General features: G+C 33.1%; 133 protein-coding genes and 1 riboswitch (1 of these 134 running past the window's edge). Of the genes, 91 read left to right on the plus strand and 42 right to left on the minus strand.

What is annotated here, in order from left to right:
• Positions 1–103: 103 nt before the first annotated feature.
• A complete protein-coding gene (locus HMPREF2642_RS00160) occupies positions 104–742 on the minus strand; it encodes a hypothetical protein (RefSeq protein ID WP_037550164.1) in 639 nt (212 codons plus the stop codon).
• A gap of 217 nt (positions 743–959) precedes the next feature.
• Here HMPREF2642_RS00160 and HMPREF2642_RS00165 point away from each other — a divergent pair, with 217 nt between their 5' ends.
• Complete coding sequence (locus HMPREF2642_RS00165) at positions 960–1,859, plus strand: alpha/beta hydrolase (RefSeq protein WP_070597496.1); 900 nt, start codon at positions 960–962, stop codon at positions 1,857–1,859.
• Between the two features lie 51 nt (positions 1,860–1,910).
• On the opposite strand, the gene HMPREF2642_RS00170 is transcribed toward HMPREF2642_RS00165, so the two are convergent.
• Both HMPREF2642_RS00170 and HMPREF2642_RS00175 read right to left on the minus strand, forming a co-directional pair.
• The gene (locus tag HMPREF2642_RS00170) at positions 1,911–2,303 is read right to left on the minus strand and encodes a hypothetical protein (RefSeq protein ID WP_002432953.1); all 393 of its coding nucleotides are present in this window, start codon (positions 2,301–2,303) and stop codon (positions 1,911–1,913) included.
• A 2-nt stretch (positions 2,304–2,305) separates the two neighbouring features.
• Positions 2,306–2,782, minus strand: a complete 477-nt coding sequence (locus HMPREF2642_RS00175) for a thioesterase family protein (protein ID WP_037550161.1) — start codon at positions 2,780–2,782, stop codon at positions 2,306–2,308.
• Between the two features lie 107 nt (positions 2,783–2,889).
• Between HMPREF2642_RS00175 and corA the strand changes: the two genes are divergently transcribed.
• Both corA and fni read left to right on the plus strand, forming a co-directional pair.
• Entirely contained in the window at positions 2,890–3,837 is a 948-nt protein-coding gene (gene corA / locus HMPREF2642_RS00180; protein ID WP_002432313.1) for a magnesium/cobalt transporter CorA, read from the plus strand.
• Positions 3,838–3,882: 45 nt separating this feature from the next.
• On the plus strand, positions 3,883–4,932 hold the full coding sequence (gene fni / locus HMPREF2642_RS00185; RefSeq protein WP_047796623.1) for a type 2 isopentenyl-diphosphate Delta-isomerase: 1,050 nt from the start codon (positions 3,883–3,885) through the stop codon (positions 4,930–4,932).
• A 129-nt stretch (positions 4,933–5,061) separates the two neighbouring features.
• Here the strand turns inward: fni and gltS are convergent, their stop codons facing one another.
• Positions 5,062–6,270, minus strand: a complete 1,209-nt coding sequence (gene gltS / locus HMPREF2642_RS00190) for a sodium/glutamate symporter (protein WP_002453872.1) — start codon at positions 6,268–6,270, stop codon at positions 5,062–5,064.
• Positions 6,271–6,600: 330 nt separating this feature from the next.
• Between gltS and HMPREF2642_RS00195 the strand changes: the two genes are divergently transcribed.
• Genes HMPREF2642_RS00195 through HMPREF2642_RS00205 form a run of 3 tightly spaced genes read left to right on the plus strand, consistent with a single transcriptional unit; the run spans position 6,601 to position 8,280 of the window.
• On the plus strand, positions 6,601–6,924 hold the full coding sequence (locus HMPREF2642_RS00195; RefSeq protein ID WP_016898615.1) for a PadR family transcriptional regulator: 324 nt from the start codon (positions 6,601–6,603) through the stop codon (positions 6,922–6,924).
• Positions 6,917–7,477 (plus strand): HAAS signaling domain-containing protein, encoded by a 561-nt coding sequence (locus HMPREF2642_RS00200; protein ID WP_002453870.1) that lies wholly within the window; start codon positions 6,917–6,919, stop codon positions 7,475–7,477. Before HMPREF2642_RS00195 ends, HMPREF2642_RS00200 begins: the two co-directional genes overlap by 8 nt.
• Entirely contained in the window at positions 7,474–8,280 is an 807-nt protein-coding gene (locus HMPREF2642_RS00205; protein WP_070597498.1) for a DUF4097 family beta strand repeat-containing protein, read from the plus strand. Before HMPREF2642_RS00200 ends, HMPREF2642_RS00205 begins: the two co-directional genes overlap by 4 nt.
• A gap of 45 nt (positions 8,281–8,325) precedes the next feature.
• On the opposite strand, the gene HMPREF2642_RS00210 is transcribed toward HMPREF2642_RS00205, so the two are convergent.
• Entirely contained in the window at positions 8,326–8,934 is a 609-nt protein-coding gene (locus HMPREF2642_RS00210; RefSeq protein WP_023351251.1) for a DNA-3-methyladenine glycosylase, read from the minus strand.
• 204 nt (positions 8,935–9,138) lie between these two features.
• Here HMPREF2642_RS00210 and HMPREF2642_RS00215 point away from each other — a divergent pair, with 204 nt between their 5' ends.
• The 3 genes from HMPREF2642_RS00215 to HMPREF2642_RS11345 all read left to right on the plus strand — a co-directional run bounded on the left by HMPREF2642_RS00215 (position 9,139) and on the right by HMPREF2642_RS11345 (position 10,796).
• Positions 9,139–9,732, plus strand: a complete 594-nt coding sequence (locus tag HMPREF2642_RS00215; RefSeq protein WP_023351252.1) for a DUF805 domain-containing protein — start codon at positions 9,139–9,141, stop codon at positions 9,730–9,732.
• Positions 9,733–9,859: 127 nt separating this feature from the next.
• The gene (locus HMPREF2642_RS00220; RefSeq protein WP_002453866.1) at positions 9,860–10,057 is read left to right on the plus strand and encodes a helix-turn-helix transcriptional regulator; all 198 of its coding nucleotides are present in this window, start codon (positions 9,860–9,862) and stop codon (positions 10,055–10,057) included.
• Positions 10,050–10,796: a hypothetical protein gene (locus HMPREF2642_RS11345; protein ID WP_227489903.1), complete on the plus strand. Its 747-nt coding sequence runs from the start codon at positions 10,050–10,052 to the stop codon at positions 10,794–10,796. The genes HMPREF2642_RS00220 and HMPREF2642_RS11345 overlap by 8 nt, the downstream gene beginning before the upstream one ends.
• A gap of 44 nt (positions 10,797–10,840) precedes the next feature.
• Here the strand turns inward: HMPREF2642_RS11345 and HMPREF2642_RS00230 are convergent, their stop codons facing one another.
• Entirely contained in the window at positions 10,841–12,460 is a 1,620-nt protein-coding gene (locus HMPREF2642_RS00230) for a ribulokinase (RefSeq protein ID WP_070597499.1), read from the minus strand.
• A 193-nt stretch (positions 12,461–12,653) separates the two neighbouring features.
• Here HMPREF2642_RS00230 and HMPREF2642_RS00235 point away from each other — a divergent pair, with 193 nt between their 5' ends.
• From HMPREF2642_RS00235 to HMPREF2642_RS00255, 5 genes are all read left to right on the plus strand, one after another.
• Complete coding sequence (locus HMPREF2642_RS00235) at positions 12,654–13,553, plus strand: ABC transporter ATP-binding protein (RefSeq protein WP_047796619.1); 900 nt, start codon at positions 12,654–12,656, stop codon at positions 13,551–13,553.
• Entirely contained in the window at positions 13,546–14,781 is a 1,236-nt protein-coding gene (locus HMPREF2642_RS00240) for an ABC transporter permease (protein WP_070597501.1), read from the plus strand. Before HMPREF2642_RS00235 ends, HMPREF2642_RS00240 begins: the two co-directional genes overlap by 8 nt.
• 244 nt (positions 14,782–15,025) lie before the next feature.
• A complete protein-coding gene (locus HMPREF2642_RS00245) occupies positions 15,026–15,352 on the plus strand; it encodes a YnfA family protein (protein ID WP_002432587.1) in 327 nt (108 codons plus the stop codon).
• A gap of 29 nt (positions 15,353–15,381) precedes the next feature.
• Entirely contained in the window at positions 15,382–16,392 is a 1,011-nt protein-coding gene (locus tag HMPREF2642_RS00250; protein WP_070597503.1) for an aldose epimerase family protein, read from the plus strand.
• A 224-nt stretch (positions 16,393–16,616) separates the two neighbouring features.
• On the plus strand, positions 16,617–17,303 hold the full coding sequence (locus HMPREF2642_RS00255; RefSeq protein WP_023351260.1) for a ribose 5-phosphate isomerase A: 687 nt from the start codon (positions 16,617–16,619) through the stop codon (positions 17,301–17,303).
• A gap of 168 nt (positions 17,304–17,471) precedes the next feature.
• Here HMPREF2642_RS00255 and HMPREF2642_RS00260 read toward each other — a convergent pair whose 3' ends face one another.
• Complete coding sequence (locus tag HMPREF2642_RS00260) at positions 17,472–18,548, minus strand: peptidoglycan release complex CPBP-like subunit SdpC (protein WP_070597505.1); 1,077 nt, start codon at positions 18,546–18,548, stop codon at positions 17,472–17,474.
• 246 nt (positions 18,549–18,794) lie between these two features.
• On the opposite strand from HMPREF2642_RS00260, the gene hutG reads away from it, so the two are divergent.
• Positions 18,795–19,730, plus strand: coding sequence for a formimidoylglutamase (gene hutG / locus HMPREF2642_RS00265; RefSeq protein WP_049428332.1), 936 nt, complete (start codon positions 18,795–18,797; stop codon positions 19,728–19,730).
• Positions 19,731–19,849: 119 nt separating this feature from the next.
• Here hutG and HMPREF2642_RS00270 read toward each other — a convergent pair whose 3' ends face one another.
• Positions 19,850–20,719 carry a LysR family transcriptional regulator gene (locus HMPREF2642_RS00270; RefSeq protein WP_002432524.1) on the minus strand — a complete coding sequence of 290 codons (870 nt, stop codon included), beginning with the start codon at positions 20,717–20,719 and terminating at the stop codon, positions 19,850–19,852.
• Positions 20,720–20,988: 269 nt separating this feature from the next.
• On the opposite strand from HMPREF2642_RS00270, the gene hutU reads away from it, so the two are divergent.
• The 8 genes from hutU (at position 20,989) to HMPREF2642_RS00310 (ending at position 30,503) form a co-directional block, all read left to right on the plus strand.
• Complete coding sequence (hutU, locus tag HMPREF2642_RS00275) at positions 20,989–22,650, plus strand: urocanate hydratase (protein WP_037550135.1); 1,662 nt, start codon at positions 20,989–20,991, stop codon at positions 22,648–22,650.
• Complete coding sequence (gene hutI, locus HMPREF2642_RS00280; protein ID WP_049428328.1) at positions 22,650–23,885, plus strand: imidazolonepropionase; 1,236 nt, start codon at positions 22,650–22,652, stop codon at positions 23,883–23,885. The genes hutU and hutI overlap by 1 nt, the downstream gene beginning before the upstream one ends.
• 227 nt (positions 23,886–24,112) lie before the next feature.
• Positions 24,113–25,291, plus strand: a complete 1,179-nt coding sequence (locus HMPREF2642_RS00285; RefSeq protein ID WP_023351264.1) for a SulP family inorganic anion transporter — start codon at positions 24,113–24,115, stop codon at positions 25,289–25,291.
• Positions 25,292–25,294: 3 nt separating this feature from the next.
• The gene (locus HMPREF2642_RS00290) at positions 25,295–26,404 is read left to right on the plus strand and encodes an amidohydrolase (protein WP_070597507.1); all 1,110 of its coding nucleotides are present in this window, start codon (positions 25,295–25,297) and stop codon (positions 26,402–26,404) included.
• Positions 26,405–26,536: 132 nt separating this feature from the next.
• Positions 26,537–27,418: an SDR family oxidoreductase gene (locus tag HMPREF2642_RS00295; protein ID WP_030063404.1), complete on the plus strand. Its 882-nt coding sequence runs from the start codon at positions 26,537–26,539 to the stop codon at positions 27,416–27,418.
• A gap of 189 nt (positions 27,419–27,607) precedes the next feature.
• Positions 27,608–28,198 carry a hypothetical protein gene (locus HMPREF2642_RS00300; RefSeq protein ID WP_227489904.1) on the plus strand — a complete coding sequence of 197 codons (591 nt, stop codon included), beginning with the start codon at positions 27,608–27,610 and terminating at the stop codon, positions 28,196–28,198.
• 71 nt (positions 28,199–28,269) lie between these two features.
• Positions 28,270–28,366, plus strand: a riboswitch (SAM riboswitch).
• A gap of 195 nt (positions 28,367–28,561) precedes the next feature.
• Positions 28,562–29,863 (plus strand): Na+/H+ antiporter NhaC family protein, encoded by a 1,302-nt coding sequence (locus tag HMPREF2642_RS00305; protein ID WP_002432627.1) that lies wholly within the window; start codon positions 28,562–28,564, stop codon positions 29,861–29,863.
• A 127-nt stretch (positions 29,864–29,990) separates the two neighbouring features.
• A complete protein-coding gene (locus HMPREF2642_RS00310; protein ID WP_002432851.1) occupies positions 29,991–30,503 on the plus strand; it encodes an SRPBCC family protein in 513 nt (170 codons plus the stop codon).
• A 62-nt stretch (positions 30,504–30,565) separates the two neighbouring features.
• Here HMPREF2642_RS00310 and HMPREF2642_RS00315 read toward each other — a convergent pair whose 3' ends face one another.
• Entirely contained in the window at positions 30,566–31,327 is a 762-nt protein-coding gene (locus tag HMPREF2642_RS00315; RefSeq protein ID WP_002432676.1) for a MurR/RpiR family transcriptional regulator, read from the minus strand.
• A gap of 212 nt (positions 31,328–31,539) precedes the next feature.
• On the opposite strand from HMPREF2642_RS00315, the gene HMPREF2642_RS00320 reads away from it, so the two are divergent.
• Positions 31,540–33,138 (plus strand): alpha-glucoside-specific PTS transporter subunit IIBC, encoded by a 1,599-nt coding sequence (locus HMPREF2642_RS00320; RefSeq protein WP_037550121.1) that lies wholly within the window; start codon positions 31,540–31,542, stop codon positions 33,136–33,138.
• 103 nt (positions 33,139–33,241) lie between these two features.
• Here HMPREF2642_RS00320 and HMPREF2642_RS00325 read toward each other — a convergent pair whose 3' ends face one another.
• The gene (locus HMPREF2642_RS00325; RefSeq protein ID WP_002432504.1) at positions 33,242–33,772 is read right to left on the minus strand and encodes a hypothetical protein; all 531 of its coding nucleotides are present in this window, start codon (positions 33,770–33,772) and stop codon (positions 33,242–33,244) included.
• A gap of 260 nt (positions 33,773–34,032) precedes the next feature.
• Here HMPREF2642_RS00325 and HMPREF2642_RS00330 point away from each other — a divergent pair, with 260 nt between their 5' ends.
• From HMPREF2642_RS00330 to HMPREF2642_RS00340, 3 genes are all read left to right on the plus strand, one after another.
• The gene (locus tag HMPREF2642_RS00330) at positions 34,033–34,947 is read left to right on the plus strand and encodes a bile acid:sodium symporter family protein (protein WP_070597509.1); all 915 of its coding nucleotides are present in this window, start codon (positions 34,033–34,035) and stop codon (positions 34,945–34,947) included.
• Between the two features lie 106 nt (positions 34,948–35,053).
• Positions 35,054–35,692, plus strand: coding sequence for an HAD family hydrolase (locus HMPREF2642_RS00335; RefSeq protein WP_037550110.1), 639 nt, complete (start codon positions 35,054–35,056; stop codon positions 35,690–35,692).
• Positions 35,693–35,703: 11 nt separating this feature from the next.
• Positions 35,704–35,892 (plus strand): hypothetical protein, encoded by a 189-nt coding sequence (locus HMPREF2642_RS00340; RefSeq protein ID WP_002453841.1) that lies wholly within the window; start codon positions 35,704–35,706, stop codon positions 35,890–35,892.
• A 131-nt stretch (positions 35,893–36,023) separates the two neighbouring features.
• Here the strand turns inward: HMPREF2642_RS00340 and HMPREF2642_RS00345 are convergent, their stop codons facing one another.
• Both HMPREF2642_RS00345 and HMPREF2642_RS00350 read right to left on the minus strand, forming a co-directional pair.
• Positions 36,024–36,209 carry a hypothetical protein gene (locus HMPREF2642_RS00345; RefSeq protein WP_002432292.1) on the minus strand — a complete coding sequence of 62 codons (186 nt, stop codon included), beginning with the start codon at positions 36,207–36,209 and terminating at the stop codon, positions 36,024–36,026.
• Between the two features lie 2 nt (positions 36,210–36,211).
• Entirely contained in the window at positions 36,212–36,565 is a 354-nt protein-coding gene (locus tag HMPREF2642_RS00350; protein WP_023351271.1) for a hypothetical protein, read from the minus strand.
• A gap of 276 nt (positions 36,566–36,841) precedes the next feature.
• On the opposite strand from HMPREF2642_RS00350, the gene HMPREF2642_RS00355 reads away from it, so the two are divergent.
• Complete coding sequence (locus tag HMPREF2642_RS00355) at positions 36,842–38,260, plus strand: amino acid permease (RefSeq protein ID WP_002432870.1); 1,419 nt, start codon at positions 36,842–36,844, stop codon at positions 38,258–38,260.
• 88 nt (positions 38,261–38,348) lie between these two features.
• Here the strand turns inward: HMPREF2642_RS00355 and HMPREF2642_RS00360 are convergent, their stop codons facing one another.
• The 5 genes from HMPREF2642_RS00360 to HMPREF2642_RS00380 all read right to left on the minus strand — a co-directional run bounded on the left by HMPREF2642_RS00360 (position 38,349) and on the right by HMPREF2642_RS00380 (position 43,143).
• The gene (locus HMPREF2642_RS00360; protein ID WP_070597511.1) at positions 38,349–39,221 is read right to left on the minus strand and encodes a MurR/RpiR family transcriptional regulator; all 873 of its coding nucleotides are present in this window, start codon (positions 39,219–39,221) and stop codon (positions 38,349–38,351) included.
• Position 39,222: 1 nt separating this feature from the next.
• The gene (locus HMPREF2642_RS00365; RefSeq protein WP_070597513.1) at positions 39,223–40,665 is read right to left on the minus strand and encodes a PTS transporter subunit EIIC; all 1,443 of its coding nucleotides are present in this window, start codon (positions 40,663–40,665) and stop codon (positions 39,223–39,225) included.
• A gap of 12 nt (positions 40,666–40,677) precedes the next feature.
• The gene (murQ, locus tag HMPREF2642_RS00370) at positions 40,678–41,565 is read right to left on the minus strand and encodes an N-acetylmuramic acid 6-phosphate etherase (RefSeq protein ID WP_049428320.1); all 888 of its coding nucleotides are present in this window, start codon (positions 41,563–41,565) and stop codon (positions 40,678–40,680) included.
• On the minus strand, positions 41,537–42,613 hold the full coding sequence (locus HMPREF2642_RS00375; protein ID WP_070597515.1) for a MupG family TIM beta-alpha barrel fold protein: 1,077 nt from the start codon (positions 42,611–42,613) through the stop codon (positions 41,537–41,539). Before HMPREF2642_RS00375 ends, murQ begins: the two co-directional genes overlap by 29 nt.
• A 191-nt stretch (positions 42,614–42,804) precedes the next feature.
• On the minus strand, positions 42,805–43,143 hold the full coding sequence (locus tag HMPREF2642_RS00380; RefSeq protein ID WP_002453833.1) for a hypothetical protein: 339 nt from the start codon (positions 43,141–43,143) through the stop codon (positions 42,805–42,807).
• Between the two features lie 51 nt (positions 43,144–43,194).
• Between HMPREF2642_RS00380 and HMPREF2642_RS00385 the strand changes: the two genes are divergently transcribed.
• Positions 43,195–43,941 (plus strand): CPBP family intramembrane glutamic endopeptidase, encoded by a 747-nt coding sequence (locus HMPREF2642_RS00385; RefSeq protein WP_049428317.1) that lies wholly within the window; start codon positions 43,195–43,197, stop codon positions 43,939–43,941.
• 23 nt (positions 43,942–43,964) lie between these two features.
• On the opposite strand, the gene HMPREF2642_RS00390 is transcribed toward HMPREF2642_RS00385, so the two are convergent.
• Entirely contained in the window at positions 43,965–44,663 is a 699-nt protein-coding gene (locus HMPREF2642_RS00390; protein ID WP_002432593.1) for a helix-turn-helix transcriptional regulator, read from the minus strand.
• Positions 44,664–45,129: 466 nt separating this feature from the next.
• On the opposite strand from HMPREF2642_RS00390, the gene HMPREF2642_RS00395 reads away from it, so the two are divergent.
• From HMPREF2642_RS00395 to HMPREF2642_RS00425, 7 genes are all read left to right on the plus strand, one after another.
• Positions 45,130–45,918: an inositol monophosphatase family protein gene (locus tag HMPREF2642_RS00395; RefSeq protein ID WP_049428315.1), complete on the plus strand. Its 789-nt coding sequence runs from the start codon at positions 45,130–45,132 to the stop codon at positions 45,916–45,918.
• A gap of 236 nt (positions 45,919–46,154) precedes the next feature.
• Positions 46,155–47,105: an LCP family glycopolymer transferase gene (locus HMPREF2642_RS00400; protein WP_002432962.1), complete on the plus strand. Its 951-nt coding sequence runs from the start codon at positions 46,155–46,157 to the stop codon at positions 47,103–47,105.
• 290 nt (positions 47,106–47,395) lie between these two features.
• A complete protein-coding gene (fdhF, locus tag HMPREF2642_RS00405) occupies positions 47,396–50,350 on the plus strand; it encodes a formate dehydrogenase subunit alpha (protein ID WP_049428310.1) in 2,955 nt (984 codons plus the stop codon).
• The gene (locus HMPREF2642_RS00410) at positions 50,350–50,817 is read left to right on the plus strand and encodes a helical membrane plugin domain-containing protein (RefSeq protein ID WP_002432356.1); all 468 of its coding nucleotides are present in this window, start codon (positions 50,350–50,352) and stop codon (positions 50,815–50,817) included. Before fdhF ends, HMPREF2642_RS00410 begins: the two co-directional genes overlap by 1 nt.
• Before the next feature lie 168 nt (positions 50,818–50,985).
• Positions 50,986–51,207 carry a hypothetical protein gene (locus tag HMPREF2642_RS00415; protein ID WP_002443867.1) on the plus strand — a complete coding sequence of 74 codons (222 nt, stop codon included), beginning with the start codon at positions 50,986–50,988 and terminating at the stop codon, positions 51,205–51,207.
• A gap of 21 nt (positions 51,208–51,228) precedes the next feature.
• On the plus strand, positions 51,229–52,002 hold the full coding sequence (locus tag HMPREF2642_RS00420; protein ID WP_002432770.1) for an N-acetylglucosaminidase: 774 nt from the start codon (positions 51,229–51,231) through the stop codon (positions 52,000–52,002).
• A gap of 143 nt (positions 52,003–52,145) precedes the next feature.
• Positions 52,146–53,270: an FAD-dependent monooxygenase gene (locus HMPREF2642_RS00425; protein ID WP_049428309.1), complete on the plus strand. Its 1,125-nt coding sequence runs from the start codon at positions 52,146–52,148 to the stop codon at positions 53,268–53,270.
• A 61-nt stretch (positions 53,271–53,331) separates the two neighbouring features.
• Here the strand turns inward: HMPREF2642_RS00425 and HMPREF2642_RS00430 are convergent, their stop codons facing one another.
• The 5 genes from HMPREF2642_RS00430 to HMPREF2642_RS00450 all read right to left on the minus strand — a co-directional run bounded on the left by HMPREF2642_RS00430 (position 53,332) and on the right by HMPREF2642_RS00450 (position 56,829).
• Positions 53,332–54,291, minus strand: coding sequence for a 2-hydroxyacid dehydrogenase family protein (locus HMPREF2642_RS00430; protein WP_070597517.1), 960 nt, complete (start codon positions 54,289–54,291; stop codon positions 53,332–53,334).
• A 138-nt stretch (positions 54,292–54,429) separates the two neighbouring features.
• Positions 54,430–54,744 carry a DMT family transporter gene (locus tag HMPREF2642_RS00435; protein ID WP_002432642.1) on the minus strand — a complete coding sequence of 105 codons (315 nt, stop codon included), beginning with the start codon at positions 54,742–54,744 and terminating at the stop codon, positions 54,430–54,432.
• A 2-nt stretch (positions 54,745–54,746) separates the two neighbouring features.
• Entirely contained in the window at positions 54,747–55,076 is a 330-nt protein-coding gene (locus HMPREF2642_RS00440; RefSeq protein WP_002432921.1) for a DMT family transporter, read from the minus strand.
• A gap of 190 nt (positions 55,077–55,266) precedes the next feature.
• Entirely contained in the window at positions 55,267–55,941 is a 675-nt protein-coding gene (locus HMPREF2642_RS00445) for a CHAP domain-containing protein (RefSeq protein WP_049428305.1), read from the minus strand.
• Positions 55,942–56,268: 327 nt separating this feature from the next.
• A complete protein-coding gene (locus tag HMPREF2642_RS00450) occupies positions 56,269–56,829 on the minus strand; it encodes a DUF4870 domain-containing protein (RefSeq protein ID WP_049428303.1) in 561 nt (186 codons plus the stop codon).
• Positions 56,830–57,180: 351 nt separating this feature from the next.
• On the opposite strand from HMPREF2642_RS00450, the gene HMPREF2642_RS00455 reads away from it, so the two are divergent.
• Positions 57,181–58,251: an NAD/NADP octopine/nopaline dehydrogenase family protein gene (locus tag HMPREF2642_RS00455; protein WP_070597519.1), complete on the plus strand. Its 1,071-nt coding sequence runs from the start codon at positions 57,181–57,183 to the stop codon at positions 58,249–58,251.
• A gap of 65 nt (positions 58,252–58,316) precedes the next feature.
• Entirely contained in the window at positions 58,317–59,714 is a 1,398-nt protein-coding gene (gene nhaC / locus HMPREF2642_RS00460) for a Na+/H+ antiporter NhaC (protein ID WP_037550066.1), read from the plus strand.
• 390 nt (positions 59,715–60,104) lie between these two features.
• Here the strand turns inward: nhaC and HMPREF2642_RS00465 are convergent, their stop codons facing one another.
• Positions 60,105–60,815, minus strand: a complete 711-nt coding sequence (locus tag HMPREF2642_RS00465; protein WP_049428300.1) for a CHAP domain-containing protein — start codon at positions 60,813–60,815, stop codon at positions 60,105–60,107.
• 601 nt (positions 60,816–61,416) lie between these two features.
• Here HMPREF2642_RS00465 and HMPREF2642_RS00470 point away from each other — a divergent pair.
• The 4 genes from HMPREF2642_RS00470 (at position 61,417) to HMPREF2642_RS00485 (ending at position 65,240) form a co-directional block, all read left to right on the plus strand.
• The gene (locus tag HMPREF2642_RS00470) at positions 61,417–63,387 is read left to right on the plus strand and encodes a helix-turn-helix transcriptional regulator (protein ID WP_070597521.1); all 1,971 of its coding nucleotides are present in this window, start codon (positions 61,417–61,419) and stop codon (positions 63,385–63,387) included.
• A gap of 35 nt (positions 63,388–63,422) precedes the next feature.
• Complete coding sequence (locus tag HMPREF2642_RS00475) at positions 63,423–64,151, plus strand: transcriptional regulator, SarA/Rot family (RefSeq protein WP_037550054.1); 729 nt, start codon at positions 63,423–63,425, stop codon at positions 64,149–64,151.
• 36 nt (positions 64,152–64,187) lie between these two features.
• Complete coding sequence (locus tag HMPREF2642_RS00480; RefSeq protein WP_002432947.1) at positions 64,188–64,511, plus strand: PH domain-containing protein; 324 nt, start codon at positions 64,188–64,190, stop codon at positions 64,509–64,511.
• Between the two features lie 387 nt (positions 64,512–64,898).
• Positions 64,899–65,240, plus strand: a complete 342-nt coding sequence (locus tag HMPREF2642_RS00485) for a SarA family transcriptional regulator (protein ID WP_002432301.1) — start codon at positions 64,899–64,901, stop codon at positions 65,238–65,240.
• A gap of 110 nt (positions 65,241–65,350) precedes the next feature.
• Here the strand turns inward: HMPREF2642_RS00485 and HMPREF2642_RS00490 are convergent, their stop codons facing one another.
• The 7 genes from HMPREF2642_RS00490 to HMPREF2642_RS00520 are packed head-to-tail and all read right to left on the minus strand — an operon-like array spanning position 65,351 to position 70,398.
• A complete protein-coding gene (locus HMPREF2642_RS00490; protein WP_070597523.1) occupies positions 65,351–66,187 on the minus strand; it encodes an urease accessory protein UreD in 837 nt (278 codons plus the stop codon).
• Entirely contained in the window at positions 66,187–66,801 is a 615-nt protein-coding gene (gene ureG, locus HMPREF2642_RS00495; protein WP_002453820.1) for an urease accessory protein UreG, read from the minus strand. The genes HMPREF2642_RS00490 and ureG overlap by 1 nt, the downstream gene beginning before the upstream one ends.
• A gap of 12 nt (positions 66,802–66,813) precedes the next feature.
• Positions 66,814–67,503: an urease accessory protein UreF gene (locus HMPREF2642_RS00500; protein WP_002432764.1), complete on the minus strand. Its 690-nt coding sequence runs from the start codon at positions 67,501–67,503 to the stop codon at positions 66,814–66,816.
• Entirely contained in the window at positions 67,496–67,948 is a 453-nt protein-coding gene (ureE, locus tag HMPREF2642_RS00505) for an urease accessory protein UreE (protein ID WP_049428293.1), read from the minus strand. Before ureE ends, HMPREF2642_RS00500 begins: the two co-directional genes overlap by 8 nt.
• Positions 67,949–67,959: 11 nt before the next feature.
• The gene (gene ureC / locus HMPREF2642_RS00510; RefSeq protein WP_023351288.1) at positions 67,960–69,675 is read right to left on the minus strand and encodes an urease subunit alpha; all 1,716 of its coding nucleotides are present in this window, start codon (positions 69,673–69,675) and stop codon (positions 67,960–67,962) included.
• Entirely contained in the window at positions 69,675–70,082 is a 408-nt protein-coding gene (locus HMPREF2642_RS00515) for an urease subunit beta (protein WP_023351289.1), read from the minus strand. The genes ureC and HMPREF2642_RS00515 overlap by 1 nt, the downstream gene beginning before the upstream one ends.
• Positions 70,083–70,095: 13 nt before the next feature.
• Positions 70,096–70,398: an urease subunit gamma gene (locus tag HMPREF2642_RS00520; RefSeq protein WP_002469713.1), complete on the minus strand. Its 303-nt coding sequence runs from the start codon at positions 70,396–70,398 to the stop codon at positions 70,096–70,098.
• 256 nt (positions 70,399–70,654) lie between these two features.
• Between HMPREF2642_RS00520 and yut the strand changes: the two genes are divergently transcribed.
• The 6 genes from yut (at position 70,655) to HMPREF2642_RS00550 (ending at position 76,519) form a co-directional block, all read left to right on the plus strand.
• Positions 70,655–71,554: an urea transporter gene (yut, locus tag HMPREF2642_RS00525; protein WP_049428292.1), complete on the plus strand. Its 900-nt coding sequence runs from the start codon at positions 70,655–70,657 to the stop codon at positions 71,552–71,554.
• A gap of 247 nt (positions 71,555–71,801) precedes the next feature.
• On the plus strand, positions 71,802–72,947 hold the full coding sequence (locus tag HMPREF2642_RS00530) for an acyl-CoA dehydrogenase family protein (protein WP_023351291.1): 1,146 nt from the start codon (positions 71,802–71,804) through the stop codon (positions 72,945–72,947).
• 152 nt (positions 72,948–73,099) lie between these two features.
• Positions 73,100–74,020 carry an ABC transporter substrate-binding protein gene (locus HMPREF2642_RS00535; protein ID WP_049428290.1) on the plus strand — a complete coding sequence of 307 codons (921 nt, stop codon included), beginning with the start codon at positions 73,100–73,102 and terminating at the stop codon, positions 74,018–74,020.
• Between the two features lie 125 nt (positions 74,021–74,145).
• A complete protein-coding gene (locus HMPREF2642_RS00540; RefSeq protein WP_176744837.1) occupies positions 74,146–75,084 on the plus strand; it encodes a nucleoside hydrolase in 939 nt (312 codons plus the stop codon).
• Positions 75,085–75,178: 94 nt separating this feature from the next.
• Positions 75,179–75,727, plus strand: a complete 549-nt coding sequence (locus HMPREF2642_RS00545; RefSeq protein WP_002432276.1) for a biotin transporter BioY — start codon at positions 75,179–75,181, stop codon at positions 75,725–75,727.
• Positions 75,728–75,763: 36 nt separating this feature from the next.
• Positions 75,764–76,519, plus strand: a complete 756-nt coding sequence (locus HMPREF2642_RS00550; protein WP_049428287.1) for a GNAT family N-acetyltransferase — start codon at positions 75,764–75,766, stop codon at positions 76,517–76,519.
• 45 nt (positions 76,520–76,564) lie between these two features.
• On the opposite strand, the gene fdhD is transcribed toward HMPREF2642_RS00550, so the two are convergent.
• Positions 76,565–77,353 carry a formate dehydrogenase accessory sulfurtransferase FdhD gene (gene fdhD, locus HMPREF2642_RS00555; protein ID WP_037550024.1) on the minus strand — a complete coding sequence of 263 codons (789 nt, stop codon included), beginning with the start codon at positions 77,351–77,353 and terminating at the stop codon, positions 76,565–76,567.
• Positions 77,354–77,570: 217 nt separating this feature from the next.
• Here fdhD and modA point away from each other — a divergent pair, with 217 nt between their 5' ends.
• The 5 genes from modA (at position 77,571) to HMPREF2642_RS00580 (ending at position 81,316) form a co-directional block, all read left to right on the plus strand.
• Complete coding sequence (gene modA / locus HMPREF2642_RS00560) at positions 77,571–78,365, plus strand: molybdate ABC transporter substrate-binding protein (protein WP_002432765.1); 795 nt, start codon at positions 77,571–77,573, stop codon at positions 78,363–78,365.
• Positions 78,366–78,378: 13 nt separating this feature from the next.
• The gene (gene modB, locus HMPREF2642_RS00565) at positions 78,379–79,050 is read left to right on the plus strand and encodes a molybdate ABC transporter permease subunit (protein ID WP_002469706.1); all 672 of its coding nucleotides are present in this window, start codon (positions 78,379–78,381) and stop codon (positions 79,048–79,050) included.
• Complete coding sequence (locus HMPREF2642_RS00570) at positions 79,051–79,662, plus strand: ATP-binding cassette domain-containing protein (RefSeq protein WP_049428281.1); 612 nt, start codon at positions 79,051–79,053, stop codon at positions 79,660–79,662.
• A 113-nt stretch (positions 79,663–79,775) separates the two neighbouring features.
• Entirely contained in the window at positions 79,776–80,780 is a 1,005-nt protein-coding gene (locus HMPREF2642_RS00575; RefSeq protein ID WP_070597527.1) for a ThiF family adenylyltransferase, read from the plus strand.
• Between the two features lie 17 nt (positions 80,781–80,797).
• Complete coding sequence (locus HMPREF2642_RS00580; protein WP_037550012.1) at positions 80,798–81,316, plus strand: MogA/MoaB family molybdenum cofactor biosynthesis protein; 519 nt, start codon at positions 80,798–80,800, stop codon at positions 81,314–81,316.
• A 93-nt stretch (positions 81,317–81,409) separates the two neighbouring features.
• Here the strand turns inward: HMPREF2642_RS00580 and moaC are convergent, their stop codons facing one another.
• Positions 81,410–81,898, minus strand: coding sequence for a cyclic pyranopterin monophosphate synthase MoaC (gene moaC / locus HMPREF2642_RS00585; RefSeq protein ID WP_049428275.1), 489 nt, complete (start codon positions 81,896–81,898; stop codon positions 81,410–81,412).
• Positions 81,899–81,959: 61 nt separating this feature from the next.
• On the opposite strand from moaC, the gene glp reads away from it, so the two are divergent.
• The 7 genes from glp (at position 81,960) to HMPREF2642_RS00620 (ending at position 86,777) form a co-directional block, all read left to right on the plus strand.
• Complete coding sequence (gene glp, locus HMPREF2642_RS00590; protein ID WP_023351300.1) at positions 81,960–83,219, plus strand: molybdopterin molybdotransferase MoeA; 1,260 nt, start codon at positions 81,960–81,962, stop codon at positions 83,217–83,219.
• Positions 83,216–83,695 carry a molybdopterin-guanine dinucleotide biosynthesis protein B gene (gene mobB / locus HMPREF2642_RS00595; RefSeq protein WP_002432705.1) on the plus strand — a complete coding sequence of 160 codons (480 nt, stop codon included), beginning with the start codon at positions 83,216–83,218 and terminating at the stop codon, positions 83,693–83,695. Before glp ends, mobB begins: the two co-directional genes overlap by 4 nt.
• Entirely contained in the window at positions 83,695–84,147 is a 453-nt protein-coding gene (locus HMPREF2642_RS00600) for a molybdenum cofactor biosynthesis protein MoaE (RefSeq protein ID WP_037550003.1), read from the plus strand. The genes mobB and HMPREF2642_RS00600 overlap by 1 nt, the downstream gene beginning before the upstream one ends.
• Positions 84,144–84,377 carry a molybdopterin converting factor subunit 1 gene (moaD, locus tag HMPREF2642_RS00605; protein WP_002432537.1) on the plus strand — a complete coding sequence of 78 codons (234 nt, stop codon included), beginning with the start codon at positions 84,144–84,146 and terminating at the stop codon, positions 84,375–84,377. Before HMPREF2642_RS00600 ends, moaD begins: the two co-directional genes overlap by 4 nt.
• 5 nt (positions 84,378–84,382) lie before the next feature.
• Positions 84,383–84,988 (plus strand): molybdenum cofactor guanylyltransferase MobA, encoded by a 606-nt coding sequence (mobA, locus tag HMPREF2642_RS00610; protein ID WP_037550001.1) that lies wholly within the window; start codon positions 84,383–84,385, stop codon positions 84,986–84,988.
• Between the two features lie 12 nt (positions 84,989–85,000).
• Positions 85,001–86,026: a GTP 3',8-cyclase MoaA gene (gene moaA / locus HMPREF2642_RS00615; RefSeq protein WP_037549999.1), complete on the plus strand. Its 1,026-nt coding sequence runs from the start codon at positions 85,001–85,003 to the stop codon at positions 86,024–86,026.
• A 400-nt stretch (positions 86,027–86,426) separates the two neighbouring features.
• Positions 86,427–86,777, plus strand: coding sequence for a SarA family transcriptional regulator (locus tag HMPREF2642_RS00620; RefSeq protein WP_002432752.1), 351 nt, complete (start codon positions 86,427–86,429; stop codon positions 86,775–86,777).
• A 58-nt stretch (positions 86,778–86,835) separates the two neighbouring features.
• Here HMPREF2642_RS00620 and HMPREF2642_RS00625 read toward each other — a convergent pair whose 3' ends face one another.
• Together HMPREF2642_RS00625 and HMPREF2642_RS00630 are read right to left on the minus strand one after the other, a co-directional pair.
• On the minus strand, positions 86,836–88,035 hold the full coding sequence (locus HMPREF2642_RS00625) for an MFS transporter (protein ID WP_049428270.1): 1,200 nt from the start codon (positions 88,033–88,035) through the stop codon (positions 86,836–86,838).
• Positions 88,035–88,475 (minus strand): MarR family winged helix-turn-helix transcriptional regulator, encoded by a 441-nt coding sequence (locus HMPREF2642_RS00630; protein WP_030056887.1) that lies wholly within the window; start codon positions 88,473–88,475, stop codon positions 88,035–88,037. Before HMPREF2642_RS00630 ends, HMPREF2642_RS00625 begins: the two co-directional genes overlap by 1 nt.
• A 167-nt stretch (positions 88,476–88,642) precedes the next feature.
• Here HMPREF2642_RS00630 and HMPREF2642_RS00635 point away from each other — a divergent pair, with 167 nt between their 5' ends.
• Positions 88,643–89,404: a VOC family protein gene (locus tag HMPREF2642_RS00635; protein ID WP_049428267.1), complete on the plus strand. Its 762-nt coding sequence runs from the start codon at positions 88,643–88,645 to the stop codon at positions 89,402–89,404.
• Here HMPREF2642_RS00635 and HMPREF2642_RS00640 read toward each other — a convergent pair.
• Positions 89,401–89,652 (minus strand): hypothetical protein, encoded by a 252-nt coding sequence (locus HMPREF2642_RS00640; protein ID WP_002432919.1) that lies wholly within the window; start codon positions 89,650–89,652, stop codon positions 89,401–89,403. The genes HMPREF2642_RS00635 and HMPREF2642_RS00640 overlap by 4 nt on opposite strands.
• Before the next feature lie 151 nt (positions 89,653–89,803).
• On the opposite strand from HMPREF2642_RS00640, the gene HMPREF2642_RS00645 reads away from it, so the two are divergent.
• Positions 89,804–91,054, plus strand: coding sequence for a lipid II:glycine glycyltransferase FemX (locus tag HMPREF2642_RS00645; protein ID WP_037549993.1), 1,251 nt, complete (start codon positions 89,804–89,806; stop codon positions 91,052–91,054).
• Between the two features lie 91 nt (positions 91,055–91,145).
• Entirely contained in the window at positions 91,146–94,325 is a 3,180-nt protein-coding gene (locus tag HMPREF2642_RS00650; RefSeq protein ID WP_070597529.1) for an efflux RND transporter permease subunit, read from the plus strand.
• Positions 94,326–94,379: 54 nt separating this feature from the next.
• On the opposite strand, the gene mspA is transcribed toward HMPREF2642_RS00650, so the two are convergent.
• Both mspA and HMPREF2642_RS11655 read right to left on the minus strand, forming a co-directional pair.
• Positions 94,380–94,697 carry a membrane stabilizing protein MspA gene (gene mspA / locus HMPREF2642_RS00655; RefSeq protein WP_002432960.1) on the minus strand — a complete coding sequence of 106 codons (318 nt, stop codon included), beginning with the start codon at positions 94,695–94,697 and terminating at the stop codon, positions 94,380–94,382.
• Between the two features lie 194 nt (positions 94,698–94,891).
• Positions 94,892–95,056: an SE1832 family protein gene (locus tag HMPREF2642_RS11655; RefSeq protein WP_002432795.1), complete on the minus strand. Its 165-nt coding sequence runs from the start codon at positions 95,054–95,056 to the stop codon at positions 94,892–94,894.
• A gap of 149 nt (positions 95,057–95,205) precedes the next feature.
• Between HMPREF2642_RS11655 and HMPREF2642_RS00660 the strand changes: the two genes are divergently transcribed.
• Positions 95,206–96,114: an AEC family transporter gene (locus HMPREF2642_RS00660; protein ID WP_002432674.1), complete on the plus strand. Its 909-nt coding sequence runs from the start codon at positions 95,206–95,208 to the stop codon at positions 96,112–96,114.
• 116 nt (positions 96,115–96,230) lie between these two features.
• Here the strand turns inward: HMPREF2642_RS00660 and HMPREF2642_RS00665 are convergent, their stop codons facing one another.
• From HMPREF2642_RS00665 to HMPREF2642_RS00675, 3 genes are all read right to left on the minus strand, one after another.
• Entirely contained in the window at positions 96,231–97,022 is a 792-nt protein-coding gene (locus HMPREF2642_RS00665) for a glucose 1-dehydrogenase (protein ID WP_002469711.1), read from the minus strand.
• A 19-nt stretch (positions 97,023–97,041) separates the two neighbouring features.
• Entirely contained in the window at positions 97,042–97,905 is an 864-nt protein-coding gene (locus tag HMPREF2642_RS00670; RefSeq protein WP_047796573.1) for a GRP family sugar transporter, read from the minus strand.
• 247 nt (positions 97,906–98,152) lie between these two features.
• Complete coding sequence (locus HMPREF2642_RS00675; RefSeq protein WP_049428259.1) at positions 98,153–99,037, minus strand: GNAT family N-acetyltransferase; 885 nt, start codon at positions 99,035–99,037, stop codon at positions 98,153–98,155.
• A gap of 221 nt (positions 99,038–99,258) precedes the next feature.
• On the opposite strand from HMPREF2642_RS00675, the gene HMPREF2642_RS00680 reads away from it, so the two are divergent.
• The gene (locus HMPREF2642_RS00680) at positions 99,259–101,394 is read left to right on the plus strand and encodes a DNA topoisomerase III (RefSeq protein WP_049428256.1); all 2,136 of its coding nucleotides are present in this window, start codon (positions 99,259–99,261) and stop codon (positions 101,392–101,394) included.
• Between the two features lie 111 nt (positions 101,395–101,505).
• Positions 101,506–102,840, plus strand: a complete 1,335-nt coding sequence (locus HMPREF2642_RS00685; protein WP_002432350.1) for an NCS2 family permease — start codon at positions 101,506–101,508, stop codon at positions 102,838–102,840.
• A gap of 55 nt (positions 102,841–102,895) precedes the next feature.
• Here the strand turns inward: HMPREF2642_RS00685 and HMPREF2642_RS00690 are convergent, their stop codons facing one another.
• Positions 102,896–103,303 carry a hypothetical protein gene (locus tag HMPREF2642_RS00690; RefSeq protein WP_049428254.1) on the minus strand — a complete coding sequence of 136 codons (408 nt, stop codon included), beginning with the start codon at positions 103,301–103,303 and terminating at the stop codon, positions 102,896–102,898.
• Positions 103,304–103,656: 353 nt separating this feature from the next.
• Here HMPREF2642_RS00690 and rpsJ point away from each other — a divergent pair, with 353 nt between their 5' ends.
• From rpsJ to rpmJ, 25 genes are all read left to right on the plus strand, one after another.
• Positions 103,657–103,965: a 30S ribosomal protein S10 gene (gene rpsJ / locus HMPREF2642_RS00695; RefSeq protein WP_001118667.1), complete on the plus strand. Its 309-nt coding sequence runs from the start codon at positions 103,657–103,659 to the stop codon at positions 103,963–103,965.
• A gap of 27 nt (positions 103,966–103,992) precedes the next feature.
• The gene (gene rplC, locus HMPREF2642_RS00700; RefSeq protein WP_002453788.1) at positions 103,993–104,655 is read left to right on the plus strand and encodes a 50S ribosomal protein L3; all 663 of its coding nucleotides are present in this window, start codon (positions 103,993–103,995) and stop codon (positions 104,653–104,655) included.
• A 29-nt stretch (positions 104,656–104,684) separates the two neighbouring features.
• Positions 104,685–105,308, plus strand: coding sequence for a 50S ribosomal protein L4 (rplD, locus tag HMPREF2642_RS00705; protein WP_002432772.1), 624 nt, complete (start codon positions 104,685–104,687; stop codon positions 105,306–105,308).
• The gene (gene rplW, locus HMPREF2642_RS00710; RefSeq protein WP_002432715.1) at positions 105,308–105,583 is read left to right on the plus strand and encodes a 50S ribosomal protein L23; all 276 of its coding nucleotides are present in this window, start codon (positions 105,308–105,310) and stop codon (positions 105,581–105,583) included. The genes rplD and rplW overlap by 1 nt, the downstream gene beginning before the upstream one ends.
• Before the next feature lie 31 nt (positions 105,584–105,614).
• Complete coding sequence (rplB, locus tag HMPREF2642_RS00715) at positions 105,615–106,448, plus strand: 50S ribosomal protein L2 (RefSeq protein WP_002432890.1); 834 nt, start codon at positions 105,615–105,617, stop codon at positions 106,446–106,448.
• Between the two features lie 67 nt (positions 106,449–106,515).
• On the plus strand, positions 106,516–106,794 hold the full coding sequence (gene rpsS, locus HMPREF2642_RS00720) for a 30S ribosomal protein S19 (RefSeq protein ID WP_001829710.1): 279 nt from the start codon (positions 106,516–106,518) through the stop codon (positions 106,792–106,794).
• A 27-nt stretch (positions 106,795–106,821) separates the two neighbouring features.
• On the plus strand, positions 106,822–107,175 hold the full coding sequence (gene rplV, locus HMPREF2642_RS00725) for a 50S ribosomal protein L22 (protein ID WP_002432623.1): 354 nt from the start codon (positions 106,822–106,824) through the stop codon (positions 107,173–107,175).
• Positions 107,176–107,198: 23 nt separating this feature from the next.
• Complete coding sequence (rpsC, locus tag HMPREF2642_RS00730; RefSeq protein ID WP_002432339.1) at positions 107,199–107,852, plus strand: 30S ribosomal protein S3; 654 nt, start codon at positions 107,199–107,201, stop codon at positions 107,850–107,852.
• A 2-nt stretch (positions 107,853–107,854) separates the two neighbouring features.
• Positions 107,855–108,289, plus strand: a complete 435-nt coding sequence (gene rplP, locus HMPREF2642_RS00735) for a 50S ribosomal protein L16 (protein ID WP_002432945.1) — start codon at positions 107,855–107,857, stop codon at positions 108,287–108,289.
• Positions 108,279–108,488, plus strand: a complete 210-nt coding sequence (gene rpmC, locus HMPREF2642_RS00740; RefSeq protein WP_000644737.1) for a 50S ribosomal protein L29 — start codon at positions 108,279–108,281, stop codon at positions 108,486–108,488. The genes rplP and rpmC overlap by 11 nt, the downstream gene beginning before the upstream one ends.
• Before the next feature lie 24 nt (positions 108,489–108,512).
• A complete protein-coding gene (rpsQ, locus tag HMPREF2642_RS00745; protein ID WP_002432741.1) occupies positions 108,513–108,776 on the plus strand; it encodes a 30S ribosomal protein S17 in 264 nt (87 codons plus the stop codon).
• Between the two features lie 30 nt (positions 108,777–108,806).
• Positions 108,807–109,175, plus strand: coding sequence for a 50S ribosomal protein L14 (rplN, locus tag HMPREF2642_RS00750; RefSeq protein ID WP_002432661.1), 369 nt, complete (start codon positions 108,807–108,809; stop codon positions 109,173–109,175).
• Between the two features lie 40 nt (positions 109,176–109,215).
• Positions 109,216–109,533, plus strand: coding sequence for a 50S ribosomal protein L24 (rplX, locus tag HMPREF2642_RS00755; protein WP_002432326.1), 318 nt, complete (start codon positions 109,216–109,218; stop codon positions 109,531–109,533).
• Positions 109,534–109,558: 25 nt separating this feature from the next.
• Positions 109,559–110,098: a 50S ribosomal protein L5 gene (rplE, locus tag HMPREF2642_RS00760; protein WP_002432757.1), complete on the plus strand. Its 540-nt coding sequence runs from the start codon at positions 109,559–109,561 to the stop codon at positions 110,096–110,098.
• Between the two features lie 23 nt (positions 110,099–110,121).
• Positions 110,122–110,307 (plus strand): type Z 30S ribosomal protein S14, encoded by a 186-nt coding sequence (locus HMPREF2642_RS00765; RefSeq protein WP_001829713.1) that lies wholly within the window; start codon positions 110,122–110,124, stop codon positions 110,305–110,307.
• A 31-nt stretch (positions 110,308–110,338) separates the two neighbouring features.
• On the plus strand, positions 110,339–110,737 hold the full coding sequence (rpsH, locus tag HMPREF2642_RS00770) for a 30S ribosomal protein S8 (protein WP_002432853.1): 399 nt from the start codon (positions 110,339–110,341) through the stop codon (positions 110,735–110,737).
• Positions 110,738–110,762: 25 nt separating this feature from the next.
• Complete coding sequence (gene rplF, locus HMPREF2642_RS00775) at positions 110,763–111,299, plus strand: 50S ribosomal protein L6 (protein WP_002432506.1); 537 nt, start codon at positions 110,763–110,765, stop codon at positions 111,297–111,299.
• 31 nt (positions 111,300–111,330) lie between these two features.
• Positions 111,331–111,693 carry a 50S ribosomal protein L18 gene (rplR, locus tag HMPREF2642_RS00780; protein ID WP_002432656.1) on the plus strand — a complete coding sequence of 121 codons (363 nt, stop codon included), beginning with the start codon at positions 111,331–111,333 and terminating at the stop codon, positions 111,691–111,693.
• Between the two features lie 20 nt (positions 111,694–111,713).
• Entirely contained in the window at positions 111,714–112,214 is a 501-nt protein-coding gene (gene rpsE / locus HMPREF2642_RS00785) for a 30S ribosomal protein S5 (protein ID WP_070597532.1), read from the plus strand.
• 16 nt (positions 112,215–112,230) lie between these two features.
• Positions 112,231–112,410, plus strand: coding sequence for a 50S ribosomal protein L30 (gene rpmD / locus HMPREF2642_RS00790; protein ID WP_002432330.1), 180 nt, complete (start codon positions 112,231–112,233; stop codon positions 112,408–112,410).
• Between the two features lie 16 nt (positions 112,411–112,426).
• Positions 112,427–112,867, plus strand: a complete 441-nt coding sequence (gene rplO / locus HMPREF2642_RS00795) for a 50S ribosomal protein L15 (RefSeq protein ID WP_001829796.1) — start codon at positions 112,427–112,429, stop codon at positions 112,865–112,867.
• Positions 112,867–114,159: a preprotein translocase subunit SecY gene (gene secY, locus HMPREF2642_RS00800; protein ID WP_002432720.1), complete on the plus strand. Its 1,293-nt coding sequence runs from the start codon at positions 112,867–112,869 to the stop codon at positions 114,157–114,159. Before rplO ends, secY begins: the two co-directional genes overlap by 1 nt.
• 17 nt (positions 114,160–114,176) lie before the next feature.
• Positions 114,177–114,824, plus strand: coding sequence for an adenylate kinase (locus HMPREF2642_RS00805; protein WP_002432905.1), 648 nt, complete (start codon positions 114,177–114,179; stop codon positions 114,822–114,824).
• A 188-nt stretch (positions 114,825–115,012) separates the two neighbouring features.
• Positions 115,013–115,231, plus strand: a complete 219-nt coding sequence (gene infA / locus HMPREF2642_RS00810) for a translation initiation factor IF-1 (protein WP_001829792.1) — start codon at positions 115,013–115,015, stop codon at positions 115,229–115,231.
• A 31-nt stretch (positions 115,232–115,262) separates the two neighbouring features.
• A protein-coding gene (gene rpmJ, locus HMPREF2642_RS00815) for a 50S ribosomal protein L36 (protein WP_001829709.1) crosses the window boundary here: on the plus strand, positions 115,263–115,343 show its 5' portion. 33 nt of this gene lie beyond the right edge of the window; only the first 81 of its 114 coding nucleotides appear in the window; its start codon is at positions 115,263–115,265; the stop codon falls past the right edge of the window.

Consider the following 115,343-nt stretch of genomic DNA (forward strand, 5'->3'; position numbering starts at 1 on the left):
GCTCTTATGCATGCGCGAGAGCGCAGGCGAACGGATTAAATTATTAATACGAATAAAAGGCCAATCCAGAACTTGATTAAAAGTTCTGGATTGGTCTTTTGCATTATCTTATACGTGCTAGTCGATTACGGAAGAATAAACTAATGAATAAGAGTGCAATACTACAAGCAAGTAAAATGAGTGCATTATGTATTGCATCAGCTTCATTAATTACTTGGTCTGGAGAAACAGTTAAATAATATTGTTTAAGAGATTCAGAAATTTTTTGCGCAATTGTATGAATAATATAGCTAAAATACAAAGTAATCAGTAACATAGCTGCTAAAATAAATAAATTGAAAATCTTCAATAAAGTTCTATTAAGAATAATTGTAATTACAGTAATAAACATACTAACTAAACAAAGAATAAAGAATATATTAAACACCATTATGAGGTTATCTATAGATTTTTGTAGATCATCCATATTGCCCAAATTAATATTTAAATTACCGATTTTAGTTAGAGTATCTTGGAAGTTTTGAATTTCATGGAAATTAATTGTTTTATTAGCGAAAGCAAGGTTAAAAATAGGTTGTTTCAACATACTATAACCTGTTATAGCAGTTAAAATGAGTATGATCAGATGGATGATAATACTAACCCATGAACGCTTTTTCTTCCCATATCTTTTGCCTCGGTGTATTTCTTGCTCATGAAATTGAGCGTTGAAGTTACTTGGATTTTGATTAGGTTCAGACACTAAGATGCCTCCTTTAATTTTGCTGTCCTATATTTATCATTTTCACTTTATGTTTGTTATAATTGGCTTTATTCAAGACATATACGCGCAAACATAAAGTGGTTTAAGATTCATCTAACTCATATAATATTATATCTTTTTTAGAAAAATGAATATAGCACTTTAAACAAATTGTTTTCTAAATTTAAAATTTGAAAAGAGGTAGGTCAAGCAAGCTATGAAAAATCGTTTAATGAATAGAGTAGTCAATAAATATATACTTCATAACAGATCAATATTTTTCGAAAATGACGATGAGGTAGAGCAATTTTTAGAAAAAAGAAGAGACGAAAATAGTAAAAAACATAAACAACCCTCATCATTAAATGTAAAAGCAAATCTTGATAAATTATCTTTAGGGGATATGCAAGTATTCAGATTTAATTTCAGACATGAGTCTAATAATAAAATTCTGTATTTACATGGGGGATACAATACATTGCAATCCTCACCATTCCACTGGAGATTGTTAGATAAATTAGCATTAAATACATTACATGAAGTTGTGCTACCTATTTATCCTAAAGCGCCTGAATATCACCTAGAAGATACATACAACGCGATTAAGGAAGTTTATGATGAATTAGTAGCTGAAGTTGGTGTTGATCATATCGTCATCATGGGAGACGGTTCAGGTGGCGGATTAGCTATGCGATTTGTACAATCCTTAATTGAGGAAAATGAACCTGTTCCAAGTAAACTATTCTTAATTTCACCACTTTTAGATGCGACACTATCAAATAAAATGATTACCGAAGACTTAGAAGACGAAGATATATTAGTAAGTCGATTTGGTGTGAATGAACTTATGAAAGTATGGTCTAATGGTCTACCATTAACGGATAAACGTGTTTCACCACTCTATGGTGAGCTAAGAGGATTACCTCCTGTATACATGTATGGAGGAGGCAAGGAAATACAAAATCCTGATATGAAAGAGCTCGCACGTTTACTAGAAGATTATGGTCAATATGTTGAGTTTAATGAATACCCAAAAATGGTGCATGATTTTCCATTATATCCAATAAGACAATCACATAAAGTCATCAAACAAATTACGAAGGCTATTCGGAAATAAAGAACAAGGACTTTGGTTAAATCAAACTACCAAAGTCCTTGTTCTTTATTGTTATTCTATTATCGAATTAATATGTGTGACAATAAAATTTTGTCCTTTTAAATAGTAAAAAGATGCCATAAAATCATCAAATTGACGTGGTATGTCAGTAAAATTACTAAAAGTAAATTTCTTTTCTAAGTTTTGATCTTGAACATATTTTTCAAAATTATTATATTGAATAAGAAATTCTTCATCGATTTGGTTCTCATCAATAAGCGTAAATATTTCATCAATCGCAAACTTTTGTCCTTGTAAATAACTCATATGAATTGCTCGTTTAAAAAGTTGAGATGCAGGCCCATTGATGACTAATTCTTTCTGATTGTTTAACTCACTCAACTCAAATTTAACGTCATCTTTCAAATCTATAAGCTCGTTTTTTATACGTTTCCTAGTAGGCATAACTATTCTCCTTTCTTAGGTATACCAATGCGATGTCCTATTTGTTTAGGCCACTCAATTTTTTCCTGTTCTAAATCATAAGCTTCTATAATTTCCATATATTTCTCAGGAAATGGTGCAGAGCGCCGTTGATTCTTGTCGATACCCATCATCATTACTTCATTTGTAGCAGCTATAGTTCCATCTTCATGCAACATTCTTAAAAATAAGTGCGTACGTTTATAATCATAGTCGTAAAGGTATAATTCTACAGTGAATGACTGATCAAGAGACAGTTCTGCTAAATATGTAGTATGTGCTTCTATTGTAAATACTGTAAATTGACTTTCTTCTCTTTCTTTAAGAGATAGCCCATGACTATAATTAAACTCATTAATTACATCGCTAAAAATTACATTATAATATGCATCATGCATATGGTTATTATTATCAATCAAATCTTCAGTTACTTTTCGTGTTACAGTAAATGTTTTAGACATCTCTTATCCCCCTTGAATATAACTCTATCTTACTAAATTAAATTAACACATACACGTGATTGATTTCATGATAGAATGTAACTGAGATAATTGGAGGGGGAAGTAAGATGACAATGACCGTAAGATATCAATCTTTAACACAACCTCTTACGGAAGTATCAAATATTCAAGACGTCCCTAGTGATGCGACAATTATTTGGTATGATTTTGAAAATGCTTCAAATAAAGAAAATGAATTTCTAAGAAATAAATTCGATTTTAACTATTTAGAAATTGATGATGCTATTACAGGTATACCACGAGTTAAATACAAAGAATATAAAGAATATCAATATATGATTTTTCACAGTATTATTGATAAAGATTATTCACCCATCGCATTAAATGTATTTCTTCAAAATAATATACTTGTCACGTATCATCATAAACCTTTTCAATCTTTAAAGAGGGTCGCCGAATATAATGCTGAAAACCATGATTCAGAATTAGATTGCGCGGATATAGTGATACATATACTTGATAGTATGGTAGATAAATATTTCGATTTCGTATATGGTATTGAAGATAAAGTTTATAATTTTGAAGCTCGTCATGTTGATGATCGCTATAGTAAGAATGTGATGGAAAACGTTTTTCAGTTACGTTCAGATTTGATTAAAATTAAACGAGTTATGTTTCCAATGCAAGAAGTTGTTGATACGATTAAGAGTGAAGGTAATATCATTAAAGATGCTAAACACTCAATGTACATTCAACATATTGATGACCACCTTATTAAACAGAGAAATGTCATTAGAACAGCTCAAGAAATGACAAATGAAATTCGAGAAAATTATGAGTCATTCACCTCATTTAGAATGAATAGTATTATGCAAATACTCACACTTGTATCAGTTATTTTCTCACCTTTAACATTTATAGCTGGTGTTTATGGAATGAACTTTGATTATATGCCAGAGTTAAAATGGCATTATGCTTATTTTATATGTTTAGGCGTAATGCTTGTGATAACAATTGTTTTAGTCGTCTTTTTCAAAAGGAAAAAATGGTTCTAAAACTTTAACAAAAATATTTGAATTTAAACAAAGGAAGGTATTTCAATGAGTGATTCACTGAGAGAACAAAGAAAAAATGAACATGTAGAAATTGCTATGTCTCAACATGATGCGCCTCAATCTGATTTTGATAAATTAAGATTTGTTCATCATTCCATTCCTAGCATTAATGTCGATCAAGTTGATTTAACAAGTCATACTTCTCACTTTGATATGCAATCCCCAGTGTATATTAATGCGATGACGGGCGGTAGTGATTGGACGAAGCAAATTAACGAAAAGTTAGCAGTAGTCGCTAGAGAAACTGGACTAGCAATGGCGGTTGGATCTACACATGCTGCTTTAAGAAACCCTAAAATGGCAGAAACATTTAACATTGTAAGACAGACTAATCCTGAGGGTATGATATTTAGTAATGTTGGTGCAGATGTGCCTGTTGAAAAGGCGTTACAATCAGTTGAATTACTTGAGGCACAGGCATTACAAATTCATGTGAATTCACCACAAGAATTGGTTATGCCAGAAGGTAACCGTGAATTTGTAACTTGGATGGATAATATAGAAGCTATTGTGAATCGCGTGGATGTACCAGTAATTGTTAAAGAAGTTGGGTTTGGTATGAGTAAAGAGACCTTTAAGTCTTTAGCTGAAATTGGCGTTCAATATGTAGATGTAAGTGGTCGTGGTGGAACGAATTTTGTTGATATAGAAAATGAACGTCGTTCAAATAAAGATATGGATTACTTAACCCAATGGGGGCAATCGACAGTTGAATCTCTACTTGAAAGTACAGATTATCAAGATAAATTAAATGTATTTGCAAGTGGTGGGTTACGTACACCTTTAGATGCAGTAAAAAGTTTAGCCTTAGGTGCTAAAGCTGTTGGTATGTCTAGACCATTTTTAAATCAAGTAGAGCAATCAGGTATTACTAATACGATTGAATATGTAGAATCTTTCTTAAATCATATGAAAAAAATTATGACGATGTTAGATGCTAAAGATATTGATTCACTTACTCACAAAGATATTGTATTTAGTCCTAAACTACTTTCTTGGATTGAACAACGTGGCTTAGATATTCACAGAGGCTAAAGTTTAATATATAAAATGTACGAAAATATAAATTAAAGGCTGAAAGAAGGCTTCGTTACGAAGCTTTCTTTCAGCCTTTTTTAGTTTAATTATATGCACGATTGTTTTCATGCTATTAGAGGTTACGTATTAACTAAAAAATTGTATAAAGCTCATTACAATAATAACGCCGATTAGATCTATTAAAAATGCACCAACTATAGGAACTACAAGATATGCTTTAGGTGAGCTACCATACTTTTTAGTAATAACGTCAAGGTTAGCCATTGCATTAGGTGTCGCACCTAAACCATGACCAATAAATCCACCAACCATTACTGCAGCATCATAGTCTTTACCTAGTCCTCTGAATAATACGAAGATAGAGAATAGTACCATGAAGACGACTTGTATCAATACAATGATGATTAAAGGAATAGCGAGTGAATAAATTTCGGTAAGCTGAATACTCATTAATGCTAAAGATAAAAAGATACCAAGTGAGATATCACCAATTTGGTCGTTAATTTTTAAATCAACAATGTTTAATCCAGCAAATTCTGATACATTTCGAATGATAACGGCAACAAACATTGAACCAACATACATAGGAATGTTGACGCCAGTCATGTGAGTGAATGTATCTCCGATATATGTCCCTAAAGCCATACAAAATACTAGAATTGTAAATTGAATGAAAAATATTTGTGTTGGTTTAAATTTATTATGAAGTGATTGGTTATATTCTACTTCACCATAATTCTTATATGATTCATCACGATGTTCTGGAGTAAGGTTATATCGTTTTATTAAGTATTTAACAACTGGTCCGCCGATTAATCCTCCAAAAACAAGACCTAGTGTTGCGGCAGCAAGTGCTGCGGTTACAGCGGAATCAATACCCATGTCTTGGATTGTTTTACCGTATGCAGCTGCATTACCATGTCCACCTTCCATTGACATAGAGCCAGCAGTTAACCCTAATAAAGGCTGGATATTTAAAATTTTAGCGAGAGATACACCTATAATATTTTGACATATCGCCATGATTCCACAAAACATGAAATAAAGAAGCATGACTTTACCGCCAATTTTAAACAACTTTAATGATGCGCCTAAACCAATAGTAGTGAAAAAGGCCAACATAAAGAAATCTTGTATAAATGATGCATCGAGTTTGATTTTAACAATATGTAAAGAATCAAGAATGGCTACGAGAATTGAAAAGAGTAAACCGCCTATAACTGGAGCAGGTATACATATTCTCCTTAATATCGATACATGATTAATGATTGATTGTCCGATTAAATATAGAACACATGCTAAACACAAGGTTGTGATTGCATCTAACTCTATCATAAAAATGCCCCCTTAGAAGTAGTCCCAAAACCTATGTTTAATACTTAATCTATATAATTATGTAAGCGTTATAAAAAGCCATAATAACCATTATACATGTAGAATTTAAATAAATCTAGGAAATCAAATAATATTATTTATATATATCTAGTATTCAGAACATTTTAATTTGAATTAAATACAAGTTTAACAATAAATTAAAAAATGCACGTTAAATTTACATAATGTTAAAAATCAGTACCTTGCAATGTACAGTAGTGGGTGCTATATTAGTTATAACAACTACTGTGTATTGTTCAATACTGAATAATACATAAAGGAGGTAGATACATGAACACTCAATTTAAAAAGGGCGCTCTAGAGTTAATTGTCTTATTAATTATTAAAAAAGAAGATCAATATGGGTATTCTTTAGTTCAAAATATCTCACGCTATATGACTATTGCGGAAGGGACTGTGTATCCATTGTTAAGACGTTTAGTCAAAAGTGGAGAACTTGCTACTTATTATCAACCATCATCAGAAGGTCCATCTCGAAAGTATTATAGTCTTACTGAACAAGGGCTGGAAAGATTAGACATACTTAAAAATGAATGGGATTTATTCTCTAAAGCAGTCAATCAATTTATAGAGGAGAGTGAAGCAAATGAATAAAGATCATTATTTAAAGTTACTAAAGAGATATTTAGGACATATCAATAATGATGAGAAGCAAGATATTCTAAATGAGTATGAAACACATTTCTATAGTGGAAAACAAGAAGGGAAATCTGAAGAACAGATTTCTCAAGAACTAGGTAATCCAAAATCTATTGCAAAAGAATTAAGAGCTACTGCAGCGGTCGAGAGAGCAAAAAGTAATAGCTCAATAAGTAATATTTTTTCTGCGATTATTGCAGTTATGGGACTCAGTTTATTCAATTTCTTTATTATATTGTTCCCCGCTGTCATGATCTTTTTTGCAATTGTATCTTTAATTCTCTTCACTATTTCAATGCTAGGTGCACCAATAATGCTAATTGTTAAAGGATTTATTGATGGTTTTAGTTCAATTATTCTTTACGATGTTTTTATGGCTGGACTAATGTTCGGCATTGGATTAATGGTCGTAGTTATAACTATTTATATTATTAAATGGATATATATTATGATTGTGAAATATCTAAAATGGAATGTCTCAGTTGTGAAAGGAAGTGTTCAGTCATGAAGAAATTTCTTATCACATTATTTATTTTTGGCTTTGCTTTAGTTGTTATATGTGGTATAGGTCTGTATGCACAAGGAGAAAAACTTGAAAAAAAAGATAGCTACAACGATAAAGTAACGACAAATCTCTCAAAAAAATATAAAAAAGATATTCGCTCGATTGAAGTCAATTCTGACATGAGCGATGTTACAATCAAAAAAGGAAATCACTTCTCAGTAACATCTAGAGGTGATGATAAGAATGTAAAAGTTAAGAGTTACATTAAAGATAAACAGTGGATTCTTAAAGAAGAAACTAAAGAATCAGTGATTAACTTTAGGCCTTTAAATAATGTCGAAAATCATATCACTATAACAGTTCCTAAAAAAACTAATAAATTGTCTGTGAATGCGAGTGATGGAGATTTAAAAGTAAATAATATTAATGTTGAAAAAGCAAAATTGAATGCTGATTCAGCTGATATATCAATTAACAAAGGTAAGTTTGATCAGCTTTATGTGAATAATGATTCAGGAGACATTTCAACATCAAATATTAATTCCAAAAAACTTATAAAATTGATCAATGACTCAGGAGATATTAATTTGCAAAAAATGCAACCTGATGTAAATACAAATATTAAAAATGATTCAGGAGATATTTCATTACATTATAAAGAAAAGCCTAAAGATACCCTTTTAAAAATACATAATGATTCAGGTGATTCTTATGTAGGGTTAAGGGAATTAAAAGATAAAAAAGTAGGTAATGGTAGTAAAAAACTACAATTATTTAATGATTCAGGAGATATTAAAGTGAATTAAATGCAAAGAAGCGAGGATGCTCTTAACGAGTTCCTCGCTTTCTAATTATTTCCAAGTATGATCTGGGTTTTGAAAGTCTGATTTACGCATTCGTGATACATAGGGATTTCCTTTGACAGTATAACGTAAGGGTTTATCAGTCCATTCTCCTTTATTTGGGATGCCTATTCTTCCACTTTCAATTATTTCTTTAGGAAATTTTCTGTTTTTAGTATCTATGGATAATCTGCAATCATTTAATGTTGAGCCATCGATAGCTCTTGGTATATTTAAAGCTTTAGTCCATTTACCTGGACCGTTAGTTATCTCATATCCAGTTTTTCCACGATTAGCTTTCATTGCTTCAATACCGTCTTCTGGTTCAATTGCACGAATGAGTACTCCTTCTGGAACACCCTTAGTGCGAGTAACAAAATTAATCAATAAATGAGTATGCATGACATGTGCGTATATGGTCCCACCATTTTTGTATAGTGAGGTGACTTTGGGAGTTTGCTTTCCACCATAACCATGTGCAGCCTTGTCTTTAAAACCTAAGTAGGCTTCAGTTTCTACAATGTAACCAGAATAATATTGGTATTCATCTTGATATATGATTTTAACCCCTAATAAATCTTTTGCTGTTTGAATCGTTTGTTTATTAATAAAGTCCACTGTGATCTCACCTTAGAAATTTATAATAAGAATTCTTTTTGACTTTTTAAATTGAGAAATAAATTTAATTATATATTTTGATTAAACTTATGTTTTGATATACTCAAAATGCTAGTTACTTTCCAAGTGTACTCTTCTTAATTTATCAAAGAGTAAATAAATTTAAAACACTTTTACATAACAGAGCATAAAGGAGATTTAAATATGCGACAAAAAGCGAGATTTGGACAAGCGCTTAAATTATTTTGGTCTAACTATGTGAACTTCAAAGGACGCTCAAGACGTAGTGAATTTTGGTATGCTATGTTGTGGAATTTAATATTTATGATTCCTGGCATCATAGGACTATTTCTTGGGTACGTTTTTATTATTTCTGGTGCAATAAGTAATAAAGAAGGTAGTCTTCTCTTCGGTGGAGCGTGTCTTATTATAGGTGGTTTATGGTATCTAATCTATTCACTCGCAACATTAATTCCCAATTTAGCTATTTTAGTGCGTAGATTTCATGATTTGTCACTTTCAATGTTGATACCTATTTGTTTTATTGTTGCCAATTTTATCATATATATCATATCTAATATTATTGTGGAAAATCCTAATACGTCTGAAAATGGATATGCTTTAACTTTTATTATGATATTAAATATATTCATCTGGGTTTTCTCAATTTATGTTTTAGTGATGACATGTTTAAATAGTAAAAAAGAAACTAATAAGTATGGTCCGAGTCCTAAATTTACAGATTTCAATCATAGTTTAGATGGCGAAAATCATAATCCATTAGATAAAGATGAATAATTTCAAATTTTAAGCGATCTCTTTATGAGGTCGTTTTTTTAGGTAAGGATGTCGTATATAATTGACTATTCATTGTTCATTTTATTATGATAAAATTAATTATGATTGAGGAAAAGGGGCTGTAACATTGAATAGAGTAAAGCAATATAGAGCACATCAAAAAATATCGCAACTTGCTTTAGCCCGAGCAGTAGGCGTTTCTCGACAAACGATTAATATGATAGAAAATGATAGATATAATCCATCTTTGAAATTATGTATAAACATCGCTAAAGAACTCAATGTCACATTGAACGATTTGTTTTGGGAGGATAAAAATGGTTAGCAAGCTATTTAATGTCAAAGACGAGTATCAACTAGAACAATTTAATCGCTTATTTGCCAAAATAAGTGCCCTTGTATCTATTTTAATGTTGGCTTTGTTATATTTTGAAGCTATTTTTGATGTTGAGAGGTCTTATTTATCACCTTATTTAATAGGTGTATTACTTTGTCTCATCGTATTAGCATGTATGTTAATGACAAATGGGTATAGTGAAGAATCGAAAGAAATATATGTTAGAAATGAAGAAGAGAAAAAGTGGCTTAAAAAAATGAGTTTAAAAAAACGTATGATAGCTTTCGGTATTACTAGCATTTATTTACTTTTAGTAAATTTAATCATTGTGCCTTTAGTAACTAAGGGCCATATCGATAGGTTTCAATTTTCGCAAATTACTCCATTTATTGTACCATTTATAATTTTGATACTCAGTGATAAAAGGATTAAAGTATCAAAGACACCTACCGCACCAGCTAAGGAAAAGCTGAATACCACAGATAGGTTACTTAATTTAATCCCTCAATACAATTTTAGCGATGAGTATGAACGAATGAGAATAGAAATGGAATATGCCAAAAATTGTATATGGTTATTACCTGCATTATTAATCATATCCATTGTAGATATCATCATTTCAGTGGTTATGCACCATATGCCGTATGCACCTTTGATTACACTTCTTATAATTGTCATTTTTATAGCCATTGCTTTATTCAAAGTACACAAGATAAAAAAAGCTTAAAATAATAGTGGTCAAAGTAAAATATCTACTTTGACCACTATTTATTATTTGTGTATATAAGATAAAGTTGGATGTTCACGTCCAAGAATATCATGAAGTTGACGATACTTATCAAAGAGTCTTTTATAAGCTTTCACTTTTTCGCTTTCAGGTTCTTTAACGTAATGAATAGGTTGCTTCATATGCTCTACAGCATCTTTAAGCGTCGAATAAGCACCACCAACATTTGCGCCTAACATAGCAGCGCCTAATGCTGTTGCGTTTGATGATTCCAGCACAACTACTTTTTTATTTAACACATTGGCGTAAATATCGACTAAGAGTTTACTTTTTTTAGGGATACCCCCAGAAGCATAAACGGTATGAACAGGAATATGATGGTCTTCAAATTGATTCATTATCATTTTTGTACCGAAGGCAGTAGATTCTAAGTAAGCACGATGAATCATTTCGAAAGGTGTTTGTAATGTTAAACCGAACACACTACCTGTAAGGTGACTATCACTTAGAATACTTCTATTACCATTGTGCCAATCAAGTACTATAACATGTTGATCTTCTACATTAATATTACTTGCTAACTCTTCCAAGTACTCAAGTAAGGGGACATCACTTTCAAGGGCAGTATCAGTAATTGACTTTGGAGCCAGTTGTTCTGAGTAACTAAATAGATCACCAACAGCGGCTTGGCCTGCTTCATAGGCATATAAACCGGGTATAATAGCATCTTTTACTGAACCAGTAATTGCAGGAATAGGTTCTTGTTTAGGATCTAGCATAAGGTGGCAGGTACTCGTTCCAATAACAGCTGTGAATTCGCCTTGTTCAATGGCACCTGCTCCTAGAACGCCTGAATGTGCGTCAATCATGTATGGAGAAATTTGAACTTGAGAGGGAAGTCCCCACAATTCCTGATAATATTCAGCTAAAGTGCCTGCGCTTTCTCCAATATTAATTACTGGTGCTTCACATTTTTCTTTTACAATATTAGGTAAATCTTTGTCTACAGCTTCGAAAAACGCATAGTTAAAACCATTTTCTCTATTCCAAAAGCCTTTAAAACCTATACCGCAATTGGAACGTATATTTTTATATGTAAGTAAACTGGTAATGTAATCTCCAGCTTCCATAATATAATGAGTGTGTTCTAACAATTCAGGAGCTTTATGTTTCATTTCAAGTATTTTCGGAATCATCCATTCACTATTGACGCTTGAACCATAATAATCAAGCCAGTTCTGATTCTCTTGTTGATTAACTTCAACCATTTGTGTTGCTTCATCTTGAGCCCCATGATGCTTCCATAATTTGACATATGCATGGGGATTACTTTTAAAATTATCATGTCTATGTAGAGGTTCGAAATGTTCATCTAAAAATACAATAGTACAACTTGTAAAATCTACACCAATTCCTATTACCTCATTTCTATTCACTTGACTTTCTTCTAATACATGCGTAACACCATTTTCAAGTATGTACTGATAATCATCAGCATTTTGTAAAAAATAATTACGCGGTAACGTTTCCCCGTATAGTGATTCAGCAATAGTACCGTGAGGATATGTCTCTTCATAGCTTGAAATAATATCGCCATTTGATGTATCCACCAGAATCACTCGACCAGAAGCGGTGCCATAATCAATTCCAATACTGTAGCTCATTTTACTAACCCCTTTATTTTATGAAGATAATCAACGTCTATTTAACGATGAATTGTTTGTGAATAATGATAGGGCTTTCAAAATTATTTGTAAAGTTTATTAATTTTATGAAGTTTACTTATATTATGCAATTAAATAATGTTATATTGAAAAAGAATTCAAAATAGAAATTTTAGTGTTAGGAGTAGAAACGATGGGTTTGTTAATTGAACATGTCACCAAGAAATTTGGAGATTTTACAGCAGTAAATGATATTTCGCTAAGACTTGATAAGGGGAAAATGTTGGGATTCTTAGGGAGAAATGGTGCGGGAAAAACAACGACATTTCGCATGATTCTTGGCTTAAGTGAAACAACAACAGGCCATATTACATATGAAGGGAAAAATATTAACAAACATATGTATAACAAAGTTGGCTATTTGCCAGAAGAGCGTGGCCTACATCCCAAAATGACTGTAGAGGAAGAACTCACTTATCTTGCCACTTTAAAAGGTTTATCAAGTAGAGATATTCAACAACGTATTGATTATTGGTTAGAGCGATTTGCAATTACTGAGAATCGAAAGAAACGTATTCAATCTTTATCTAAAGGTAATCAACAAAAAATTCAATTACTTGCAAGTATGCTTCATGAGCCAGAATTACTTATTTTAGATGAACCTTTTAGTGGGCTAGATCCCGTTAACGTTGAATTACTTAAACGTGCAGTTAAAGATTTAAATGATAAAGGATCTACTATAATATATAGCTCACATCGAATGGAGCACGTTGAAGAACTATGTGATGACGTTTGTATTATTGATAAAGGACAACTTGTTGTTTCAGGAGATATACAGAAAGTTCGCTCTGAACATGGTAATAAATTAGTTATCGTCGAATCAGATCACCAGATAGATGGTCTTGATGATATACCAGGAATCTTGAAAAAGGAGCATCGTAAACATGATGTTCGTTTAACGATTGAAAATGAAGCGGTTGCGGAAAAGATTTATAATACTGTAATTAAACAAGGATACGTGAGACGTTTTCAAGTCTTAGAACCATCGCTTAATGATATATTTATCGATAAAGTAGGTGAACTACATGAGTAAATTTTGGTCAACATTCAAACTCACTTATATGAGTAAAATTAAATCAAAAGCATTTATTATATTTATGGCCATCGTTGTTGTGCTCATGGTTGGACTTTCAAACATAGATAAAATTATGGGGTTATTTGATCATGGTCCAGATAAAGTAGGTATAGTTACACAGAATGAACAAATATATAAAGTGTTAAAGCAACAAGGACATAGTCTTGAAGATGACGCGAAATTTAAAAAAGTAAGTAAAACCAAAGCAGAAAAGTTAGTTAAAAATGAAAAATTAGATAGAGCCTATATAGTCAAACAAAATAAAGATAATCAATTGTCAGGTACTATATTAAGTAAGGACAATGTTGATGTTGAAGATAAACAGCGGTTTACTGAAGTATTAACAACAATGCAATCTCATTTAGTTGCCTCAAAGCTTGACTTAAGCCAAAAAGAGTTAAAACAATTGCAATCGCAAAGTCAAGTAGATAGTAAAATCATGTCTGATAAAGAAGATAGTCAATTAAATTCTGGCCAAAAAACGCTAAATTACATTTTGATTTACGCAACATTAATGCTAATATTTTTCATCATTTTCAACTTTGCAGGTCAAGTGGCAATGGAAATTGCTACGGAGAAAACATCCCGGGTGATAGAAATGATAATTACAAGTGTTTCACCAGTTGTACATATACTTGCTAAAATTGCTGCAGTAATTGCTGTTGCTTTCACTCAAGTTATCATGATTATTCTTACGGCATTAATATGTATATTTGCATTTGATTTAAAGAAATTGTTCAAAAACTTTGATATACAAATGAATCACCTTGCATGGCAAATTATTGTTGTGAGCTTGCTATGTCTGATTGTAGGTATTTTCTCTTATGTGTTGCTTGCAGCTATTCTTGGATCGCTCGTCTCAAGAATTGAAGATATGAATCAAACTTTAATGCCATTAACATTATTAGCTATGATTGCATTTTACATCGCGATATTTAGTATCATGAAGCCAGATATGTTACTCACTAAGATTACAAGTTTTATACCATTTTTAGCACCGTTCGAATTATTAGTACGATCTCAATCATCTGATCTAGACATATGGGAAATTATTGTCAGCATGGGGTTATCAGTGATTGTGATTATCTTATTATTATGGATAGCAGTAAAAACATATAAAGATTCTGTTCTCACATTTGAGAAAGGATTATTTAAATCTATACATCGACTCATTAAAAATAAATAACTCAGTAAAGCCAAGTATTTGAATTTTCATCAAATATTTGGCTTTTTATGTGGTTAACCTATGGAATAATAAAAGAAAAAGTGTAACAATATGTAAGTGAAAACATCGTCGTTAAATTAATGATAGATTTATAGAATTTAACATTGATACAATGTAACTTAACATATTAAATAAATTTCTTTTGAGTTTATCTACCTCTAAACAATAAAGAATGAGACTATTTGATAGGGTGGTGCATTGTATCGTGTTTTATCCAGTATTTATTTTTATATTAGCAGGCCTTTGTGAAATTGGCGGAGGCTATTTAATATGGTTATGGTTAAGGGAAGGCCATACATATTGGCTAGGTTTAATGGGAGGCATCATACTCATACTTTACGGCGTGGTTGCAACGTTTCAATCATTTCCTACTTTTGGTAGAGTATATGCAGCTTATGGAGGCGTATTTATTATAATGAGCCTGTTTTGGGCTTATGTAGTAGATAAACAATCGCCAGATAAATATGATGTTATAGGCGCTATAATATGTATCATCGGTGTGCTTGTCATGTTATTACCTAGCAGAGCTTAATTTAACGTGGTTGAAAGGGAGATTATGTAATGATAGTTGAAGTTGAGGATCAAAGACATGATGTTGATTTAATTAAAATCGATAATGATGAAACAAAAATTGTATTCTCGAACTACGGTGCTAGAATTGTATCGTGGAAATATCATGACAATAACATTATTTTAGGGAATGTAGTAGAAGCGGATGAATTCTATTTTGAAAATCCATTTAACTTTGGTGCGACAATTGGTCGTTATGCAGGTAGGATTAAAGATGCATCATTTAAGTTAGATGGACATACATATGAATTAGAGAACAATGATAGCCCACATCATATTCATGGTGGTTCCAAAGGTCTGGATAAACGTATCTTTGATTATGAAATTATTGATGAAATTGGACAAATTAAAATTATATTCACTACAACAATTAAAGAAATGGAAGATCATTATCCTGGAGATATGACTATTAAGGTAACGCATACATATGATGCTGACCATCGATGGACTGTACAATATGAAGCTGAATCAACGAAAAGGACATTATTCAACCCTACAAACCATGTATATTTTAATTTAAATCGTGATAACAATGTGGTTGATAATCATCGAATGTCCAGTTCATCGTTAAAGATGTATACACTTGATGATGAAAATATCGTGACAGGCGATGAGCCACTCAACTTTAGTCAAATATTTGAAGACGAACACATTCTCTTTAAAGATATATTTGATAGTACGAATCAAAAGCTTCAAGAACAAATGCAACGTTATAAAGGTTTAGATCATCCATTTGAAGTGGGTGACCAACAACTTGCTATAGATAATAAAGAGTTTGAACTTCTGATCGAAACGGACATGCCCAATATGGTTATATTTACATTTAACGAACCTCAAAATTGGGACAGCGATTTTAATATTTATAAATCTCATTCTGGTTTCACAGTAGAAACGCAACATATTCCTAATGACATTAATATGTATGGAGAAAAAGCACAATCAATTTTAAACCCCCATACACCATATTTTTCTAAAACAAGTTATCAAATCAATGAAAAGTAACTCATATCGGATACATTGCTTTATAGCAGTAGTATCCGATTTTTTAGTTTTAAAATTATTTATTATCTCAAAATATAAAGGCTGTTTCAGCAACACTTTCAAAAATTTAAAAATTGATGAAGTAATAATGTACAGACTTTTTTAAAAATAATCGGGTATTCAAAAATAAACAAAGTCATGTAAAATAATATTAAGGATTAAAGAGAAAAGGAGACTTTCGGCTAATGAAAGACGTAAAAGAACTTAAACTTATGACATTAGATGATGTAACGAGCCAAATAAAAGATGGTATGACACTCGGAATCGGTACAGGAAGTACTATTGAGTTGTTAGTACCTAAAATTGCTGAGTTGATTCATCAACATCATTACGAAATTACAGGCGTGTGCACATCAAATAAAACTGCTTTTCTTGCCAAGGAGTTAGATATAAACATTGTTGAAGTCAACGACGTAAAAAAAATTGATCTTGCTATAGATGGTGCAGATGAAGTTGATCCAAATCTCAACCTTATTAAAGGTGGGGGCGGTGCACTGTTCAGAGAAAAAGTGATTGATGAAATGGCTGAAAGGTTTGTTGTCATTGCCGATGAAAATAAAATCGTTGACTATTTAGGTCAAACGTTTGTTTTACCAGTTGAAGTTGATAAATTTAATTGGTATCAAGTTTCCAAAAAGATTGAGAGTATTAAGGGCGTAAAAGTGAATAGACGTGTGAATGAAGACGTTCCATTTACAACAGATAATGGAAATTATATATTAGATTGTAATTTACCAGAAGGCATTGATCCGTATGAAATGCATGAATTTTTGATTCATTTAACAGGAGTATTAGAAACAGGATATTTTCTCGATATGACTGATCAAGTGATTGTAGGTACCCAAAATGGCGTAAAAATCATGGATAAATAAATTGAGTTAAGATGATGAGATAAATTTTTGAAATGACTTACATAGGTGTATTGTCATCAATCCTGGTATCAAAATATGGTTTTGCAAATGAAATTTAGAATTTGAATAAACAAAATTAAAAGGCAACTTCTACTGAATTAATTTAGAAGTTGCCTTTAATATACTTAATTATTCTTTTTTAGTTGAATCACTCATGTCTTGTTCTTCAACTTGATTAATTTCTTTCTTTACATCGCTAACAACAGATGAATGACGATCTTCTGTATATTTAGCGCTGTCCTTTAAATCTGTATCACTCGTGTTTGAATGCTCTGAACTCGCTTCTGAATTATTATCTTCTTTATTAGCAACGCTATCATTTTCAAATTGATGATTTTTTGAATCATCATTTTTATGACTTTCAAAATCATCTTCTTCGGTGTGGTCTAAATAATTATTGGGTTGCACTTCATCTAAACTTTGTTTCGTTGTTTTGTAAGCAATGGCACGAATAATTAAACTGATAATGATAAACAATACGCCTACAATTGTAGTGGAAAGTGCAATCACTTTCATTGAGAAAAGATCACCAGTTTCTTCACTGAAAAGAAAAACTAAGGCGAATGTCATTACTGCATGGAATATAGTCGCAATATAGATTGTACGTCCATGTGTTGCTCTGATTAATTCACCAATAATCATCGAGAACATAAATGTATATAAGAAATGGTAACCAGCATATTCAATACCATAAGTAGTGTTTGCGGTGAAGATTGAATAAATTACACCTACAATAATACTAGCAAAGAATGTGTTCATCTTAGATTCAAGAATACTTTGTAAGTATGAACGGAAACCAAATTCAGTAACAAACGCCATTAATAAATGGCCAATTAGAATTGTAATTAAAGATACTGATAAATCTGATGTTTGTAAAAGGATAAAACTGTCAGCAAAAGTATTGAAACAGAACATACCAATCATAAAAATGATAAGCGGTAAAATGAGTGCTAATAGGATACGTTCAATAACTTTTAAACTGAATGAAAATTTTAATCCGGCTAATTGTTCTTTTTTATACTTAAATACTAAAATACATACTAATGATGCAATAAATGGAGCTAAGTCTTTGATGTCAAAAACAAATCTTTTAACTCCAATGGACGCTTGGAAATCTCTAAGTATAATGGATAAGGCCATTGTAATAACAAAGAAGACAAAGACCATCATTGCCCATTGAAACCCAGAAATTCGAGAGTTTTTCATTTTTGTAACCTCCATTAGGTAACAGCCAAATTTCTTTTATTTACAATTATACATCTTACAAGCATATGTTTAAATTGTCTATTTTAATTATCATAAAAATGTAATAGTCCTGAAGTATTTTGTTAGATAATCGTAATTAATCAATTTTAATAGAGGGTATCACTTAACTACTAGCGTTGAATTCGATAACATCAATAGTTATACTTTAAATAGTTTATATAATAAATAAATTAAGGGGGAAATATCATGTATAGACTTGCGGAACCGGATTTATGGAAAGGTCGTTTAGATAGTGAAACAGATTCAAGACAATTTAGACATTTCCAAACTGTAAAATTTGGAGATTTAACTAAAGTTGAAAAAACTAATAACCCCAAAGGTGTAGGTATACTTGGATATGCTGTAGATAAAGGGGTTGAATTAAATAAAGGTCGTGTAGGTGCAAAAGAAGGACCTAATAAAATTAAACAAGCCTTTGCTGGATTGCCAGATTTAAATCAATGTGAAGAGCTCATTGATTACGGTAATGTAGAACATGATCATGATTCACTTATAGATACGCAACAAGAGTATGCTGAGCTTGCAGCGAAATCAATTCAAAATCATAAACAAACTTTCTTACTTGGTGGTGGACATGATATTGCTTATGCACAATATTTAGCCACGCGTAAAGTTTATCCAAATGAGTCTATCGGTGTTATAAATATTGATGCACATTTTGATACTCGTGACGAAGGTGAGTCTACGTCGGGTACTAGTTTTAGACAGATTCTAGATCAAGACGATAATGCTGATTACATGGTATTAGGTATTTCTCAAGGTGGTAATACTCAAGGTTTATTCGATTTTGCTAAAGAGAAGAATGTTCAATATGTGTACGCAGATGAGTTGCTACACCAAGTTTCTCCCCCGATTAAAGATATGATTGAACATTTTATACATGATCATGATGTCATCATGTTTACTGTGTGTATGGACGTTGTAGACAGTGCATTTGCGCCTGGTGTGAGTGCGCCTGCCGTTTTAGGTATCTATCCTCATACTGTATTTGAGCTAGCGAAACGTATTATTCCTAGTGAGAAAGTGGCTTCGATTAGTATAGCAGAGATGAATCCTGAGTATGATTTAGATAATCGTACTGCAAAACTAGTAGCAAACTTAGTTCATCATTTCTTAATTTAATACCTTTAAAAAATGGATTACTAATATTGAAAAAATAAATATTCATGATATACAACAGCCCAATTAGCGTCACAAAGATAATTTTAACGCTAATTGGGCTTTTTTTAATATAAGTTTATTTAAGTATCCCAATACGCTATACAAAGTTGTATTAAAGACATTACTTGTTCAGAATGCTTACGCTTATTTAAATAATTAATAAAAATCTTACGTCCTAAATTCGGGCGAATTTTAATACTATCCAAATCATTAGTAAAATTTGATTGATAATAAAAACGAGGTATCACTGCATAACCTAATCCTAAATGAACAAAGTTTGTTGCTGATTCAAAGCGATCGGCTTCTAAGACTATATTAGGGTGTTGATTCATACGATTGAAATAATCATCTAAATGGTCACGTACTTGTGAATTTTTGTTTGGCATTATTAGAGGAAGATGCTCAATAGTAATTGTCTTCTGATTTGGAAATTCATCCTTAGGCGTAATTAACACATAAGGTTCCTTATACAATGGAATAGATGCGATATCTTCATGAGTGATTTCTTCATTCGTTAGTGCAAAATGAACATCAAAATTAAGCAATTTGTCTATAGATGAATGACGGTCATGTACTTCGTACATACGATATTGTTGATTAGGATAATCATTATGATGTTGTTTTATCACTTTACCCATCCATTGACTTGTGGATTCTAACATTCCCATTTTAATTCTAGGTTCAGATGTAATATTTAAGTCATACATTTTTTCAACTGTGGAACGATATTCCTGTACGATATGTGTCGCATGCTTATAAAATTGAATGCCTTTTTCAGTGATTTTAATGTCTTTAGTTGTACGCATAAATAAGTCATAACCTAAATCAGCTTCCATCTTTTTAATTGTTGCTGTTAGCGAAGGTTGGCTTATATGAAGGAAATTAGCCGCTTTAGTAAAACTATTATATTTAACTATAGCTAAAAAATATTCAAGCTGAATAATCTTCAAGTGTGACACCCCTATTTATAGTTTTAAGTTATAAATAATTAGTTTATTTATATTTGTTGTCTATATCTTAGTACATTATACTATAAATGTAAGATATTTAAAGCAGTCTAAATGTTTGGAGTTTGAATTATTTGAATATTTAATTAATTTTCTAATGGCATTAAAGCTTCTTAATTAATATTCGTTTAGAAGGGGGTTCATTTTTCAAATAAGGTTGCTGAGCTCATTTAAATAGGTTTGAATGATTATTCCAGATGGGAGAGATTAATATGAGAAAAATTCAAGCAAAAAAGGGTTTAGATATTGAGTGTAAAGGTTGGGAGCAAGAAGCGGTATTAAGAATGTTATATAACAACTTAGACCCAGAAGTTGCTGAACATCCTGAAGAATTAGTTGTTTACGGAGGTATTGGTAAGGCTGCTCGTAATTGGAAAGCGTTTGAAGCAATTGAAAACACTTTACGTGATCTTGAAGCAGATGAAACGATGTTAGTGCAATCTGGTAAACCAGTTGCCGTATTTAAAACGCATGAAGAAGCGCCACGTGTCTTAATATCAAACTCAGTTTTAGTTCCAGAATGGGCGAACTGGGATCACTTTAATGAACTAGATAAAAAAGGGTTAATCATGTATGGTCAAATGACCGCTGGAAGTTGGATTTATATAGGTTCACAAGGTATCGTTCAAGGAACTTATGAAACCTTCGCTGAATTAGCTAATCAAGAATATAAAAGTGATTTAACAGGAACAATTACTTTAACTGCAGGTTTAGGTGGTATGGGTGGGGCACAGCCACTTGCTGTAACTATGAATAACGGAGTCGCAATTTGTGTGGACGTTGATGAAACACGTGTTGATAAACGTGTAGAAACAAAATATTGTGATGTTAAATCTACGGATTTAGATGAAGCTCTAAAAATGGCTCAAGAGGCAAAAGACAAAGGTGAAGCTCTATCAATTGGTTTAGTTGGTAATGCAGTGGATATTCATAAAGCAATTTTAGATAAAGGTTTCAAAATTGATATCATTACAGACCAAACGAGTGCGCATGACCCATTAAATGGTTACGTGCCACAAGGCTATTCTGTTGAGGAAGCGAAGAAATTACGTCAAGAAGATCCAAAAAAATACGTAGAATTATCTGAAGCTTCAATGGCTAAGCACGTTGAGTTGATGTTGGAATTCCAAAAAATTGGTGCTGTAGCATTTGATTATGGTAATAATATTCGTCAAGTTGCATACAATAATGGTGTTGAAAATGCTTTCGACTTTCCAGGATTCGTACCAGCATATATCCGTCCACTCTTCTGTGAAGGTAAAGGACCTTTCCGATTCGCAGCATTAAGTGGTGATCCTAAAGATATCGAACGTGCTGATGAAGAAATGAGAAGATTATTCCCAGATAATGAAAAATTATTAAGATGGTTAGATTTAGCTGAAGAAAAAATTTCGTATCAAGGTTTACCATCAAGAATTGCATGGCTAGGTTATGGTGAACGTGCAAAGATGGGTCTAGCTTTAAACAAGCTTGTACGTGATGGAGAAATTTCAGCACCCATTGTTATAGGACGTGACCATTTAGACTCTGGTTCAGTAGCAAGTCCTAACCGCGAAACTGAAGGTATGCAAGATGGCAGTGATGCAGTTGGTGATTGGGCTGTACTCAACGCATTGATTAATACTGCAGCTGGTGGTTCTTGGATTTCATTCCATCATGGTGGCGGTGTAGGTATGGGTTATTCATTACACGCTGGCATGGTAGTAGTAGCAGATGGTTCAGAACGTGCTGATAGAAGATTAGGACGAGTTTTAACTACAGATCCGGGTATGGGAGTAGCGAGACACGTTGATGCAGGATATGACATCGCTATTAAAACGGCTAAAGATAAAGGTGTCCAAATTCCAATGATTGATGAAGCAGGTGATAAATAATGAATGATTTAATAATCCAAAATATTCAAGAATTAATTTTACCTAAATCTACTGACAAACCTTTAAAAGGGGGAGAGTTGGACGAATTAGAAGTTGTAGAGAATGGTACAGTTGTAATTAAAGATGGGAAAGTGGTTTACTCTGGACCTCATACAGATGACTATGAGGCTAAAGAGGTCATTGATGCTAGTGGTAGAGTGGTATCTCCTGCACTTGTAGATGCGCATACACACCTCATTTTTGGTGGCTCACGTGAACATGAAATGTCATTAAAACGCCAAGGGAAATCCTATTTAGAAATATTGGAATCTGGTGGAGGTATTCTTTCAACTGTAAAGTCTACTCGAGAAATTAGTGAGGAAGATCTTTTCAAAAAAGCAGAGCATGATTTACTAACAATGATTAAACATGGTGTGTTAACAGTAGAAAGTAAAAGTGGCTATGGTTTAGATAAAGAAAATGAATTAAAACAGTTAAGAGTATCGAACCGTTTAGCTGAAAAATATAACCTAAACATGAAACACACTTTCTTAGGGCCGCATGCAGTGCCTGAAGAAGCTGAATCTAATGAAGCGTTCTTAGAAGAAATGATTAAATTATTACCAGAAGTTAAAGAATATGCAGATTTTGCTGATATTTTTTGTGAAACTGGTGTATTCTCAGTTGAAGAATCTAAGCGATATATGGAAAAGGCTAAAGAAGCTGGATTTAAAGTTAAAATTCACGCTGATGAAATTGATCCATTAGGCGGATTAGAGTTGGCTATTGATGAAGGTGCAATTTCAGCTGACCATTTAGTTGCTTCTAGTGAAGAAGGTAAAGCTAAACTTAAAAATAGTGATACTGTGGCGGTATTATTACCAGCTACAACATTTTACTTAGATAAAAATGACTACGCAGATGCACGTGGTATGTTGAATAATGGTGGTGCGATTGCAGTAGCAACTGACTACAATCCAGGTAGTAGCGTAACAAATAATTTACAACTTGCGATGGCGATTGCTGCATTGAAATTAAAATTATCACCAAATGAAGTTTGGAATGCCGTGACAGTAAACGCAGCTAAAGCAATTGATGCTGATGCAGGTACGATTAATCAAGGGGACCAAGCAAATATTGTAATTTGGGATGCGCCAAACCATGAGTATATCCCATATCATTTCGGTATTAATCACGCTCAAAAAGTGATTAAAGATGGTAAAGTTATCGTGGATAATGAATTTAAGTTAGATTAAAGTAAATCAGTTACTTGTAAATGAGCTAGGCGGTTATGTTATCAAAAAGTGTTAAAGCGTTCGTTTATAGTCTTTAGCGAGTCCTTTGAGGGCTCGCCTTTTTATATTCAAACGAGAGGTTTATAATATAGTGAAAAAGTGAAAATAATGATTATACTTATATCGATATGAGAGGTTCAATAGTTTGAAATGAAGCCTCTAAAGCTTAGCAAAAAGGGGATGTATTAATGACCGAGTTGCATAAAATTGCTTATATAGAGGAATGGAAAGGTCATTATGGTCAAAATATTTTAGCAGGTATACTCATGGCATTAGCACTATTACCGGTCGCTATTGCTTTTTCTTTTATAGTACATATTAAGCCAACGTTAGGACTGATGAGTTGTGGTTTAATGATGTGTCTCATTTCTTTGTTCGGTAAAAGGTTAGCAATGGTTTCAGGACCAAGTAGTGGTATTTCTATCATAGGTGGGCCTTTAGTAGAACAATATGGGGTTCATTATTTGGCTCTTGCAACAATACTCATGGGAATGATTTTATTTATATATGGTTTATGCCATATTGATAAAATATTAAAACTCATACCTAATACTGTTGTGATGGGGTTTATGAACGCCTTGGGACTTCTATTATTGTGGACACAAATGAAGTATATATTTGGTATCTCAATAGCAACTTATGTGGTAAGTGCACTCACTTTTATAATTATTTTTATTTCATCTAGAACAATTAAAGTAATTCCGGCACCGCTGATTACTATTATCGTATTAACATTTGCGACATGGCTTATTCATCCGAATTTGCAATACGTACATGATATGGCGGATATACACTTTTCAATGCCATCGATTCATATACCTCAAGAAATGTTTGAACTGAGTGCTTTCTTCATTGCTTTAAAATATGCTTTCACAATGTCCGTTATTTCAGTAATCCAAACCAACTTAACAAATGATATGATGAATATGATTTCACAACATCCAACTAATAAAGACAGAGAGATTGTAGGACAAGGGTTATCAAATATTATCGTTGGTTTATTCGGAGGATATGGTTCAAGCGGTTTAGTTGGACAATCGAAATTTAATTATCGTATGGGAGCAAGAACACGAGTAGCGACGCTCACTACCGGTATTTTCTTATTATTATGTGTGTTCGTCTTAGGACAACTCGTTGGTTTAATACCAATGGTGGTACTCGCTTCGGTACTCATTACTATTTCTTTGAATACCTTTGATAGACGCACTTTTCAACATATTAAAGGTGCACCAGTTAAACGTGGATTGGTTATGGGATTAACGATGATTTTAATTTTAATTACTAATAATTTAGCTATTGGAGTTATTGCAGGCACGTTATTTTACTACATTTTACGCTTATTTTTTAAAAAAGAAGGGACTGAATAGCTTATGCCAAATTATTCAGATTATGTTAATTGGAGACGTACATTTCATCAATTCCCAGAGCTTTCTGATAAAGAGTATGAAACTACAAAGCGACTTAAACGTATACTTGAAAGTTTTGATATAACCATTTTAGATGTACCTTTAGAAACGGGTTTAGTGGCTGAAATAGGTAGAGGTGAACCGGTGATTGCAGTAAGAACTGATATTGATGCATTACCGATAAACGAACAAGTTGTGCACGAGTTTACATCTACAAATGAAGGAGTAATGCATGCATGTGGTCATGATATCCATATGGCAAGTATTTTAGGCGTAGCAACTCAACTTAAAGAGCTTGAAAACGAATTAAGTGGACGAGTGAGAACATTGTTTCAAGCTTCTGAAGAATTAGGTCATGGTGCAATTAAGTTAAGTGAAACTGGAGTACTTAAGAACGTTAAAGCAGTCTTAGGTTTTCATAATTATCCTTCACTAGACATTGGTGAATTCGCGATTAAAAGTGGTGTAATCACTTCCGCTGTAGATCGTTTTGAGTTTCATATTCAAGGAAAAGGTGCTCATGCAGCAAAACCAGAACAAGGAAATGACCCGGTCATTGTAGTAGGTCAACTGATTAACAGCCTACAATCTATTGTGAGTCGTAATTTATCAGCATTTGATAGTGCGGTCGTTACGATAGGGGAAGTGTCATGTGGGAATACATGGAATGTCATCGCTGATCAAGCTTATATTCAAGGTACTGTTCGTTCATTTGATTCTAAAAAACGTCAACTTATAAAGCAACGTATGAAAGAAATTTCAGATGGGTTATCTCTAGCATTTAATGTAGACATTAAATTCGAATATACACAATTACCGGGTGCTGTCGTAAATGATGAAACACTTACCCAACAAGCGATTGAAGCAGCTAAGGAAGTAGGTTACAACATTCAAATGATGGAAGAACCACTAACGATTGGTGAAGATTTCTCAGGTTATACGAAAGATTATCCTGGTGTCTTTGCTATCATTGGCTCAAATAGTGAATATGATTTGCATCATCCTAAATATGACCCAGATGAACGTATTTTAGAGAAAGTACCAACGTATTTTGTAAAAGTTATTGAATGGTAAATCTATACGGCAATAGTTGCCATGTAGCTATTTAAAGTGCTATTGAATTCATTTTCAGAGATAAAATGATGATTAAAATATACTTTATGATGGGTAAATAATATTAAATCTTAAATATGGAGATGATGAATGATGTCAGCACAAGATCCTAGAAATAAATTTAAAACGTCTGATTATGATCAACAAGAGCAAGAGTTACCAGGTCTACAATCGAAAATGACACCTCAACCTGATTGTGGTGAAACATCTTACAAAGGTCATGAGAGATTAAAAGGCTATAAGATGTTAGTGACTGGAGGAGATTCAGCAATTGGACGCGCAGCTGCAATCGCTTATGCTAAAGAAGGTGCAGATGTGGCTATTAACTATTTACCGAGTGAAGAAGAAGACGCACAAGAAGTAAAACAAGTGATTGAGGATGCTGGTCAGAAAGGTATTCTAATTCCTGGAGATTTAAGGGATGAACAGTTTAACTATGATATGGTAGAAACGGCTTATAATGAATTAGGCGGTTTAGATAATGTAACGTTAGTTGCCGGCCACCAACAATATCATGATGATATTCACGGATTTAATACTGAAGCTTTCGCAGAGACGTTTGAAACGAATGTATATCCAGTATTCTGGACAGTTCAAAAAGCGTTAGAATATTTAAAACCTGGCTCATCAATTACGACGACGTCTTCCGTTCAAGGATATAATCCGAGTCCAATTTTACATGATTACGCAGCTTCTAAAGCAGCAATTATTTCATTAACGAAAAGTTTCTCTGAAGAACTTGGTGCGAAAGGTATTCGAGTGAATTGTGTTGCTCCTGGGCCATTCTGGTCACCGCTTCAAATTACTGGAGGTCAACCTCAAAGTGCAATTCCTACATTTGGACAACAAACGCCACTGGGTCGTGCCGGTCAACCAGTTGAATTATCAGGTACTTACGTTTTACTTGCTTCAGAAGATTCAAGTTATACTACTGGCCAAGTCTTTGGTGTAACAGGTGGTACGCAAATCGACTAACAATTGATTTACTTTTAATATGTAAATTATATATTGATTATTTTAAGGTGATGGGGACTCGACTGAGTTCCCATTTTTTAGTGTGAGAGTAGAAAGTTTTCACCATATTAAATGGTGATTTGATAATAGTTGAAGCTTTCATGTAAGATGTATGTGATTGGTGAAATATAGAATAAAGGTGATTATAAAATGAAGAATTTTTTAATCAGATGGTTACCTAATATCTTAATTGCTTTAGCTTTACCGTCACTAATATTGTGCCATCATAATCTAATAGTAATATTAGCTATAGCTGTGATTATTTGTACATATATTTCTGCAGTTAATGTTTATTTAGTTAACGAGAATGTAAAAAAAGGTATAACTTGGTTTAATCCTGTGATTGATTATATTTTAGCAATTGTTTCTGCACTTGCTTATTTTGGAATGTTCAGTTGGGTTATTACACAACCTTTTTCAAATGTTACGATGCTACTAATCATTATTTGTTCTGGAAGTATTGCTTACGTCCTTGAAGTGAAGCTTAAAATTAGTGAAGCAAAAAATGGTAAATTTCTTCATGGCGACGAAATGAGTGAATATAAAATTGTATCGGTTAGAACTGAAAAAATTTTCAAAAGGGTATCTTTATGTTCAACAATTATAAGCATTTTACTCATATTTATAAGTCTTTATTTGAAATGGTGGATTGTTTTTGGTGTAGCTATTGTGTTATTGATTATTGTTGCTTTAGCAATCACGATTTATGAGAAATTTTTCACTACACAGATTGAAGAATAATTTTAAAATACAATAAACTTTATGTATTGACGTGTCTATAATTATCTTGTAACGTTAGACACAATTCGAATAACTTATCGAGAGAAGTGGAGGGACTGGCCCTAGGAAGCTTCGGCAACATTTTATCATGTGCCAATTCCAGTAACCGCTAAGGTTAGAAGATAAGCTGAAATGCTATGCCAACAGAGTATAAATGGTGAAATAACATATCTTTTAATCACTTGTTGGTATGAGTTGACTCTATTGATACACACTTGGGTTAGTTTTCAAATAAAGTCACTTACCGGAGCGGAATGAAGAAATGATTCATTGAGAATGAAATTTCTGTTTCGCTCCTATTTTTATGGAAAGTAGGTCAAATTTATGGAGAAAGTAAAGAAAGGTAACGCGTGGGCCCTGCTCCCATTACTCCTATTTGTATTACTCTTTTTAGGTGTAGGAATTATTTCAGGAGATTTTACAACTATGCCTTTAAATGTTGCAATTACAATAACAGTAATCGTTGCCTTACTTATGAATAGAAAAGAATCTTTTGCCAAGAAGGTAGAAGTATTTACTAAAGGTGCTGGACATTCGAACATTATCTTGATGATGTTAATTTTTATCTTGGCAGGTGCGTTTTCAACTACTGCTGAAAAAATGGGTGGTGTTACATCTACTGTTAATTTAGGTTTATCATTGATTCCTCAAAATTTAATCATTGTAGGCCTATTTGTTATTTGTATGTTCGTGTCTATTTCGATGGGGACATCAGTTGGGACTGTTGCAGCGATAGCCCCAGTAGGATTTGGATTCGCACAAGCAACACATGTGCCCGCAGCTTTAGCTATGGCTACGGTAGTCGGTGGTGCAATGTTTGGTGATAATCTGTCAATGATTTCGGACACTACCATTGCTGCAGTAAGAACTCAAAAGACTAAGATGAATGACAAGTTTAGAGTTAATTTTAAAATCGTTTTACCAGGTGCTATTTTAACGATTATAATTTTATTTTTCTTAACGAATGGTATTTCAATCGATCATGCCAAAAGTTATGATTATAACTTAATTAAAGTTATTCCATATTTATTAGTACTGATACTCGCACTTGTAGGTGTAAACGTCATCATTGTACTCATTGGTGGTACAGCCTTAGCAGGTTTAATAGGATTAATTGATGGTTCCTTTGGTTGGAAAGGACTTCTCAGTGCCGTATCTAAAGGTATAATTGGAATGGAAGATATTGCAATGATAGCATTACTGATTGGTGGCCTTGTAGGTATCATTCAACATAATGGTGGCATAGATTGGTTACTACAGTTTGTACGTGCTAGAGTTAAATCTAAACGTGGTGCAGAATTAGGTATTGCCAGTTTAGTAAGTGCCGCGGATATATCTACTGCTAATAATACAATTTCTATTATTATGGCAGGACCTTTAGCCAAGAATATTGCTGATGAGTATGATGTCGATCCGCGCAAGTCAGCTAGTATATTAGATATATTCGGAGGATGTTTCCAAGGGTTACTCCCATATAGTCCTCAAGTTATTTCAGCAGCTGGTGTTGCTGGTATTTCTCCATTCTTACTTGTTCCTTATAGTATCTATCCAATTTTATTAGGAATCTGCGGTTTAGTGGCTATTATTTTGAGAGTCCCTCGTTTAAAAGATAAACCTCAAAAATAAATATAAATTAAAAGGAAGCTACTCATTTAGATTTTAGCTTCCTTTTAACTTTTTCAGAGCTTTCAGAGTTTGTGACATAGCTTAAATACGTTAAAATAGAAATAAGAGTGAAAGTAGGTGAAAGAGAGTGGCAAAATATAATGTAGAGAATGAACACGTAGAAATCGACATCGAACGTTTACTAAAATTTACTCCAGAAGTTGTTTATGAAGCATGGACAAAAGTGGAGATTCTTAAACAATGGTTCATGACAACACCACGTACAAATAAGACTTTTGAAGCGGATGTCCAAGAAGGCGGTACATATCGTATAGTAGATAGTAGAAATGGGAAGCAAAATGTTATCGAAGGTAAATACGAAGAGCTTGTAATGGATGAATACATTAAAATGACAATAGGTATGCCTGGTTTAAGCGCCGAAGAGGATGTCATAGAAGTAGAATTCTTTGAACGTGAAAATGGTGGTACTCAAATGTTGTTTTACTACCGCTCATTAGTTGAAAAGGAAAGACGTTTAACTGCGTTGGAGTACAAACAGAAGAAGAAAGAATATCATGATTCAACTGCGCATGGTTTTGAATTAATGATTGATCAAATGCAACATATATTAGAAGAACTAGAAGAACAACAGCATAATTAAAAACAATCGCAAGCATTAAATGAGTAGCCCCTAGGTGTTACAAATAATGCTTGCGATTTTATTTATAATAATTCATTTTTTTCTTTACGTTCATTATATTTTCTTAAAAGTGTTTCAAAAAAGATATGGTAACTAATAAAGCTTGAATAATCGGTACCGTCATTTAAATAAAATGTATTACTTGAAACATATATATTATAGTTTGCTTGTTGAGCGAGTGAGTTATCTTTCATCGTTGTTACTGAGATAAAATATTTCTGTCTTAATTGAAGAAGCTGTGTAACTTCGGTCAATTGATATGTCTCGCCAGATAATGAAATAATAAAGAATAAATCCTCTGGAACAGTTTTATTTAACACCATTTTTAATTCATGAACATCATGTAGGATTATAATGTTTTTATGCATTGTAAGTAAAATACGTTGTGCTTCTTCAGCCACATTCATTTGAGCGCGTCCTGTTCCGTAAAGATAAATCGTAGTGGCTTCATGCATTTTATTCGTTAATAATTGATAATCAATGCGATCTAAATAACTAAAGGTATTTGCTATTTCTTGTTTAAATTGTTCCATTGAATCAGAAGGAAGCTGATTCTTTTTTTCATTTTCAAATTTCAAAAATGATTTAAAATCACTGTAGCCATCAAATCCTAGTTTACGTGTAAAACGGTGGATAGTGGCATTTGATGCATGCGTATGTACAGCTAAATCTTGAATTTTCATATTTTTACATTCTTCTATATGTGTATTAACATAACTTGCGATTTGTATATCATTATCATTCAATTTATCGAAATGAGTGTTCACACGTTCATCTAGTATCATTTAAGCACCTCATTGTTTTGCATGAAAAAATTTCCGTTCAATGAAAATATAATCTGATTATACAAAATAGTTTCAAAATGCGTCAACGTCGTTGTTATTATGTAAGCGTTTACTATATATTGAAATTAACTTATTTAGAGATACTAACACTTACTAATAAACATATAAGTAAATGATAGTGAGAAATAGATTGGGATGTGGAGGTTTTAATTATGAATGCTATCAAACGATTCGGTAGTGCGATGATCGTGCCAGTGTTGATGTTTGCTTTCTTTGGTATCGTACTTGGGTTTGCGACACTTTTCAAAAATCCAACAATCATGGGCGGTTTAGCAGATCAGCATACATTCTGGTTCAAATTCTGGTCAGTGATAGAGTCAGGCGGATGGGTCATCTTTAATCACATGGAAATCGTCTTTGTTGTGGGTTTACCTCTATCTTTAGCTAAAAAAGCACCTGGGCATGCAGCATTAGCCGCGTTGATGGGTTATTTAATGTTTAACACATTTATTAACGCGATTCTAACGCAATGGCCTCATACGTTTGGTGCTAACTTAAAGAAAGGCGTAGAAAACGTCACTGGATTAAAAGCTATAGCAGGGATAGAAACGTTAGATACAAATATTTTAGGGGCTATTATTATTTCAGGGATTATTACATGGATACATAATCGATACTATAGTAAAAGACTGCCAGAAATGTTAGGGGTTTTCCAAGGCCTCACATTTGTAGTTACCATTTCATTCTTTGTAATGTTACCTATTGCAGCAATAACATGTGTGGTTTGGCCAACAATTCAACATGGAATTGCATCAATACAGCATTTTATCATTGCTTCTGGATACGTTGGCGTGTGGTTATACCATTTCTTAGAACGCGTATTAATCCCTACAGGATTACATCACTTTATATACGCGCCAATTGAGGTAGGACCTGTGGTAGTAAATCACGGTTTAAAAGCAGAATGGTTACAGCATTTGAATCAATTTGCTGAAAGTAGTAAACCTTTAAAAGAACAATTCCATTATGGTTTTATGTTACAAGGCAATGGTAAAGTATTTGGATGTTTAGGAATTGCGCTTGCAATGTACTCGACAACACCGAAAGAAAATCGTAAGAAAGTGGCAGCACTACTCATACCTGCAACGCTAACAGCGATTGTTGCTGGTATTACTGAACCTCTTGAATTTACATTCTTATTTATTGCACCATATTTATTTGTGATCCATGCTATCTTGGCAGCTACAATGGATACTTTAATGTATGCTTTTGGTGTTGTAGGTAATATGGGAGGCGGTGTGCTAGATTTCTTAGCTACAAACTGGATCCCGTTAGGTAAAGATCACTGGATGACATATGTTGCTCAAGTAGTGATTGGTTTTATATTTGTGGGAATCTACTTCTTCCTATTTAGATTTTTAATTCTTAAATTTGATATACCACTTCCAGGTCGAAAAAAAGGAACAGAAGAAGTAAAACTATTTTCTAAACAAGATTATAAAGATAAGAAAGGTGGCACTGCTTCATCAGAACAACCAAAATCAACTGGGAACGAATATGATGACAAAGCAGCTTACTATTTAAAAGGCCTAGGTGGTAAAGAGAATATTAAAGACGTAACAAATTGTACAACTCGCCTACGTTTAACAGTGAATGATGAAAGTAAAGTTCAAGATAGTAGTTATTTTACACATAATCAAATGGCTCACGGTTTAGTGAAAAGTGGTAAAAGTGTGCAAGTTGTAGTCGGTATGTCTGTACCTCAAGTACGAGAAGCGTTTGAACATTTAGTTTACGAGGAAGAAAAGTAATTAAATATCACAATAAGCGTCTCAAGGAGAAAAAATTATATCTTCTTGAGATGTTTTATTGTCAAAAAAACCAGTGCTATTAACAACACTGGTCTTTAAATTATTATGAAATTCTAGCTTTATGAAGCATTTTGGCACGATAGCTTGCTGATAAAATATCTATATTACGTGTTGCAATTGTATGTAGCAATTGAGCGAATATCTCTGGAGAACATACGACACTTGCACAATTGTTATTCAATGTATAGTTTACATCGTGATGGTTAGCAAACATATTCATGATATCAATTACTTTGTCTTTAATGAAAGCATCTTGTAAACCATCGATAGCTAAATCAAAACGCTTGGCTGATTGATAGAGATGTTCTGAATCAAGAAGTTCATCGAAATGCTTAGGAGACAAAATTTGGTAAATAGAATAATTGTGGAAGCTCAAAAAGCTTATTAAATATGGTAACTGTTGCTTAGGTAAACTGACCTCAAGTGCAAACATGTTATTTTGTTTGAAAATCGAAAATTGAAATGACTCACAAAATTTTATTTCTTTACATAAATGAGTTAATTTTTTTCGCGTTGAGCGAGATTTCAAACCTGCAATATTGATAATGTAGGTTTCAAATTTATCAATCAACATGTTATGACCTCCCGTGAATTTGGCATATAACTGAAGCATACGATGTTCGTTTAAATAGATTGTACCACTCTTTTTTTATATAATCACTAAGACTTTTGAACGAAGTTAAAAACTTATTCTTTTGTAATCTTTTCTTTACAAAATATATAAATGTAAAAGTTATTTCGAGTTAAATAATAAGAAAATTCTGAAAATTATATTGAGTTTGTCTTTGTCTTGTGATAATATGTGAAATTATCGCATTTAGGGAAGTGTTCATTATGTTAAATAGAGTCAGTCAGTTTGCGACTAAAACGTTTTTATTTTGGATGTTGATTGCAGCAATTATAGGATTTGTTTTTCCGAAATCATTAGCGCACTTGGGAACATTAGTGCCATACCTTTTGGGTATCGTTATGTTAGGAATGGGAATGACAATTAATCCAAAAGATTTTAAGGTGGTATTTAAATCACCTAAACCGGTCATAATTGGGGTGATACTACAATTTACAATTATGCCTACATTGGCTTTTTTAATAGCAAAGATTTTTCATCTCCCACCTGAAATTGCAATAGGTGTAATATTAGTAGGATGCTGTCCAGGTGGGACATCAAGCAATGTTATGAGTTACTTAGCAAATGCTAATGTAGCTTTATCAGTAGCTATTACAAGTGTTTCCACATTGTTAGCGCCAATAGTGACTCCTGCATTGATTTATCTTTTTGCAAATGAATGGTTAAAGGTTTCATTTCTGAGTATGTTTTGGTCAGTGGTTCAAGTCGTTTTAATACCTATAGCAATTGGGTTTATTTTCCAAAGTATTACTAAAAAAGTTGCAGAGAAAACTGTGGCTATATTACCAAATGTTTCTGTAATAGCAATTTCGCTTATTCTTGCATCTGTTGTAGGTGGCAGTAAGGAACAAATTCTTAAAACTGGTTTACTTATATTTTTAGTTGTCATAGTGCATAATGTTCTAGGATATACTATCGGCTTTATTTTAGCACGTGTATTTAAACTTGAACGCCGTGATCAAAAAGCAGTATCAATTGAAGTAGGTATGCAAAATTCAGGTCTTGCAGTATCATTGGCAACTGTTCATTTTAGTCCTCTAGCAGCTGTGCCAGGTGCAGTATTTAGCTTTGTACATAATATTTCAGGTCCTATTCTTGCTAAATATTGGTCAAAACGCTAAAAATTACGTAAGGACTTTGATAATGCTTATGACTATCTCGTCACGATAGTCATTTTTTTATGTTAATATGGGAAATAAATAGCTACATTTACAAGGAGAAAAATGAATGTACAGAGCAGTTATCTTTGATTTCGATGGAACAATTATCGATACAGAACGTCATTTATTTGAGACAATAAATAAACATCTCAAATTTCATAAAGCTGAACCTATTTCAGTAGATTTTTATAGAGAATCTATCGGAGGGACAGCTACAGATTTACATCAGCATCTCGAGCAGGCCATAGGCGCAGATAATAAAGAAAAAATATATCAAGAACATCATCAAACTAGTGGTAATTTGCCAATTATCAGTACAATCAAAGAGTTAATGGATTATCTTAAAAAGCGTCATATACCTATGGCAATTGCAACTAGTAGTTATCGAGAAGATATATATCCAACATTTAAAAAGTTGGGTTTAGATAACTATATTGATGTCATTATTGGTAGAGAAGACGTTGATAACGTTAAACCAGATCCAGAACCTTATTTAATGGCTGTTCAAAACCTTAATTATAATCCAACAAATTGTTTAGCAATTGAGGATTCGTTGAATGGTGCTACAGCTGCTATGATGGCAGGATTAGATGTTGTCGTTAACACGAATTTGATGACAGCAGAACAAAATTTTTCAACTATTAATTACGTCGGAAAAGATATGTCGATTGAAGATATTGTGACATCTTTATTTGAGAAGAAATAGGAGGTATAAGCGTGGGTTACATTATACTTTTCTTTATAGCTGGTCCAATTATTTTAGCAATAGGGAATCTGGTTCTTGGTCCTATTTTTAATAAACGTACACCATTTCATGTTCAAGTTAGATCATTCATAATTGGATCTATTGTTTATCTTTTACTTGCAACCATAGGATATTTTCTTTTATTGCAAGGAAAGCTTTAAAAGAATTATAAATTTTTTAGCAAATGATAATTTAACACTGTAATGAAATCTTTTCTTAGTGGAATCTTAAATTAAAAAAGTCTATAAATGAATTTAGTTATCAAAATTCATTTATAGACTTTTATTTTGTATTAACTATTCATTTTTAAAATTAATGTTATAGCGATGAGTACGATTAAAATTAAATCTATACCTACCATAATTGTGTATCGTGTAGGTTTCTGACCTTGGTTTTTAGCTAATTTCATTGCTTGATAATTTGGTATCAAACTAATTACTAATAGTATGATAATGACTACACCTATAATTATTGTCATGATTACTTACCTCCATGATTTCCTCTTGTTATAAGCTCCCATATAACGCCTGTTATAATTCCAATAACTAAACCACTAATGATTCCTATTTGAGGTGTGAAGAACAAAGCTCCAACTAATATACAAATTATAAGTGCTATTGGAATGGTTGTGCCATAAATCATTTTTCGTTCTGGAGAACTTAGAATGGTAAAGGCAACTAAATAAAGAATGAAGAAGGCTACCGTAGCAAGAAGTGTTCGACCTACGACAGACATGATATCAGGTTGTTTCATAGTAAAATAATTAAGTAGGAAAAATATAATCATAAATATTAATGTAACTTTAATTGAACGATTAATGAGTGCCTTATTCATATCCGAACTCCTTAAACTATTTAGAAAAAGTATATCATACTCCATAATTCAATTAGAAAGAAAGCATATTATGTAATAAAAATGCAAATAGCTTTAATTTTCAGAAAAATATTCAAAATAGGTGTTTTCAAAAATCAAAAAGCTTGCTATGATACATGTGTAAGCGATTTCATTAAATTGTAAAAATTTTGTTTCAATTTCGTCAATTTGTAGTATAATTACGGAAATAAGATTATCATTAAAATAATAATCTAGATTTAGAGATGGGGTAAAGTTATGGAAAACAATGAATTACAAAGGGGACTAAGTGCACGTCAGATGCAAATGATTGCACTTGGGGGAACAATTGGTGTCGGTCTGTTTATGGGGGCAACAAGTACAATCAAATGGACTGGCCCATCAGTTATTTTTGCATACTTAATCGCTGGTATATTTTTATTCCTAATTATGAGAGCAATGGGGGAAATGATTTATCTTAATCCTACAACTGGATCATTCGCAACATTTGCAAGTGATTACATACACCCAGCAGCGGGTTATATGACGGCTTGGAGTAATATATTCCAATGGGTTGTAGTAGGGATGAGTGAAGTTATCGCAGTTGGTGAATATATGAACTATTGGTTCCCAAATTTACCTAACTGGATACCTGGTATCGTAGCAGTGGCATTATTAATGGGAGCAAACCTTGTTTCAGTTAAAGCCTTTGGGGAATTTGAATTTTGGTTTGCATTAATCAAAGTTATTACAATTATTTTAATGATTATCGCAGGTTTTGGCTTAATCTTATTCGGAATTGGTAATGGTGGTCATGCAATAGGGATTTCAAATCTATGGTCTCATGGTGGATTTATGCCACATGGAATCGTTGGTTTCTTCTTCGCACTGTCAATAGTTATTGGATCTTATCAAGGGGTTGAACTCATTGGTATTTCTGCTGGAGAAACTAAAGATCCTCAAAAGAATATTGTTAAAGCAGTGAATGGAGTTATTTGGAGAATATTAATCTTCTATCTTGGTGCAATTTTTGTAATCGTTTCTGTTTATCCTTGGGACAAATTAGGTGACATAGGAAGTCCTTTCGTTGCGACATTTGCTAAAGTAGGGATTACTTTCGCAGCTGGTTTAATAAACTTTGTTGTATTAACAGCTGCTATGTCAGGTTGTAACTCAGGTATATTTAGTGCTAGCCGTATGATTTATACATTATCTAAGCAAGGACAAATGCCTAAGATTTTCTCGAAAGTATTAAAAAATGGTGTTCCGTTCTACACAGTACTTGCAGTATCAATCGGTATCTTAATCGGTGCATTACTAAACGTCATTCTCCCTTTATTTATTAAAGGTGCAGCAAGTATTTTCGTTTATGTTTATAGTGCATCTATATTACCAGGAATGATTCCTTGGTTTATGATTTTATTCAGTCATTTACGCTTTAGAAAGTTACATCCTGAAGAAGTTAAAAATCATCCGTTCAAAATGCCAGGAGGCGCATTTGCTAACTATCTTACAATAGCATTCCTAATTTTAGTCTTAATCGGTATGCTATTTAATAAAGAAACAGTTGTTTCTGTAGTTATTGGTATTGTGTTCCTAGCAGTTGTGACACTTTATTATTTCGTTCGTTATAATAAAAAGGATCAACAAGCTAAAAAAGCAGCATTAACTCAGAAAAACCAAAAAGGCTTAGAATAATAGCTATATAGTTAAACAAAAAAGCGATTCGTTCATACACTCTAATATAAAGAAATTTAGAGTATGACAAATCGCTTTTTTTATTTATTTAATGTTTAAATTCAATATTTGATAAATGTTTACGGTAATTATCCAAAGCCATTTTAGATTGTGTTATAAAATCTAAGGATGATTGATAATTTAGAGCAATGTAACGATAATAAAGTACATCTATTGTAAACATTTGTGCAAACAATGAAGTCGTTGCAACCATGCGCATTTCATTTTCATCAGTTTGGCCGTAAGACAAGACGATATCTGAACGATTGGCTACTGGATTATCTTTCGTACTAGTAATAGTAACAACTGGTATATGATAGTCTGAAACAACTTTGGCTATTGAACGCATTTCACTTTGCATACCATTGTTTGTAATAAATACGACGCAGTCTTTAGCATTATGTGTCGCTAACATGGTCGTGAAGATATGTGTTTCTTGTACCAATTGTATATTTAAACCAATGCGAGATAATTTTTGATATAAATCTGTAGCCACTACAAATGAAGCACCATAACCATAGATGAAAATGGTTTCTGCACATTTAAATAAATCGCAAATTCGGTCTATCGTCTTATCGTCAATTTTTTCATTGGCGTTGTTAAGCGCACCTTTAGCACGAGAGTGCATTTTCTTTTTGAGAGAATCTGTATTTTCATTGTCTACAAGTTCAACATTGTATACAGATGCTTCTTTAGGCAGAAATTTAGATAAACCAATTTTAAGTTCGTGAAAGCCACCTTCAGTTATTTTCTTACTAAACCTTATTATAGAGGAGGGGCTGGTATCTAAAACTTCTGCTATATCTTGAGAATTCATATTAACTACCTTATGAGGTGAGTTGAGTATGAATTGAGCTATCTTTTTTTCATTTTTAGTTAGGTAGGGGTACTGGTTGTCAATTTCATTTAAAATGTTTGGCAATTTAATCACCCATTTGATCAGAATTTCTCATTTCTTTAGTCGTGCCAAAGAAATAAGTGAAAATGAAACCTCCAGCGTAAGCAGCAAGTAAACCTGCAATATAACCGAGGTACATATGATTATCTATTAACGGTAGAAGAGAAATACCACTAGGCCCTACAGCTGTAGCACCGATATGACCAATACCACCAACAACAGCGCCACCAATACCGCCGCCAATACAAGCTGTAAAGAATGGTCGACCTAATGGTAATGTGACTCCGTAAATTAAAGGTTCTCCAATACCTAAGAAACCAACAGGTAGAGCACCTTTTAAAGTATTACGTAATTTAGTATTTTTACGACATCTAACCCATAAAGCTAATGCGGCACCGACTTGTCCAGCACCAGACATAGCTGCAATAGGTAACAGATAAGTAGAACCCGTTTTATTAATTAATTCGATATGAATTGGTGTGAAAATATGATGCAATCCTAGCATGACTAGTGGTAAGAAGAAAGCACCAATGATGAAACCACTAAATATGCCTCCTACACCAATAATCCAGTTAATGACATGCACCAATCCATCAGATATAAAGCCAGCAACTGGCATTATAATAAACAATGTTAATAAACCAATAATTAATAATGAAATAGTTGGAGTTACAATAATATCGATAGCATTTGGGACTATTTTATGTAATCTTTTTTCAATTAAACTAAGCAACCATACTGCAAATATAACGCCAATAATTCCACCTTGACCCGCGACGAGGTGTTCACCAGTAAAGATATTTTTAATTGGGTTTTCATCAGTTATACCAGTAAGTAAGGTTGCACCACCAATTACACCACCTAATCCAGGCGTAGCGCCGAACACCTTCGCTGCATTGATTCCAGTGAAGATAGCTAAGTAGGCGAGCATCCCATCTTTAATGACACTCAGCACTGAAACAACTTGTTTAAGCCAATCTCCAGATAGAGTTCCAGCTGTTAATAAGTTATTTAATATCGCTGCAATACCACCTATTAACCCGGCACCTATAAATGCTGGGATTAAAGGTATGAAAATATTAGCAATGGACTTTAAAACTTTATTCCATTTACTTTGTTTGCGATGACTTTGAAAATTCTGTTTATTTTGTCGTGCTTGTTCTTCAGCTTGCGCTTTATAGCTTGTATTTTCAGTATGAGAAGTATCATCATCTAAAGGTGCGCCACTTGTTTCAGACATATAATTTGCAACTTTGTTAACAATGCCTGGTCCAACTACAACTTGGAGGCGTTCATCTTCAACAACACCTAAAACACCATCAATACTTTTCAATTCATTGTAATTAACTTTATCGTAATCATGAATTTTAATTCGAACACGAGTCATACAATGAATAATATTATCAATATTATGATTACCACCAACGGCGTTAGTGATATCTTTAGCAAGACGTTCTTCTTTGTTCATGGAAACTCCCCCTTAAACGTTGATGGCTTGCTTGATCACTCCATTACTTTTATATAAACGCGTCTCTGCATCTTCTTTAGTTGTATTACATAAATACATGACAACTGCTGTTTTAATATGATTTCCCGCTTCTTCATACAATGTTTGTGCAGCTTGTTCATCTAAATCACATATATCTTGAATAATGGTGATTGAACGATTGACCAATTTTTTATTCGTAGGTCGTAAATCCACCATTAAGTTATCATATACTTTTCCGACCCCAATCATTGTCATTGTAGAAATCATATTTAATATGAGTTTTTGAGCAGTGCCAGATTTTAAACGAGTAGATCCTGTTAAAACTTCTGGTCCCACATTAACTTCTAAAATATGCTCTGCACAAGCACTTATTTCACTATTTGTATTACACGAAAGAGCAACAGTATCAGCATGAATATCGTTTGCATAAGTGAGGGCGCCTTTGACGTAAGGTGTGCGACCACTTGCAGATATTCCAATAACAATATCATTATCATTTAGCTGAATATCTTTTAAGTCTTGTGCGCCTTGCTCGCTATCATCCTCAGCCCCTTCTACTGCGACGGTCATCGCTTTTTGACCACCAGCAATAATACCAACGACCTCTTCAGGACGTGTATTAAAAGTTGGTACACATTCAGCAGCATCTAAAACGCCAAGACGTCCACTTGTACCAGCGCCTATATAGATTATTCTTCCTCCACGATTAAAACGTTGGATAGCACTAGTTATAACCTGTGATAACTGAGGAATCACTTGTTCAATGGCTTTTGGTACTTTTTGATCCTCACGATTTATTGTTAGTAGTGCATCTTGAATAGTCATTTCATCTAAATGCATCGTTTGAGTGTTACGAGTTTCTGTTGTTAAACGATTCATTGTCATTCTCCTTCGTATATGTAAATCTAAAAGTATCTCCAGGCTGAATCAGTGTTAATAATTGAAGATCTTCATCGCTCACTGTTGCAATATGGTTAATATGAGAATGTCCTTTGAGTGGTGTTTTAACGACTTGAATTTCACCTTCATATCGCCCATTTAGTTGGTTATCTACAGTGATATCCCCAATGTCTCTTTCAGTTATTCCTATAGGATCTATAGGAGTATCATTGTTAACACGTGAATATTGAGAACGTATGATATGCTCTGGTGCGTCAATGCGCGATGTATGTGTTCTTAAGACTCTCTCAGAAAATGATGGATCCAAGTCTTTAAGCTTGAGCGTAAAATGTCGACGATGCATCATATCAGACAATTGTTGAGCAATTAATAAATTGATTGCTGTGTCACCGATAATAACATGAGAGATATCTAGGGATTGTAATTCATGCGTAGCAACTAAAGGATGTGATGAACGATGTGACTCAACTGTTGGTAACCCTTTATGTAAAGGGCCTCTTAGCTCTGTTCCTGGTATAAAGGCATATATTTTTGCATGTTTATCGTAAGTTTTAATAAGTTGATTTTTATATTCAATGAAAGAATATGAAAGACCTGTATCAGGTCGTGGATAATAATTGTGACAGTATAATAGTTGAGACTGATAATCTTGTTTATAAATGCGCTTCAACATATCTTCTGTGATATTACTCGCATTAAGACAGCATTGGAAACCATGACTTTGAACTTCATGGATGAGTTCAACATCCAATTGATCATCAATACGTATAGAAAATGCCCCATGTGGCAATTGATTTAAATAACTGTAAAGCGTTGGATTAAGTAAAGAAGGATTAACATCAATGATATAAGTGATATTATATGATGAAAGAAGCTGACATAATTCCCCAAAATATGACAACTGATGTTGCTTGTTTTCTTCAGGGATTTGTAAAGATGTAAAGATCACATCATAACCCATAGAAGCCATGTTAAGAATATACTCTTTATCTAAAGCATTTCCTAAATAAACTGAGAAGCCAAGCACATCTAACACTCCTTTTAAATACTTAATCAGTACGATTATAACGCTATTATTAAACGTTTACAATTTGAGGTATTTTTAGAATAATATAATATTAAAATTTAAAGCACATGATGTTTTAAGTTACATGAAATTTAAATAAGTGCAATGTATCGAAACGTTGATAAATGAAATTAAAGATAAATTTATAATAATTAGGAAGTCGAAGGTTTGATTTTTAAAAGTTGTTCATGTAATAAAAGTTGTTTGATATGAATATAAAAAAGCATGTCTCCTTGTTTGATTGGTATAAGAGGGTGTTCTGATAAATGAAGAATGACATAATAGTAAGATGTTAATTCTGGTGTGGTACTTAATATTGATTTATGCGATTCTATCCAAATTTTTTCAACTTCTACTTCTTGATTAAATACGTTCAAAGTTTCTTCAAATTTGTTATGATGATTGAGTACATAATATTTAGCATTTTCAGTCAGAGAGAGCAATTTTATAATTCGTTGTTCAATGTGTCGTGTGATTTCTAAATAATTCATAATTCCTCCAATAAATTTTAAAAATGATTGAGTAATAGAAAGGAAACGTCTATGAGGCAGAAAGAAGTTAAGAAAAAATATAAATTTAGTGATATTGCGTGGAGAGATTTAAGTCTAATTGCAGTAGTATTGGTGGGACTTTTTCTATTTAGCGTTGCAGGTATGGCGCTAGGTGCGCTTTTTCTAAAACATATGTCACAGTTACAATTAGCGATGATTAGTACATTAGCGCAGTTAATGGCTTATGTTGTTGTGATATTTGTATTTTACTTTTTACACATCCATACATTTGGAGAGAGGTTTAAAAAAGGTTTACAATACTTGAAACGACGATGGTTCATTATTATTATCGCTTTTTTATTAGCGTATGGTTTGTCTAGTTTATATGAATGGTTAATGCAGTTTTTACCTAAGCATCTACAATATTCTGATACGCAAAATGAGATGGCTTTAGATCAATTGTTCAAATTACATGCATTTATACCTTTCGCGTTTTTATTAATCGTGATTGTAGGACCTATCGTCGAAGAATTAGTGTTTAGACACATACTAATAGGAGAGTTAGGAAAGAAGTTTAATTTTATTGTAATGGGGATTATATCAGCTGTATTATTTACTTACATACATGTAACTGATGCGAAATCACCGTTTGAATTCGGAGCATACTTTATTTTAGCCATTGCTTTAGTCTCAGTGTATTTAGTTTCAAAGAGAAATTTAGCAGCATCGATTAGCTTGCATATGTTAAATAATCTAGTGTCATTTATCTATACTCTATGGTCAATATTTTATAATTAGTTTAAAAACCCAGCTGATTCACATTAACTGTTTATGTCAGCTGGGTTTAAAAATTGCTGATAGTTATCTATTGAGATATCTTGAGTTTTAATAGTTTTTTCGAATGAGTAAGAAATATCGTGTATGTCCATGATTGATAATTCACGTGTATGACCACGACCTATATCAAAGATCACTGCATGCCACTGACCATCTTTACACAATAAACCTATAAAAATAACATTTTCAGCGTGCGCTTTTCCTTCTTCAATATAATCAACAAGCATGACATTTCGTTCTGTACAGTATATTAATATATCCGAAAATAGTTGTGGTAATGAGTAATTATTACTATCTTCAAATTTAATATAATAATCCATCTTTTTTAATAGCTTACGTAATCGTGTTTGAGGTAAACCTAAACATTGTTTAATAATGGCTTGAATTTCTGTTTGATAAGGGAGAGTAGAATAAGACTGACTTTCATTTAGTGTAAGAAACAACGCTGACAGTTGATTTTCTGTTAAAGATAAAGAAATTTTTGATTGAGCATCTTTAATTTGATAACCACCGAGTTTACCGTGTTGTGCGTACACTTTTACACCTTGTTCTTCTAAATCATCAATATCCCTTAAAATAGTACGTTTCGAAACTTTAAATAGTTTTGCAAGTTGTGAAGCGGTCATTTTATCTGAATTTTGTATAGACTGAATGATTTGATTTTGGCGTTCTAATTTATTCAATGAAAGTCACCTCCATAAACATTACATATTACATTTATTATAACATATAAGCGACAATGATGACATTTTCTTATTTTTGGTCGGTACAAAAGTGTAAAATTTCTTATTTTTCTTTTAGAAAACGCTTACAATATAAAAATCATTATGTTACTATAATATTTGTAACAGGGGGAGCGATTAGACAAAGGGGTAGAGCTATATAACAGATAGCTGTGTAATCGTTCGAGTTACATCAAAACATCTTCAATATTTATTACTTACTTTCCTTTCTATTTGTCGGCTAGCTCGTGACTAGCCGATTTTTTCTTTTTTAAAAACTTATTAATTATTATTCCAAAATCTTGATGACTTCGTATAAAATAAATATAAGTAAATAGAGAGATTTCGATAATTAAAGTTTACTTATAATATATAACTGATTTATTAATTCTACATAAATTTATTTTATTTGGTGGTGAAACATAGGATGACAGAAAGTTTAAAGCAGATTGATCGTTTAATTTGTGATTGGTTAAAAATTGTTGATGATATTTTACCGCGTCTTATTCAAGAGATGCATACAGATACTAAAAAGGATCGTTTTGATTTAGTTACTAACGTAGACAAACAGATTCAAGACCATTTTCAAACATTCTTGTCAAATCAATTACCTGGGCATCTACTATTAGCTGAAGAAAAAAATAATGATGATATTGATCCTTATCATGGACATGTTTGGATTATGGATCCTATTGATGGTACGGCTAACCTTGTAAAGCAACAAGAAGATTATTGTATTATACTAGGATACTTTGTGGATGGAGAGCCAAAACTATCTTATATCTACGATTATCCTCATAATAAATTATATAAAGCAATAGCAGGTGAGGGAGCATATGAGAATGATTTACCGATGTTAAAGCCTGCAACACTAACCATTGAAGATGCAATATTGTCGTTTAACCCACATGTTTTAAATGATAGAACGATAAACGCACTTTTCCAAACTTCATTTAGTTATCGAATTATTGGTTCATGTGGTTTAGATTCAATTAGAGTCATTAAAGGTCAATTCGGCGCTCACATGAATACGAATCCTAAACCTTGGGATATAGCCGCTCAGTTTCTTTTTGCGCAAGAACTTAATTTGAAAATGACTAGCTTAGATGGTGGCAAAGTTGATTTTGGTAAGGGTGGCCCTTTTATAATTAGTAACCCTGGTTGTCATCAAGATGTACTGGATATTTTGAATAGCGGTAAGGGCTATCAAAAATAAGTACAATTATATTAATATAATTGTATAAGTGAATTGTTAATGTCGGAGCCTTAGAAAGAGTTTCTTTTTAAGGCTTTATTGTTGTCCTCAATTATAATTATGTGAGTTAAAATTCATTTTTAAGTTATTCGAAATGTATAAATGAATAGGTCTACAGATGTATAGTAAATAATTTATTTTATAATATAATTATCTATGGAATATGAATATGAAATAAATGTAAAGGAGTGGTAGGAGTGAAACGTTCAGATAAAAGAAAAATGAGCCTGCCAACTAAAATTTTACTTTGGATAGTAGGAGTATTATTTTTACTCGCTGTTATTGCAGTAATATACATCTGTGCCAAGATATTTATTACAGGGGATAAGATACATAATCCTCTAAATAGAAGCCATTCAGAGTTACGCTCAGGAAAGGTTAATTTAAAAGAAGGCGACCCTTTTACAATTGCATTATTTGGTGTGGATTCAGATGCGGAGCGAAAACATCAAGGTGGTGGAGAGCGTAGCGATACCATTATGATTTTATCAATTAATCCTAAAGAGAAAAAAACAGAACTCGTTAGTATTCCTCGTGATACTCAAGCTCAAATTGTAGGACGAGGTACGACAGAAAAAATTGCTCATGCCTATGCTTACGGAGGACCCAATATGGCGGTAAATTCTTTAGAGAAATTAATGAATGTACCAATTGACCACTATGCAACAATTGATATGGATGGATTACACGATATGATTGATACCTTAGGTGGTGTGGATGTGGTAAGTAATGACACCTTCACAATTAGTGGTTTACATTTTGTAAAAGGGCAAAAAACACATGTTGATGGGGATGCTGCAATGAGATTTATACGTAGCCGCAAGGAAGAAGGTGCTGGTGGGGACTTTGGTAGACAAGAACGCCAACAACTTGTACTTGAAGCTATGGCTAATAAAATGACAAGTCCAACATCAATAACACATTTTAATTCATTAATGAGCGAAATACAGCAAAATGTTAAAACTGATTTATCATTAAGTGATCTGAATCTTGTCAGAAAAAATTATAAAGATGCTAACGATAACGTAAACCGTCATCAACTTGACGGAGAAGGTGGTATTCAAAGTGATGGTTTATATTACTTTGTCCCAAGTGATGCTTCTAAAAATAGCAACACGCAACTACTAAGAGATAATTTAGATTTATAAACTGTATATGAGCACTGTGAGAACCATTCTCACAGTGTTTTTGTGTTTATAATGTATTTTTACAAGGTATATAAGTATTAAATGTAATAAGTAAAAGGATCATTAATTGATAATGATTTTCAAATAAGTAATTTATGAATATAAATTATTTATAAATTCTTAACTTTTTGCAAGTAAAGTAATACAATTTAGATAATTCTATCTTGAAATATATGTGGGGTATTTTTCAGATAGATCTAGCTAACATGAAAAGTCTATTACGGTAAAATTAATATAAATGGGGTGAGCCTATGCAAGAACATTTGGTAGTCACACTTGATGGCACAGATTATCTTGTCGAACCAGGCACAAATTTACTTGAGTTTATTCGATCTCGAGATACTTTCGTTCCAGCGATTTGCTACAATGAATCGATGGGGCCAATTCAAACATGCGATACATGTATGGTTGAAATTGATGGAGAAATTGCGCGTGCATGTGGCACAACAATAGACCGTCCAATGAATGTAAAAACAGATAACAACGATGTTAAATCAAGTCAAAAAGAAGCATTAGATCGTATTTTAGAAAAACATATGCTTTATTGTACGGTATGTGACTATAATAATGGAGACTGTGAAATCCATAATACTATGGATGAGTGGGGCATCCAGCATCAAACATATGAATATAAAGAAAAACCTTATGAGAAAGATTATGGTCCATTCTATCGTTACGACCCAGACCAATGTATATTATGTGGTCGTTGTGTTGAAGCCTGCCAAGACATAGAAGTAAATGAAACAATAAGCATTGATTGGGATCGTGAACATCCACGTGTCATCTGGGATAATGATGTACCAATTAATGAATCTTCATGTGTATCATGTGGTCAATGTGCAACAGTATGTCCATGTAATGCCATGATGGAAGTGAATATGGAAGGCAACGTTGGTTACATGACTGATACTGAGCCAGGGTCACTTGTAGCAATGATCGACTTAATCAAAAAATCTGAACCAGGATATGGTCCATTATTGGCACTTTCTGACTCAGAATCTGAAATGCGTAAAGAACGTATAAATAAAACTAAAACAGTATGTACATATTGTGGTGTTGGTTGTTCATTTGAAGTTTGGACAAAAGATAGAGAAATTTTAAAAGTTCAACCATCTCATGATTCTCCTGCTAATAAAATTGCATCATGTGTTAAGGGTAAATTCTCATGGGGGCACATCAACTCTGATCAACGTATTACTAAGCCATTAGTAAGGAAAGATGGTGCTTTCCATGAAGTAGAATGGGAAGAAGCACTGCAAGTGATGGCAGATAACTTTAACAATATTAAAGATCAACACGGTGCAGATAGCTTGTCATTTATTTCATCTTCTAAAGCGACGAATGAAGAGTCATATTTAATGCAAAAATTTGCTCGACAAGTGATAGGAACAAATAACGTAGATAATTGTTCACGTTATTGCCAAGCACCAGCTACGAAAGGTTTGACTCGTACAGTAGGAATCGGCGGCGACGCTGGTGGTATTGATGATTTAGAAAAGGCAGCTATGACAGTGTTGATTGGTACAAATACTGCTGAAGCACATCCTGTCATTGCTTCAAGAATGAAACGTGCTCAAAAATTATTCGGTCAAAAATCCCATGTCTTTGATATTAGAAAACATGAAATGGCTGAACGTGCAGATGAATTTTATCAACCCAAACCAGGTACTGATTTAGTATGGTTAGGCGCGGTGACAAAGTATATTATCGATAATGATTTACATGATAAGGCATTCTTAGACGAATGGGTCGATTATTTTGATGAATATTATAAATCATTAGAACCATTCACAATGGAGTTCGCTGAAGAAACAACAGGTATTCCAAAAGAACGATTAATTAAGTTCGCTCATGAAGTTGCGAAAGCTGAATCAGTTGCAATCTGCTGGGCGATGGGTATCACGCAACAAGACATCGGTAGTGATTCAAGTACAGCTGTTTCTAATTTATTACTTGTAACTGGTAATTATAGAAAGCCTGGCGCTGGAGCATATCCTCTTCGTGGTCATAATAATGTACAAGGTTGTAGTGATATGGGTAGTATGCCTGATCAATTCCCTGGTTACCAGCTTGTTACTGATGATGAAATTAGAGCTAAATTCGAAAGAGAATATGGCGTAGAATTAAGTGCAACTCCTGGTCGCGATAATCATCAAATGATAGAAGGTATCCATAATGGAGACGTTCATTCACTTTATTTATATGGTGAAGACACAGGTATCGTAGATTCTAATATTAATTTTGTTCAAGCAGCTTTTGAGAAATTAGACTTCATGGTTGTACAAGATGAATTCTTAACATTCACTGCTACTTATGCTGATGTGGTATTACCTGCAAGTCCTTCTCTAGAAAAAGATGGTACATTTACCAACACGGAACGTCGTGTGCAACGTTTATATAAAGCGTTAGATTCACTGGGGGATTCTAAACCAGACTGGGAAATATTCCAACTTATTGCTAATAAATTAGGCGCAGATTGGGATTATAGTCACCCTGGAGAAGTGATGGATGAAATCGCTCGACTTACTCCGTCATATGCAGGTGTAAGCTACGACCGTTTAGAAGGTTTTAATAGTCTTCAATGGCCTGTAGATAAAGATGGGAAAGATTCTCCAATTCTTTATTTAGATGGATTTAACTTTGAAAATAAAAAGGCAAAGCTTTATCCATTAACATTTGATAATTTCTTCAAAGAAGATGAAGTTTATGATATTCATGTTAATAATGGTCGTTTACTTGAACATTTCCATGAAGGTAACATGACTTATCAAACTGAAATGATTAGATATAAAGTACCACATCCATTTGTTGAGATTTCACCAGAACTAGCACAAGATCGTGATATACATGAAGGTGCTGAAATCAAATTGATTTCAGAAACTGGTGAAGCAACGTTGGTAGCTCATATTACAGATAGAGTTAAAGGTAAAGAAATCTATATTCCACTTAATAATGATGCTTTAGAAAATGGAGATATGGGAGCAATTAACTTACTCACAAATAGTGATGTAGATAAATACACTGATACACCGTCATACAAGCGAACAAATGCACGCATGGAGGTTATATCTAAACGTGGTAAGTCACCATTAAATCCAACTAACTTCCGTGTTGATAAACATCGTCATCCTCAATATAGTGTTCAAGTACAGAAAAAATGGAATCGTTCTGATTACGTATTCCCAGGGAAGCAGAGTGATAAATAATGGCTGAAAGAATTACTGAAATTAAACGTCTAAAAAAGTCACCTGAGCAAATAAAGAATGAAAATTTAAACGAAGTCCTTGATGCTATTGCTGAGAATAAAGATAGCATTCTTAAAGCAATCCGTTTAATTCATACTTTAGATGAAGCGAAAATTTTAGATGCACTCAATGGTGGATTTAAAGCACGACAAGTAATTATCAATAAGTTTGCAGTGGAGTTAAATAAGGATATTTACACAGGATTATTATCTAATATGGCACAAATGGTCTTTTTACTTGGTGACTTAAATGTGAAAGATTTAAGTGAAATGCTTAATCGTCTTAACAAAGGTCTTCATGTTGCAAACCAAGCAAGTCCTAATGCACGTACATCTATTAGAAACTTAATGGGTATCCTTAAAGATGACGACATGAATCGTAGTTTAACTTACATGCTTAATTTACTTAAGGGCATGTCACGAGAATAAAATCATATCAATGATTATGTGAGCATAGGGGCGAAGAAGCATTCTATAATGACTTCCGAGCCTCTATTTTAATATCGCATATCTATAAATTTTCATGTATGATGAAATGTATATTGAAAAGTTTAAATAAAGGAGTGAAGTCGTATCAATCCTAATATTTTGAAAGCCATGGCAATCACTTCCAATGTCTTATTAGTTATTGGTATTGTATTTCTAATTATGCTAAAACTTATGCTTGCAATAGCATTCTTCGCAGTATCTTTAGCTATTAGTCTAGTCATATTTAATGTCATGTTTAGAGATCGCACAGGTATGAAGATTGCAATCAATGTATCATTCTTTATTGTTGTCATTGCAATTGTTATCGCATATTTCGTTTTATCAAAATAAAGCTTTGGGAGTTAGATAACAATGAAGAATACTAGATTTCGTATAACGACAATCTTAATAATAGCTATTTTAGTAATATTTGGAATTCTATTCCTCATTTTTGATACTAATCTTTTCAAAAATGATATCAAATATACTTTCAATGAAGCTGTAGAAAGACAGATAGGTGAAGGTACGCTAAATACTAAAGAGAGAGATGGAAAGTTTGTCAATGCGAAAGAAAAAGATGTTGAACAAGCCATGAGTATTAGCCATGGAGACAATCCGTTGAAATATATGGATATTTCTGAAAAAGTGCCTATGTCTGAATCAGAAGTCAATCATATTTTAAAAGGTAAAGGTATTCTTGAAGATCAAGGCCATACCTTTATAAAAGCTCAAGATAAATATGAAGTTAATATTATTTACTTAATAAGTCATGCATTAGTAGAAACTGGGAACGGGAAATCAGAACTTGCTAAAGGCGTTAAGGATGGAAGTCATAGATACTACAACTTTTATGGAATTGGCGCTTTCGATGAAAATGCTGTCCATACTGGTAAAAGCTATGCTAAACAACAATCCTGGACTACACCTAGTAAAGCAATTATGGGTGGCGCATCTTTCGTACGTAATCATTATTTTGAAAATAATCAACTTAATTTATATCAAATGCGTTGGAATCCACAGAATCCTGGGCAACACCAATATGCGAGTGATATTAAGTGGGTAGACAATATTGCTGATATGATGAAAAAATATTATGACAACTTTGGTATTAAAAAAGAAAATATACGAAAAAAATACTATAGATAGCAATGAGGTTAGCACATGGTCATCAATGTCGCTAACCTTATTTAGATATGTAAAATTTACCATTAAAAGTGTGACGACAAACTTTTAAACAACTAAACATATGATAAAATATTAACGAATGATAAATTTGAGGTGTAAAAACAATGAAAGTTGCAATTGTAGGCGCAGGAATTGGTGGTTTGACTGTCGCTGCATTATTAGAAGAGCAAGGTCATGAAGTGAAAATTTTCGAGAAGAATAATTCAATTAGTGAAGTAAGTGCAGGGATAGGAATAGGGGATAATGTACTAAAAAAATTGGGTAATCATGATCTTCAAAAGGGCATTAAAAACGCTGGTCAAAATCTAACAGCTATGAATGTATATGATGAACGTGGGCGCGAATTAGTGTCCGCTAAATTAAAAAATAATACTTTAAATGTAACGCTAGCGCGACAAACTTTAATAGATATTATTCAATCATATGTTAAGTCTTCTTCAATATATACTAATCATTTAGTGACTGGTTTAGAACAAACAAATTCTAAAGTAACAGTTCACTTTTCAACACAAGAAAGTGAAGCATTTGATTTGTGTATCGGAGCAGATGGCATTCACTCAAATGTAAGGGAAGCTGTTGGTGCCTCTACCAAGTTGATTTATCAGGGCTATACTTGCTTTAGAGGGATTGTTGATGATGTCAATCTTAAAAATGAACATGTAGCTAATGAATATTGGGGTGCAAAGGGAAGAGTTGGTGTTGTTCCATTATTAAATAACCAAGCTTATTGGTTCATTACGGTTCCAGCTAAAGAAAGGGATCCTAAATATCAAACATTTGGTAAACCGCATTTACAAGCATATTTTAATCATTTTCCAAATGAAGTACGACAAATACTTGATAAGCAAAGTGAGACGGGCATATTATTAAATGACATTTATGATATGAAACCTTTAAGAACCTTTGTATATGGAAGAACAATTTTATTAGGAGATGCTGCCCATGCTACTTCACCAAATATGGGGCAAGGTGCTGGACAAGCGATGGAAGATGCAATCGTTTTAGTCAATTGCTTGGAAGCTTATGATTTCGATAAAGCACTTGAACGATATGATAAATTACGTGTTAAGCACACTGCCAAGGTAATTAAGCGATCAAGAAAAATTGGAAAGGTTGCACAGAAACGTAATAAATTAATTGTGAACATACGCAATTCAATTATGAAAATGATGCCTAACGCTTATGCATCATCACAAGCAACATTTTTATATAAATCAAAAGAAAAATAATTAAAGGTGAGCGGACGACATTAAATGTTCCGCTCACCTTTTGTACGTTTAGAGTGATAAATTATTTACGATTTACGACGAATTGTGGTTCTTCACCATTTAATTTTTTAATTGCATCATTTGCAACGATTTTAGCCATCATATCTCTAGCTTCATATGTCGCATTACCGATATGTGGTGTAAGAACAATATTTTTAAACGATTTGAGCTCATCTGTTATCTCAGGTTCGAACTCATATACATCTAGGGCAGCGCCTTCGATTTCTTTATTTTCAAGCGCTTGTACAAGTGCTTGTTCATTGACGATAGGTCCTCGACCAGCGTTAACTAGATATGCTGTGGATTTCATCTGTTTAAATTGTTCACTATCAATTAAATGATGAAGGTCAGGATTATAAGCCGCATTAATAGTAATGAAGTCTGCATTCTCTAATAAAGTATCTAAATCTACATATTTAGCACCGATTTCTCTTTCTTTTTCTTCTTTACGGTGTGGGCCTGAATATAATACATCCATATCAAATGCACGTGCACGTTTGGCAACAGCACCACCAATTTCTCCTAAACCAATAATTCCAATTGTCTTGCCTGAAACTTCTCTTCCACGGAAAAATAGAGGCGCCCAGCCGTCAAAGCCTTTAGTTCTTGATAATTCATCACCTTCGACAATTCGACGGGCAACGCTAAGTATCAAGCCAATTGTTAAATCAGCAGTTGCATTTGTGGATGCTTTAGGTGTGTTAGTCACATCGATATCTTTTTCCCTTGCATAATCGACATCAACATTATTGAAACCAGCGCCATAGTTAGTAATAATTTTAAGATTTTTACCGCTATCTATTACGTCTTTATCCACATTAGTAGAGAGTAAACTTACTAAAGCAGTGGCATCTTTAACGCCTTCTTTTAAAGTTTCTTTATCAATAATTCCCTCGCCATCGTACATCTCAACTTCAAAATGTTCTTTCAATAAGTTTAATCCTACTTCAGGAATTGCGCCTGCGATATATACTTTTTCCATAATTATCACTCCTTCTTTATTAATAGTATAGTAAAAGAAGAAAGCGCAAACAATAGAAAGCGTTCAACCACATTAAGATTAAAATAGCTTGGCTAATGGCAGTATATAAGATTCTTATGAACTATTTCACTATATAAATTAGCCAATCAAACGTAATCCGACTACAGCTACAAGTATCATTAAAATGCAAATAATTCGACTAAAGTGTTTCGATTCTTTATAAAATAACATGCCGATAATGGTACCGCCTGCGGTTCCTATACCTGTCCAAATAGCATAAGCTGTGCCCATAGGTATTTCATGCATGGCAAGTTTTAAAGTGCTAAAGCTTAAAATAAAGGCGAGGCCAAGTAATATGATGAATAATTTATTTTGTGTACGTGATAATTCATTCAGTAGTACCACACCGAGTATTTCTAAGCTTCCGGCTATTAAAAGAAAAATCCACGCCATCGTTATTGACCTCCTTCTTCATTTTCATTAGTAGTGAGTTTTAAGCCTATAATACCTGCAATAAGAATTATGATTAATATAAGCTTGGTAGGTGTAAAGGGTTGATTGAAGAAAATCATATCTACAAGTACCGTACCTACAGCACCTATACCTACAAAAAAAGCATAAACGGTACCTACTGGTAAATGCTTAGATGCATCAATGACAAGATAGAAACTGAGGGCAATAAAAAAGAGGGTAACAACCCAACTTAATAAAGAATGCGCATTATCTAATCCTGTAACCCAGATGATTTCTACAAATCCAGCTATAATTACCTTTAGCCATTGCATTATCAATTGCCTCCAATTTAAAGTGATATCACTATTTTCTCAAATAAGTGATAGTGTAGCAATATTTAAAAATTGACGTAATAGTTAAGTATTAATTTAGTATATTGAATTAAAAACCCGTCAAGTTACTTAGATATAAATCGCAACTTTGACGGGAGTTAGAGCTATAAGATAGTTGTAAATATAGTGTTTAGTCGAGGTGAATGTAATTGTAAGAACTTGCTTCACTAGATGAGATTGTACGTGTATCTACAACGTATGGTCCACCATTATAATTCATTTCTGATACAGTAACTGAACCATCACTACCAACACTCTCTACATAAGCAACATGTCCATATGCACCTGCAGATGATTGAAGAATTGAGCCTTTTTCTGGAGTATGATTAACAGTATAACCAGCTGATTGAGCTGATGTTGCCCAGTTATTTGCGTTACCCCAAGTTGAACCTATCTTACCTCCAACTTTATCATAAACATACCAAGTACATTGACCAGCTGTATATAAGTTTCCTGAAGAAGACGTTATCTTAGTTGAAGTAGTAGATGAGCTGCTTGAATTAGAGCTTGATGAGGAGTTTAAGTCAGATGATGTTGTAATTGTATTTTTAAAAGTGTGTGTATGTGTATTTTGATTTAAGCTATGCTGATCCTTGTAGTAGTTAAATGGACGTTGTGGGTGATAGTTAAAATGCTTCAAGTGATTATTATGTTCTTGAAAACCATTGTTCATGGGATGGTGAGAATGTTGATTCCACTGTTGATTACCATGACTATTTTCTGCAGCATGTGCGTTTGTCGTAGTTCCAAATAAAGATGCACCAATACCTGCTGTTAATGTCGTAATTGTAACTAATTTTTTCATAATTAAAAGTCCTCCCAAAAATAAAACAATAATATGATATATCTTAAAGGTGTAGCGACCAATGAGTAAGAATATATCATTTTATGTTATTTATTCGTCATCTTTGACGACACAACAACTCTAACAAAATATTTTATGTTTGTGATTGATGTTACGCTTTCGTAAACCAATTAAAAAAACCTTGACCATCGTTGTAATAAACGTTAGTCAAGGTTACAGTGTGTTACAAAACTTCAATGAAGCACTGTTCTTAAAATTAAATAGGTTTTGTTGTTTAAAAACTTAAGCTTTTGTTACAGGTTATTGTAATAAAATAAGACCTAACTTTTATTTTATGATAGGGAGGCTGAATGGTATTTTATAGGTTTTGCCTGAAAAATACTTAACGCACCCAATAATAGTACATACTATACTAATAATTGATAAAACAAGTAAGGCAAGAGTGAGAATTAACATACAAATTAATGCAAAAATTTGAATACCTGTATTATTATCACTCAAGGTTGATATGAAAAGAAAGCCATAGACTAAAATCACTGCAACTACAGAATATATAAAATAAGAAATGTAGTAATTTAGATATGTCTTTCCAGCTGTATCTATAAGTTTAGAATCTTTTCGTTTTACTAACCATATTACAAGTGGACCAATAAAACTTGTAAATAAACCTAATAGATAAATTAACATTGACATTAATCGCTCGTCTTGCTCTTCATCTTTTGCGATTTGATTGTTTTCTTGTGAAGTATACTGATTGCTTCTATTATATTGTTGGTAATCACTATTTTGATTAGATTGGTTTCGTTCACTATTTAAGTTTTGAGATGACATTTGACCTTCTGAAGTTGTTTCTGAATGATCAAAACGATGATTTTCACTATTATTCATAATGAATAGCCTCCGAATTTATTATTTATATACATAATACACTTATTACTATATCAAAATAGAATATATTATTAAATGATAAATTTAAATTTTCAACTTCAAATATTGAATAAGTTTAAAAAATGGTTTATTCGGTTATATAGTATTGTTATTATACAGAAGAAGTCATGTTTTTGAGTAAGTGAATGGCTTTGACTCATACTTATTAAACACGTTATTTATAGTTATCGCGGGGCGGGCCGCAGAATTCTTCCTATACGATTGATGAATTCAGACCCACTCCTTTTTTATTGGATTATTTAAATTAACAAACATGAACGCAACTATTTTAATGAAGAAAGAAGGAAAATTATGAAAATAGCTATTGTAGGTTCAGGTAATGGTGCAGTAACTGCGGCTGTCGATATGGTAGACAAAGGTCATGACGTAAGATTGTATTGTCGTAACGAGTCAATTGAAAAATTTAATGCTGCTTTCGAAAAAGGCGGTTTTGATTTTAATAATGAAGGACAAGAAAAATTTATACCTTTCACAAATATTAGTGATGATATTGAATATGTTCTAGAAGATGCAGATATCGTTCAAGTCATTATTCCATCATCCTTTATTGAATATTATGCTAAAGTCATGTCTCACTTTGTGACAGATAATCATCTTATCTTTTTCAACATAGCTGCTTCTATGGGGTCTATTCGTTTTATGAACGTTTTAGAGGATCGTCACATTGATGTACACCCTAATTTTGCTGAAGCCAACACGCTTACTTATGGTACACGTGTTGATTTTGAAAATGCGCGAGTAGATTTATCACTTAATGTACGTAGAGTATTTTTCTCAACATTTGATAGAAGTGAATTAAATGATAGTTACGAAAAAGTATCACAAATTTATGAATATCTAGTTAAAGAGGAAAGTCTTTTAAAGACAAATCTAGAGAATGGTAACCCAGAAGTACACCCGGGTCCTACTTTACTAAACGTAGGTCGAATAGATTATGCTGAGAATTTCTCATTATATAAAGAAGGGATAACTAAACATACAGTTCGATTATTACATGCGATTGAACTTGAACGATTGAATTTAGGGAGAAAATTAGGGTTTGAGTTATCTACAGCAAAAGAATCTCGTATTCAAAGAGGTTATTTAGAACGACAAGATGAAGATGAACCTTTAAATCGTCTATTTAATACGAGTCCAGTATTTTCTAAAATACCGGGACCTAACCATGTAGAAAATAGATATTTAACTGAAGATATCGCTTATGGATTAGTCTTATGGTCTAGTTTAGGGAGAGTTATAGATGTACCAACACCTAATATTGATGCGGTTATAGTTATCGCATCAACAATTCTCGAACGAGACTTCTTTGAAGAAGGGTTGACAATAGAAGAATTAGGATTAGAAAAATTAGATTTAGAATAAAAATTTAATCACAAGTTTACGAAAAGAGGTTTTGCATCAAAAAACTGCTGAAGGGAGCAATTAATATGACGCATAAGTACAGGAAACCCACATTTTTGGAGTCCTTATCTACGATTATATTTATGGTAATAGTGGTAGTAATAGGATTTATCTTCTTTAATATACCTATTCAGATATTATTATTAATATCATCAGCTTATGCTGCATTTATTGCATATCGAGTTGGGTTAAGATGGGAAGAATTAGAAGAAGGTATAACTAAGAGGCTTACTACAGCTATGCCTGCTATTTTTATCATTTTAGCCGTAGGGATTATAGTTGGCAGTTGGATGTTTTCTGGAACAGTGCCAGCATTGATTTATTATGGCTTAAAGTTCTTAAATCCGAGTTATTTTTTAGTTTCTGCATTTATCATCAGTGCAATTACTTCGGTCGCTACAGGTACAGCTTGGGGGTCAGCATCCACAGCAGGTATAGCATTGATTTCAATTTCAAATCAGTTAGGCGTAGCGCCTGGTATGGCTGCAGGTGCAATTATTGCAGGTGCAGTGTTTGGCGATAAAATGTCGCCTTTATCAGATACAACTAATTTAGCCGCATTAGTTACTAAAGTGAATATCTTTGCTCATATCAAATCAATGATGTGGACAACAATTCCTGCATCCATCATTGGCATGATTGTGTGGTTCTTTGCGGGATTGCATTCAAAAGGTCATACGAATCCTAAACAAATACAGACATTACTCCATGAGTTAGATAAAGTTTATAACATTAATTTAATTGTATGGATTCCTTTAGTTGTAATTGCGGTTTGTTTATTTTTAAGAGTCTCTACAGTACCATCCATGCTCATTTCTAGTTTAAGTGCTTTAATTGTTGGGACATTTAATAATCATTTCAATATAGTTGATGGTTTGAAAGCAATGTTTGAAGGTTTTAATCATAGTATGGTAAATCAATCACACTTATCTAAGAATGTGACCACTTTAATAGAACAAGGTGGTATGATGAGCATGACAGAAATTATTGTTACTATTTTTTGTGGCTATGCCTTTGCAGGTATTGTAGAAAAAGCAGGATGCTTAGATGTCATGTTAAATACTGTATCTAAAGGTGTAAAATCAGTTGGAACTCTTATACTTATTACAGTGGTTTGTAGTTTGATGCTTGTTTTTGCAGCAGGTGTTGCTTCTATTGTAATTATCATGGTTGGTGTGTTAATGAAAGAAATGTTTGAAAAGATGAATTTATCAAGATCGGTATTATCTCGAACACTTGAAGATTCAAGCACTATGATTTTACCACTTATTCCATGGGGAACTTCAGGTATATATTATTCACACCAATTAAATGTGTCAGTAGGAGATTTCTTTATTTGGACAGTACCTTGTTACTTGTGTGCACTAATAGCAATTACTTACGGTTTTACAGGTATAGGTATAAAGAAATTAAATAAAAGTTAAGTTTAATATTTTTACAGAGTGGAATATACTAAATATGTTGAAACAATATACATAGATATAACTTGTAGCGATTATATCTAGTGTTGGTTTTAGCATATTAATATCCTTCTATATAGTGATTGTATTTATTTTGTAGCGGAATAAATACTTGACTGTATGTAACGAATTCTTTTATACATCTTAATTATCAATTTTAAAATGATATAGAAAGACTAAACAAGAACATTTGAATTTGTTTTAGAAAAAACTATTTTTAGCCTATTACTTTCTAAGTAATAGGCCTTTTTTATGTTTAATTATTTTTAAATTGATAGGGCATTCAATGAATAAAAAAAGCATTCATACCTAAAATGGAATGAATGCTTGACGTTATTAAATATAATTGCATTATTAGTGAATATAATTATAAGAAGCAGCTTGACTAGCTGAGATAGTACGTGATGTTACAACACCTACACCGTGGCCATAGTTCATTTCTGAAACAGTAATTGAACCATTGCTGTTGACACTCTCAACATAGGCAACGTGACCAAATGCACCTTGTGAAGTTTGTAAAATCGCACCTTGTGAAGGTGAGTTATTTACTGTATATCCTGCTGAAGCGGCAGCGTTTGCCCAGTTATTAGCGTTACCCCAAGTAGAGCCGATTTTTCCACCAACTTTATCATATACATAGTATGTACATTGACCTGAAGTATATAAGTTACCACCTGCTGAAGATGCGTTTGATAATGACACACCATTTGAAGATGGAGCAGAAGTTGTTGTTACATGTACGTTACGACTTGTTGAAGAATAGTTAGCACCTAAGCCACCAGTTTGGTTATTAGAATTACTATAATTACTGCTATTGTAATTATTATTTGAGTAGTTACTGTAACTATAATTGTTATGAGAATTTAAACGATTTGGGCTCCAGTTACCTTTCCAAGTGTAGTGGTAATCTCCTTGTTGATCGATAGTGTATGAGTAACTATATGAAGTTGGATCATTTGGATTATAACCACCATTATTTTGTTCTGCTGCGTGAGCATCGTTGTGTGCAAAAGCGAAAGTAGCGATTCCCGCAGTTGCGATTGTAGCTGTAGCGATTTTTTTCATTGTTAAATATCCTCCTGAGAATTAAATTATCTTTTTTATTTAATAGTCATGTGACCAATGAGTTACTAATTTCTTTCGTTCTTTTTTAACGACAAGCAATACTTTATCAGAAAAAAGTATGCTTGTGTGGCTTGTTAACGTTTTGTAATTTTTTGCTAATATTGTTACACGGTTTGTTATAATCCAACATTTTAGTCGAATCTGTTGGAAAACGATTATGACGGCATTTTATTTTTGTTTGAATTAAAAAACATATTTTGTTGTTACAACACTGTAAATTTACAGAAAATTCTTAAAGCAAATGTATTTAAATATTTATTGAATTATATATTGAATAAACTAGATGATGTTTGCCTGTTCAATAAATCGTTTGTGTGGATATTGAAAGATTTATTAAGGATATTAATCGAAAAATATTAGGTAAAGCTATTTAAATTAAAAAGAAAATTGATATAATATTAATCTAATTTGCTACAGCTAAAAATTTAAAGATTGTATAATTAAGAATGAAATATAGATGTTGTCTAGTTAAATTTAGTTTTTAACAATCGGGGAGAATTTTAATAAACAAAAACACAATACTACATCGTGAGGCAGACATATGAGAGAGAATTATTCGATACGTGTTTTTAATCAATTAGCTATTAAAACAACTAAAGCATTAAATGTAAGAGTATTCTATTGTTTACAAGGTAAGAGTGAGTTAACTATTAATTTGAACAAGTATGAATTAATTAAAGATGAAATTGCATTCGTACTTTTAAATGATACATACTCATTTAAAAGTGAAAATGATTCAATTTGCTGTGTTATTGATATACCTTATGATTCATATCTTAGAATTGCGAATAACTCAATGTTATCTAATGGTCTAAAAATAAATAAAAATGAGCAAGAAAGAGTTAAATTTTGGATAATAAAGTTATTGGAATTACATACTCTAAAAAAAGCTTACAAAACAGAGGCCAATAAATTAATTCTGTATTTAATTGTTGAACTAAGTCATTTTGAGAATACTGACCACCCATTTAATCAAAAAATGTACATTTCAGAAGAAGTTCATGAATATTTAGTTAATCACCATGAAAATAAAATAAATAAGCAAGACTTAGCTAATGCAGTTCAGTTATCTAATCAAACACTTACAAGTATGTTTAAAGAAACGCCCTTTCAAACATTTAACCAATACCTTAACCATCTACGTTTAAAGTTTTGTCTAAATGATATTTTAACTACACGTCGACCTATAGAAGAGATAGCAATTGATCATGGCTTCCACCATTATTCTCGATTTATACAATTATTTAAAGATACTTATGGTAACACACCTAAATTAATTAGAAGAGATTATATAGCAACGTCTATCTTCCAAAATAAATCTGAAGAAATTGATTTAAATCGACATATTCTAAAGTCTCTAAGTGAATTCAGAGAAGAAACTTCACTTGAAATAGAAGAGCGTACAATTAAAGTGGCAGAAAGTAACAATATATATCAATCACCGGACTTTTATATTGAACATATTAACAATAATTATTTTGACCAATGTTCATTTCTAAACATGAAAAGAGCACTAAATATCAATAAAGGAAATGTACATTATATAGTAGATTTAAATTATAAAGATATATTTAAAGATAGAGAGTCGTTTATAAAAGAGTTGTTACAACTTCTTCAATTTATATCTGATTTAAATATGCATCCTATATTTAAAGTATCAACTTCAAGGCCAGATGTATTTAACTCATCAGAGAAAATGTCATTTCATCAAGCATTGGAAGTATTATTTATATTTTTGCGTCAATTTAATCATTTTCAATTAGGGTTTTTAATAGAAGAAGTTAAGTGTAGTTTAATCCACCAGTTACAACAATCTATTAATAAGTATTTTGATGATTATCAATTGATTTATCGAGTAAAACCTGGCCAATATGAAGAGTTAGGTTTAGCGCGAATAGTAAATGATGTGGATAAAATAATGATACCGATTAACTTATTAGAGGACCTCGATATTTATCAGTCTAAAATAATTATTGAAGTAGACCAATTAATAAAAAATAAGGAAAAACTACTAAATATACAAACAATTGATTATATAAGATTATTAATGAACCAATATGATAAAGTGAGTGGTTTATCGTTACCTTATTTAGAAAAATATGTGGTAGTTAATATAGCTCAACAAGAGCCGAATGCATTCCAGTTAGTATCTTATGTAATCAGTATGTTAAACCAACTGAGAGGCGAAATAGTTTATAGAAATAACCAGATGGTAATGACTCGATATAAACACGAGTATCAAGTAATTACATATTTTTTAAATATCAAATCAAAGATGAATGTGAATCAATATCGATTAATTTTTTCAGATATTAAACAACTCAACCATGCAGAGGTAGAGTATTTCGATATTCAAAGGTATGCGATAAGTGAGAACAATAGTCTGGACAATCTAATGCTTTATCATCAACACCATTGGTTAGCAAAATTAAATTTCAAAGAAATTTCAAAATCTTCGATAGAAATTCCTAAAGATAGTATTGCCCATATTAAATTTCTTATTTCATTGTAGAGCGTGGTTGGTTGCTAAGAGAGGATTGTCATCATATGCATCAACAGAAGATTAAAAGTTTTCTAGCTCACTTTGTATTAGATCACATTTCGATAGAATATTTGAGAGTTTCCTATAATTTAACGGTGGAACAATTAAAATTATTACAATTCATATACCATTTTACTGAGAAACATAAAGAAGGATTAAGTTTGAATGCTATTATCTTTTATAGAAATTATTCAAAAAACCATCTTCTTAAATTAATAAATCAACTATATGATTTTAATTGGCTCACTAAAAAACGTGATCCGCTTGATCAACGACGATTAATCATTTGTCTATCAGCAGTGCAACATGAAAAAATAGCCCTTATGTTTGAGGATTTTAAATCATTTTTAGAATTAAAATCTAAATCCATCGCTTACATTAATCAACATACTGCACTTCCTTATTATTTAAATTGTCATGACCAATTTGAAAGCATTGAAAAAGTGCCGTTTCAAGACCAGTTATCTTTAGAAGAATTATATATATTAGGGCTACTGATTATTAGTAATGAACCATCCACTTATAAAAATATTAAAGCTCATTTATTAAAAGGGGTTGTTACAGTCAGCCCTATTATCAAAAAATTGTATGCCAAAGGATATATTAATAAAAGTAGAAGTACTGAAGATGAGAGAAATATTGTTTTAAGTGTTAATGAAGAAAAAGTGGACTACATTAAATCAACCATTAGTGAATGTTACAATAGCTTGGAAACGGGAATAGAACGACTATAAAACAAAATTGATTTGATAAAGTAAGGAGAATAGATAATGATTTTAGATAATGTAAATCCGGACGATTTGTTCCCAACTGAAAAGAAAGGACCTTCTGTATTAGGTATCATTGAATACAATGTACAGGGGCAAAGTGAATTTGAAGGTGCATTCATTGCTACTAATGAACGTTTGATTATGAATGTAGATATGAATGGTCAATTCTATTATAGAAATATTAGATATGATGAAGTAAATCAAGTGGAATTTGATGGCAAAGATATTATGTTTGAATTTAATATCGGTAAAGTGCCTATGAAACAAATTAAAACTGAAGATGTTCAAGCATTTGTAGATTATGTTAAACAGAAAATTCAATAACTAGTATATGCTAAGTTATTCATTAATACTCCAAAATATTGGTATGCTTATGAACAGTAAAGAATAGTAAACAATAAAAACCACTCTTGACGACTATGTGATAAAGCTAATTAAACTGATAGGAATTATATAAAATTTTAAAATTACTATGATGCAATTAGTGTTATATAAATTGGATTATAATTTTTAATTACATCAAATTCACTTATATAAATGTATAGGTTAAGAAATAAATCTATAAATGCATTTTGTAGTAATAAAAATATTGAATTTTTATACCTATTTGTTTAAAATGTATTTTGTAACATGGGCGGAGAAATTTTCGGTTAGATAAAATACATGTGAACCTTGCTACAACAAGATGTGCATCAGAGGAGTGGTTTTAATATGGGAAAAATCAAAGATATCAATGATTTGGTCAATGCTACATTTCAAGTAAAAAAGTTTTTCAGAGATACTAAAAAGCAATATAATTTAAATTATGAAGAAATTTATATTCTTAATCACATTTTAAAAAGTGAATCTAACGAAATCTCTTCTAAAGAAATTGCTACATGTTCAGAATTTAAACCTTATTATTTAACTAAAGCATTACAAAAATTAAAAGACTTGAATTTATTATCAAAAAAACGAAGCGTGCATGATGAAAGAACAGTTATTGTATTTGTAACAGCGGAGCAACGAGAGAAAATTAAAAAATTAATTGTTGAATTAGAACAATATATTTAAAAAATACTAGAGAACTGAAGTTTCATGTGTGTTTTAAGGATGAAGATTTCTAAAAAAAGACTAGGTCTACTATCGGAGTAGTATGCCTAGTCTTTTAATGTGAATAATAGTTAATATTTTCTTAAAAATTCTATTTCGCGCTGATAAAGTACTTGAGCGATATATGATTGAACTTTCGTTAATATTTTTTCGATAGTTTGTGTACGATTCGCTAAAATACGTATTGCAAGTCCGTGTGTGGGTAACTGTGTAATGCCTAATCTACAATTCAATTCATTTTCATAATGCGATACTTGTTTATAAATATCATCAATAAGATTCTGATTTACTTTTGGATGTATAAAATAAGCTGAGCCTAAATGTGTATAGTCTTCCATATAGCCTATTGAACTAAGTTGATTTTTCTCAGGGTTTAATAGCATATTATCATATGTGACTAACTCGTCTTCTACGTAAATTTCATTAATTAAGTGCATATATTTATAAGTGAAATCATGATCGTCTGAAGAATAGCCAGGCGTTAGAATATCTGTGTAAAACATAGAACTTTCAGCTTCTAAACGAAACGTATTATGTTGATAGAATTTTGCATTTTCATAAGCGATAATTGGATCGGCTACAAATTCCATATAAGAGTGATTCGCCAAATTAAAAGATTGATATTGTTCTACGCGATCATTTAGTGTCTTGTATATTTTTGTGGCGCCTTGGGATGTCAAGGTAACTTGGGCGTTTTCTTCAAGATTTATGTTTAGACGATACCGATCTCCATCTAAATAGCCACCACCGACGTTAACAATATAAAATGTTGGAATTGTAGATTGATTAAGATACACAGGACGAAGGACTTTCAGTGCTTTCTCAAAAAAGATATTTCGAGCAACGGAACGATGCCCGTTATTAAAGACTGTTAAGTCGAGTTCTCCTGTCCATTTAGATTGTGCCATTAAGCTAATCCTTTAAGTAGTGTATCTCGCTCAATCCATTCAATCACTTCATCTAGACCTTCATCCGTTTTCAAATTAGTGAAAGCGAAAGGGCGGTTACGACGAAAGACTTTCGTATCTTCTGCCATTTGTTCTAACGAAGCACCAACATAAGGAGCTAAATCTGTTTTATTTATAATGAAGAAATCAGATTTAATCATTCCTTGTCCGCCTTTGCGAGGAATTTTCTCACCTTGAGCCACATCAATAATATAAATTGAAAAGTCTACAAGTTCAGGACTAAAAGTAGCTGCTAAATTATCGCCACCAGATTCAATGAAAATGAGTTCAATGTCATCATTGCGTTCTAATAATTCATCAATAGCAGCAAAGTTCATAGAAGCATCTTCACGGATTGCAGTATGCGGGCAACCACCTGTTTCTACACCGATAATTCTATCTTCAGGTAGCACACCGCTATTGACTAATATTTTTTCATCTTCTTTAGTGTAAATATCGTTAGTTATGACACCGATACTCATTTCTTGAGATAGACGTTTAACAACTTTTTCTATTAATTGAGTCTTACCTGCACCTACAGGTCCTCCAATTCCAATTCTAATTGGTTCAGCCATAAAATATGCCTCCTATGATATAAATATTCTCACATTCACGTTTTCATGTTCCATTTGGTTTAGTTCTAATCCTGGAGCAGTCATACCAAAATCAGATTCTGCTAGCTCTAATATGTGTTGACGTGTTTTTTCAATATATGGAATCATGTTCGTTACGACTTTTTGTCCGGCAGTTTGACCAAGAGGGATAGCTCTAACAGCGTTCTGAGTTAAACTGGATACGTTTTGGTATAAATAATAATCTATGATTGTGTCAATGTTCATTCCTAAATGATGACCTAAAATAGTAAAGCATATCGCAGGATGTAGCTTTGCTTTTTTGAGATTCATTTGTTCATGATACCACTGGATCCACGGTGCATCATAAAGTTCCATTGCCAATTTAACCATTCTCGTGCCCATTTGTTTCGTACCAACTCGAGTTTCTTTTGGCACACTTTGAACAAATATTTTTTTATCGATGTCCAAAATTTTTGTCTGATTATTATTTTCTAAAGCATCATATACAATTCGCATTGCTAAACCATCTGAATAAGTCAACTGTTCATTTAAAAAGAGTGTAAGCCATTGTGTAAATGATTCAGCATCATGTACCGTCTGTCGTTGAATATAAGTTTCAAGACCAAATGAGTGACTAAATGCACCAGTCGGAAATTGAGAATCACAGAACTGAAAAAGTCTTAGATGTTGATGATCAATCATGAGAATGTCCTATATGTCTAAATGCTTGATTTACCTTTCTATCTTCATGATTAAAAGGAATACCTAATTGCTTAAGTAAATCTTCAACTAAATAGTCATATTGAACTAACATTTCAGTATCTGTAAATTGTGCTGGAAGGTGACGATTTCCGAGTTGATGTGCAATATCTCCCATCTCTTTAAGGTTTCTAGGTTTAATTACTAATAAATCTTCAGAGTTTACGTCGACCACAATAATATTTGTTTCATCTTGGTATAAGATATCGCCGTATTGTAAATCAATCGGTTGTTTTAATCTGATACCTATTTCATTACCGTGATCAGTTTTGACACGTTGAATTCTTTTTACTAAATCAGAGTTCTCTAAGTAAACTTTTTCAATGTGTTTTTGTTTCTCTTCAGGAGATAAATTCGCAATGTTGCCTTGAATTTCTTCGATAATCATTTGTATGCCTCCTAGAATAAGAAGTATCTTTGAGTTAATGGTAATTCAGTAGCAGCTTCACTAGTGATTTTTTCACCATCTACAAATACTTCATAGGTTTGTGGATCTACATCTAATTTAGGTGTAGCATTATTATTTTTCATATCTGCTTTAGATAACTGACGTATATTTTTAACAGGACGAACCACGCGTTGTAAATTTAATTGACGGGATATACCATTTTCGTAAGCAGTGTTTGATACAAAAGTCATTGCTGTATGAGTAATGTTACCACCGTATTGACCATACATTTTACGATATTTTTGTGGTTCTGAAGTTGGTATAGAACCATTGGCATCACCGTTCACAGCTGAATTAATAAGCCCCCCCTTAACGATGAGTTCAGGTTTGACACCAAAGAATGCTGGGTCCCACACGACAAGGTCGGCAAATTTACCCGGTTCAATTGAACCAACGTAATCTGAAATACCATGAGTGATAGCAGGGTTAATTGTATATTTAGCAATATATCTTTTAATACGATTATTGTCATTATATTCAGAGTCACCTTCTAGTAATCCGCGTTGCTCTTTCATGCGGTGGGCAACTTGCCAAGTACGAATAATCACTTCACCCACACGTCCCATTGCTTGTGAGTCAGAACTAATCATACTGAATACGCCCATATCTTGAAGTACGTCTTCGGCCGCAATCGTTTCTTTACGAATTCTTGAATCTGCGAAAGCAATATCTTCAGGTATAGAAGCATTTAAATGATGGGTAATCATTACCATATCTAAGTGTTCATCTACAGTATTATGTGTATAAGGTAGGGTAGGATTCGTAGAGGACGGTAAAATATTTGGATAAGCAGCGGATTTAATTAAGTCTGGAGCATGTCCGCCACCAGCACCTTCAGTATGGTACATGTGTAACACTCTATTTTTAACAGCTGCCATCGTATCTTCCATAAAGCCAGCTTCGTTTAACGTATCCGCATGAAGTGCGATTTGGATATCAAATTCGTCTGCGACATCTAATGCATGACTTAATGCTGAAGGCGTAGCACCCCAGTCTTCGTGTACTTTTAGACCGATTACACCAGCATGAATTTGTTCAATCAGCGCTGTATGATTTACGGCCTGACCTTTACCAGTAAATCCTACATTAATAGGGAGTTCTTCTGCGGCTTCTAACATACGATGTATATGCCATGGGCCTGGAGTCACAGTAGTTGCTTTAGTACCTTCAGATGCACCAGTACCACCACCAATATGTGTAGTAATACCGCTCTCAAGGGCTACTTCAGCTTGTTCCGGATTGATAAAGTGTACGTGTGTATCTATACCTCCGGCTGTAACGATTTTACCTTCTGCAGCGATAATGTCAGTGTTTGAACCAATAATAATATCTACATTATCCATAATATCAGGATTACCTGCTTTACCAATTTTGAAAATGTAGCCATTTTTAACGCCAATATCTGCTTTGACAACTTTGTCATAATCGATAATTAGGGCATTCGTTAATACAAGATCTGCTACGTTTCTATCATCTCGGGTTACATTCGGATTTTGTGCCATGCCATCGCGAATTGATTTACCACCACCGAAAGTAGCTTCATCACCGAAATTAGCATAGTCTTTTTCAACTTGTGCGAAAAGGTTTGTGTCTCCTAATCTCACTGAATCACCAACGGTAGGACCGTATAAGCTTGTATACTGAGATTGTGTCATTTTAAAACTCATTATTGCTTACCACCTTTTTTATTCGCATTTTGTTCGCCTTCATCACCGAAAATGCCAGCATTTTCATCATTTTTACCAGTTGGACGATAGACGCGTTCTTCGTCTATATCACCATTGACCAAACCGCGGAAACCAAAGATTTTACGATGACCAGCATATTCAACAAGTTGAACTTCCTTTTCGTCACCAGGTTCAAATCTAACAGCAGCTCCAGCAGGGATATCTAAATGCTTTCCATAAGCTTTTTCGCGATCAAATGCTAAAGCTTTATTAGCTTCAAAGAAATGAAAATGAGAACCAACTTGGATAGGTCTGTCACCTGTGTTCTTTACTTCAATAACAGTTTCAGGATGATGTTTATTGATTTCTATTTCTGTACTTTTAACTTTTATTTCACCAGGAATCATTATATAGTCCTCCTTAAACTATCGGATGATGGACAGTAATTAATTTAGTTCCATCTGGAAATGTTGCTTCGATTTCAATTTCTTTTATCATACTTGCAACACCGTCCATGACATCGTCTTCATTTAAAATCGTTTTGCCATAGCTCATTAGTTCAGCAACAGTTTTACCATCTCTTGCTCCTTCAAGTAGTTCATCACTAATCAAAGCAAGTGCTTCAGGATGATTGAGTTTAAGGCCTCGTGCTTTACGGCGACGAGCAACTTCTGCAGCCACAACTATCATTAACTTATCTTGCTCTCGTTGTGTGAAATGCAAAAATAATCCCTTCTTTCAAAAAAATTTGCCTTGCAAAATTAATCTTAGAACGATTTAATTGAATAAACAAGTAATGCGGTAAGATAATTTTGTTATTTTAATAAAGATGTTTTACAATTAGTGTACAAATAACATCGAATATAATTTTTATCTAATATTTAAAAATATTCTATTAGAAAAAGGATTATTAATATTTAAGATATTTTATTTTAGCACTAGAATATACTTAAAATTTTTAAGAATTAAGGTGAAAGAATTGAAAACAATTGAAGTAATATTGAAAAATATCGCTCAGGTATTATTGATTAATAGTAAATGGACTGGTTTATTAGTATTGATTGGTTTATTTGTTGCGAATTGGAAAGTGGGTTTAAGTGCACTTCTTGCTAGTAGTATTGCTTACTTACTTGCACCGTATATGAACTACTCACAAGAAGAAATTGACAATGGGTTAGCAGGATTTAGTCCGGTACTAACTGCTATAGCATTAATATTATTCATAGACAATAATTGGAGTGGTGTATTAATTACGTTAATTGCAACAATATTAACACTACCTATGGGTTCAGCAATTAGAGAATTTCTGAAATCATATGGTGTATCTATGCTAACTTCACCTTTTGTCATTATGACTTGGATTACTGTATTAATACCTGGACAAGTTAAACATTTAACTACTGAACTAGATATCATTCCTGGTCATATTAAAAAAGCGTCATTTGATCTTGGGAATGAACATATCCAATTTTTTAAATCTCTTATAGAAGGGTTTAGCCAAGTATTTCTTGTACCAAATTTTATAGGTGGTTTATTTATCCTAGTTGGTATATTTATAGGTTCTAGGAAGGCTGGCATTTACGCAGTTATTGCTAATCTTGTGGGTTTCGTCATCGTTGGATTATTAGGTGGTAATTATACAGACATCAATGAAGGTTTATTCGGCTATAATTTAGTTTTAACGGCAATTGCACTAGGTGTTACTTTTAAAACAACGATGAATAGCTATTTGGTTACAGGTTGTGGTGTATTGTTAACAGTATTTATACATCTCGGATTAAATACGTTGCTTGAACCTTTTGGTTTGCCTGCATTAACCATGCCGTTTATTTTAGCAACGTGGTTGATGCTGTTTGCAGGAGGGAAACATCGCACTTAAATTATTTTGCTGAAGATGTAGTTCGATTTAGGAAAGTTGTTCGCTAAGTTAAGTGTTAAATATTAATTACGTAATGTAGAAAATAAAGCCTTGGATGATACAATTTGGAGATCATTCAAGGGTTTTTTAGAGGGTTCGGAAATATATTTTAATCGTGAGAAACATTTTCAAAAAGGAGACTTTCAAATATAAAAGTCGAGTGTTAAACTAGGATTAATTAAAAGGGAATGTATTTGAGGTGAGAGAAGTGGTACAGTCGTTTCTAGTACGCACAGAAATTCAAAAAAGATGGATCGCAAAGTTTAAACAAGTGGAAGATATATTTAAACAACGAGCTGCGGAAAATGATATTCAAGGTCAATTTCCATTTGAAAATATAAAATGGTTAGTCGATGAGGGATATACTAAATTGACTTTACCTAAAGAGTACGGTGGAGAAGGTGCAACAATAGAAGATATGGTCATCTTACAAAGTTATTTAGGTGCAATAGATGGCGCAACGGCTTTATCAATTGGATGGCATCTCAGTGTGGTTGGTCAATTATATGAACAAAATATGTGGGAGCAAAGTATGCTCAATACATTCGCGAATGAGATTGTAAATGGAGCGCTAGTTAATCGTGCTGTTAGCGAAGCAGAAACCGGTAGTCCTACTAGAGGTGGGCGGCCAGGTACACATGCTGTTAAAGAAGACAATGGTTATGTGCTAAATGGAGTTAAAACATTTACCTCAATGAGTAAAGCATTAACGCATTACATTGTTGGAGCTTATGTAGAAGAGCTCGATACAGTTGGATTCTTCTTAGTACCTCGAGAATTTGATGGCGTTGAAGTTGCTGATAATTGGAATATGGTAGGAATGCGTGCCACTGAAAGTCATGACTTAGTTCTTAATGATGTTCATATACCATACGAGTATTTTGTTGAAGCTAGTCGTAAACCTCAACCGAATGGGTGGATTCTTCATATACCAAGTTGTTATTTGGGTATTGCGCAAGCTGCTCGAGATTATGCAGTTCATTTTGCGGAAAATTATAGCCCCAATAGCATCGAAGGAACAATAGCAGATTTGCCGACCGTTCAACAGAATTTAGGTAAAATGGAAAGTTTATTATTGTCGGCGCGCCATTTCTTATGGAGTACTGCACAAGGTTACCAAATATATGAAGAAGATGCACAAATTTGGAATGTAACTTCAGCTAGTAAGGTAATGGTGATGAATCAAGGGATGGAAGTCATAGATTTAGCAATGAGAATCGTTGGAGCTAAAAGTTTAGAGATGGATCGGCCGTTGCAACGTTATTATAGAGATATGAGGGCTGGATTGCATAATCCTCCTATGGAAGACATGGCTTATACGAATATTGCTAAAAGTATTACAGGTAAGATGTAAGGGGTGTCTTAATACAACATGTTATCGTTCTCGGATAACATGTTGTTTTTTTAATTTTTAAAAATACGAATTTAATAAACTATTGTAAAACTACAATGATTTTCGTATAATTAATATCGAAATTGATAATCGTTATCACTTAGGAGGGAACTATGAGAAAATTATTATTACCTTTATTTGTCTTAGTCCTAGTATTAGCAGCATGCGGAAACAACTCAGGAAACAGCTCAAAGGACTCAGATAAAAAGGCAGAAACTAAGTCATATAAAACAGATGATGGTAAAACAATTAAAATACCTAAAGATCCAAAACGTATTGCAGTTGTTGCACCTTCATACGCAGGTGGAATTAAAAAATTAGGTGGAAATATCGTTGCAGTAAGTAATCAAGTTGATCAAAGTCATATTTTAAAAGATAAATTTAAAGGTGTTACTAAAGTGGGAGACGACGATGTTGAAAAAGTTGCCAAGCAAAAACCAGATTTAATCATCGTTTTAGATCAAAATAAAAATATTAAAAAATATAAAAAAATTGCAGCTACTGTACCTTTCAATTACCAAAAGCATAAATACCTAGAGCAACAAGAGGAATTAGGTAAATTACTTGGTAAAGAAGACGAAGTTAAAAAATGGGAAAAACAGTGGAAAGAAAAAACAGCTAAAGACGGTAAAGAAATCAAGAACAAGATAGGTAAAGATGCTACAGTTTCAATCTTCGATGAATTTGATAAAAAATTATATACATACGGTGATAACTGGGGCCGTGGTGGCGAAGTATTATATCAAGCATTCGGATTAAAGATGTCTAAAGGTCAAAATGATTTAACTAAAAAAGCAGGTTGGGCAGAAGTAAATCAAGAGCAAATTGAGAAAGTTGCAGGGGATTATATCGTGTCAACAAGTGCCGGTAAATCTACTCCAGGTTATGAAAAAACAAATATCTGGAAAAATTTACCTGCAGTTAAAAAAGGCCACGTTGTTAAGGTAAAAGCTGAAACTTATTGGTATAATGATCCTTATACGTTAGACTTTATGCGTAAAGACTTGAAGAAAAAATTAATGGATGCAAAATAATATTCAAAAAAGGGAATTAACGAATATCAATTGGTTATATTGCAGGTTGCTACAATAGTGGCAACCTGTTTTTAATACACTATGAGAATTTTGATAAAATAATAATTAAGAATGGAGGAGAGATAATTATGACTAAAGTTTATTTTAACCATGATGGTGGAGTTGATGATTTAATTTCTTTATTTTTATTACTGCAAATGGAAGATGTTGAATTAATTGGTGTGAGTACAATTGGAGCCGACTGTTATCTTGAACCTTCATTGAGTGCATCAGTAAAAGTTATTAATCGATTTTCTAATCAATCGATACAAGTTGCACCATCTTACGAAAGAGGTAAAAATCCATTTCCTAAAGAATGGAGAATGCACGCCTTCTTTATGGATGCATTACCAATTTTAAATGAAAGCCAAACGCCTAAACGAGCTAATGAAAGTAACTATGAAGCTTATGAAGATATAATCCGAAAAGTAAACGCAAGTACTGAAAAGGTGACATTACTCTTTACTGGTCCACTTACCGACTTAGCTAAAGCGATGCGTCATGATCAATCATTCCTATCAAATGTAGAAAAATTAGTATGGATGGGTGGAACTTTTCTAGATAAAGGCAATGTTGAAGAACCAGAACACGATGGCACTGCAGAATGGAATGCGTTCTGGGACCCTGAAGCGGTTAAAACGGTGTTCGATAGTAATCTTAAGATTGATATGGTAGCTTTGGAAAGTACAAATCAAGTGCCTTTGACATTAGATGTGCGCCAAAAATGGGCGGACGAGAGAGAATTTGTAGGGATTGATTTTTTAGGAGTAAGTTATGCTGCAGTACCACCATTAACGCATTTCTTTACAAATTCTACATACTTTTTATGGGATGTTCTAACAACTGCATATGTTGGTATGCCTAAACTAGTAAAATCAGTAAAAATGAATGTGAATGTAATAAGTCATGGGCCGAGTCAAGGAAAGACATACAAAGATGATAACGGGCGTAAAGTGAATGTAGTTAATTATGTTGAACATAATGCGTTTTTCGATTATATTTCTTATTTAGCGAAAAAAGCTTAATAAGTAGAATTAATAATTTCAGGATATGTAAACTTTTTATTTATTAAAGTTTACATTGGTGTTATAATCATTCTCATGTAAGGAGGATGAACAAGTGAGTACAAAGAATTTAGTTTTTACAGCTTTGATGACTGCCATTATTTGCATTTTAGGATTAGTACCTGGTGTGCCTTTACCGTTTATGCCGGTACCAATTGTGTTACAGAACATTGGTATCTTTTTAGCTGGGATCATATTAGGGCGTAAAATGGGCGCATTGAGTGTGATTGTCTTTTTATTGTTAGCTGCCACAGGTTTACCAGTTTTATCCGGAGGACGTGGAGGAATAGGTGTATTTGTTGGCCCATCAGCAGGATTCCTATTTTTATATCCATTTATAGCTTACTTTATTGGATTAATTAGAGACCGTTATTATGGGAAAATTAATTTCCTTATACTCTTCGTCACTACATTAATTATCGGGGTTCTAGCTTTAGATATCATCGGTACTATCATTATGGGATTCATTATACATATACCGATTTCTAAGGCATTTTTACTATCATTTACATTTATGCCTGGAGATATTATTAAAGCTATTATATCTAGCTTGATTGGTGCGACCATCTTAAATCACACTCGTTTTAAAAGTTTGATACAATAACATTAATATATATCAAACTTTGCGAGGTAGAAATCTATGAATCACATCACGTTAAATGATATCTATGTCGATGGTGTGAAATATTCAGAAGACAACCGTAAAATCATTTATTTAACGCCGGGACATCCACTTAAATTTGATAGTAATACATGGATCTATAAAAAAATGCCCACAATAAGTCAATGGACAGAAGATTTGAAAGAACAACAGGAATATCATCTTAAACAAGGTTCAAATCATTTGTCGTTTTATTTTCCTGAAAATGAAGTTCTTAGTAAACAATGGTTAGATATTATTAGACAACAAGGTTTTGAACTAGGTATTTTGGAATTGTATGCAATAGAGGCTAATGAACTAAGGCAATTGCCTCAAAATAATCAAGTGATAATTCAGCAAGTGACAAAGCAAAACATTGATGATTATGTATATATTCATAACTACTTTGCTCTGCCTTTTGGAGAACAGTATGCCAAAGAAAGTGCAAAGCAAATCAAGGAATGCTTCTTGTCAGATGGAAAAAATAGGTTAATTGCGTACTTAGGGAAAAAGCCTGTTGGAATTGTTGATTTAATTATTACATCACATACGTTGGAAATAGATGGATTAGGTGTGATGGAGCAATACAGACATAACGCTATTGGTTCATCAATTCAATCGCACGTCGGTAAATTAGCTAAAACCAAGCCAGTAATTCTTGTCGCAGATGGTGAAGATACAGCTAAGGATATGTACATAAAGCAAGGTTATACATATTTGGGTTTTAGGTATCAAATTTTAAAAGAAAACATCTAATAAAAAGGCTAGTGAATTTAGGAAAAACAAATTTCCTATATTTCACTAGCCTTTTATACGTTCTGGATGGCTATAAATATTAAAGTTACCATCTCTAATAAATCCAATTGCTGTAATGTTTAAGTCTTTCGCTAATTGCACAGCTAATGTTGTTGGGGCTGATTTAGAAAGTATCACACCTACGCCAATTTTTGCTGCTTTAATTAATATTTCAGAAGAAATACGACCGCTAAATATTAATACCTTATCTCTTACCGAAATATGTCTTTGTATACAATAACCATATAACTTATCAAGTGCATTATGACGTCCAATATCTTGTCTATGTTCAAAAAAGGTATTACCATCACTAATTGCTGCGTTGTGTAAGCCGCCGGTTTGTTTGAAGATCACACTAGCACTTTGAAGTTGAGTCATCATCCTTAAAATCTGTTGAGGATGTAATTCGATTTTAGACATCGAAGTTTTAGCAATGGCGGCATCATTATGAAAGTAAAACTCACGACTTTTCCCACAACATGAGGCAATCATACGTTTCGTAGAATATTCAAAACGATCTCCCAATGATTTAGTTAATTCTACATGAGCAAACCCTTTACTATCATCAATTTGAATTGATTTTAATTCGTCTCTCTTTAGAATGGCTCCCTCTGAAGCGAGAAATCCTAGTACAAGTTCTTCCATATTGGTTGGGCTACAAATAATAGTAGCAAATTCTTCGCCGTTGACCATGATAGTTAAAGGGAATTCTGTAACATAAAAGTCTTCGGTTGCAAATAATTGCCCGTTTTCATATCTTATAATTGATTGATTACTCGAAACATCATTATTCATCTTGTTTTGCTCCCCATTTTAGTCATAATACAATCATAATGCTAAATATTAAAAATTTAAATGCTTTTGTTTATGTAAACTTTTTAATAATTAATGTAAGAACTATAAAAGAAAATGCTCATTCAAATGTTCTATTAATTGTAATTATTTTTCAAAAAAAGGACTTTTCAAGGTTCTCCTTCAGAGTATAATGTAAATAGAGTGGAGGGATTAGTTTATGAAAATAAAACATTTTTTAGTTGCTATGTTAGTTCTGTGTCTAGTGTTAGCAGGATGTTCGAACTCTAGCAATAGTAGTAAAGATAGTGATAAAAAAGATGAAAGCTCGTCTGATAATAGTAAAAAGCAAGAATTACAAATCTCTGCTGCAGCGAGTTTAACTGATGTTAGTAAAGCGCTTGCGAAAGAATTTAAAAAGGATCACAAAAACGCTGATATTAAATTTAATTACGGTGGTTCTGGTGCGTTAAGACAACAAATTGAAACAGGTGCTCCTGTAGATGTATTTATGTCTGCAAACACTAAAGATGTGGATCAATTAAAAGACAAGAAGAAAGCGCATGATACATATAATTATGCTAAAAATAAACTTGTATTAATTGGTGACAAGGATAAGAATTATAAATCAGTTAAAGATTTAAAAGATGGTGATAAACTTGCTTTAGGTGAAGTGAAAACTGTACCAGCAGGTAAGTACGCTAAACAATATTTAGAAGATAATAATTTATATAATTCAGTAAAAGATAAAATCATTAATGCCAAAGACGTTAAACAAGTATTGAATTATGTTGAAAAAGGTAATGCACAAGAAGGTTTTGTATATAAAACTGACTTATACAATCAAAAGAAAAAGACCGATAAAGTAAAAGAGATTGAACAAGTTAAATTAAGTAAACCAATCACTTATAAAGCTGGTGCAACTTCTGAGAAGAAACTAGCTAAAGAATGGATGAAATTCTTAAAATCTGATAAAGCTAAAAAAATTCTTAAAGAATACCAATTCTCGGCTTAAGGAGTATTAAACTATGCCTGATTTAACATCATTTTGGATATCATTACGTGTCGCGATTACAAGTACAATTATTGTAACAATTTTAGGAATATTTGTTTCCAAATGGTTATATAATAAAAAAGGGCATTGGGTAAAAATCCTTGAAAGTTTTATAATATTACCAATAGTACTTCCACCTACAGTACTTGGTTTTATATTATTAATAGTTTTTTCAACAAGAGGACCTATAGGTCAGTTCTTCACCAATATTCTACACTTACCAGTAGTTTTTACTTTGACAGGTGCAGTACTTGCATCTGTCATTGTTAGTTTTCCTCTAATGTATCAACATACAATTGGTGGATTTAGAATGATAGATAAGAAAATGCTAAATACTGCGCGTACAATGGGTGCAAGCGAAACTAAAATATTTTTCAAATTGATATTACCTTTATCCAAACGTTCTATATTAGCAGGCATTATGATGAGCTTTGCTCGCGCGATTGGTGAGTTCGGTGCGACGTTAATGGTGGCTGGATATATTCCTAATAAGACAAATACGTTGCCGCTTGAAATTTATTTCTTAGTTGAACAAGGTAAGGAAAATGAAGCTTGGCTATGGGTACTCGTTCTAGTCGCCTTTTCTGTAGTCGTTATTACTACGATTAATTTAATCAATCATGATAAATATAGGGAGGTCGATTAGATGTTGAAGATTCAATTAGAATACTTATTAAAAGATATCAATATCCGTGTCGACATTAATGATGAAATCCCTAAAATATATGCCATTCGAGGTCCGTCGGGAATAGGTAAAACTACTGTACTAAATATCATAGCTGGTTTAAAGAAAGCTGACCGAGCACTAATTAAAGTGAATAATCGTATCTTGACTGATACGGAAAATAAAATTAATGTCAAAATTCAACAACGTAATGTTGGATATCTATTTCAAGATTATCAGCTTTTTCCAAATATGAACGTGTATAAAAATATCACTTTTATGACTGAACCATCTGAGCATATAAATAATTTAATTCAGACACTAAACATTTCTCACTTAGTTACTCAATATCCAATGACTTTATCTGGTGGAGAAGCGCAACGTGTTGCATTAGCACGTTCATTAAGTACGAAGCCTGATTTGATATTACTTGATGAGCCTTTCTCAAGTTTAGATGATGCGACGAAGGATGAGAGTATTGCACTAGTGCAAAAGATATTTGATGAGTGGAAGATACCTATTATTTTTGTTACACATTCAAATTATGAAGCTAAGAAGATGGCACACGAAATTGTAAATATTGGCAATGAATAAATGATCATTAGCACCTCTTTCTATAATGGGAGAGGTGTTTGTGTGTATAAATTTTGTTACTTATAAAAATAGACATTATAATAGAAACAAATATTGATGAGAGGATATCCAATATGAATCAAGAACGTTATTCTAGGCAAATGTTATTTAAACATATTGGGCAAGAAGGACAAAGAAAGATTGAAAATCAACATGGCCTTATTATTGGAATGGGCGCATTGGGTACGCACTTGGCAGAAGGGTTAGTTAGAGCAGGCATTGGTAAATTAACTATAGTTGATAGAGATTATATTGAATATAGTAACTTGCAAAGACAAACACTTTACACAGAAAATGATGCACATGAAGCATTACCTAAAGTGATAGCTGCAAAGCACAGGCTAATTCAAATACGTAATGATGTCGTTATTGAGACATGGATAGAACATGTGGATTATCCTTTTTTAGAACAACATGGTAAAGAAGTAGATTTAATACTTGATGCGACTGATAATTTCGATACAAGACAATTAATCAATGATTTCTCTTATAAGCATCATATTCCTTGGATATATGGTGGGGTAGTTCAAAGTACTTACGCCGAGGCTACATTTATCCCAAAACAAACACCTTGTTTTAATTGTCTTATGCCTCAATTGCCTTCAGTAAATTTAACATGTGATACTGTAGGCGTGATTCAACCTGCGGTGACTATGACTACAAGTCTTCAATTAAAAGACGCATTAAAGTTGCTAACAGGTCATGATATTAAGCCTCAGTTGACTTATGGAGATATATGGGAAGGTGATCATTATAGGATTGGGTTTAGTAAAATGCATCAAGATCAATGTCCGACATGCGGTAGTCGCCCTCATTTTCCATATTTAAATCAGGAACGCCAAAATTATGCCACACTTTGTGGGCGAGATACAGTACAGTATAAGAATAAAAATATTTCTCAGGAAATACTTACTACCTTTCTAGAACAGCATCATATACATTATCGCACGAATCATTATATGACTATTTTCAAATTTAGGGGTCATCGTATTGTTGCATTCAATGGGGGCAGGTTCCTTATTCATAATATGACTCAACCTCAACAAGCGATACAATTAATTAATCAATTGTTTGGATAATAAAGGAGGGAATTATCATGAACAATCATCAACATGAACATGTTCAATTAGAAAGAAATATTAATGTAGCAATACTAACTGTTTCTGACACAAGGGATTTCGATAGTGATAAAGGCGGGCAATTAGTTCAATCACTTCTAAAAGAGATTAATGTAAGTATAGAAGAACACCATTATAAGATTGTTAAAGATGATAAAAATGCAATTACATTACAGATAAAACAATGGTTAGAAGACAATGAAAATATAGATGTCATTATTACAACAGGTGGTACTGGTATTTCTCAAAGAGATGTTACGATTGAAGCGGTAAGACCACTATTAACTAAAGAAATAGAAGGATTTGGAGAATTATTTCGTTATTTAAGTTACACAGAGGATGTGGGTACACGCGCATTATTATCACGCGCTATTGGAGGCACAGCAAAAGATAAATTAATCTTTGCTTTACCTGGATCAACTGGGGCAGTCAAACTTGCAATTGAAAAACTAATTAAACCTGAATTAAATCACCTTGTTCATGAATTAACGAAATAATAGTGAATAAAGATTTAGGGATAGCAGGTAAACTACATTGATTTACATTACCATCCCTTATTTCAATCAACAATCAAGACATGAAAGTATTTCTCATACTTTTCTTTGATAGTCACCAGACTTACCACCAGACTTAGATTCTAAATAGGTTTGACCAATGACCATCCCTTTATCGACTGCTTTAGTCATATCATAAACAGTTAAAGCTGTTGCTGATGCGGCAGTGAGTGCTTCCATTTCAACGCCCGTTTTACCAGTTGTTGAAACAATTGCAGTGATATTCAATATATAGTGAGGTGATTGAGATGTATCCCATTCAAAATTGACATCTATACCTGTTAGAGGTAAAGGATGGCACATAGGTATAATTGTAGATGTGTTTTTAGCAGCCATAATTCCTGCTATTTGTGCAGTATTGAGTACATTACCTTTTTTATTAGTATTATCGATAATTTGCCTATAAATCGTTTCATTTACAGTAATACTTGAATGGGCACGTGCTTGACGTTTAGTTACTTCTTTGTCAGAAACATCAACCATCTTAGCGTTCCCTTGTTCGTTTATATGTGTAAAGTTATTCATACTATTCCTCCTAGCAGGATTTAGTATATCATGAAAATAATTTATTTTTGGAGATGAAAATATGCCAGTTGAAAAAAGAAATCCTATTCCAGTAAAAGAAGCGATTTCTCGCATAATGAAACAAAATGTGTCGATTCGTACTACGAAAGTGGATTTAGATGAAAGTTTGGGGCATGTTCTTGCAGAAGATATTGTTGCAACGTATGATATTCCACGTTTTAATAAGTCACCATATGATGGGTTCGCCATACGTAGTGAAGATTCTAAAGATGCTAGCGGTGAACATCGCATTGAATTTGAGGTTATCGATCATATAGGAGCGGGTTCAGTCTCAACTAAGACTTTAGGGAAAAATCAAGCGGTTCGTATTATGACTGGTGCGCAAATACCAGAGGGTGCTGATGCAGTTGTGATGTTTGAACAAACTATTGAATCTGAATCAACTTTTACTATACGTAAGCCGTTTGATCATCTTGAAAATATATCACTAAAAGGCGAAGAAACGACAACTGGAGATATCGTACTTAAAAAAGGACAACATATTAATCCTGGTGCGATTGCAGTATTAGCAACGTATGGCTATACACAAGTTCCTGTAACGATTAAACCAAGTGTAGCAATTATAGCGACAGGTAGTGAGTTGTTAGATGTAGAAGATGAATTAGAACCTGGTAAGATTAGAAATTCAAACGGACCTATGATTAAAGCGTTAGCTAAAAAAATTGGTTTAGAAGTAGGCACATATCAATTACAACAGGATAATTTGGAAAGTAGCATTCAAGTAGTTAAAGATGCTTTATCTCAACATGATATCGTCATTACTACAGGTGGTGTGTCAGTAGGTGATTTCGATTATCTACCAGAAATATATAAAGCGATAGATGCAAATGTCTTATTTAATAAGGTTGCTCAAAGACCAGGAAGTGTTACAACAGTCGCATTTAGTAATGGACAATATTTATTTGGTTTATCTGGGAATCCTTCAGCTTGTTTTACTGGTTTTGAATTATACGTTAAACCAGCTGTTAATAAATTGATAGGCGCAAGTGAGTGTTATCCTCAAATAATCAAAGCAACACTTATGGAAGATTTTACTAAGCCTAATCCTTTTACTCGTTTTATCAGAGCTAAAGCGACTTTAACACCTTCAGGTACTACAGTTGTCCCTTCAGGTTTTAATAAATCAGGTGCTGTTGTAGCGATTGCACATGCCAATGCGATGATTATGTTACCTAGTGGAACACGAGGATTCAAAGCAGGGCACACGGTGGATGTAATACTTACAGAATCCAATGCGTTTGAAGAGGAATTGTTGTTGTGATTATACAAATTGTAGGATATAAAAATTCAGGAAAGACAACTTTAATGGCACATGCGGTTTCATTTCTAAAAGAAAAGGGATTTACTGTAGCGACAATTAAACATCATGGCCATTTGGGTAATGATATTACACTGCAAAATGATGACGTTGATCATATGAAACATTTTAATGCAGGCGCTGATCAAAGCATTGTACAAGGTGAAACATTTCAACAAACAGTAACACGTATAAGTAAACAGAATCTTACTGATATTATTAAAGAATCTGTTACAATTGATTGTAATATCATCTTGGTAGAAGGTTTTAAAGAAGAACCGTTCAAAAAAGTTGTTGTATATAGAGATGATAGCGACTTAGAAATGTTATCTAAGCTAACCAATGTATGTTTCACTATCAATTTGAACGAATCAAATGTTTATGAAAAATTTGAGATTGCATTGTTAGAATTGATTAAGATAGAAGGATTGAAAAATTAATGAAGCAATTTGAAATCGTGACTGAACCGATTCAAACTGAGCTATACAGAGATTACACACTTAATGAACATCAAGGTGCAGTTGTGGTTTTTACTGGTCATGTTAGAGAATGGACAAAGGGAGTTCGAACAGAATATCTAGAATATGAAGCTTATACTCCTATGGCAGAGAAGAAACTAGCCCAAATTGGCGATGAAATTAAGCAACGTTGGCCCGGCACGATAACTACAATTGTGCATCGTATCGGACCGTTACAAATTTCTGATATCGCAGTGCTTATAGCGGTATCTTCACCACATAGAAAAGATGCTTATCAAGCAAATGAGTATGCAATTGAACGCATAAAAGAAATTGTTCCTATATGGAAAAAAGAAATTTGGGAAGATGGTGAAGAGTGGCAAGGCCACCAAAAGGGTACCCATCAAGAAGCGAAGAGGGGGAGAACATTATGAAAGTACTTTACTTCGCAGAATTGAAAGAAATTTTGAATCAATCATCTGAAGAGATAGATACTCAAAAAACGATGACAGTTCAAGAATTTGAAGCATATCTGTTTGAACAACATCCGGAAATTGAAAGTAAAAAATTTCAAGTCGCAGTGAATGAGGAGTTTGTCAGAAAAGATGATATTGTACAACCTCAAGATACTGTAGCACTTATTCCACCAGTTAGTGGAGGTTAAGTTTAGTGAAAGCAATGATATTAGCAGGTGGTCATTCTGAACGCTTTGGTAAACCTAAAGCATTTGCAGAAATAGAAGGGCAACCATTTTATAAAAAAATCATAAACACTTTGACTTCAACAAATATGTTTAACGAGGTTATTATTAGCACCAATGAACAATTAGCGCCTTTATTTGAACATCAAAACGTTGTTATTGACGATAATAATAGTAGAAATAAGGGCCCATTAGCAGGAATTTATTCAGTAATGAAACAATATTCTAATGAGGAATTATTTTTTGTAGTTTCAGTTGATACACCTATGATTACAAGTAAAGCTATAAGTGGATTATATCAGTTTATGATTTCTCATCTCATTGAGGATCACTTAGATATTGCGGCTTTTAAAGACGCAGAAACAAAAATACCCACGATTGCCTTTTATAGTCCGCATGCATTGAAAACGATAGAGGCAGCTTTGCAATCAGATGACTATAGTTTGCGACATGTGTACAATCAATTATCCACTGACTGGTTAGACGTTTCTGAAATTCATTCTCCTCATTATTGGTACGATAATATTAACTATCAGCAAGACTTGGACTCTCTAAAAACGAAGATAAGAAATTAAGGAGGCCCAAATATGGTAGTAGAGCAAATTAAAGATAAATTAGGCCGCCCTATACGTGATTTAAGGTTATCTGTCACAGATAGATGTAACTTTAGGTGTGATTATTGTATGCCTAAAGAGATATTTGGAGATGATTTTGTCTTTTTACCTAAAGAAGAGCTACTAACTTTTGAAGAAATGACTCGTATATCACGTATTTATGCTGAATTAGGTGTCAAAAAGATTAGAATTACTGGAGGCGAACCTTTATTACGTCGTAATTTATATCAATTGATTGAACAGCTCAATGAGATTGAGGGTATTGAGGATATTGGCTTAACGACAAATGGCTTGCTTTTAAAGAAACATGGCCAAAATCTCTATAATGCAGGACTCCGTCGCATCAATGTAAGTTTAGATGCGATTGACGATGAGGTTTTCCAAGCAATTAATAACCGTAATATTAAAGCTTCTACTATTTTAGAACAAATAGACTATGCAGTTTCAATCGGATTTCACGTTAAAGTGAATGTCGTCATACAAAAAGGTGTGAATGATGACCAAATCATACCAATGATAGACTATTTTAAAGATAAGCAGATTGAAATTCGATTTATAGAATTTATGGATGTTGGTAATGACAATGGCTGGGATTTTAGTAAAGTTGTTACCAAAGATGAAATGCTAAATATGATTGAAGAACATTTTAATATTGAGCCACTAGAACCTAAATATTTTGGAGAAGTTGCTAAATATTATAGGCATAATGATAACGGAGCGAAGTTTGGTTTGATAACTAGTGTGTCTCAATCATTCTGTTCTACATGTACTCGAGCACGACTCTCATCAGATGGTAAATTTTACGGATGTTTATTTGCTACTGTGGATGGATTTAACGTTAAATCATTCATGAGATCTGGAGCAACAGATGAAGAATTAAAAGAACAATTCAAAGCGCTGTGGCATATTCGAGATGACCGATATTCTGATGAACGAACAGAACAAACTGTTGCTAATCGCAAACGTAAAAAAATAAATATGAATTATATCGGAGGATAGTAGCCAGACCAACAGAGTATTTCATAGAAAACTGTATCTAGTCAAAAAAGATTGGAATTCCTTATTAACTCCTCATTTTATGTCGCCAAACTTTTTAGAGTCTGGCGATTTTCGCTTTATAGCTTCAAATTAACTATTGTGTGTTGTTTTAATTTTAAATGTTTATATTTTAAAGCGTTTAATTATGTAACATAGCTATAGCAAAATCTATTTAGATATTTTATATGCCTTTCAATATATAACTGATTGTTTAAAATGTTTAAATTCTTAACAAGATTTAGACGCTATTTTAATATTTGTAATAGATTAAATGCAAACTTTGTTATATAATAAAGTTAAGCAATTGAATTTTATAATGCAAACATAACATCTAAGAATCAACATTAGGAGGCATTTTATTATGAGTAACAAAGTACAACGTTTTATCGCATCTGAAAGAGAATTAAGTCAACTTAAACATTGGTTAAAGACGACTTATCGCATTTCGATTGAAGAATTTGTGGTTTTATACAAAGTTTATGCAGATACTAAGATTAGTGGTAAAGAACTCCGTGATACATTACATTTTGAAATGTTATGGGATACAAGTAAAATTGATGTAATTATAAGAAAGATTTACAAAAAAGAGTTAATTTCTAAATTACGTTCTGAAACAGATGAAAGACAAGTATTCTATTTCTTTGATGCTAAACAAAAGAAATTATTAGATAAAATGACTGGTGAAATTGAAACAATTAGTATTGCTAATTAATAGATTAAGCGCCTATCCCAAAATATAAGGGATAGGCGCTTTTATAGTTTAAAACCTATTAAATCGATTGATGCTTAACATTACGACCATGAACTACAAAATAAATAAATAACGTAATTATGCCTAATATTGCCATAATGCCATATAATTGACTATAAGTAATCATATGTGTGAAAAGGCCTAGGAATGATGGTCCGAAGCCAATACCGATATCTAAACCGATAAAATAAGTTGATGTAGCTAAACCGTACTTCGTTGAAGGTGATACTTTAATTGCAATGGCTTGCATTGAGGAAGATAAGTTACCATACCCGATACCTAATGCAATACCAGCAATGAGTAATACCCAGCCATCAAAACTAAACATTAACATTGCAAAACTTATGATTAAGAAAATAAATGCAGGATAAACAACTACATTTTCATTTTTATCATCCATTAATCGACCTGCAATTGGGCGTGTCACAAGTGAGGCCACTGCATAAAATATAAAGAAGTAACTTGCGGCAGTTACTAAGTTTCTCTCAACTGCAAATGCTTGTAAGTAAGTGAGAATCGCAGCGTATGTGACACCAATTAACATCATGACAATCGCAACAGGAATTGCTTCTTTTGCGATAAAATTCCCCAAACTAAATGTTTTTCGATTAGACGTATCATTTTTAGATGCAACATTTTTAAAATCAATTTTTATAAAGAGTGATAGTAAACCACTCAATACTCCTAATATTACACAAATCATAAATAGAATTTGAATTGAAAATGAATTCATTAGCAACATGCCGAAGAAAGGACCAATCGCTGTACCCAAAACTAAGCTTAAAGAAAATAAACTAATTCCTTCACTTTTACGTGTAGTTGGTGTCACGTAAGCAGCAATGGTACCTGTTGCGGTAGTAGCGATTGCAGTAGCAATACCGTTAAGTAATCTTACTATCATCAAGAACCACACTGAACCCGGAATGAAGTAAAGTAATTGAGTAATGATTAAACAAATTAATCCGAAAATGAGTATCTTTTTTGGCCCAAAAGAGTTAACGTATTTTCCTGTGATAAATCGTCCAATAAGTGAGCCAACTATGAATAAACCTACGACCAGCCCAGCAAGTGAATCAGAAGCATGAAATTCTGTTTTACTATAACCAGCTATGACTACTATCAAAAGATACATACATAAATAAACGAAAAAGTTAATTACAAAATTGAGATTAAAGCTTTTAGTAAATATGGGATCTTTAGTAGGTATCGCTTCGTTCATTATTTTTCCTCCTTAATAAGTGTCTCATGTATTTGAGACATAACTTTTGTAATTTCTGTTAGTTGTGCTTCTGTTAAGCCTACTTTCTTTATAATATCTTTTTGTATTACCGAAATTTCTTTATTTATAGTTTCAAACAGGGCTTGTCCTTCAGTGGTTAGTCTTAGTAATTTCTCTCTCTTATCACTACCTTGTTCTGTACTAATCCATTTGTTATCAAGGAGTACTTTAACTATTTTACGAGTAGTTGGTTTTTCGATAGAACGTCGATTAGAAATTTTTACTAATGTGGTTGGTTGAAAATTTGCTATGTCTCTTAAAACAAGCCATTGCCCAGTATGAATATCATGTTTATCTAAAATCGGTTGAGTTAATTTTGTGTATGGTCTGTATACACCTATAAAACTATTGAAGAAAGCATTGTTTAACATTAATAGCACCTCATTCATGATATTTAGTTAGCTTGGCTAACCTTTTTGAACGCAAGAAATATTATATAACTAATATATGAATATTGCAATACCTTTTTATTCTTTTAGATATTTAAAGTAAAATGGCACGCTTTTTGTTAAAATAAAAATTAATTATAGGTAGAGGGGGAAGGTTGATGGAGCTTAAGTTTGATCACATTATTCATTACATTAATCAACTCAATCAATTTGAATTTCCTGGGAAATTATTAAAGTTACATAATGGTGGGAAACATCATCAATTTGGTACGTATAACCAGTTATCTTATATTAATGGTAATTATATTGAATTGTTAGATGTTGAAGATAAAGAAAAACTTAAGAAAGTAGCTAAAACAGAAGAGGGACGTGTCTCATTTGCTACTAAAATAGCCCAAGATGACTTTAATCAAGGGTTCAAGACAATTTGTTTGCGAACTAAAGACATAGAAGAAGTTAAAGCAACTTTACAAAAGAAAAATATTGATGTCATAGGACCTATTCGTATGGAAAGGGAAAATAAAAAAGGGGATAAAGTAGGATGGCAACTTTTATATATAGCAGATCCTAGCTATAATGTTAAACCTCCATTTTTCATTCAATGGGATGAGAGTGAAGCATATAAAAATGAAAGTTTAAAAGACTTGTATCAGAAGCAATTTTCAATAGAAACGCTTGTTGTGAGTAGTGAAAAACGCAACTTAACAGTAGACAATTGGATCAAATGGTATGACATGAAAGTTGTAGATGAAACTGATACGTATACTGACCTCATTTTAGCGGATGATGATATCCTTTTTAGAATTGAAGATGGAAAAGACCCAGGCTATCACACTCTAGTAATTAAAGATTCAGAAGCCACATCACCATATTCTATAATAATTAGAGGTGCAAAATATCGCTTTGAACCTATAAATTAATATAGGTATTCATAAGTACTTTGAGCAATGATTGCAATGTGAATGAATGCAATGATTACTGAAATCATACTTAAAATAGTGTCAAAACGAGATGTTCTTATAAGTGAGAAGAAAATAGATAAAACAAATGATAATGCTACAAACATTACTCTCAAACTAAAATTTGATACAGTGAGCGGTTGAGCTAACGATGTTATAATAGCTAATAAGTTTAAAATGATAAATAAGAATAGAATGACTTTTCTCATTAAGAAAACCTCTTTATCTAATAATAATCATCATTATAACAAGCAACACTGTATAGACATAACTAAAAGGTTTATAACGTCCTTAATCGACAGTATCAAGGTTAGGATGTATAATTAAAATTACTGTAAAATAAAGGAGATATTATAAAGCATGGAAAAGATGAATATCACTAATCAAGAACATGACGCATTTGTAAAATCTCATCCAAATGGCGACTTACTGCAATTATCTAAATGGGCAGATACTAAGAAATTAACTGGATGGTACTCAAGACGAATTGCGGTTGGTGAAAATGGTGAAATTAAAGGTGTAGGACAATTACTATTCAAAAAAATACCTAAATTACCATTCACTTTATGCTATATATCAAGAGGTTTTGTAACTGATTATAATAATAAAGAAGCTTTAGAGACACTGTTGGAAATTGCTAAACAGGTAGCTAAAGAAGAGAAAGCTTATGCAATCAAAATTGATCCTGACGTTGAGGTTGATAAAGGCGCAGAGGCTTTAAAAAACCTTCGTGATTTAGGATTTAAACATAAAGGGTTCAAAGAAGGATTATCAAAGGATTATATCCAACCTAGAATGACAATGATTACGCCTATCGATAAATCTGACGATGAACTTATCCAAAGTTTTGAACGACGCAATCGTTCTAAAGTACGTTTAGCACTTAAACGAGGTACTAAAGTTGAACGTACTGGACGTGAGGGCTTAAAAACTTTCGCTAATTTGATGAAAATTACAGGTGAACGAGATGGGTTCTTAACGCGTGATATTAGTTACTTTGAAAATATTTATGATGCATTACATGAAGATGGAGATGCAGAACTTTTCTTAGTGAAATTAGAACCTAAGCCAGTTTTAGAACAAGTTAATAAAGACTTAGATAATCTTTCAAAAGAAAAAGAAAAGCTACAACAGAAAAAGCAAGACAAAAAAACATTAAATAAAATAAACGATGCTGAAAATAAAATTAAGAAAACGCATGAACTAAAAGTGAATTTAACAGAGCTTGAAAAAGAACATCCAAATGGCATCTATTTATCGGGTGCATTATTGATGTTCGCAGGTAATAAGTCATATTATCTATATGGTGCCTCTTCAAATGATTTCCGTGATTTCTTACCAAATCATCATATGCAATTCGAAATGATGAAGTATGCTCGAGAGCACGGTGCTACCACGTATGATTTTGGTGGAACTGATAATAATCCAGATAAAGATTCAGAACATTATGGATTATGGGCATTTAAGCGTGTTTGGGGCACATACTTAAGTGAAAAAATAGGTGAATTTGATTATGTCCTTAATCAACCGCTATATCAATTGATTGAACAAGTAAAACCTCGTTTAACTAAGGCTAAGATTAAATTATCACGTAAACTAAAAGGTAAATAATGCAACAAAAATCTGAACGCTTCTGTGACTCAACTAGATCGTTCAGATTTTTTTACTAAATATAATTTTTAATATAGAAGGGAATACTAGAATGATTAAAAAATTATTACAGTTCTCGCTAGGTAATAAATTCGCTATATTTTTAATGGTTGTTTTAGTCATCTTAGGCGGGATTTATTCGAGTGCAAAATTAAAACTCGAACTTTTACCAGATGTTGAGAATCCGATGATTTCTGTTCAAACTACTATGCCTGGTGCTACCCCTCAATCAACTGAAGATGAAATTAGTAGGAAAATAGATAATCAAGTACGTTCCTTGGCTTATGTAAAGAGTGTGAAGACAGAATCCATACAGAATGCATCAATTGTAACAGTTGAATATAATGATGGCACAGATATGGATAAAGCTGAAGAACAACTAAAAAAAGAAATTGATAAAATTAAATTTAAAGACGGAGTGGGAGATCCGGAATTAACTCGAAACTCTATGGATGCCTTTCCAATCGTTGCATATTCATTTACAAGTAATAAACATGACTTAAAAGATGTAACTAAAGAGCTTAATCAACAACTTATCCCTAAATTACAAACGATTAATGGTGTTCAAAATGCTCAATTAAATGGTCAAACTAATCGTGAAGTAACACTTAAATTTAAGCAAGATGCTCTAGATGATAAAGGGTTAACTGCTGATGATGTCGAAAATTACATAAAAACTGCTACTCGTGAAACACCGTTAGGGTTATTCCAATTTGGTAAAACTGATAAATCGCTTGTCGTTGACGGTCAATTTAAATCAGTTAATGCTTTAAAAAATCTAAAGATTCCTTTATCTATAGCAGGACAAGGCAATCAAAGTAGTGATGATTCTAATAATAGTAGCGATTCTGATAATGAGAGCTTAATGCCTAAAGAAAATTCCAACTCTTCGCAATCAGGATCAAAAATGGCAAGTAGTAATGGGAAAATGCCATCAGTAAGCTTAAAAGACTTAGCTGACATTTCTGTAGGAGATAATCGAACTTCAATATCTAAAACGAATGGTAAAGACGCAGTTAACTTACAAATTATGAAATCTCAAGATGCTAATACTGTTCAAGTTGCCAAAGAAGTCCAGAAAAAAGTAGATGAATTTGTTAAGAATAATAAGGTTATGACATCAACGAAGACGATGGATACAGCTAAACCCATTGAAGATTCCCTTTATACCATGGTAGAAAAAGCAGCTCTAGGTACGATTGTAGCTATTATAGTAATTCTTCTATTCTTACGTAATATTAGAACAACAGCTATTTCAGTAGTATCAATCCCATTGTCCATTCTAATAGCCATGGTGGCTTTAAAGTTAAGTAATGTATCATTAAATATTCTGACATTAGGTGCATTAACTGTCGCAATAGGACGTGTGATTGATGACTCTATCGTCGTAGTTGAAAATATTTATCGTAGACTATCAGATTCCAATGAGACAATGCAAGGTGAAAATTTAATAATAAATGCGACAACTGAAGTATTTAAACCTATCATGTCCTCTACTTTAGTGACAATTGTCGTATTTTTACCACTTGTCTTTGTATCAGGTTCCGTCGGTGAAATGTTTAGACCATTTGCGCTGGCAATCACATTTAGTCTTTTAGCGTCACTCCTTGTTTCCATTACAGTTGTGCCGGCTTTAGGTTCTACACTTTTCAGAAAAGGTGTGAAAACGAAGCGTCAGCGTGAAGGTTTAGGTGTGATTAGCAAAGAATATAGACGAATACTAAAATGGTCACTCAATCATAAATGGATAGTCATTGTGATTAGTATAGTGATTCTGATTGGTAGTATTGGGTTAGGTGCGACAACATTAGGAACAAGCTATATTTCATCGGGAGATAATAAATTCTTAGCATTAACTTATACGCCCAAACCCGGCGAAACTGAAAAGTCAGTTTTAAATCATGCGAAGGAAGTACAAAAATACTTAGATAGTAAAGATAAAGTTCAAACCGTACAATATTCTGTTGGAGGACCGACACCTCAAGATCCAACAGGTAGCACAAATAGTATGGCAATTATGGTTAAATATGATTCAAATACACCTCACTTTGATGAGGAACCAGATAAAGTGCTTAAACACATTGAGACGTTTAAGCAACCAGGAGATTGGAAAAATCAGGATTTAGGAACTGGTGCAGGTAATGATTCAATAGAAGTGACTGTAAAAGGTCCTTCACCAGAAGCAATTAAAGATACGGTTGAAAATATCGAGAAGAAAATGAAAAATATTGATGGTATCGTAAATGTTAAATCCGATTTATCACAAACATATGATCAATATGAAATTAAAGTAGATCAGAATAAGGCTGCAGATAATGGTATTTCGGCAAGTCAATTAGCTATGAATCTTAATGAGAACTTGCCTGAAAAGACAATTACTACAGTTAAAGATAAAGGCAAGAAAATTGATGTTAAAGTTAAACAGAATAAGCAAACTGATTGGTCTCCGAAGAAACTGAATAATATAGAATTGAAAAAACCAACAGGTGGAACAATTAAATTAAGTAAAATAGCTTCATTACAGAAAACTACGACACCAAGTAAGTTAACGCAAGAAGATGGAGACTATGCAACGACTGTGACAGGTAAAGTTTCTGATAAAGATGTCGGAGGTAAGTCTCGCGAAGTCATGTCTCAACTAAATGATATTCATAAACCGAACAACGTTAAAATGAATGTTGGTGGTGCGACAGATGATATTAATACGGCGATGTCTCAATTAGCTATAGCTATGTTAGCTGCTATTATTATTGTTTATTTAATACTTGTCATTACTTTCAAAGGTGGCCTAGCTCCATTTACAATACTCTTCTCATTACCATTTACTGTTGTAGGTGTTGTATTGGCTCTTGTTATAACTGGCGAAACAATTTCCGTACCAAGTTTAATTGGTATGTTGATGCTTATAGGTATTGTGGTAACTAACGCAATAGTCTTAATTGACCGAGTAATAAACAATGAGAAGAATGGTTTGGAAATGAAAGAAGCATTGATTGAAGCGGGTGGCACTCGTATCAGACCTATTTTAATGACTGCAATAGCAACAATTGGTGCATTAATTCCATTATTATTTGGTCAAGATAGTTCAATTCTTATTTCAAAAGGATTGGCAGCTACTGTAATAGGCGGTTTAGTTTCTTCAACAATATTGACACTCATCGTCGTTCCAGTTATTTACGAAATCTTGTTCACCCTAAAGAATAAACTTTCTAGAAAATGGAATAATAAATAGAAAAAATCGACTTAGGCATCCTCATATTATAGCCTAAGTCGATTTTCATATTTTTTAATATAAAAATAGCGTTAAAATTACATAAATTACTATCAAAATAATTGAAATGATATTTAAAATGTTAACACCTTTTTTATCGCCTTTAAGTTCTTTAAAGCCTGTAACCTCAATGTTACCAACTAGGAGTAATAACACGATAAATACCCACCAATTTTCTTTCGGAAATTGTAGCGTCGTAATCGCAACGACGAACAATAATAAAATACCCATAATAATTCTTAAAATTCTCGTGAAAATCGAGTGCATTTTAAAAATACTAATATATGCGACAATTAAGTATAAAATGGGCAACAAAATTAGATAAAATTGCATCTGGGACATCCTTTCTTTTACGAATTATATATTAGCACGTTCAAAAATTGATGACTAGGATGTTTAATAATTCATATGTAAGTTAATTTGAATATGCTCATTGTCAATAAATGATTAAAGAAAAGTCTTGTTCTCATTTATGTCTAACATTTAATTTGTAATAACTAAATTTTAAATTTCTGTCTACCATTAAATTACTCATTCATTTTAGCTCGAATGTCAGAAATTTGTTGTTCAATATCTTCTAGCTGTTTTAGTAGTGGATCAACATTTTGATTAAGCGATTCCTTTTTATCTAAATCATTTTGTAATCGTACATAATCATATTTTAGTTCTGTTAATTTAGATTCTAAATCCATAGAAACAAATCTCCTTTTATCATTGAAATTGTTTAGTAACTATATTTAAATTAGATTATATCACGAAACAAGACGCTTCTAAAAATTGTGAGAAATATGTTAAAGTTATCAACTGTAAAAATGAAAATCCAGAGAAAGAAGGTATAGATGTGACTGAACAATTTGTCATGATTATATTACTTATTGCGCTCGGTTATTTTCTTAAGCGCATTAATTATTTAAAAGCAACTGATAGTCAAGTTCTTTCAACGCTTGTATTAAACGTCACATTACCTTCTCTTGTCATCGTTAACTTAAATAGTGCTGACCTAAATATGTCATTCTCAATCTTACCAATCATGATGATAGTCTATGGTATTGTTGCCAAAATCATTGTGATATGGTTCTTTAGGAAGTATAGTAACCAAATGCGTGGTTCTGTAGGAATGATGACAGGTTCAATGAATATCGGTCTGTTCGCGTATCCTTTAGTTAATGCTATTTGGCCAGAAAAAGGTATGGTATATTTTGGAATGGCTGATATTGGTGGGGCAATGATTATGTTCGGTTTGACATACTTTGTGGGAAGTTATTTCAGTGAAGGTGGAGACCAATTCAATTTTAAATTTTTAGGGAAGAAATTGATTCAGTCTGTACCATTAGTAACATATATCGTTATGTTTACACTAAATATGTCTAATATTCATATATGGAAGCCAGCTATAGACTTCTTCAGCATTCTTTCTAAAGCTAATATGCCATTATCTATGATATTACTAGGTGTTATGTTGAGCTTTAGCATTGATAGAGAATACTTACCTGTAACCATTAAGTATCTTTGCTTACATTATGGTTTAGCTATTGTAGCAGGAACACTTGTACATTTCTTTTTACCGGTATCAGATCCAATGATTAAGACGACGTTATTAATTACGTGGCTCTTACCAGTAGGTGTAGCTATCATACCTTACTCCATTCAATTTAAGTATAAGACGTTGCCATTTGTTGGGATGGTCACTAACTTAACTATAATAATTAGTATTGTTATTCTATATGTTTATCAAGCACTTTTTGTTTAGTTGTTTGTTCATTCATTTTTGAAAAATAAAATCTAATAGCAATGTATGAAAAAAGCACGCGAATGACTTATAAAAAAGTCTTCGCATGCTTTTTTGAGTGTGAATTTTAAAAGGGGTTATCCTTTACCACCCATAAATGCTGGATAATTAGTCATACCACCGTCAACATAAATAGTTGTACCATGAATATAGCTTGCTAAATCAGAGGCTAAAAATAATGCGACGTTTGAAATATCTTGAGCTTCACCAATTTCACGTGCTGGGATCATTTCTAACGTTTCTTCACGTGTTTTAGGATCAGAAAATTTTTCTCGAGTATGTTCAGTGACAATGGCGCCTGGAGAAATATTATTGATACGAATACCATACTGAGCATATTCCATTGACATAGTTTCCATCATTAACTTTAATCCGCCTTTACTTGCAGCGTAATTGACATAGTTAGGCCAAGGAATTGTGTCATGAACGCTTGAGGTATTGATTATGACACCTTTTTTATTTTCTTTAAGAAATTGATTAATCGCCTCACGAGAACCTGTAAATGCACCTGTTAAGTTAATATCTATGACTTTTTGCCATTCAGCATTAGACATTTCATGTGTTGGGATTGGTTTTTCAAAACCAGCATTGTTAATCATAATATCTAATGTACCAAATTGATCAACTGCTGATTGAACAAGATTTTTAACATCTTCTTCTACAGCAACATCACCTTGAACTGCAATAGCTTGTCCGCCAGCATTTTGAATCGTATTTTTTAGTTCATCTATTTCATCTAAATGACGATCAGAGCGATAGTTTAATACTACTTTAGATTTAGCTTTCCCAAAGTTTTCGGCAAATGATTTACCAATGCCACTACCAGCTCCAGTAATAACAACTACTTTGTTTTCTAATTCTTTAAACATTTTACGTCCCCCTAACGTTTTATTTCAAGTTACCTAGAATAATTGATGCGATGATTATCACAATGATACCTGACCATATACCAATCATTTGGCGACGATCTTTTTTCTCACCTAAAATAAAGATACCACCTAAAGTAGAAACGATAACAAGTAATTGTGATAATGAGAAGCTTGTGGCTACACCAACTTTAGGTTGTGAGTAGAACATAAATAAGTTACCAATACCCCATACTACACCAGGTATTAAATTCAATGCAGTAGATTTAATAGAAGTTTGATGATTCATAGAGAGAATAAATCCACCGATGGCCATACCGATTGATTGGAAGAATAGGGCATCAGTACCACTGACTCCGAAAATATCTCCAAGAACAACATAGCCTACGTAACCAATAGTTGAAATAAGCAAGATACCCATTGCTTTTTTGAATTCTGGATTATTGGATGTGCCTTCATTTTTAGCTTTAAGTGATGTTAGAGCAATACCAACCACTAGTAAAACCATTGCGATGAGGCCCATTACAACTTGAACCATGGTACTCCATTCTCCTAAGAAAATGGCACTAAATAGAGTAGTACCAACAAGTTGCATTCCTGTAGAAATAGGCATCGTCTTTGAAACGCCTATTAAGTTGACAGATTTTAACTGATTACCTTGACCAAAGGCCCAAAGCGCACCAGAGATTAAACCTACAATAATAACTGTTAAATTATCAAAAGCAGCATTACCAGTTAGTAGTAAACCGATACCGACAATTAGAGTACCTAAAGTCGTTCCACGGATTTGATTGTAGGGTCCACCACCTACAAACACATTTATAATTACAACACTACCCCAAAACAGGGCTGGTAATAGTGCGATGAGAAAGTCTAAAAATTGCACTTATTACTCACTCTCCTAAAAAACTTTATTAAGTGTACTCTTTAACACTTGAAATTATTCTAAATCAAAAAATTTGATAAGTAAAAAACAAAAACTTACGAATGACAACTCAGAGTAAAAGTTTGAGAAATGTCTAATAAAAAAACCGTAAACTAAGTTAAGTCTATAAACACTCTATGTATACAAGATATTTATAAACAGTCGTTTACGGTTAAAGTATAAAATTAATTATGTGAAAGTGTACTAATCAACTTGAGAAATCCTGGTGCAAATGTCTAGGTTCAAATTTATATTTCTTATATTCATAGTTAATTTGGAAGCCCAACTCGTTGAAACGTTCAACCAATTTGCTATTTTTATTACGTATTTTAAAGTAGACTTTGTGAATAGTATAATGCTCGAAAGCGTATTTCAAAGCATACTCAAGTAAATCAAAAGCAATCCCTTTGAGTCGATAATCCATATGGGAACTAAAGTACTTAATTTCGGCATTGTTGCGTTCAGTATCGACTTGTAAGTATAAATACCCCTTCAATAGACCTTCACTTACAAATATAAATAATCGATTATGTTCATCTAGTGATTCTATAATTTCATCCGGAGTCATTGCGTTATGTTTAAAGGTCATCATATGTAATTTGCTAAATGCACGATAAAAACCTTTTTGATATTCGATGATATTTTGATTATTAAAATGATCTCCAAGGTCTTTTTGTGCTTCCAAATAATAATCAGTAAAATTATAACTAGCATGGATTGTCTTCATATAGGTTTTATATTCTTGTGCACCTTCTTCAAATGAAAAGTTGAATATGGATTCATCCGGTTGTTGTTCTATCAATTTATCAAACAGTAATTTGAATTGATTATCAGTCAAAGTAAAGTCTTGTGCAATAAATGGTCCTATTATTTTGTACCGATGATTATCATATGAGAAAGCAAGTATCAACGCTTGAATTTGATTATTTTCAGTCATTGCAATCACGCCTGGATGAGTAATAGCTTCATTTAATAATGTGTCAAAATCCTCATATTCTTGAGGTAGTTTATATAAATAAGATGTTGATAGGTAACGAGATGAGTCTATAAATGCTTTTATTTCTTGTGGTTCACGCAATTGAACGATATTCATTATTCTACCTCCGCCTCTTATAGTCTTTCTTCAATTATATTATATTTATAGAGAAATGAAAGTTTATCGATAGATACACATGTTACAATATGACTAATACTATTCAATGAATAAGTTTAATTTTGAAAAAATATTTTGAGAGAGTTCTTCTTTACGATTCAAAAATTATTATTGTAAAAATTAAGCTAACGTCAAATTCATTTTCAGAAAGGGAAGTTATCATGAAATCCTTAATATTAGCTGAAAAGCCTTCGGTAGCTCGAGATATAGCTGAGGCATTAAATATCAAGCAGAAAAAGAATGGATATATTGAGAATGAAAAGTATATCGTGACTTGGGCATTAGGCCATTTAGTCACAAATGCAACACCAGAACAATATGATGTTTCATATAAAGAATGGAAACTTGAGGATTTACCTATTATACCTAAACATATGAAGACTATTGTTATTGGTAAAACGAGTAAGCAATTTAAAACTGTAAAATCATTAATAATGGATAAAAAGGTGAACAACATCATTATAGCAACTGATGCGGGGCGAGAAGGGGAACTTGTCGCAAGGCTCATACTTGATAAAGTTGGCAACAAGAAACCAATTCAACGGTTATGGATTAGTTCGGTAACTAAGAAGGCCATTCAGAACGGTTTTAAACATTTAAAAGATGGACGTGCATATCATAGTCTTTATCAGGCAGCATTAGCGAGGAGTGAAGCGGATTGGATTGTAGGAATTAATGCCACACGTGCGCTGACAACAAAGTATGATGCACAATTATCACTAGGACGTGTTCAAACACCAACTATACAATTAGTGCAATCTAGACAGGAAGAAATTAATCATTTCCAACCTGAGAAGTACTATACATTATCAATTAAGGTAGATGGGTACGACTTTCAATTAGATTCAAATAAACGTTATAAAAATAAAGAAGGTTTAGAAGCACTTGCACAACAAGTAAAAAACCAAGAAGGCAAAATATTAGATATAAAAACTAAGCATAAGAAAATGTACCCACAAATGTTATATAATTTAACGGATTTACAACAAGACGCGTATCGACGTTTTAAAATGGGACCGAAGGACACGTTAAATACATTACAAAACTTATATGAAAGACATAAAATTGTGACGTATCCACGTACTGACTCTAATTATTTAACGAATGATATGGTGGATACGATTAAGGAACGTTTACAAGCCTTACTCGCTACTGAATATAAAGCCCATGTGCGAGAACTTATGAGTCAGTCATTTTCACCTAAAATGAATATATTTAATGATGGAAAAGTATCAGATCACCATGCCATTATACCTACGGAAGTAAGACCATCACTTGATCAACTCAGTCAACGAGAATTAAAAATTTATACAATTATTGTTCAAAGATTTTTAGAAACTTTAATGAAACCTTACGAATATGAAAATGTTGTGATTAACTTTGGTATAAAAGATTTAATCTTTACATTGAAAGAAAACATTCCTAAACAATTAGGTTTTAAGGCACTTAAAGAAGAGGAATTACGTCAAACATCATCACATCGATTTACTAAAAATCTTAAGTTCAAAGTTCAAAAAGTGAATATTCATGAACATGAAACGAAAGCACCTGATTATTTTAATGAAGGTTCTCTATTAAAAGCGATGGAAAATCCACAAAATTATATTAATTTTAGTAATAAAAAGTATGCTCAAACTCTTAAACAAACTGGAGGAATAGGGACAGTTGCAACTCGTGCAGACATTATTGATAAGCTTTTTAATATGAATGCACTTGAATCAAGAGATGGTAAAATCAAAGTTACATCTAAAGGTAAACAAATTTTAGAGTTATCGCCTGATCAATTAACATCACCTCTTTTAACTGCTCAGTGGGAAGAAAAGTTGATTCTTATTGAACAAGGGAAATATAACTCTCAGAAATTCATGAACGAAATGAGAGACTTCACTAAACAAATTGTAGACAAAATTAAAAATAGTGAACAAAAATATAAACATGATAATTTAACTACGACCGAATGTCCTACATGTGGTAAGTTCATGATCAAAGTAAAAACTAAAAATGGTCAAATGCTTGTATGCCAAGACCCCTCTTGTAAAACTAAGAAAAATGTTCAACGTAAAACGAATGCGCGTTGTCCTAATTGTAAGAAGAAAATGACTTTATTTGGAAGAGGGAAAGAGGCAGTATACAGATGTGTTTGTGGTCATTCTGAAACACAAGCTCAAATGAATAAGCGTATGAAAGAGAAAACTAACGGTAAAGTTTCACGTAAAGAAATGAAGAAATATATGAATAATACAGAAGAGATAGATAATAATCCATTTAAAGACGCTTTAAAAAATTTAAAACTTTAAAAAATAGCGAACGAAAAAATATAAATATAACCAAAGGTTCGTTTTTGGTATTGTTTTTTGTGAATTTAGGTATTAAAATATTAAAGTATTTCAAATAAAGGAGCATTTACCGTGAAAAAATACTTTCAGTTCGATAAGCATGGAACAAATTATAGAAATGAAATTTTAGGTGGTATCACGACGTTTTTATCTATGGCTTATATCCTTGCCGTAAATCCTCAAGTTTTAAGTTTGGCTGGGGTAAAAGGTGTTTCTAGCGATATGAAAATGGACCAAGGAGCAATTTTTGTTGCCACTGCATTAGCTGCTTTCGTTGGTTCTTTATTTATGGGACTTATCGCTAAATATCCAATAGCCTTAGCGCCAGGAATGGGATTAAATGCTTTCTTCGCATTTACTGTTGTGCTTACAATGGGAATTCCATGGAAAGTAGGTTTAACCGGCGTACTTTTCTCTGGGGTGTTCTTTGCTATCTTAACTGCCACAGGATTAAGGGAAATCATTATTAATGCTATACCTTATCAGATGAAAATGGCTGTTTCAGCAGGTATAGGATTGTTTATCACCTTTGTAGGACTTCAAAGTTCTGGAATCATTATTAAAAATGATTCAACACTTGTTACACTTGGTCACTTAACTAAAGCGCCAGTATTATTAGCGATATTTGGAATTATAATTACTGTTATTTTATACGCTAAAAAAGTACCAGGTTCTATATTTATAGGGATGATTATTACAGCGATTGTAGGTATGATTACAGGTCAAATCCATACTCCATCAGGAATTGTAGGTCATATTCCTAGTATTAAACCAACTTTTGGTGTAGCGTTTGAATCATTTAAAGATCCTGGTCAATTATTCACAGTTCAATTTTTAATCGTCATTTTAACATTTTTATTCATTGACTTCTTTGATACGGCAGGTACACTTGTAGCTGTTGCAACACAAGCTGGTATCATGAAAGATAATAAATTACCTAGAGCAGGAAGAGCGCTTTTCTCAGATTCACTTGCTACGATTGTGGGAGCAATTTTTGGTACAACAACTACTACTTCATACATAGAATCTACATCAGGTGTAGCGGTAGGTGCCCGTACAGGTTTTGCTAGTATTGTAACTGGTATTTGTTTCTTACTTGCACTATTCTTTAGTCCACTTATCGAAGTGGTTACAAGTGCTGTGACTACGCCTGCTTTAGTAGTTGTAGGTGTGTTAATGGCTTCTAACTTTGCTGAAATCAATTGGAAGCGATTTGAAGTTGCGGTTCCTGCATTTATTACCATTATTATGATGCCTTTATCATATTCAATTGCTACAGGTATTGCGTGTGGATTTATATTCTATCCACTTACAATGGTTATCACCAAAAGACATAAAGAAGTACATCCTATTATGTATGTACTCATGGCATTATTTATACTTTACTTTGTGTTTGTTCATAAATAATAAAAAAGGTCGACCCATATATGGGCCGACCTTTTTCTACTATTATAAGTGATATTTATCTATGAATTTCTTCTTTTTCTCTATTATCGTTCTTATATTGAGTGTAGATTACTCGAGCATCTTTATTTGGTAGATAAGTTGGAGCAGATAAAACAATGAATACAAAAAATATCATTAAGAAGAATAAAATCCAATGTACTACCATACCAACTACTGGGATAAATGCAATAAATGATCCTACGATACCTAAAATCGGTATAATAACCATTGGTTTAATAGAATTTTGAGTATCTACAAGTAAGATAATTGTAATAATAAGATAGAGAAAAGCATTAAGTAATAATGGTTGCCAACCAAAACTTAAAATGACACTACCACCTAAAAAAGGAATCCCATAGAAAAATTCACAAACGATAAGGAAAACCCCTGAAATTGCTAAAGTCATTTTAACTCCGTTTTTCATCTAATCACTCCTATTCTCTTCCTATTATATTAAAGCTAACGTTATAAATATATTAATATGTTTCCGTTTAGGAAATGAACTAAAATAAAAGTAAAAAATTTCAATAAAACGGTTGAACATGCTCTTTATTTCAAGTACAATAATCAAGTATGTGTTAGACAGATATATAGAAAGTTGCTGAAAAACCTTGATTTATCGGTGTTTTTCATGTAACATATCTAATGTTGGACTTTATGAAAAGCGATGAAGCGAAAGGTTACTGACACACCCGGCCGCTTTGCCATGGCGTTGTGTGAGATAGTTTTCGTGGAGAAGTCTATCACTTAAATGTAGACGAACAAGGAGGGAAAATTATGGCAAAACAAAAAATCAGAATCAGATTAAAAGCTTATGATCACCGTGTGATTGATCAATCAGCAGAGAAAATTGTTGAAACTGCAAAACGTTCTGGTGCAGATGTTTCTGGACCAATTCCGTTACCAACTGAAAAATCAGTTTATACAATCATTCGTGCCGTGCATAAGTACAAAGATTCTCGTGAACAATTCGAACAACGTACTCACAAACGTTTAATCGATATTGTTAACCCAACACCTAAAACAGTTGATGCTCTTATGGGCTTAAACTTACCTTCAGGTGTAGACATCGAAATTAAATTATAATAGAAATTTTTAGGAGGTGGACTTTCGATGACCAAAGGAATCTTAGGAAGAAAAATCGGGATGACACAAGTTTTCGGTGAAAACGGTGAATTAATCCCAGTAACAGTAGTAGAAGCAAGCCAAAACGTTGTATTACAAAAGAAAACTGAAGAAGTTGACGGTTACAACGCAATCCAAGTTGGATTTGAAGACAAACAAGCATATAAAAAAGGTTCTAAATCTAATAAATATGCAAATAAGCCAGCTGAAGGTCACGCTAAAAAAGCTGACACAGCACCTAAGCGCTTCATTCGTGAATTCCGCAACGTTAACGTTGACGAATACGAAGTAGGTCAAGAAGTCTCAGTTGATACATTTGAAACTGGTGACATCATTGATGTTACAGGTGTTTCAAAAGGTAAAGGTTTCCAAGGTGCTATCAAACGTCATGGTCAAGCACGTGGACCAATGGGTCACGGTTCTCATTTCCACAGAGCGCCAGGTTCTGTAGGTATGGCTTCAGACGCTTCAAGAGTATTTAAAGGACAAAAAATGCCAGGTCGCATGGGTGGAAACACTGTAACTGTTCAAAACTTAGAAGTCGTTCAAGTAGACACTGACAATAGCGTAATTTTAGTTAAAGGTAACGTACCTGGACCTAAAAAAGGCTTAGTAGAAATCACAACTTCAATTAAAAAAGGTAATAAATAATTCAAGAAGCGAAAGGAGGAAATTGCATAATGGCTAATTATGATGTTTTAAAAGTAGACGGATCTAAATCTGGTTCAGTTGAATTAAGCGATTCAGTATTCGCTATTGAACCTAATAATAGCGTTCTTTTCGAAGCTATTAACTTACAACGTGCGTCATTACGCCAAGGTACACACGCTGTTAAAAATCGTTCAGCTGTACGTGGTGGCGGACGTAAACCATGGAGACAAAAAGGAACAGGTCGTGCACGTCAAGGTACAATCCGTGCTCCACAATGGCGCGGTGGTGGTATCGTATTCGGACCAACTCCAAGAAGTTATTCATACAAAATGCCTAAGAAAATGCGTCGTTTAGCTTTACGTTCTGCATTATCTTTCAAAGTTCAAGAAAATGGATTTACAGTTGTTGATTCTTTCGGTTTTGACGCTCCAAAAACAAAAGAATTCAAAAATGTTTTATCTACTCTTGAACAACCAAAAAAAGTTTTAGTTGTTACTGAAGACGAAGATGTAAATGTTGAATTATCAGCACGCAACATCCCTGGAGTACAAGTTTCAACTGCACAAGGATTAAACGTTTTAGATATTACAAGCGCTGACAGTGTAGTAATCACTGAAGCTGCTGCTAAAAAAGTTGAGGAGGTGCTCGGATAATGGAAGCAAGAGATATTCTTAAGCGCCCCGTAATCACTGAGAAATCTTCAGAAGCTATGGCAGAAGATAAATATACTTTCGACGTTGATACTCGTGTTAATAAAACACAAGTCAAAATTGCTGTAGAAGAAATCTTCGATGTAAAAGTTGAAAGTGTTAATATCATGAACTATAAACCTAAGAAAAAACGTATGGGCCGTTATCAAGGCTATACAAATAAAAGAAGAAAAGCGATTGTTAAATTAAAAGAAGGTTCAATCGACTTATTTAACTAAAAATAAATTACCAATAAGGAGGTAAGCGACAATGGCTCTTAAAAAATATAAGCCAATAACAAATGGTCGTCGTAATATGACTACTTTGGATTTCGCAGAAATCACAAAGACAACACCTGAAAAGTCATTATTACAACCGCTACCGAAAAGAGCGGGACGTAACAACCAAGGTAAATTGACTGTTCGCCATCATGGTGGAGGACATAAACGTCAATACCGTGTTATCGATTTCAAACGTAATAAAGATGGAATCACTGCTAAAGTAGATTCAATTCAATATGATCCAAACCGTTCAGCAAACATTGCTTTATTAGTATATGCTGATGGTGAAAAACGCTATATCATCGCACCTAAAGGATTACAAGTAGGTCAAACTGTTGAAAGTGGTTCAGAAGCTGATATTAAAGTAGGTAATGCTTTACCACTACAAGACATTCCAGTTGGTACTGTAATTCATAACATTGAGTTAAAACCAGGAAAAGGTGGACAACTTGCTCGTTCAGCTGGTGCTAGCTCACAAGTATTAGGTAAAGAAGGTAAATATGTATTAATCAGATTAAGATCTGGTGAAGTACGTATGATCTTATCTACTTGCCGTGCTACTATCGGTCAAGTTGGTAACTTACAACATGAACTTGTTAACGTTGGTAAAGCTGGACGTTCTAGATGGAAAGGCGTTCGCCCAACAGTTCGTGGTTCTGTTATGAACCCTAACGATCACCCACACGGTGGTGGTGAAGGTCGTGCACCAATCGGTAGACCATCTCCAATGTCACCATGGGGTAAACCAACTCTTGGTAAGAAAACACGTCGTGGTAAAAAATCATCAGACAAACTTATCGTTCGTGGACGTAAGAGAAAATAATAATAACAACTTATTTGGGTGTGCGGCTTAAAAGCTGCACGCACACAATAAGAAGGGAGGCGCCCAAATGGCTCGTAGTATTAAAAAAGGACCTTTCGTCGATGATCACTTAATGAAAAAAGTAGAAGCACAAGACGGAAGTGAAAAGAAACAAGTAATTAAAACATGGTCTCGTCGTTCTACAATTTTCCCTAACTTCATCGGTCATACTTTTGCAGTATACGATGGACGTAAACATGTACCTGTATATGTAACAGAAGATATGGTAGGTCACAAATTAGGTGAATTTGCTCCTACTCGTACATTTAAAGGACATGCTGCAGACGACAAGAAAACTAGAAGATAATTTTAATAAGTAGAGGAGGAAATCCTAATGGAAGCAAAAGCGGTTGCTAGAACAATAAGAATCGCACCTCGTAAAGTAAGATTAGTTCTTGACTTAATCAGAGGTAAAAATGCTGCTGAAGCTATTGCTATTTTAAAATTAACTAACAAAGCTTCATCACCAGTAATCGAAAAAGTATTAATGTCCGCTTTAGCAAATGCAGAGCATAACTATGACATGAACACTGATGAATTAGTTATCAAAGAGGCATATGCAAATGAAGGACCAACTTTAAAACGTTTCCGCCCACGTGCACAAGGTCGTGCAAGTGCAATTAATAAACGTACAAGCCACATTACAATCGTCGTAAGTGACGGTAAAGAAGAAGCTAAAGAAGCTTAATAACTTTCTAAGGAGGGAATACTGTGGGTCAAAAAATTAATCCAATCGGACTTCGTGTCGGAGTTATCCGTGACTGGGAAGCGAAATGGTATGCTGAAAAAGACTTCGCTTCATTATTACACGAAGATTTAAAAATCCGTAAATTTATTGATAAAGAACTTAAAGAAGCATCAGTTTCTCATGTAGACATTGAACGTGCTGCTAACCGTATCAACATTGCTATTCACACTGGTAAACCAGGTATGGTAATTGGTAAAGGCGGTTCAGAAATTGAAAAACTTCGTAATAAATTAAACGCTTTAACAGATAAAAAAGTACACATTAACGTAATTGAAATCAAAAAAGTTGATATTGATGCTCGTTTAGTAGCTGAAAATATCGCACGTCAATTAGAAAATCGTGCTTCATTCCGTCGTGTACAAAAACAAGCTATAACAAGAGCTATGAAACTTGGTGCTAAAGGTATCAAAACTCAAGTATCAGGTCGTTTAGGCGGAGCTGACATCGCTCGTGCTGAACAATATTCAGAAGGAACTGTTCCACTTCATACTTTACGTGCTGACATCGATTACGCACACGCTGAAGCCGACACTACTTATGGTAAATTAGGCGTTAAAGTATGGATTTATCGTGGAGAAGTTCTTCCTACTAAGAACACTAGTGAAGGAGGAAAATAATAATGTTACTACCAAAACGTGTAAAATATCGTCGTCAACATCGTCCAAAAACAACTGGTCGTTCTAAAGGCGGTAACTACGTAACATTTGGTGAGTATGGTTTACAAGCAACTACAACGTCTTGGATCACATCTCGTCAAATCGAATCTGCTCGTATTGCAATGACACGTTACATGAAACGTGGCGGGAAAGTTTGGATTAAAATCTTCCCTCATACACCGTATACTAAAAAACCTTTAGAAGTACGTATGGGTGCCGGTAAAGGTGCGGTTGAAGGCTGGATTGCAGTCGTTAAACCTGGTAGAATCTTATTCGAAGTAGCTGGTGTATCTGAAGAAGTTGCACGTGAAGCATTACGTTTAGCAAGTCACAAACTTCCAGTAAAAACTAAGTTTGTAAAACGTGAAGAATTGGGTGGTGAAACAAATGAAAGCTAAGGAAATTAGAGACTTAACCACTTCAGAAATCGAAGAACAAATCAAATCTTCAAAAGAAGAGCTTTTTAACCTACGCTTTCAGTTAGCTACAGGTCAATTAGAAGAAACTGCACGTATTCGCACAGTAAGAAAAACGATTGCACGTCTAAAAACTGTTGCTCGTGAAAGAGAAATTGAACAAAGTAAGGCTAATCAATAATAATTGAAAGAGGAGGTTACGAAAGTGAGCGAAAGAAACGATCGTAAAGTTTATGTAGGTAGAGTTGTTTCAGACAAAATGGACAAAACTATTACAGTTCTTGTAGAAACTTACAAAACTCACAAATTATACGGTAAACGAGTAAAATACTCTAAAAAATACAAAACTCATGATGAAAACAATTCAGCTAAATTAGGAGACATTGTTAAAATTCAAGAAACTCGTCCTTTATCAGCAACAAAACGTTTTCGTTTAGTAGAAATTGTTGAAGAGTCAGTAATTATTTAATCAAGATTAGAGATAAGGGAGGTTTAACGAATGATCCAACAAGAAACACGTTTAAAAGTAGCAGACAACTCTGGTGCTCGTGAAGTTCTTACAATTAAAGTATTAGGTGGATCTGGTCGCAAAACAGCGAATATCGGTGATATCATCGTATGTACTGTTAAAAATGCAACACCAGGTGGCGTTGTTAAAAAAGGCGACGTTGTAAAAGCTGTTGTAGTTCGTACTAAATCAGGTGTTCGCCGTAACGACGGTTCATATATCAAATTTGATGAAAATGCATGTGTTATCATCCGTGATGACAAAGGCCCACGTGGTACTCGTATCTTTGGTCCTGTTGCTCGTGAACTACGTGAAGGTAACTTCATGAAAATCGTATCATTAGCACCAGAAGTACTATAATACAAAAATTACCAATCATACTATTTAAGGAGGTGCCCACATGCATATCAAAAAAGGTGACAACGTAAAAGTTATCGCAGGTAAAGACAAAGGTAAAGAAGGTAAAGTTGTAGCGACTGAACCTAAAAAAGACCGTGTCGTTGTGGAAGGTGTTAACGTAATTAAAAAACACCAAAAACCAACTCAATTAAATCCTGAAGGTGGAATCTTAGAAACAGAGGCAGCAATCCATGTTTCTAACGTACAATTATTAGACCCTAAAACAAACGAACCTACAAGAGTAGGATACAAAATTGTTGATGGTAAAAAAGTTCGCGTCGCTAAAAAATCAGGCGAAGAAATCAAATCTAATAATTAATAACTAGTTGAAAGGAGGATCCACTTTGAACCGTTTAAAAGAAAAGTATAACTCTGAAGTTACTGAGAACTTAGTAAAAAAATTCAACTATAGTTCAGTAATGGAAGTACCTAAAATCGAAAAAATCGTAGTGAACATGGGTGTAGGTGACGCAGTTCAAAACTCTAAAGTATTAGATAATGCTGTAGAAGAGTTAGAATTAATTACTGGTCAAAAACCATTAGTAACTAAAGCAAAAAAATCAGTTGCAACATTCCGTTTACGTGAAGGTATGCCAATCGGTGCTAAAGTAACACTTCGCGGTGAAAGAATGTATGAATTCTTAGATAAACTTATTGCAGTATCATTACCTCGTGTACGTGACTTCCAAGGCGTTTCTAAAACAGCTTTTGATGGACGCGGTAACTACACTTTAGGTGTTAAAGAACAATTAATTTTCCCTGAAATTGATTATGATAAAGTAAGTAAAGTTAGAGGAATGGATATTGTTATCGTAACAACTGCTAATACTGACGAGGAAGCTCGTGAGTTATTATCAAACTTCGGTATGCCATTTCGTAAATAATCTCTAAAAAGGAGGCTAATTAAGTGGCTAAAACTTCAATGGTTGCTAAGCAACAAAAAAAACAAAAATTCGCTGTACGTGAATATACTCGTTGTGAACGCTGTGGTCGTCCACATTCTGTATATCGTAAATTTAAATTATGCCGTATTTGTTTCCGTGAATTAGCTTACAAAGGCCAAATTCCTGGCGTACGTAAAGCTAGCTGGTAATAATTAAGAGTCTGAAAGGAGGCAACAATCAATGACAATGACAGATCCAATCGCAGATATGCTTACTCGTGTTAGAAATGCAAACATGGTTCGTCACGAGAAGTTAGAATTACCTGCATCTAATATTAAAAAAGAAATCGCTGAAATCTTAAAAAATGAAGGTTTCATTAAAAACGTTGAATACGTAGAAGACGATAAACAAGGTGTTATTCGTTTATTCTTAAAATATGGTCAAAACAATGAACGTGTTATCACAGGATTAAAACGTATCTCTAAACCTGGTTTACGTGTATATGCTAAAGCTAACGAAGTACCTAAAGTATTAAACGGTTTAGGTATTGCATTAGTCTCAACTTCTGAAGGTGTTATCACTGATAAAGAAGCTAGAAAACGTAACGTAGGTGGAGAAATTATCGCGTACGTTTGGTAATTAATTAATAAGGAGGTGCCATAACATGAGTCGTGTTGGTAAGAAAATTATTAACATTCCTAGTGACGTAACAGTAACTTTTGATAATAATCATGTAACTGTTAAAGGTCCAAAAGGTGAATTAGAAAGAACTTTAAATGAAAGAATGACATTCAAACAAGAAGAAAACACAATCGAAGTTGTAAGACCTTCTGATTCTAAAGAAGATAGAACAGACCATGGTACAACTCGTGCTTTATTAAATAATATGGTACTAGGTGTTTCTCAAGGTTTCGAAAAATCACTTGAACTTGTTGGTGTCGGTTACCGTGCGCAAATGCAAGGTAATGACTTAGTACTAAATGTTGGTTATTCTCACCCAGTTGAAATTAAAGCTGAAGACGGTATTACTTTTGCTGTTGAGAAAAACACAACTGTTAAAGTATCTGGTGTTTCTAAAGAACAAGTTGGTGCGATTGCATCTAACATCCGTTCAGTAAGACCTCCAGAACCTTATAAAGGTAAAGGTATTCGTTACCAAGGTGAATATGTTCGCCGTAAAGAAGGTAAAACTGGTAAATAATAGATAACACTCTAAAGAAAGGAGTATTGAAATGATCAGTAAAATTGATAAAAATAAAGTACGTTTGAAAAGACATGCTCGTGTTCGTACTAAATTATCAGGTACAGCTGAAAAGCCACGTTTAAATGTGTATCGTTCAAACAAACACATCTACGCTCAAATTATTGATGATGTTAAAGGCGAAACTTTAGCTCAAGCTTCATCACAAGATAAAGACATTGCAAACGAATCTGCGTCTAAAGTTGATTTATCAACTAAAGTAGGTCAAACAATTGCTAAAAAAGCAAACGATAAAGGTATTAAAGAAATCGTATTCGACCGTGGAGGTTATTTATACCACGGACGTGTTAAAGCATTAGCAGATGCTGCTAGAGAAAGCGGATTAGAATTTTAATTTAAAGGAGGGACACATTCATGGCTCGTAGAGAAGAAGAAACTAAAGAATTTGAAGAACGCGTTGTTACGATAAACCGTGTTGCTAAAGTAGTAAAAGGTGGTCGTCGTTTCCGTTTCACTGCATTAGTAGTTGTAGGTGATAAAAATGGTCGTGTAGGTTTCGGTACTGGTAAAGCTCAAGAGGTACCTGAAGCTATCAAAAAAGCTGTAGAATCAGCTAAAAAAGATTTAGTAGTTGTTCCACGTGTTGAAGGTACAACTCCTCACACTATTACTGGTCACTATGGTTCAGGTAGCGTATTAATGAAACCAGCTGCACCTGGTACTGGGGTAATCGCTGGTGGACCTGTTCGTGCGGTATTAGAGTTAGCTGGAATCACTGATATCTTAAGTAAATCATTAGGATCAAATACTCCAATTAACATGGTTCGTGCGACAATCAATGGTTTACAAAACTTAAAAAATGCAGAAGATGTTGCTAAATTACGTGGCAAATCTGTAGAAGAATTATACAATTAAGGAGGGAAAATAAGTTATGGCTAAATTACAAATTACCCTCACTCGTAGTGTTATTGGTCGTCCTGAAACACAACGTAAAACTGTTGAAGCATTAGGTCTTAAAAAAACTAATAGTTCAGTAGTTGTTGAAGATAACCCTGCTATCCGTGGGCAAATCAACAAAGTTAAACATTTATTAACAATTGAAGAAAAATAATTAAGGAGGTGCCGAAATGAAATTACATGAGTTAAAAGCAGCTGAAGGATCACGTCGTGTACGTAACCGTGTAGGTCGTGGTGCTGCAACTGGTAACGGTAAAACTAGTGGCCGTGGTCAAAAAGGTCAAAAAGCACGTTCAGGTGGTAAAGTAAGACCAGGATTTGAAGGTGGACAATTACCTCTATTCCGTCGTTTACCTAAACGTGGTTTCACTAACATTAACCGTAAAGAATATGCTATTGTTAACTTAGACCAACTTAATAAATTTGAAGATGGTACTGAAGTAACTCCAGCTTTATTGGTAGAATCTGGTGTAGTTAAGAATGAAAAATCTGGTATTAAAGTACTAGGTAATGGTTCACTTGATAAGAAATTAACAGTGAAAGCTCATAAATTCTCAGCTTCAGCAGCAGAAGCTATTGATGCTAAAGGTGGAGCACACGAGGTGATCTAATGTTTCAAACGCTTGTGCGTTTCTTTACAACTAAAGAAGTGCGTAACAAGATTTTCTTCACTCTAGCAATGTTAGTAATTTTTAAAATAGGAACGTATATTCCTGCTCCAGGTGTAAATCCTGAAGCATTTAACCATCCACAGGGTTCTCAAGGTGCCACTGAGTTATTAAATACTTTTGGTGGCGGTGCCTTGAAACGTTTCTCTATCTTTGCGATGGGTATTATGCCCTATATCACCGCATCCATTGTAATGCAATTATTGCAAATGGATATTGTGCCTAAGTTCTCTGAATGGGCTAAGCAAGGTGAAATGGGTCGAAGAAAAATTAATAATGTAACACGTTATTTCGCTATTATTCTAGCTTTTATCCAATCAATAGGCATGGCTTTCCAATTTAACAATTATCTTGGTGGCAAATTGATTATGGATAAATCAATTATGAGTTATTTATTGATTGCAGTTGTTTTAACAGCAGGAACAGCTTTCTTAATTTGGCTTGGTGACCAAATCACTCAGTTTGGTGTTGGTAATGGTATTTCTCTTATCATCTTTGCTGGGATTTTATCTACATTGCCATCTAGTATAGAACAATTTGGCCAATCTTTATTTGTTGGTCAAGATGATACTTCACTAGCATGGTTAAAAATTGCTGGCTTAATCGTAGCATTAATCTTACTAACGGTTGGTGCTATATTCGTACTTGAAGCTAAGCGTAAAATTCCAATTCAATATGCAAAGAAACAATCTACTCAACGATTAGGTACACAAGCAACTTATCTACCTTTAAAAGTTAACTCAGCCGGGGTTATTCCAGTAATCTTTGCGATGGCGTTTTTCTTATTACCAAGAACGTTGACTTTATTCTTCCCTAAAGCTGAATGGGCACAGAATATTGCGGACACTGCTAATCCATCAAGTAATATTGGAATGATCGTTTATATTGTATTAATTATTGCTTTTGCATATTTTTATGCATTTGTTCAAGTTAATCCTGAAAAGATGGCTGATAACCTTAAAAAGCAAGGTAGTTATGTCCCAGGTATAAGACCTGGTGAACAAACCAAAAAATATATTACTAAAGTTCTTTACAGACTGACATTTGTAGGTTCTATATTCCTAGCAGTTATAGCTATTTTACCTATAGTAGCAACTAAATTTATGGGCTTACCACAATCAATTCAAATTGGTGGTACGAGCTTATTAATTGTTATCGGGGTAGCTATTGAAACTATGAAGACATTAGAAGCTCAAGTGACTCAAAAAGAGTACAAAGGCTTTGGTGGTAGATAATTTGTAGGAGGGCACTTATGAATATCATTTTAATGGGTTTACCTGGCGCAGGTAAAGGAACTCAAGCGAGTGAAATTGTTAAGAAATTCCCAATACCACATATTTCTACTGGTGACATGTTCAGAAAAGCGATTAAAGATGAAACTGATTTAGGTAAAGAAGCTAAATCATATATGGATCGTGGAGAATTAGTTCCTGATGAAGTTACTGTAGGTATCGTTAAAGAAAGAATTTCTGAAGACGATGCAAAAAAAGGATTCTTACTAGATGGATTCCCTCGAACTATCGAACAAGCTGAGGCATTAAATAGTATTATGTCTGAGCTTGATAGAGAAATTGATGCAGTTATCAATATCGAAGTTCCTGAGGAAGAACTTATGAATCGTCTTACAGGTCGTCGTATTTGTGAGAAATGTGGTACAACTTATCATCTTGTATTTAATCCTCCAAAAGTTGACGGTATTTGCGATATCGATGGTGGAAAGTTATATCAACGAGAAGATGACAATCCAGAAACAGTATCAAATCGTTTGAGCGTTAATGTAAAACAATCTAAACCTATTTTAGAGTATTACAATGAAAAAGGTGTCTTGAAAAACATTGATGGTTCAAAAGATATTGAAGAAGTAACCAACGATGTCATTGATATCTTAGATCATTTATAATAGATCAACACTATACGGTCTATTGCTTAGTGAATATTTGAGTAAAATTTAATAGAATGAGTGACAAATAACGATTTTTAATTCCCGTATTTTTGTTAAACTTATATTAATTAGTCACGAATAGATTCGTATCGTTAAGTTGTCTATTGACGATTACCTTACTATTGCAAAAAGGGGGAAGTTAATCAATGGCTAAACAAGATGTAATTGAATTAGAAGGTACTGTATTAGATACTTTACCAAATGCAATGTTTAAAGTAGAATTAGAAAATGGTCATGAGATTTTAGCGCACGTAAGTGGTAAAATCAGAATGAATTACATTCGTATTCTACCTGGCGACAAAGTAACTGTTGAGATGTCTCCGTATGATTTATCACGCGGTAGAATTACTTATCGTTATAAATAATCGTCACTCCATAATATAGGGAGGTATAAAAATGAAAGTAAGACCATCAGTAAAACCAATTTGCGAAAAATGCAAAGTCATTAAACGTAAAGGTAAAGTAATGGTAATTTGT

Origin of the sequence: Staphylococcus sp. HMSC055A09, assembly GCF_001809655.1 — a bacterium.
In the GTDB taxonomy this organism is placed as follows: domain Bacteria; phylum Bacillota; class Bacilli; order Staphylococcales; family Staphylococcaceae; genus Staphylococcus; species Staphylococcus capitis.

Bases quoted from the DNA above. Each gene is read 5' to 3' on its own strand.
- ureC (WP_023351288.1), bottom strand. From the start codon at position 69,675: ATGAGTTTTAAAATGACACAATCTCAGTATACAAGCTTATACGGTCCT.
- rpsS (WP_001829710.1), top strand. From the start codon at position 106,516: ATGGCTCGTAGTATTAAAAAAGGACCTTTCGTCGATGATCACTTAATG.
- modA (WP_002432765.1), top strand. From the start codon at position 77,571: ATGAAAATAAAACATTTTTTAGTTGCTATGTTAGTTCTGTGTCTAGTG.
- HMPREF2642_RS00665 (WP_002469711.1), bottom strand. From the start codon at position 97,022: ATGTTTAAAGAATTAGAAAACAAAGTAGTTGTTATTACTGGAGCTGGT.
- HMPREF2642_RS00415 (WP_002443867.1), top strand. From the start codon at position 50,986: ATGGCAATCACTTCCAATGTCTTATTAGTTATTGGTATTGTATTTCTA.
- HMPREF2642_RS00325 (WP_002432504.1), bottom strand. From the start codon at position 33,772: ATGTTGATTGATAAATTTGAAACCTACATTATCAATATTGCAGGTTTG.
- rplO (WP_001829796.1), top strand. From the start codon at position 112,427: ATGAAATTACATGAGTTAAAAGCAGCTGAAGGATCACGTCGTGTACGT.
- HMPREF2642_RS00260 (WP_070597505.1), bottom strand. From the start codon at position 18,548: ATGAAAAACTCTCGAATTTCTGGGTTTCAATGGGCAATGATGGTCTTT.
- HMPREF2642_RS11345 (WP_227489903.1), top strand. From the start codon at position 10,050: ATGGTTAGCAAGCTATTTAATGTCAAAGACGAGTATCAACTAGAACAA.
- HMPREF2642_RS00230 (WP_070597499.1), bottom strand. From the start codon at position 12,460: ATGAGCTACAGTATTGGAATTGATTATGGCACCGCTTCTGGTCGAGTG.
- HMPREF2642_RS00535 (WP_049428290.1), top strand. From the start codon at position 73,100: ATGAGAAAATTATTATTACCTTTATTTGTCTTAGTCCTAGTATTAGCA.
- HMPREF2642_RS00335 (WP_037550110.1), top strand. From the start codon at position 35,054: ATGTACAGAGCAGTTATCTTTGATTTCGATGGAACAATTATCGATACA.
- HMPREF2642_RS00470 (WP_070597521.1), top strand. From the start codon at position 61,417: ATGAGAGAGAATTATTCGATACGTGTTTTTAATCAATTAGCTATTAAA.
- rplR (WP_002432656.1), top strand. From the start codon at position 111,331: ATGATCAGTAAAATTGATAAAAATAAAGTACGTTTGAAAAGACATGCT.
- HMPREF2642_RS00425 (WP_049428309.1), top strand. From the start codon at position 52,146: ATGAAAGTTGCAATTGTAGGCGCAGGAATTGGTGGTTTGACTGTCGCT.
- HMPREF2642_RS00170 (WP_002432953.1), bottom strand. From the start codon at position 2,303: ATGCCTACTAGGAAACGTATAAAAAACGAGCTTATAGATTTGAAAGAT.
- HMPREF2642_RS00805 (WP_002432905.1), top strand. From the start codon at position 114,177: ATGAATATCATTTTAATGGGTTTACCTGGCGCAGGTAAAGGAACTCAA.
- HMPREF2642_RS00330 (WP_070597509.1), top strand. From the start codon at position 34,033: ATGTTAAATAGAGTCAGTCAGTTTGCGACTAAAACGTTTTTATTTTGG.
- rplF (WP_002432506.1), top strand. From the start codon at position 110,763: ATGAGTCGTGTTGGTAAGAAAATTATTAACATTCCTAGTGACGTAACA.
- ureE (WP_049428293.1), bottom strand. From the start codon at position 67,948: ATGATTATCGAAGAAATTCAAGGCAACATTGCGAATTTATCTCCTGAA.
- HMPREF2642_RS00465 (WP_049428300.1), bottom strand. From the start codon at position 60,815: ATGAAAAAAATCGCTACAGCTACAATCGCAACTGCGGGAATCGCTACT.
- HMPREF2642_RS00165 (WP_070597496.1), top strand. From the start codon at position 960: ATGAAAAATCGTTTAATGAATAGAGTAGTCAATAAATATATACTTCAT.
- rplP (WP_002432945.1), top strand. From the start codon at position 107,855: ATGTTACTACCAAAACGTGTAAAATATCGTCGTCAACATCGTCCAAAA.
- HMPREF2642_RS00440 (WP_002432921.1), bottom strand. From the start codon at position 55,076: ATGCAATGGCTAAAGGTAATTATAGCTGGATTTGTAGAAATCATCTGG.
- HMPREF2642_RS00365 (WP_070597513.1), bottom strand. From the start codon at position 40,665: ATGAACAAAGAAGAACGTCTTGCTAAAGATATCACTAACGCCGTTGGT.
- hutU (WP_037550135.1), top strand. From the start codon at position 20,989: ATGAGAAAAATTCAAGCAAAAAAGGGTTTAGATATTGAGTGTAAAGGT.
- HMPREF2642_RS00305 (WP_002432627.1), top strand. From the start codon at position 28,562: ATGGAGAAAGTAAAGAAAGGTAACGCGTGGGCCCTGCTCCCATTACTC.
- HMPREF2642_RS00650 (WP_070597529.1), top strand. From the start codon at position 91,146: ATGATTAAAAAATTATTACAGTTCTCGCTAGGTAATAAATTCGCTATA.
- HMPREF2642_RS00680 (WP_049428256.1), top strand. From the start codon at position 99,259: ATGAAATCCTTAATATTAGCTGAAAAGCCTTCGGTAGCTCGAGATATA.
- HMPREF2642_RS00475 (WP_037550054.1), top strand. From the start codon at position 63,423: ATGCATCAACAGAAGATTAAAAGTTTTCTAGCTCACTTTGTATTAGAT.
- HMPREF2642_RS00445 (WP_049428305.1), bottom strand. From the start codon at position 55,941: ATGAAAAAATTAGTTACAATTACGACATTAACAGCAGGTATTGGTGCA.
- HMPREF2642_RS00290 (WP_070597507.1), top strand. From the start codon at position 25,295: ATGCCAAATTATTCAGATTATGTTAATTGGAGACGTACATTTCATCAA.
- moaA (WP_037549999.1), top strand. From the start codon at position 85,001: ATGGTAGTAGAGCAAATTAAAGATAAATTAGGCCGCCCTATACGTGAT.
- HMPREF2642_RS11655 (WP_002432795.1), bottom strand. From the start codon at position 95,056: ATGGATTTAGAATCTAAATTAACAGAACTAAAATATGATTATGTACGA.
- HMPREF2642_RS00455 (WP_070597519.1), top strand. From the start codon at position 57,181: ATGAAAATAGCTATTGTAGGTTCAGGTAATGGTGCAGTAACTGCGGCT.
- HMPREF2642_RS00205 (WP_070597498.1), top strand. From the start codon at position 7,474: ATGAAGAAATTTCTTATCACATTATTTATTTTTGGCTTTGCTTTAGTT.
- rplV (WP_002432623.1), top strand. From the start codon at position 106,822: ATGGAAGCAAAAGCGGTTGCTAGAACAATAAGAATCGCACCTCGTAAA.
- HMPREF2642_RS00385 (WP_049428317.1), top strand. From the start codon at position 43,195: ATGAGGCAGAAAGAAGTTAAGAAAAAATATAAATTTAGTGATATTGCG.
- rpmD (WP_002432330.1), top strand. From the start codon at position 112,231: ATGGCTAAATTACAAATTACCCTCACTCGTAGTGTTATTGGTCGTCCT.
- HMPREF2642_RS00255 (WP_023351260.1), top strand. From the start codon at position 16,617: ATGAAAGACGTAAAAGAACTTAAACTTATGACATTAGATGATGTAACG.
- HMPREF2642_RS00355 (WP_002432870.1), top strand. From the start codon at position 36,842: ATGGAAAACAATGAATTACAAAGGGGACTAAGTGCACGTCAGATGCAA.
- murQ (WP_049428320.1), bottom strand. From the start codon at position 41,565: ATGAATCGTTTAACAACAGAAACTCGTAACACTCAAACGATGCATTTA.
- HMPREF2642_RS00215 (WP_023351252.1), top strand. From the start codon at position 9,139: ATGCGACAAAAAGCGAGATTTGGACAAGCGCTTAAATTATTTTGGTCT.
- HMPREF2642_RS00490 (WP_070597523.1), bottom strand. From the start codon at position 66,187: ATGGCACAATCTAAATGGACAGGAGAACTCGACTTAACAGTCTTTAAT.
- infA (WP_001829792.1), top strand. From the start codon at position 115,013: ATGGCTAAACAAGATGTAATTGAATTAGAAGGTACTGTATTAGATACT.
- HMPREF2642_RS00380 (WP_002453833.1), bottom strand. From the start codon at position 43,143: ATGAATTATTTAGAAATCACACGACACATTGAACAACGAATTATAAAA.
- gltS (WP_002453872.1), bottom strand. From the start codon at position 6,270: ATGATAGAGTTAGATGCAATCACAACCTTGTGTTTAGCATGTGTTCTA.
- fdhD (WP_037550024.1), bottom strand. From the start codon at position 77,353: ATGAATAATGATGTTTCGAGTAATCAATCAATTATAAGATATGAAAAC.
- modB (WP_002469706.1), top strand. From the start codon at position 78,379: ATGCCTGATTTAACATCATTTTGGATATCATTACGTGTCGCGATTACA.
- rplB (WP_002432890.1), top strand. From the start codon at position 105,615: ATGGCTCTTAAAAAATATAAGCCAATAACAAATGGTCGTCGTAATATG.
- rplW (WP_002432715.1), top strand. From the start codon at position 105,308: ATGGAAGCAAGAGATATTCTTAAGCGCCCCGTAATCACTGAGAAATCT.
- rpmC (WP_000644737.1), top strand. From the start codon at position 108,279: ATGAAAGCTAAGGAAATTAGAGACTTAACCACTTCAGAAATCGAAGAA.
- HMPREF2642_RS00635 (WP_049428267.1), top strand. From the start codon at position 88,643: ATGGAGCTTAAGTTTGATCACATTATTCATTACATTAATCAACTCAAT.
- HMPREF2642_RS00250 (WP_070597503.1), top strand. From the start codon at position 15,382: ATGATAGTTGAAGTTGAGGATCAAAGACATGATGTTGATTTAATTAAA.
- hutG (WP_049428332.1), top strand. From the start codon at position 18,795: ATGTATAGACTTGCGGAACCGGATTTATGGAAAGGTCGTTTAGATAGT.
- fni (WP_047796623.1), top strand. From the start codon at position 3,883: ATGAGTGATTCACTGAGAGAACAAAGAAAAAATGAACATGTAGAAATT.
- fdhF (WP_049428310.1), top strand. From the start codon at position 47,396: ATGCAAGAACATTTGGTAGTCACACTTGATGGCACAGATTATCTTGTC.
- HMPREF2642_RS00320 (WP_037550121.1), top strand. From the start codon at position 31,540: ATGAATGCTATCAAACGATTCGGTAGTGCGATGATCGTGCCAGTGTTG.
- HMPREF2642_RS00395 (WP_049428315.1), top strand. From the start codon at position 45,130: ATGACAGAAAGTTTAAAGCAGATTGATCGTTTAATTTGTGATTGGTTA.
- HMPREF2642_RS00175 (WP_037550161.1), bottom strand. From the start codon at position 2,782: ATGTCTAAAACATTTACTGTAACACGAAAAGTAACTGAAGATTTGATT.
- corA (WP_002432313.1), top strand. From the start codon at position 2,890: ATGACAATGACCGTAAGATATCAATCTTTAACACAACCTCTTACGGAA.
- nhaC (WP_037550066.1), top strand. From the start codon at position 58,317: ATGACGCATAAGTACAGGAAACCCACATTTTTGGAGTCCTTATCTACG.
- HMPREF2642_RS00690 (WP_049428254.1), bottom strand. From the start codon at position 103,303: ATGAAAAACGGAGTTAAAATGACTTTAGCAATTTCAGGGGTTTTCCTT.
- rplX (WP_002432326.1), top strand. From the start codon at position 109,216: ATGCATATCAAAAAAGGTGACAACGTAAAAGTTATCGCAGGTAAAGAC.
- rpsJ (WP_001118667.1), top strand. From the start codon at position 103,657: ATGGCAAAACAAAAAATCAGAATCAGATTAAAAGCTTATGATCACCGT.
- HMPREF2642_RS00350 (WP_023351271.1), bottom strand. From the start codon at position 36,565: ATGAATAAGGCACTCATTAATCGTTCAATTAAAGTTACATTAATATTT.
- mspA (WP_002432960.1), bottom strand. From the start codon at position 94,697: ATGCAATTTTATCTAATTTTGTTGCCCATTTTATACTTAATTGTCGCA.
- HMPREF2642_RS00580 (WP_037550012.1), top strand. From the start codon at position 80,798: ATGAACAATCATCAACATGAACATGTTCAATTAGAAAGAAATATTAAT.
- rplC (WP_002453788.1), top strand. From the start codon at position 103,993: ATGACCAAAGGAATCTTAGGAAGAAAAATCGGGATGACACAAGTTTTC.
- HMPREF2642_RS00675 (WP_049428259.1), bottom strand. From the start codon at position 99,037: ATGAATATCGTTCAATTGCGTGAACCACAAGAAATAAAAGCATTTATA.
- HMPREF2642_RS00640 (WP_002432919.1), bottom strand. From the start codon at position 89,652: ATGAGAAAAGTCATTCTATTCTTATTTATCATTTTAAACTTATTAGCT.
- moaD (WP_002432537.1), top strand. From the start codon at position 84,144: ATGAAAGTACTTTACTTCGCAGAATTGAAAGAAATTTTGAATCAATCA.
- HMPREF2642_RS00195 (WP_016898615.1), top strand. From the start codon at position 6,601: ATGAACACTCAATTTAAAAAGGGCGCTCTAGAGTTAATTGTCTTATTA.
- secY (WP_002432720.1), top strand. From the start codon at position 112,867: ATGTTTCAAACGCTTGTGCGTTTCTTTACAACTAAAGAAGTGCGTAAC.
- rplN (WP_002432661.1), top strand. From the start codon at position 108,807: ATGATCCAACAAGAAACACGTTTAAAAGTAGCAGACAACTCTGGTGCT.
- ureG (WP_002453820.1), bottom strand. From the start codon at position 66,801: ATGGCTGAACCAATTAGAATTGGAATTGGAGGACCTGTAGGTGCAGGT.
- HMPREF2642_RS00200 (WP_002453870.1), top strand. From the start codon at position 6,917: ATGAATAAAGATCATTATTTAAAGTTACTAAAGAGATATTTAGGACAT.
- HMPREF2642_RS00300 (WP_227489904.1), top strand. From the start codon at position 27,608: ATGAAGAATTTTTTAATCAGATGGTTACCTAATATCTTAATTGCTTTA.
- rpsH (WP_002432853.1), top strand. From the start codon at position 110,339: ATGACAATGACAGATCCAATCGCAGATATGCTTACTCGTGTTAGAAAT.
- HMPREF2642_RS00485 (WP_002432301.1), top strand. From the start codon at position 64,899: ATGGGAAAAATCAAAGATATCAATGATTTGGTCAATGCTACATTTCAA.
- HMPREF2642_RS00295 (WP_030063404.1), top strand. From the start codon at position 26,537: ATGTCAGCACAAGATCCTAGAAATAAATTTAAAACGTCTGATTATGAT.
- HMPREF2642_RS00420 (WP_002432770.1), top strand. From the start codon at position 51,229: ATGAAGAATACTAGATTTCGTATAACGACAATCTTAATAATAGCTATT.
- HMPREF2642_RS00645 (WP_037549993.1), top strand. From the start codon at position 89,804: ATGGAAAAGATGAATATCACTAATCAAGAACATGACGCATTTGTAAAA.
- HMPREF2642_RS00625 (WP_049428270.1), bottom strand. From the start codon at position 88,035: ATGAACGAAGCGATACCTACTAAAGATCCCATATTTACTAAAAGCTTT.
- HMPREF2642_RS00575 (WP_070597527.1), top strand. From the start codon at position 79,776: ATGAATCAAGAACGTTATTCTAGGCAAATGTTATTTAAACATATTGGG.
- HMPREF2642_RS00345 (WP_002432292.1), bottom strand. From the start codon at position 36,209: ATGACAATAATTATAGGTGTAGTCATTATCATACTATTAGTAATTAGT.
- rplD (WP_002432772.1), top strand. From the start codon at position 104,685: ATGGCTAATTATGATGTTTTAAAAGTAGACGGATCTAAATCTGGTTCA.
- HMPREF2642_RS00235 (WP_047796619.1), top strand. From the start codon at position 12,654: ATGGGTTTGTTAATTGAACATGTCACCAAGAAATTTGGAGATTTTACA.
- HMPREF2642_RS00315 (WP_002432676.1), bottom strand. From the start codon at position 31,327: ATGATACTAGATGAACGTGTGAACACTCATTTCGATAAATTGAATGAT.
- HMPREF2642_RS00435 (WP_002432642.1), bottom strand. From the start codon at position 54,744: ATGGCGTGGATTTTTCTTTTAATAGCCGGAAGCTTAGAAATACTCGGT.
- HMPREF2642_RS00285 (WP_023351264.1), top strand. From the start codon at position 24,113: ATGACCGAGTTGCATAAAATTGCTTATATAGAGGAATGGAAAGGTCAT.
- HMPREF2642_RS00410 (WP_002432356.1), top strand. From the start codon at position 50,350: ATGGCTGAAAGAATTACTGAAATTAAACGTCTAAAAAAGTCACCTGAG.
- HMPREF2642_RS00480 (WP_002432947.1), top strand. From the start codon at position 64,188: ATGATTTTAGATAATGTAAATCCGGACGATTTGTTCCCAACTGAAAAG.
- HMPREF2642_RS00450 (WP_049428303.1), bottom strand. From the start codon at position 56,829: ATGAATAATAGTGAAAATCATCGTTTTGATCATTCAGAAACAACTTCA.
- HMPREF2642_RS00600 (WP_037550003.1), top strand. From the start codon at position 83,695: ATGAAGCAATTTGAAATCGTGACTGAACCGATTCAAACTGAGCTATAC.
- HMPREF2642_RS00515 (WP_023351289.1), bottom strand. From the start codon at position 70,082: ATGATTCCTGGTGAAATAAAAGTTAAAAGTACAGAAATAGAAATCAAT.
- HMPREF2642_RS00570 (WP_049428281.1), top strand. From the start codon at position 79,051: ATGTTGAAGATTCAATTAGAATACTTATTAAAAGATATCAATATCCGT.
- HMPREF2642_RS00240 (WP_070597501.1), top strand. From the start codon at position 13,546: ATGAGTAAATTTTGGTCAACATTCAAACTCACTTATATGAGTAAAATT.
- HMPREF2642_RS00550 (WP_049428287.1), top strand. From the start codon at position 75,764: ATGAATCACATCACGTTAAATGATATCTATGTCGATGGTGTGAAATAT.
- HMPREF2642_RS00620 (WP_002432752.1), top strand. From the start codon at position 86,427: ATGAGTAACAAAGTACAACGTTTTATCGCATCTGAAAGAGAATTAAGT.
- hutI (WP_049428328.1), top strand. From the start codon at position 22,650: ATGAATGATTTAATAATCCAAAATATTCAAGAATTAATTTTACCTAAA.
- rpsE (WP_070597532.1), top strand. From the start codon at position 111,714: ATGGCTCGTAGAGAAGAAGAAACTAAAGAATTTGAAGAACGCGTTGTT.
- moaC (WP_049428275.1), bottom strand. From the start codon at position 81,898: ATGAATAACTTTACACATATAAACGAACAAGGGAACGCTAAGATGGTT.
- HMPREF2642_RS00430 (WP_070597517.1), bottom strand. From the start codon at position 54,291: ATGGAAAAAGTATATATCGCAGGCGCAATTCCTGAAGTAGGATTAAAC.
- HMPREF2642_RS00500 (WP_002432764.1), bottom strand. From the start codon at position 67,503: ATGATTGATCATCAACATCTAAGACTTTTTCAGTTCTGTGATTCTCAA.
- glp (WP_023351300.1), top strand. From the start codon at position 81,960: ATGCCAGTTGAAAAAAGAAATCCTATTCCAGTAAAAGAAGCGATTTCT.